Here is a 110,082-nt window from a genome sequence, read left to right on the forward strand (position 1 = left end):
GCACGGCAACCGCACGGTGGTGTTCTAGCTGACGATGATCGCGCCGGCGATCAGCAGGGTGTAGACGACCGCCGCGGCCTGGATCGTCCTGGTGCGGCGGCGTTCCGGCCATGACGTGTACCTGAGCAGCCAGGCCAGCGCCGGCATCACGAGGATCGCGTGCAGGGCGACGGCGTGCACCGGTTTGAGCGAGCCCGCGGTCGTGTAGGCGAGCTGCGGTTGCCCGCCACGGGCCAGCGTGACGCCGTCGGCGACCATGATCGCGCCCACGACCATCGCCGCGAACAGCACGACGAACCCGAACCGCAGGGCCAGCGTCATGCTCGGGCTGAGGGTGGTGGTGCGCCAGGCGGCCACGGCGAAGCCCAGCACGGTCACGATGATGACCCCGCCGCCCGCGGCGAGCGTGTACGAGACGACCGTGTCGAAGCCGGTCTCGAAGTTGAAGTGCGACGGCACCCGGCGCCAGACCTGCAGGGTCACCAGGGCGACCTCGACGACGCTGACGGCGGTGAACGCGCCGAGCAGCGCGGTGCGGCGGCGGATGGTCAGGAAGGACGTGGCCCACGCGAGACCGGCCAGGGTCAGCCCGAAGGACAGGCCGAACGTCATGGCCTTGCGGTAGGACAGCGGGCCCTCCCACGTGGTGCCGCTCGCCACGAGGATCACCAGGTGCACGAGTCCGCTGGTGAACAGGACGGCGGCGACCACGTAGGCGGCCTTGTCGACGGTTCTGCCCCGGGCCCAGATGCGCCGGGTGTCCAGGAGTGCGGTCATACCGCCGATCCTCGGCCGGGCCGGGCGGGATTACGTCCGCCCGGAGTCGTCTCCCGGCGGTACGTCACCGGCCGTACGTCGTCCTCAGAGGCGGACGAGCATCTTGCCGGTGTTCGCGCCCGCCAGCAGGTCGAGGAAGGCCTGCGGCGCGTTCCGCAGCCCCTCGACGATCGTCTCCTCGTGCTTGAGCTCGCCGGAGCGGACCAGCGGCGCGACCTCCTCGAGGAACTTCGCCTGCAGGTCGTAGTGGTCGCCCACCAGGAACCCGCGGATGTCGAGCCGCTTGCCGACGATCTGCATCAGGTTGCGGGGCGCGGCCGGCGGTTCGGTCAGGTTGTAGACCGAGATCATGCCGCAGACGGCGAAGCGGGCGTGCACGTTGGCCGAGTTGATCGCGGCTTCCAGGTGCTCGCCGCCGACGTTGTCGAAGTAGACGTCGATGCCCTCCGGCGCGGCCTCTTCGAGCTGCTTCGCGACCGGTGCGTCCTTGTAGTTGAACGCGGCGTCGAACCCGAGGTCCTCGACCAGGTGCCGGACCTTCCCGGCCGATCCCGCGCTGCCGATGACCCGCTTCGCGCCCTTGAGCTTCGCCAGCTGGCCGACGACCGAGCCCACGGCGCCGGCCGCCCCGGACACGAACACCGTGTCACCGGGCCGGAAGCGCGCGATCTCGGTCAGGCCGGCGTACGCGGTCAGCCCGGTCATGCCCAGCACACCGAGGTAGGCCTCCCGCGGCGCGGCGCCCGCGTCGATCTTCGACGCCTGGTCCGGGCGCACGACGGCGTGCGACCGCCAGCCGAAGCCGTGCAGCACCAGGTCGCCCGGCGCGAACGCGTCCGTGTTGGACTCGACGACCTCGCCGACCGCGCCGCCGAGCATCACCTTGCCGACCTCGTACGGCGCCGCGTACGACTTGGCCGAGCTCATCCGGCCGCGCATGTACGGGTCGACGCTGATCTCCAGGTTGCGGACCAGCGCCTGGCCCTCGCCGGGGCGCGGCACCTCGACGTCGACGATGTCGAAGTTGTCCAGCGTGGGCGTGCCGTGCGGACGGGAGGCGAGCCGGATCTCGGTGGCGGTCGTCACGATGTGCTCCTGGGGTCGTGGATGTGTTCCACCGGCTCCAACGCACTAACCGGGGCGCCGATTCCGCTTTCGGCTGAGGTGACAGCCTCACACCAGCTCGGCGAGCTTGCCCAGGACACCGTCGTAGATCCGGCGGAGCCCGGCCGGCGCGAAGGTCTTCTCGAAGAAGCCGCCGATGCCGCCGGCGCCCTCCCAGCTGGTCTCGACCCGGACGACGCTGCGCTCGCCCGCGGGCCGCACCGTCCAGGTCGTGACCATGCTGGAGTTGGCGTCGGTCTCGACGAGGGTGCCCGCTTCCGGCTCGGACACACTCGCCGCGACGTCCCGCACCCTCTTCGAGGTGGCCTGCAGCTTCCACTTCGCCTTCGTGCCGGCGCCGGTCCCGCCCTCGACCACCTCGTAGTCGCGGTAGTGCTCGGTCAGGATCTTCGGCCTGGTCTCGGCGTAGTCCGCGACCAGCGTCCGGACCGTCTTGGCCGGCGCGTCGATCGTCCGTTCCGCACTGGCGGTGACCTTCGCCATAGCGACCTCCTCGTTGCTCGAAGTCCCGTCGCCCGCGACTCTAGCGATCAGCGGAGTCCCTGCTGGGACAGCCAGTCCTTCGCCACGTCGGCCACCTGGTCGCCGTCCTCGTCCACCTGCTTGTTCAGCTCGCGCAGCTGGTCGGTGGTCAGCTTGGCGCTCACCGCGTTGACGGCCGCGGCGAAGTCCGGGCCGCGCTCGTCGAGCACCTTCTGGTTGACCGCCGGCACGATGTTCTCGGTGGCCACGATGTGCTGGTCGTCCTCCAGCGCGGTGAAGTCGGAGCTGCCGACCAGCGGGTTCACCGAGTCGAGCGGGATGACCGTGACCGCACCGGAGCGCAACTGCTCGACCCGCGGGCCGGACTCCTGGATGCTCGAGAACGTGACGTTCAGCTTGTAGACGTCACGGAAGCCGACGAAGCAGTTGGCGCGGGTGCCGCACTCCGGCGGGCCGCCAAGGACGACCTTGTCCAGCTTCTTCAGGTCGCTGATCGTCTTCAGCCCCTGCTGCTGCGCCAGGTCGGACTTCACGACGTAGGTGTTCTTGTTCTCCGCCGGGGCGTAGTCGAGCAGGCCGACGCCGGACGGCTTGAACAGCTCGGCGAGCTTGGCGTGCTCGGACGCGGCGTCCGTCGGCGCCTGCTCGTTGAAGCCGGAGCTGATCGCCGCGCCCTGGTACTCGGGGATGAACTGCAGCTCACCCGACTTCAGCGACGGGTACACGAGCTCGCGCGAGCCGATGTTGAACTTCCGCTGGACCGGGTAGCCCTTCGCCTCCAGCGCCTGCGAGTACACCTCGGCCAGGATCTGGCTGTCGGTGAAGTTGAAGGACGCCACCACGATCGGCGCACCGCCCTTGCCCGGTGCGGCCGAGCCGCCGCCGTCGTTCCCGCCGCCACAGGCCGTCAAACCGAGGACCGCTACCGCGAGCACCCCCGCCGCCCGCAGGCTCGTCGTCCATCGCATACCTGTTCACCCTCCCAGTGCTGTGCAACGTGGCGACCTTATCCGCGACCACCGACAGAAACCACATCGTGGGATCGGCTCCCGGACAGTGTCGGTCACCGCCCGTATGCTCGCCCGGTGAGCGAGTACGTGCTGGCCGCGAGCGACCGGCCGCTGTTCGAGTGGCGCTGGGTGGAGCGCAACGCGGACGAGATCGTGCAGCGCCTGGGTGAGCACCTGGCGCTGACGACCGCGGCGCTCGCGATCGGGCTGGTGGTGTCCGTCGCGTTGGCCGTGCTGTCGCTGCGGTGGCGGTGGTTCTACGCGGTCGCGCTGGGCACGGCTGGTGCGCTGTACGTCATTCCGAGCCTGGGCGCGTTCGCGCTGCTGGTGCCGTTCTTCGGGCTGTCGTTCACCACGGCGGTCATCCCGCTGGCGACGTACACGCTGCTGATCCTGCTGCGCAACATCGTCACCGGGATCCAGCAGGTGCCCGCGGAGGTGCGGGAGGCCGCGATCGGGATGGGCTTCACCCGGCTGCGGCTGTTGTTGCAGGTCGAGCTCCCGCTCGCGCTGCCGGTGGTGATCGCCGGGCTGCGGGTGGCGGCGGTCACGACGATCGGGCTGGTCACGGTCACCGCGATGCTCGGCATGGGCGGCCTGGGCTTCTTCATCCGGCAGGGCATCCAGACGACCACCCCCAACCCGACGGCGATCATCGTCGGGATCGGGTTGTCCATCGTGCTGGCCGTGCTGGTGGACGCGCTGCTCTGGCTGAGCGAGCGGGCGCTGGCGCCCTGGGCCCGGAAGGCGGGGCGGGCGTGAACGCCATCGACCACGGCCGGCCGGCCCGCCGGAGCCGGACCGGCGCCACCACGAGGCCCCACCCGCCCACACGGAAGGCGGCCCGCGCGTGAACGCCATCGACCAGGCCCTGGACTGGCTGGGCCAACCGAACCGCTGGAGCTGGACCGACCCCGCCGGCATCCCCTACCGCACGCTCGAGCACCTGGGCTTTTCGGCGTTGTCGCTGGTCATCGCGGCCGCGCTGGCGGTCCCGCCCGCGCTGGTGCTCGCCCATCACCGGCGCGGGGCGTTCCTGGCCGGCAGCGCGGTCAACATCGGGCGCGCCATCCCGAGCTTCGGGCTCATCATCCTGTTCTGGTACCTGGCGAGCCGCTGGGAGTTCGACACGTCGTTCTGGCCGTTGCTCTTCGCGCTGGTCGCGCTGGCCCTGCCGCCGCTGTTCACCAACACGTACGCGGGCGTGGTTTCGGTCGAGCCGGAGGCCGTGGACGCGGCCCGCGGCATCGGGCACACCGAGGGCCAGGTCATGCTGCGCATCGAGCTGCCGCTGGCGTTGCCGGTGGTGCTGGCGGGCGCGCGGGTGGCGTTCCTGCAGCTCGTGGCGACGGTCGCGATCGGCGCGATCGTCAACGACGGTGGCGGGCTGGGCCGCTTCATCGTGGACGGGTTCGCGCAGGGCGCGGGCGGCTACGGCGAGATCCTGGCGGGCGGGCTCGCGGTGATCGTCTTGGCGCTGGCGTGCGAGGGCGTGTTCGCCCTGCTGGAGCGGTTCGCCGTGCCGCGGGGCCTGGCCCTGTCGCGCCGGGCCGGGTTGTCTACGCGACCGGTTTAGCCAGGTCCTCGATCACCTCGGCGCCGGGCAGGTTCGCGAGGAGCTCGCCGGTGACCAGGAGTTTGCCGCCGCGGATGCCGCTGCCGATGACCAGTTCCGGCGAGTCGGCGACGGCCTTGTCGACGAGGATGGGCCAGTCCGCGGGCAATCCGACGGGTGTGATGCCGCCGTAGGCCATGCCGGTGAGCTCGACGGCGTCGTCCATCGGGGCGAACGAGGCCTTCCGCACGTCGAGGCGGCGCTTGATGACGCCGTTGACGTCGGCGCGGGTGGTGGCGAGCACGAGCGCGGCCGCGTAGCGGACTTCACCGGCCCGCTTCCCGGCGACGACGACGCAGTTGGCGGACGCCTCGAGGGGCGAGCCGTACGCCTCGCAGAAGGCGGCGGTGTCGGCCAGATCCGGGTCGATCGCGACAACGCCGATCTGGGTGTCGTCCAGGGAGGCGAGCGCCTTCGCGACGGGCTCGGCCAGCAGGTCGGTGCGTTCGGTGGCCGGCTGGACGTCCAGCGTGCCGGCGATGGTCCAGGTCCTCACCCCGGCAAGGATAGGGAATCGCGTGCGCGTACCGCGGCGCCCGGTCCCCGACGAGGCCGGTAGACCCGGCCGGGTCTACCAGTTCTTGCCGCCGCGCTGGACCTCGATGAGCCGCGGCCGGACGTCGACGAGGTAGACGAGCACGGCGACCAGGCCGGCGATCCAGAAGAGGCTGCCGACGCTCCCGAAGCGGAACAGGCCCATGGCCACCGTGCCGGCGCCGGTGATGGCCAGCCAGATGGGTTTGGTCTTGCGGTCGGCGGCTTGGTAGGCGTCCGAGCGCTGCAGCAGGGCGTGGATGAACGCGCCGATACCCGCCAGGGTGCCGACCCAGCCGATGACCTGCATGATCCAGAACGCGATGTTCGGCACCGTCCCAGCCTACGTCCCTTCGCCCCTGCCGTTGGATTCCCTCTGTCCAGAATGCCATGAAGACGCAGCCCCGTCACCGGTGGCGGGTTCTCGCCGGCCGCTCCTCGCCAGCCACACCCGGCACGCTCGGCCCGCTCCCGGCCTGGCCGCGCCTGGCCGCTCCCCGCCGGGCCGCACCCGGCGCGATCCGCCGCGCCGCACCCGGCCCTGGTCGCATGGCCGCCACCGGCCCGGCACGCACCAGCACGCTCGGCCCCCTCACGTCACCGCCACCGGCCCGCGCCCACGGAACCCGCTCGCACGCGCGAGAGGCCCTGCCGCACGAGCACGGCCGCCCCGATCGGCGCCAGCGGGGAACGACGCCCCCTCGGGAAGAGCCGCGAAACACGAAAACGGCCCGGTCATCGAGAGACCGGACCGTTGTTCGCGCGCTTGACTGGCCCTAACCGACGCAGTTGGTATTCACACCAACCGGCCCGGGGCCCTTGGTCGACTTAACCGGGTCAGGCCTTGGTCGCCCCCCAGCCGGTGCAGCCGATACTCGCACGAACCGGCTCGGACCTTCGTCGCCCTGTCCCGGTCGGGTCCGACCCACCGGGGCGGACCGTTGTTCGCGCCAACCCGGCTCGGACCTTCGTCGCCCTATCCCGGGTCCGGTCCGACCCACCGGGGCGGACCGTTGTTCGCGCCAACCCCGCTCGGACCTTCGTCGCCCTGTCCCGGGTCGAACAGTTGTCCGCCCCGCCCCGGGGGCGGACAACTGTTCGCACTGACTGGTTACTTCGTGGTCTTCGGCGTGGTCGCGTTCGCCGGGCGCTTGGCCGGCGTGCTGTTCCGGCGGGCGACCGGCGCCTTCGCCGTGGTGGTCTTGGCGGCGGCCGGCTTGGCCTGCTCCTCCTGGACCTCGTCCTCGATCTTGTCCGCGACCTCGTCCGCGGCCTCGGCGACCTTCTCGCCGCTGGCGCGGGTCCGCTTCGCGACCAGGCCGAGCACCTCTTCGACCTTCTCGCGCGCCTCGGTGCTCACCTCGCCGACCCGGCCCTGCGCCGTGGCCAGCGCCTCCTCGACCTGCTCGACGACGCCCTTCACCCGCGGCTCGGCCAGGAACTTGTCCCACGCCTGCTCACCGGTCTCGGCCAGCTTGTTGTAGAGCTTCAGCGCGGCCTCGGTGTAGTCGTCGATGAGCTTGCGGAGCTCGACCGGGTCGAGCTTCTCGCGCAGGGTGGTCACCTCGGTCGGCAGCTCCTCGATGTTCTTCCGCGCGGCCTCGCTGCCCTCGACGACCCGCTCGCGGGCCTTGCCCACGGCGTCGACGACGGCTTGGCCGGCCAGGTTGCCGGCGCCCAGTGCGGCCAGCAGCGGAGTACGAAGCTGTTCGATGGCGTTCTTGGTGCTGGGCATTCTGCTCACTCCTTGGCGATGTCTGTGGTTGGTCCCCGGTCGCCGCCCGCCGCCGCGTTCTCCCGGCGGAACGACTCGTACACGTCGAGCAGGACCTGCTTCTGCCGCTCGGTGAGCTCGGCGTCCGCGCGAATCGCGTCGGTCACCGGTCCGCCGTTGGGCAGGTCGAGAATTCCGGCCTGCACGTAGAGCGCTTCCGCGGAAATCCGCAGCCCCTTGGCGATCTGCTGCAGGATCTCCGCGCTGGGCTTGCGCACCCCGCGCTCGATCTGGCTCAGGTACGGATTGGACACTCCCGCGAGCTTTGCCAGCTGCCGCAAGGAGATCTTGGCGTTGCTGCGCTGCTGGCGGATGTACTCGCCGATCCCGGAGGCGATGTCGGCGACCTTGTCCACCGGTCCGCCCACCGAGTTCTCGTGGCCGTTGTCCTCCGACATGTTCAGTCCATCTCCTCGCGACAAAACCAACGCTACGCCGTGGTGCTAGCTATTGCAAGCACTCTGCTTGCAACCATCGGGTGTTACTTGAGTCACCCGTTACGGTGTGGGTGTGCACAGCACCGCACGCCTGCGGCACCGGCTGGCCGAGTCGCTGCGCCGGGACGGCGTGCTCACCGATCCGGCGTGGCTCGACGCGTTCCGGCGGGTGCCGCGGCATGCGTTCGTGCCCCGCTACTTCCTATCCCAGGCGGGCGGGTGGGCCGCAGTCGACCGGACCGACTCGCACTGGCTCGACCACGTCTACGCCGACGAGGTGCTGGTCACCCAGCTCGACGGCGACCCGGGGGCCTGGCAGCGGGCACGCCGGCACGGTCCGGTGCGCGGCAGCCCGACCTGTTCGTCGAGCATGCCGGGGATCATGGCCGCGATGCTCGAGGAACTGTCCGTGCGCAACGGGCACCGCGTGCTCGAGATCGGCACCGGCACGGGTTACAACGCCGCCCTGCTGTGCGAGCGGCTCGGCTCGTCGCTTGTGTCTACAGTGGACATCGACGGTGAGCTGGTCCGGCTCGCGCGGGAACGGCTGTCGCTGTGCGGCTACCACCCGACGGCCGGCGTGTGCGACGGCGCGGACGGCTTTCCCGACAAGGCACCCTACGACCGCGTGCTGTGCACGTGTTCGGTCTCGTCGGTCCCGGACGCGTGGCTCGAGCAGACGGTTCCCGGCGGCATCGTGGTGACGACGCTCAACCGCCCGATCGGCGCCGGTCTGGTGCGGTTGATCGTGATGCCCGGCGGGGAGGCCCGTGGACGGGTGCTCACACGGGACGGCCGGTTCATGCCTCTGCGCGCACACCGCGTGGCCGATCCGGCGTTGCTGCCGACAGTGTCCGGGCCGGCGCGGCTGACGAACCTCTCCCCCGACGTCGTGCTGTATCCGTCGAGCCGGTTCGAGTTCTTCGCCGGGCTGGCACTTCCGCGGGTGGTGCCGGTGTTCCGCGGCGCCGACACCTTCCTCGTGCACGAGGACGGCTCATGGGCCCGGGTGTCGACCCTCGCGGGCGGACTGCTGGTCGCCCAGGGCGGCCCGCGCCGGCTGTGGGACCTGGCCGAACGCGCCCACGAGCAGTGGCTCGCCCTGGGGGAACCCGGCCGGGAGCGGTTCGGCGTGAGCGTGACACCCCAACGCCAGGAGATCTGGCTCGACGACCCGGACAGCGATCACCGCTGGCCGCTCGCCTGAGGCAGGCGTGTTTCGATCCACCCCGCGGCGTGGCCGATCGTCGCCGACAGCGGAGCCGTGGTGGTGTCGAAGAGCGCGACCGGCGGGTCGAGGGTTTCCGCGTTCTTCCGCAGCCACACGTTGAACTCGAGCATCTCGGCGATGCGGCATTCGTCCCAGCCGCGCCAGGCGGGACGGCCGCGCAGACGTTCGGCAAGCGCGTCCGGGTCGGCGACCAGTGCCAGGTAGTGGATGTCGCTGAACAGGGAACGCTCGGGCAGGTTCTCGAACTCGGGCGGCACCACCGTCCCGCACAGGACGACCGGACGGCCGTTCTGGTGCACCATCGCGGCCATCCGCAGCCAGGTGCGGCGGAACATGGGGTGCCCGTCCACGTCGTCGCGCAGCCCGGCGACCCACAGGACGTCCTGCTCGAGGACCGTCACGCGCCCGCCGAGCCGATCGACCAGGGCGGGCCCGACGGTCGACTTGCCCGCCCCACTGGGACCGGTCAGCGCGAACAGCGGGAGGCGGCGGAAGGGCCAGCGGTGGCCGCACCGCTGGCACAACCGTTCGTTGCCCGCGACGGACGGAGTTTCGGCCAGGTCCCCGCATCGGGGGCAGATGCGGGGATCGAGCATCGCTTCCGGCACCGCGTCAGTCGAACAGCTGCTCGAGGAAGCTCCGCTTGCGGTGCCCCCGGTGACCGTAGGGACGCGGCGAATCCGAGTAGTACCCGCCGCCTTGGTAGGGCCTCGGCGAGTCGCCGTACCCGTGCCCACCGCGGTACGGGCGCGGTGAGTCGCTGTAGCCGTGCCCGCCGTACGGCCGCGGCGAGTCCCGGTGCGGCGCCGTGTGCCCAGCCCCGTGGTACGGCGGAGGAGCGGCGGCGGGGCCGCCGTAGTAGGCGCTTTCCGCGCCCACGATCTGCTCCAGCTCGCCGCGGTCCAGGAAGATGCCCCGGCAGCCCTCGCACTGCTCGATGTGGACGCCGTTCTTGTTGACGGTCCGCATCATGTTCTGACACTTCGGACAAATCACATACGTCACCATACGCATGATCGGACCCGCCCGGAGCGCCTCGGCTCCATGTGCCCGGACGCCGACACACCGCTACTCCATACGCAACGCCTCCACTCGCGTCACCGAACGTAGTGCCGGCAAGGCCGCCCCGGTGATCGCGAACACCAGCACGACCGCGACCGTGACGACGACACCGATGAACGTTGGATCGACCCGCAATGGGATGTCGGCACCCAGCAGCCGCACGATGAGGCCGCCGGTACCGATCGCGACCCCGACCGCGACGGCGACCCCGAACACGAGCGGAACGGCGTTCTGCCAGAGCAACGACCGCCCCAACACGGCGAGCGGGACACCGGACGCGTGCATCATCGCGAACGAGCGCCGCCGTTCGCTCAGCTGCCCGGCCAGCAGCACCAGGAGGCTCACCGCGGCGATGCCCAGTCCCAGCAGACCTCCGGCGTAGAGCAGCCCGGTCACCGCCGCCAGGAAGTCCTCGCCGTCGCCGCCGAGGTACTCGCCTTCGCCCTGTACCGACGCCCGCCATCCGAGCGGACCGAGCGCCGCGCGCACCCGCTCCAGTACGCCGGTGTCACCGGGTTCGACGAAGGACAGGAGCATCCATCCGGTGTCCGGCAGGTGCTGGGCCTTGGCCACCGCCGGGGTGACCGCCACGACGGTGCGGTAGGTGGCGATGGCCTTACTGGGCGGCACTGGGGCGCTGCCGGCCGGGACCACGAACCGGGCGCCGATGACGGGCATCTCCGCACCCTGCCGCACCCCGGAACCGTTCACCACGAACGCATCGCCGTCCGCACACGTGGTCGCTCCGTAGTAGCGGGCCAGCACTTCGCAGGGCGCCACCAGCAAGTCCGCCGGCCGCCCCGCACCATCGATCGTCTCGAGCCGCTGGATCCGATAGCTGCCCAGCACTCCCGGCGTCGCGTCGATGCGGCGCAGGGCCTCCGCCTCGGCAGACGGTTCGACCTGGAGGTTCACCACGCCACCCGACGTTCGTGGGCGGTTCGCGTTCGCGGTGGCGGAACCGACCACGATCTGCAGGGTGACGACCCCGGCCAGCACGACGACCACTCCGGCCATGACGCGGCTGGGTGTGCCGCTGTCGAGCTGGAGCCGCCGGACGGCGAGCTGCCACGCCGGGCTTCCTCCGCGGACCCGCCGCACCGCCAGCTCGGTGATCCACGGCATCACCGCGGGCACGCCGATCAACAGGAAAGTCGAGCCGAGCAGCAGGAACGGCAGGGTCTCGGCGGGCCGCGGTGACACGCCCAGCAGCTTGTCCGGCACCAGCAGCACGATGCCGACCGCGAGCAGGACCAGCCGCCACCACAGCCGCCGCCGGGCCGGCTTCGCGTTGCGCAACACGGCGAGCGGCTCGACCACGAGCCGCCGGAGCCCGAACCAGGCAGGCCCGACGGCGAGCACCGGGACGAGCAGGGCCACCACCACCCCCAGTGGCCAGCCCGGCACGAAGTCCGGGCGGAAGACGGTGATCCCCTCGAACTCCAGCCCCGCCGCCAGAGGACGCACCGCCAGGTAGATCCCCAGGCCCAGCACTCCCCCGGCCAGCGCTCCGGCCAGGGATTCCCCTGCCGCAACGCGGTGCACCTGGCCACGCCGTGCTCCCGCGAGGCGCAGGGTGGACAGCCGGCGTTCCCGTTCCGCGCCACCGATCCGGCTCGCCGTGCTCAGCAGGACCAGCATCGGCACCAGCAGCACGACGACGGCGACGACCAACAGGAAGATCAGCTGCGGCGACGAGCTGTCCTGGACCCCGCCCGCGTCGAAACCGGTGACCGCGGACCCCCACTGCGATGCCGCCAACCCGGTGGTGCCGACGTAGGCGAACAACTCGTCCGGCCCGGCAAGTCCGGCAGGCGCGATGGTGCCGGCCGGCCTCTGCGGGAATCGGGCCTGCAACAGTGGATCCGTCTTCATCGACTCGGCGAGGGCCGGGGACACGACCACTTCGCCCGGCCGCGGGATCGCGGCCAGCCCTGGCGGAAGTGGCGCCCCGGGACCGGTGACCTCCAGTGACGTGGTGGTCAGCTGGCGCTCGCCCACCTCGTCGATCTGGCTGGTCAGGTACAGTGACGCGGGCCCGGCCGTGGTCACCGGCTCGCGGCCGGCCAACCGCCCGCTCCGGTCGCCCAGCGCGGTGACGGTGCTCGCGAGCAGCAGCAGCATCGCGACCGACAACCCGATGCCGATCGTGCTCAGCACCAGGCGCGGCAGGTTCGCCCGGAAGGCGCGGCCGCTCCCGACCGCCAGCCGGAAGCCCAGGGCGAAGTCGTTGAACCAGCTCACGGGGCGACCACCTGCGCCGGGGTCCGGCCGTCACGGACCACCACCTCGCGGTCCGAGTACGCCGCCACCCGCATGTCGTGCGTGACCAGCACAACCGCGGTGTCCAGGTCCTTGGCCGCGGTGACCAGCAGGCGCATGACGTGCTCGCCGTTGAGCGAGTCCAGCGCGCCCGTCGGTTCGTCGGCGAACACGACCTTCGGTGTGGTGACGAGCGCCTTGGCGACGGCCACCCGTTGCCCCTGGCCGCCGGACACCTCCCCGGGCCGCTTGCCGGCCAGGTCACCGAGGCCGAACTGGTCGAGCGCCTGACGCGCCAGCCCCTCGGCCGGCTTGCGTTTCATCCCGCCCAGCCGCAACGGCAACGCGACGTTCTCCAGACAGGACAGCTCGGGGACGAGCTGCCCGAACTGGAAGACGAATCCGAACTCGGTGCGGCGCAAGGAAGACCGGTCGGCGTCGGACATCGTCGCCAGATCCCGTTCGCGGTAGGCGACGCGGCCCTGGTCGGGCGGCACGATGCCGGCGAGGCAGTGCAGCAGCGTGGATTTGCCGGACCCCGACGGCCCCATCACGGCGACGATCTCGCCCGCCTCGATGGTGAGGTCGGCGCCCCGCAACGCCTCGGTGGGCCCGAAGGACTTGCGCAGACCGGTGGCGCTGAGCAGGCTCATTCCGCCACCTGCCGGGCGAGCTCGTCGAGGCGGGCCGCGGTGAGCTCGAGCCAGCGCAGGTCCGCCTCCAGGTGGAACAGGGCGTGGTCGCAGATCAGCGCGTCCGCCAGGTCGCCACCGGACTTGCGCCGGGTCAGCTCGCGCATGACCTCCAGGTGCGCGGACCGTTGCGTGTCGAGCACGCTCGCCGCGTCCCGGCCGGACAGCAGCGCGAGCACGATCTTGGTGTACAGCGTGTTCTGCAGGTACACCTCGGGCTTTTCGGGCGTCAAGAGCCACTGCTCGACGTCGGTGACCCCGGCGTCGGTGATCGCGTAACTCTTGCGCTCGGGCCCGCCGCCCGGCTCGACGCCGGTCTCGGTGACCAGCCCGTTGCGGAGCAGCCGCGCGAGCGTCGCGTACACCTGCCCGTAGTGAAGCGGCCGGTCGTGCCCGAAGCGCTCGTCGTAGGCGCGTTTGAGCTCGTAGCCGTGCCGCGGGCCTGCTTCCAGCAGGCCGAGAAGTGCGTGTCCGATCCCCATGGCGATCACTATACACACCGTGTATAGTTGCCGTCTATACACCCGATGTATAGCAAGAGCCCCCAGTGCGAGTGGGGGTGTCTGGCACTGGGGGCTCATGCGGGCCGATCCGGCGGTCGCCTCTCGGCGGAAGGCGCGACACGGCTCCAGCCGGACTGGTGTTCCGTGACGGCGATGAGGTGAGGCCCGGGGGACACGGACCGGATCGACCAGTCCGTACAACACCGCCCGCGGGAGGCTTATTCCGAGAGGGGGTCAGCAGGCACAGAGACAGAACGGGTGCCCTGCGGGGTCGGCATAGACCCGGAAGGTCCGGGGAGCGTCGTCGAGCAGTTTCGCGCCCAGCGACAGCGCACGCTCATGGGCCGCTTCGAGATCGGTGACGTCCAGATCGAGATGGAGCTGCTGCGGGACGTCCTGTCCCGGCCATTCCGGCGGCCGGTAGGACTCTGCCCGCTGGAAGGAGACGCGCACACCCCCCGGGCCGTTCAGGTCGGCCCAGTCGCCGTCGTCGTCCACCTTCGGCTCCGGCAGATCCAGCAGGCGCGCGTAGAACCCGGCCAGCTCCGCGGGATCGGGGCAGTCCAGAACGATCGCACCCAGCCTCGGTACCGCACTCATGACAGTTCCTCCCAGTGACGTGGATAACCAGTGAAAGGAGTATGCGAGTTACACAGGACCTGCGCAACCACCGTCCGGCTTACACTGGTGACGTGAGCTCGGCGGACGTGTCCCTGGTGGTGGATTTCCTCAATACCCTCGACGTGGAGGACGACACGGATGTGCTCACACACGCGGCCGGCTGGCGCGATTGGACCCGCCAGCGCGGGCTGGAAGCGGGCCCGGTCTCGCTGGCGCGGTCCGCCCGCGCGGCGTTGCGCGCGGCTGTCGGCGACACGCTGGACGCGGCCCCGCTGACGGTTCCGGTGGAGATCGAACTGGATGCCGGTGGTCCGAAACTGGTGGCGCGGGAGGCCGTGGCGGCGGTGATGTCGGCGGCGGCGCGGCTGGTGGTGCTCGGCCAGTGGCCACGCGTCAAGATCTGCCCGGCGGACGACTGCCGGTGGGCGTTCTACGACGAATCCCGCAACCGGTCACGCACCTGGTGCTCGATGCAGGTGTGCGGGAACCGGGAGAAGGCGCGCAGCTGGCGGCAGCGGCAGAGCTGACCACCCGGTTGAGTTACCCACAGCACACCTGTGGACAACTCGGCCACCTGTGGACAACTGGGAAACGGGCAGGTCAGAAGAGCAGCTGGGCCACGGTGTAGATCACCAGGCCGGCGAGGGCACCGACGACGGTGCCGTTGATCCGGATGAACTGGAGGTCGCGGCCGACCTGCAACTCGACCTTGCGCGAGGTCTCCTCGGCGTCCCAGCGCTCGACCGTGTCGGTGATGATCGTGGTGATCTCGGTCGAGTAGTTGCGCACGACGTACGCCGCGGCGCCCTGGACCCAGCCGTCGACCTTGCCGCCCAGACCCTCGTCCGACACCAGTCGCTCGCCCAGGTTCCGCAGCCCCTCGCGGACCCGGCGGCGCAGCTCGCTGGAGGGGTCCTCGGCCGCGTTGAGCAGCATGCCCTTCGCGGTGCTCCACGCCGAGCCGATCAGCTTCTGCACGTCGGGGTGGTCGAGGATCTGCTGCTTGACCTGCTCGGCCCGGGCCATGGTCTCCGGGTCGTTCTGCAGGTCCTGGGCGAACTCGACGAGGAACTTGTCGAGGGCCAGGCGCATCGGGTGGTTGACATCGGTCTTGACCGCCCACGCGAAGGACAGCACCTCGCCGTAGACCTTGTCGGCCAGCATCGTGTCGACGAACTTCGGCGACCAGCTCGGCGCGCGGTCGGAGACCACCCGCAGGACGGTCGCGTGGTTGTCCCGCACCCACTCGTAGGCCCGATCGCACATCAGATCCACGAGCTTGTAGTGGGCGCCGTCGGCGAAGACCTGCTGCAGCAGCTTGCCCAGCGGCGGCCCCCACTGCTGCCCGACGACGCGGCGCACGACCGCCTGCTCCATGACGGCCTGCACGTCCTCGTCCTTGAGCACCGTGACCACGCCGCGCACGACGGTCGCCATCTCGGACGTGACCCGCTCGGCGTTCTCCGGCTTGGCGAGCCACTCCCCGAACCGCCGGGAGACCTCGACGCGCTGCAGCTTGTCGCGGACCACGTGTTCGGACAGGAAGTTCGTGCCGACGAACTCGCCGAGGCTGGTCCCGATCATGTTCTTCTTGTTCGGGATGATCGCGGTGTGCGGGATCGGCAGGCCCAGCGGCCGCCGGAACAGCGCGGTGACGGCGAACCAGTCGGCCAGCGCGCCGACCATGCCGGCCTCGGCAGCGGCGCGCACGTATCCGACCCAGCCGCTCCAGCCCGCGGACTGCGCCCACGTGGTGAGCAGGAAGATCACGGTGGCGCCGAGCAGGAACGCGAGCGCCACCAGCTTCATCCGGCGCAGCGCCCGCCGCTTGCCCTCCTGGTCCGGGACCGGGGGAAGGCTGCTGTCAGCAGGGGTCGGTTGCTCCACAGGGCCATTGTCCGTGAGGATCGGCGATTATGCGCGAACCAGCTCTCGTCCCCCGGCTGCGGCCGTTCACCTCGACCATCTTCGCGGAGATGACCGCGCTCGCCGTCCGCACCGGAGCGGTCAACCTCGGGCAGGGGTTCCCGGACACCGACGGTCCGTCCGGAATGCTCGAAGCCGCGAAGAACGCCCTGTTCGGCGGCGCGAACCAGTACCCGCCGGGCCCCGGACGGCCGGAGCTGCGGGCCGCGATCGCGCGGCACCGGGCGCGCTACGGGCTGTCCTACGACCCGGACAGCGAGATTCTCGTCACCGCCGGCGCCACCGAAGCCATTTCGGCCGCGCTGCTCGCGCTGACCGAGCCCGGCGACGAGGTCGTCGTGATCGAGCCGTACTACGACTCGTACGCGGCGGCCGTCGCGATGGCCGGCGCGACCCGGCGGGTGGTGTCGCTCGTCGAGGGCGCCGACGGGCGGTTCGCGCTCGACCTGGAGGCGTTGCGGGCCGCGGTCACCCCGGCGACGCGGGCGATCCTGATCAACTCGCCGCACAACCCGACCGGAACCGTGTTCACGCGCGACGAGCTGTCGGCGGTCGCGGAGTTGTGCCGCGAGCGCGACCTCATCGCGGTGACCGACGAGGTGTACGAGCACCTGGTCTTCGACGACGCCGAGCACGTGCCGCTGGCAGCGTTCCCCGGGATGCGCGACCGGACGGTGTCGATCTCCAGCGCGGGCAAGACGTTCAACTGCACCGGCTGGAAGATCGGCTGGGTGTGCAGCAGCCCGGAGCTGGTGGCGGCGGTGCGCGCGGCGAAGCAGTTCATGACGTTCGTGTCGGGCGGGCCGTTGCAGCCGGCGGTGGCGCACGCGCTGGACCACGAGCTGCCGTGGGTCGAGTCGCTGCGGACGTCGCTGACCGCCAAGCGGGACCGGCTCGCCGCGGGGCTCGCCGCGGCCGGCTTCACGGTCCGTCCGAGCCTCGGGACGTACTTCGTGTGCGCCGACGTGCGTCCGCTGGGCTTCACGGACGCGGCCGAGCTCGCGTGGCAACTCCCGGAGCGGGTCGGCGTGGCGGCAGTGCCGGTCAGCGTGTTCACCGACCACCCGGCGGAATGGCAGCACGTGCTGCGGTTCGCGTTCTGCAAGCGGGACGAGGTCCTGGACGAGGCCATCGAACGGCTGCACAAGCTGACCTGAGCGGCCTGAAGTCGGCTGGAATCGCGCTACGGGCAGGCGCGGCGCGGGCGCTGCTGATCGGGACAGCATGGTGCTGCCGCCCGCGGTTCGAGGCTGTGGGCTGCCGGGCGGGGTGGGTGCTCGGCAGCGCCCTCGCGCACGGCCGCGACCGCAGCCGGCCCCGCCCGACGAACGACGGCCGTCGCCGCGCGGCCGGTGCTCGACGCGCTCGGCACGCGCGACAGCGACCGCGATGCAACCGGCCCGAGAACCGCAGCAGCCCTGCGGCACGAGCGAAACAGCCCACCACGCACGGCAGCGACCACAGCCGGCCCCGACCCGACGAAAAACGGCAGCCGCCGCGCCGCCGGGGCTCGACACCACACCGCACGCGCACGACAGCGAGCGCGATCGAACCGGCCCGAAGAACCACAGCAGCCCTGCGGCACGAGCGAAACAGCCCACCACGCACGGCAGCGACCACAGCCGGCCCCGACCCGACGAACGACGGCAGCCGCGCGGCCGGGACTTGACAGCGTCACCACGCGCAGCGGCGAACCAGGTAGGACCCCGGGCCTGAGCGACGGCCGGCGTGGTGGGTTCGCGACAACACCCACCACGCACACCCCGCCGAACCACCGCCGGGGCCGGGCTGGACGACGCGGCCTCTTTCGCCAGGCAGCCGGACCCAGGTGGGCGGATCCGCCGCGCCACGGTCGGGCGTCACCCGATCAGCCGAGCGGGCACCGGTCCAGCCGGAGGATCATGCGTGGTCGTAGCCGTGGGCCTCCAGGTACCGGCGGAGGCGGTCGAGCGCGCGGCGCCTCAGCGGCCCCACACTCCCGACCGCGACACCCAGCTCCGCGGCGATCTCCGCGTGCGTCCTGGGCGGATCCTCCAGCAGGAGTTCCACCAGGCGCCTCTGCGGGGCCGGCAGCCCGGCCACGCCGCAGCGCAACAGGGCACTCCGTTCGGCGCTCAGCACCGCCCCCGCGGTCTCGTCCACGTGCTCGCGATCACCGGGAAACGCCGGAGGTCGCCCCTCCAGCGTCGGCAACTCAGCCGGGAACTCCTGCCGCCGGGCGTCGAGCACGCGCAGCGCCTGACGCCGGGCCGTAGTCGCCAGCCAGCCGGGTAGCCGGGACGGGTCACGGAGCTCCCGCAGCTGCGTCAGCGACACCCACGTGTTCTGGCAGACGTCCGACGCGTCGGCGTCGCCGAGCCGGTGCGCCCGCGCCACGCGCAGGATCACCGTCGACAGCCCGCGCACCAGCGCACACCACGCCCCCTGGTCACCTCGCCATGCGCGGCCCAGCAGATCGATCAGCTCGAAATCGGTCATGGAACTCCTCGCGATCACCAGTCGCGAGTCAGATGCGCCCGACCGCCGCGCAGCTCCCGAAAACCGCTGGTAGGCGAGAATTTGAGTAGATGTACGCACACAGTGCGTGAGCAATTCCCGAACAAGCACACGGAAGGCGGAACCAGGGTTCCGCCGTACGGGGCTGGATCGATCGCTTTCGAGGTGAAACACTCGCCACCGGTACGGGAATCAGGCGCGATTCCACGCGCCTGGTGAGGAGACCAAAACAAACTGTGGCTAGTCGTTCGTGGACGGTGGTGGTGGTGATGCGGCACGCGACCCGCGCGCGCCACGCCCCGCGGCCGCTGCCGATCGAACTCAAGCTCCTGTTCGCGGGCGGTTTCCTGGTCGCCGGATGGCTGCTCGGCGCCGTTCTCGGCGCGCCCTCCGCCGCGGCCGACGAAGCGCCGTCCGAACCGGACACCGCCGCGGTGCACCACCAACCGGGTCTCCTCGGCACGGTGACCGGTCTCGTCGGCGCCGTCACCAAGACGGTCGACACGACACTCACCACCGTGACCGCCACAGCCGGCACCACCGTCGGAACCGTCACCAACGTCGTCACCGAAACGGCTGACAACGCGACGAAGCCGGTTACCACGATCGTGGACACCACCGTCCAGACGATCAGTCCGAAAGCCCCCGCAGCCGCCGGGGACGAGCCCGTCACGAGGACGACCACGGCGATGGTGCCGGCCCGCGTCGAACCCGCAGTCGCTCCGGCCGCCGCAGCACCGCGGCCGGTGTCCGCGGAACCGCCCGCCGCCGCGCCGGTGCACCGCACCGTCCACCCCGCCCCGGCCGTGTCACCCAAGCCGGAGCCGTCCCGATCGCACGACGTCGCGGGCCCGGTGCGCGCGGACAACGCCCCGCCGGCGCCGGTTCCCAGCGCACCGGGCGATTCCGGGTGCGTCATCACCGCCTCGCACGACTCCGGCAACGGCGGCCGCGACCTGCTGGCCGTTCTGGGCACCCGCGCCTCGGCCGGCCCGGTTCAGCCGATCGTGGGAGCGCTGACCAGCGATTTCGTGGGTATGGGCACAGAAGAGGGCCTGCCGCCCTCCTCGCCCGACTGACGCCCGGCACGCTCACACCGGCGACCCGCGTCCAGAACAAGATCAACTAGCGGGGCGATTCCCCATGGCTCGAAGCCACATCCGACTTCCCGACCGGCCAACCGCGCCTGGCCGGATCGGGCACCGGTCCCGGCGTCGCGATGCCCCCGCGACGCCGGGGCCCCACCGGGCACGTGTTGGGAGCTTCTGCTCACCGCGCCGAGCGGAAGCCCGAATGCGCGCCTAGCCGCGGTGATCCGCCGGCACGTCGAGGGGCGGTGCCGGCGGATCACCGCGGAAGCCCGGCCCGGAGCGATCCGGGGCGGGTGCTCACAGCCGGTGCGCCGGACGTCTTCGCCGTTGTTCCTCCCTGGAGCGGCAGGCAGGCGTCCGGTGCATCGGCTGTTTTCACGCCACCGGGAGATCGTCGGCCGGGGCGCTGCGCACCGACGCGGCCGCCAGCGCGAGCCGGCCGACCGCCTCGCGCAGTTGCTCCGCGGGCTGGGCGAACGGCAGCCGCAGCCAGCGCTCCAGCCCGCCCTGTGCGCTGAATCGCGACCCCGGCACCACCTGCACGCCGTGGTTGACCGCCGCGACCGCGAGCCGGGTGCTCATCGGTTCCGGCAGGCGGCACCACAGGGACGACCCGCCGCGGGGGAGGTCGAACCGCCAGTCCGGCAGCTCCCGGCGCACCTCCCCGGCCAGCACGTCCCGCAGGTCGTGCAGGTTCGCGCGGCGGTGCGCGAGCGCGTCACCCGGAGCGTCCAGCAGCTCGGCCAGCACGAGCTGTTCGAACACCGGCGAGCCCAGGTCCGAGCCGAACCGCGCGGACGACAGGCGCGTCAGCAGGTCCTCCGAGGCCCGGATCCAGCCGATCCGCAGCCCGCCCCAGTGCGATTTGGACGCCGTGCCGACGGTGATCACCCAGTTCCCGGCGAATGCGCCCAGTGGATGCGGACCGTCCAGTGGATCGCCCTCGAGGTCCAGCTCGACGAACGTTTCGTCGACGACGGCAAACGTTTGCGTGCGGGCCAGGACCGCGCCCAGCCGCTCCCGGCCGGCGTCGTCGAGCTGTCGCCCGGTGGGGTTGTGGAAGTCCACGACGAAGTACGCCAATCGTGGAGCCGTTTGACGCACCGCCGCCTCGACGCCGGCGAGATCCCACCCGTGCTCGCCGAGCGCGACGGGGACCGGCGCCGTGTGCGCGGCGCGGATCGCCTCGAGGGCGTTGGGGTACGTGGGCTGTTCGACGAGCACGCGGTCGCCGGGGTGGGTCAGCATCCGCAGCGCGAGGACGAACGCGTGGTGCGCACCGTTGGTGATCATGATCTGCTCGGGCGACGTGGGCAGGCCCCGGGCCGTGTACCGGCGGGCCAGGCGCTCGCGCAGCACCAGGAGGCCCCGTCCGGTGTAGCCGTGCCCGCCGAGCTCGTCGACCAGGAGCAGCCGCGCCCGGTCGACCGCCGCCATCAGGCCCGGGATGGCCGGCGACGCCGCGCGGGCCAGGTCGATCGCCTGCGGGCCGGCGGGCGGTGCGGCATCGAGCGGCCGGCCGCCCGGCGAGGTGATCCACGAGCCGGCGCCGCGACGGCTCGCGACCAGTCCACCTTCGCGCAGGCGGTCCAGCGCGGCTGCGACCAGCGTGCGGCTGGCGCCCACCGCGTCGGCGAGCTCGCGTTCCGACGGCAGCCGGGTCCCGATGGGCAGCTGCCCGTCCAGCACGGCGAGTTCGATCGCCGCGGCCAGGTCCGCCGCCCCCTGACGAGAGCCACCACGCCGCCAAGAGCCGAGTACGAGGGCCAACCTGCGCGCCGAGATCCGGCCGATCGCATCCATGAAAGCCAATTATTCACGATTGGCTCTGGTAAGCCAGGCCAATCCCCCGCAAGCTGGTGCCCGTGACCGCAATCGATCTCCAGCCGGTAAGTGTGGCGATCCGCCCCGCGCGCCGGCTCACCCAGTTGCTGGCCGGCCTCGCCCTCTACGGCGCGAGCATGGCGATGATGACGCGCGCCGGGCTCGGCCTCGCCCCGTGGGACGTCCTGCACGAGGGCCTGGCCCGGTGGACCGGGCTCAGTTTCGGCACGGTGGTCGCCATCGCCTCGGTGGGCGTGCTGCTGCTGTGGATCCCGATCCGGCAGCGGCCCGGCGTCGGCACCGTGCTCAACGTGCTGGTCGTCTCGGTGACCGTCGACCTTGTCCGGGCCGTCCTGCCCGAGCAGCACGCGCTCGGCTGGCGGCTCACCCTGATGCTCGGCGGCGTCGCGCTGAACGCGGTGGCGACGGCGTCCTACGTCGGCGCCCGGCTCGGCCCGGGTCCGCGGGACGGCCTGATGACCGGGTTGGCCGCCCGCAACACGTGGTCAGTCCGGGTTGTGCGTACCGCGATCGAACTCACCGTGCTGGTGGCGGGCTGGTTCCTCGGCGGGACCGTCGGCGCGGGCACGGTGATCTACGCGGTGGCGATCGGGCCCCTCACCCAGGCCCTCCTCCCCCACGTCGCCTGGCGTCGATCACGTTAGCGCCTGCCGGACCCGCCGCGCGTCCACGTCGAACCGGGCGAGCACGTCGGCGGCGGGTCCGCGCAGCGCGGTCAGCGCGAGCAGGATGTGTTCGCTGCCCAGTTCCTTGCCGCCCAACGAAATCACCTCCTTCAGGCACACCTGCAGCACCCTCTTCGACTCGTCGGCGAACGGGATGTGCCGGCGCTTGCCACCACCCGTCCCGCCCGCGAGCGCGTTCGGGCCGTGGACCTGCTCGACGCGGTCGAGGATCGCGTCGACGTCGATGCCGAACTCCCCGAGCGCCTCGGCGTCGGCCGCGCTGATCCCGCCCCGGCGGCGCACCCGCGCGGTCTCCGCGGCGACGTCGTCGAGCGCGACCCCGAACCCCGTCAGCAGGCGGGCGGCCTTGCTGTCCGGGAAGTGCAGCAGCGCCACCAGCAGGTGCAGCGGGTCGATCCGCGGCGAGTCGAGGCGGATGGCGTCGTGCTGGGCCTCGACGACCACCTCCCGCGCGTCCTGGGTGAACTTCTCGAACATCACTGCCTCCCGTACTTCTTGTGGACGGCCTGCCTGCTCACGCCCAGCTCAGCCGCGATCTCCTGCCACGACCAGCCGTGGTTGCGCGCGCTGCGCACCTGGACGGCTTCGAGCTGCTCGAGCAGCCGCCGCAGCGCGGCCACCGCGCGCAGGCCGACCCGGGGATCGCGGTCGCCGGCACGGGCGGCCAGATCGGTTGCCTTGGTCATGATGTCAACCTACGTTGACAGCTCCCGCGTGTCAACCTTGGTTGACGGTTAGAGTCGGGGCGTGCTGGAAATCCAGGTGGCGGAACGGCCCGGCGTCGGCCTCGACGGGCAGCCGCGCCCCACCGAGGACCACGTCGTCGTGCTCGACCACGCCGTCGCGGTGCTCGACGGGGCGACTTCGCTCGATCCGGCGCTGCCCTCCGGCGGCTGGTACGCGGAACGGCTGGCGGCCCGGCTCGCGCGCGAGCTGACCGGGGACGACGACCTGCGCACGGTGCTGCGGCGGGCGATCGCCGGAGTCGCGGACGCCGAAGGCCTGCAGCCGGGACGGTCACCGTCGAGCACCGTCGCGATCCTGCGCTGGACCGCGGACCGGGTGGATTCCCTGGTGCTGGCGGACAGTCCGATCGTCGCGTTCGGACAGACGGTCGACCTGCTCGCGGACTCGCGGCTGGTCACCCTGCGCCGCGCGGGAAAGCTGCGCACGCGGGAAGCGGTGCGGGCGCTGCGCAACCACGCCGACGGGTTCTGGGTCGCCGAAGCCGATCCCGCCGCCGCCGACCACGCGATCATCCGCAGCTGGCCACGCGCCGCGCTGGGGGCCGTCATCCTCGCCACCGACGGCGTTTCCTGCGGTGTGGACGACTACGGCCTGTTCACCTGGACCGAAGCGCTGCAGCTGGCCCGCGCGAAGGGCGTGGACGCGGTGCTCGACGCGGTGCGCGCGGCGGAGGACAGCGATCCCGGTGCGCGGCGGTGGCCGAGGGTCAAGCGCCACGACGACCAGGCGATGGTGCTGGTCTCGTTCCGCTGACCGGCGCGGCCGACCCTAGGGGAAAGATCGGGGACTTCTCCGGATCTTCCGCGGCCCCCGTCGCGGAAGGCTCCTGTCATGGGGATTTCCGGAGCCACGCCGGGCGACAGAGCCCGGCCCTGGCTGCTCGCGGCGCACGTCGCGATCGGCTGGGGACTGTTCACCGTCTTCATCCTGCACGTCGTCAGCGGGCGGAACCCGGTGTGGGACACGCTGTCCAGCTACGCGCTCTCCGACGGGGGCGTCGGCCTGCTCGGCGCGGGCATGATCGCGATCGCCGCCGGGTCGGCCGCCCTGCTCGGGGCGCTGCGCGCGGCCGGGCACCGGCTCGGCCCGGCAACGCACATCTTGTTCTGGGCGTGGTCGTCGGGCCTGGTCGCGGCCGCGCTGTTCCCCGCCAGCTACCCCGAACGGTTCAACCCGGTGAGCGGGCAGATCCACGAATACGCCTGCACCGTCGCGTTCCTGAGCCTGGCCGCGCTGGGCTGGACGCTGCCCGAGCGGCTGCGCACGCACCCGGCGATCGTGCGCCTGACACTGCTGTCGCTCGGCGGGGTGCTGCTGTTCGGCGTCAGCTACCTGATGCCCGGTGTGCTGCCGGTCGGGCTGAGCCAGCGTCTCGCGCTCGCCGCGGACATCGGCCTGCTGGTCACGATCGCCCGCGCGGTCACGGTCGTCGTCCCGGCAAACCCGCGGACGCGTGTATCCGGCGGGAAACCGGGCGCTCTGAGTCGGTAAGGGCCGGGTTCTCCGGCCGAAACCGGGGGCTTTCTGGGGGAAAGACTTCATGACCGACGTCATCGCGCGATCAGCGGTAACCGCCACCGGGCCGCACTTCGGCCTCAGCAAGTTCGCCGACCCGCTGCGGGTGCCGCCGCTGATCCGGCCGCACTCGTGGTGGCACCAGGACGAAATCACCATCGCGAAGACCCGCGCCCGCGTGCGGCTGCACAGCCAGTTGCCGGAAACCGAGGTGTGGGCCTACGAAGGCCAGTTCCCCGGTCCGACGATCGAGGTGCGCAGCGGCCGCCGGCTGCGCGTGAACTGGAACAACCGGATCGACGGCACCATCCCGGTGATCGCCGTCCAGCAGCGGGCGGAGCTCGCCGACATCAACGCCCCGGCGCGCACCCCGGGCTACCGCAACCTGGACGGCACGCCGCAGGCGGGTACGGAAATCATCGACGGGGTGTCCGTCCTTCCCGCGTGGACGGTCGTGCACCTGCACGGCGCGCGCACCGGCGGCGGCAACGACGGCTGGGCGCACAACGCCGTGCTGCGCGGCGCTTCCCAGCTCGCCGAGTACCCGAACGGCCAGCAGTCCGCCACGCTCTGGTACCACGACCACGCGATGGCGGTGACGCGGTTCAACGTCTTCGCCGGGCTGGCCGGGATGTACCTGATCCGCGACGCGGAGGAGGACGCGCTCGGCCTGCCCGCGGGCGACCGCGAGATCCCGCTGGTCCTGACCGACCGCAACCTCGACACCGACCCGGTGACCGGCGCGCTGACCGGGCAGCTGCTGTTCAAGATCCCGTTCATCACCCCGGCCGGACCGGCCGGGCCGGCCGTGCCGATCCCGTTCACCGGACCGTTCAACCTGGTCAACGGGGTGATCTGGCCGCACATCGAGGTCGACGCGCGCTGGTACCGGTTCCGCGTGCTCAACGCGTCGAGTTCGCGGTTCTACCGGCTCACGCTGGTCGACGAGACCGGGGTGGCCGACCACGACGGGGTGCGCATCATCGGCACCGACGGCGGCTTGCTGCCCGCGCCGGCCCCGCTGCCCGCGGGCGGGCTGGTGCTCGCACCGGCCGAGCGGGCGGACGTGCTGATCGACTTCAGCCGGTACCGGGGGCAGAACCTGACCCTGCGGAACACGCTCGCCGACCGCACCGAGCCGGACATCATGCAGTTCCGGGTGGAGGAACGATGCAGTTCCGGGTGGAGGAACGCGACCGGCACGACGCGTTCGCGCTGCCGCCGGTGGTGTCCGGGTCGTACGTCCGGCTGCAGCACGGCACGACGGTGCCCGAGGACCACGACCACGTGTTCGTGGCGCTCGTCCCGCCCGGCACCGCGGGCGATGCGCACCCGCAGTTGTGGGAACTGCAGGAGGTCACCGATCCGGCCGAGGTGCCCGCGCGGTTCCCAGCGCACGGGTTCGTGCAACTCACCGACCCGGCCGGCGGGGCGGTGCGGACGTTCCGGATGGTCGCGAACCTCTTCGACGACACGCCGACGTTCTTCATCGGCCACGACCGGTGGGCGATCAGGAACTTCGTCCACCTGGGCGGGCCCACCCACCCGATGCACATCCACCTGGCGGAGCTGCAACTCCTGACGCGGCGGCAGTTCCCGCTCGACCAGGCCGGCACCGTGACCGGCTTCGACTCGGCGGCCGGTGGCACCGCCGCGCCGCTCCCGGTGCCGGGCGAAGGCAAGTCTCTGGAGAAGTACGAGGAGGGCTGGAAGGACACGTTCCAGGTCGCCGCGGGCGAGTGGATCACGGTGGCCGGGCACTTCACCGGCGCGACCGGCGAGTTCATGTACCACTGCCACATCCTCGACCACGAGGACGAAGGCATGATGCGGCCGTTCGTCGTGCACCCACCCGAGGTGGGGCGTTTCCACGTTCACCGGGGTGCTTCCCACGGGGGCGGTCACTGAGAAATCGCGACCGAGCCGAGGAACAACACCTCACGCGGTTTCGGTGATCCGGAAGACCGGGAAACCGGGCGCGACGTCCCGCAGGACCGAGTCCGGCGAGGTGTGGTCCACACCTTCGAAGAAGCGGCCGACCTCCCACTTCCACCGCTTGAGGTAGGTCCGCAGGATCACCGGCTTGTCCTCGTCGGCCAGCTCGACCGGCCGGAACGTCACCGTCCGGCGTCCGACGCGCAGCTGCCCCTCGCCCGCCGCGCGCAGGTTGCGCACCCACTGCGTCTGCCCCCGCGGTGCGACGAGGTAGCGCTGCCCGTCGATGGTGAGGAGGTTGACCGGCGTGGACCGGATCTCCCCCGTCTTGCGGCCCCGTACGAGCAGCACCCGGCTGCCGGCCAGGCTCACGCCCATCCTGGTCAGGAACTGCACCGCGACGTTGAAGAACCCGTCGCCCTTGCCCGGCTTGATGTAGCGGTTCACGGTGTCTCCTCCGGCTTTCGAGAGCGGCGCTCTCGCTTAAGAGCAGTGAACACCTACACGACCAGGCTGCCAAGAGCGCTGCTCTCGAATTTGTGCGCCGATCTCCGAGGTGGCACACTGTCGCACATGCCAGCCAGCAGGACCGCGCGTGAACGGGCCCGCGCCGAACTGACCCGCGAGATCAAGGACGAGGCACGCCGCCAGCTCGGCGAGGTCGGGCCGCACGGGTTGTCGCTGCGCGCCGTCGCGCGGGAGCTCGGCATGGTGTCCTCCGCGCTCTACCGCTACTTCCCCAGCCGCGACCACCTGCTCACCGAGCTGATCATCGACGCCTACAACGAGATCGGCGAGGCGGCGGAGCGCGCCGACGACCCGTCCGCCGAGCCCCGCGAACGGTGGACCCGCATCTGGGCCGGCACCCGCGACTGGGCGAAGCGGAACCCGCACGAGTATTCGCTGATCTACGGCTCCCCGGTGCCCGGCTACCAGGCGCCGCAGGACACGATCACCCCCGCCGGTCGCGTGGCGCAGGCCCTGGTCCGTGTCCTGGAGGCCGCCGACCTCGCACCCGCGCTGCCCGCGCGGCCGCTGCCCGCGGAACTGGCGGAACAGGCGCGCAAGGTCCAGGTCGCGCTGGACACCGGGCTCGCGGAGGAGGACCTCGTCCGGCTCATGACCGCCTGGACTCACCTGTTCGGGGCCATCAGCTTCGAACTGTTCGGCCAGTACGCCAACACCGCGGACCCGGCGGACGCCTATTTCGCCTACACGGCGGGGCAATTGGGCGATTTCGTCGGTCTTCGGTGAACGTTTCCCGCGTTGTGGCAGACTCTGATCATGGCGGCAGATGACGAGGTGCTGCGGGCCGTCGAGGGAAGCCTCGACCGGCCGTCCGCGGCTCGCGTGTACGACTACTTCATCGGCGGGAACCACAACTACGCGATCGACCGCGCCTTCGGCGACAAGGTCCGCGCCCGGCTCCCGCTGATCCCCGACTCCGCGGTCGCCTGCCGCCAGTTCCTCGGCCGCGCCGTGCGGTACGCGTCCAAGGCGGGCATCCGGCAGTACGTGGACATCGGGTCGGGCCTGCCCACCGCGGGCAACGTGCACGAGGTCGCCGACGAGGCCCGTCCGGAGCACGACACCAGGGTCGTCTACATCGACAACGAGCCGATCGCGCTGGCGCACTCGCAGCTGCTGCTCGCCGACACCGCCGACCCCGAACGCCACAAGGCGATCGCCGGTGACCTGCTGGAGCCGATCGACCTGTGGGAGCGGGTCGCGCAGGCCGGGGTGATCGACTTCGACGAGCCGATCGCGCTGGTCATCAACGCGGTGCTGCACTTCATCAAGGACGAGCAGCAGCCGCAGCCGGCGCTCGACTTCTACCGCGACCAGCTCGCGCCCGGGTCGATGCTGATCATGTGCCAGCTGACCGACGAGAACCCGGCCGACGACGAGGAGCGCCGCGCGCTGGACGACCTCAAGGCCTACTACGAGACCACGACGAATCCCGGTCAGTACCGCTCGCGCGAGGAGTTCCTGAAGTTCTACGGCGACTTCGAGCTGGTCGAGCCGGGGCTGGTCTTCGCGCCCGAATGGCACACCGACGAGCACGCCCTGTTCGCCGACGCGCCGTCGAAGTCGCGCATCCTCGCCGCGGTGGCCCGCAAGCCGTAAGGAGTGGGCCGCCGGGCCCTGGAGCAGGAACCTGGCGTCGCCGCCGCGTGGTCGAGCGAGGCGTCCACGGCCTCACGGCACGTGGTCGCTGAACCAGGCGGCGGCCAGCTGGGCGACGGTCTCCAGGGCGCCCGGCTCTTCGAACAGGTGCGTCGCGTGGGGGACGACCTCCAGGCGGTGCGGCCCGGCCAGTTCGCGAGCCGCGGTTTCGTTGAGGCGCACCACCTCTTCGTCCCGGGCGCCGACGATCAGCAGCGTCGGGCTGGTCACCCGGCTCAGCGCGTCGCCCGCCAGGTCGGGCCGGCCGCCGCGGGAGACGACCGCTTTCACGCGCTCCCCTTCCGCGGCCGCGGTTCGCAGGGCCGCCGCCGCACCGGTGCTCGCGCCGAACAGGCCCAGCGGCAACTCGCCCGCGCGACCGTGGTTGCCGAGTTCCGCGATCGCCGCACGCAGGCGCTCGGCGAGCAGGTCGATGTCGAACCGCCGGCCGCCGCCGTCCTCGTCCGGGCTGAGCAGGTCGAACAACAGCGTGCCGAACCGGTTGTCCTGCAGTTCGCGGGCGACCGCGATGTTGCGCGCGCTGTGCCGGGAACTGCCCGAACCGTGGGCGAACACGATCATCCCGATCGCGTCCGCCGGGACCGTCAGGTCGCCCTCGAGGCCGGGGTCGACGGTGAGCGGAACGGTCATGCCCCCTCCAGCAACTCGATGACCTCGTCGTCTTCGACCTGGCGGAAGTCGGCGTACCACTGACCCACCGAGCGGAACCCGTGCGGCGCCAGCAAGCACACCACCTCCTCGGCGTCGCTCTTCAACGCCGCCGCGGCCTCCGGCGCGCACACCGGCGCCGCGAACACCAGGCTGTGCGGGCGGTCCCGGCGCAGCGCCCGCAGCGCGGCCCGCGCGGTGACACCGGTGGCCAGCCCGTCGTCGACGACCAGCACGTCCCGCCCGGCCCGCGGTTGCGGCGCACGCCCCCGCTGGTAGACGACCGCGCGGCGGCGGGCCTCGGCGCGTTCGGCGCGGCAGATCCGGTCCAGCTGCTCGGGCCGCAGGCCGAGCGCGGACAGCGAGTGCTCGTCGTAGTAGGGCGGGCCGTCCGGTGTGACGGCGCCGACGCCGAACTCCGGCTGGCCGGGCGCCCCGATCTTCCGGGCGACCGCGACGTCGAGCGGCGCGTCCAGCGCATCGGCGACCGCACGGGCGACGACAACGCCGCCGCGCGCCAGTCCCAGCACGAGCGGATCGCGCCATTCGTGCCCGCGCAGCAGCTCACCCAGCTGCGCGCCCGCCTCGCGGCGGTCGCGGTACTCGTGTCGCCGCCTCATGCCACCCGTTTACCCGGGGCGGGTGGTCGTCAACCGGGTTCGCCGCGGCGCTTGCGGTGGACGACCCACGCCAGGTCGACCACCAGCCCCACTGCCACCAGGCACATCAGGACCGTCACCCACCACATGCCGGCCGTGGCGTACAGCGCACCGGCGCCGAGGGCGAGGACGATCCCGATCGCGGCGAGCCAGATCCGCAAGGTCAGCGCGCTGTAGGTGGGCGCCGCCCCGCCGAAGCCGGCGGTCGGGTCGTGGTAGTCCGGCAGGCCCCGCTGGTACTCCTCGCGGGTGCGAGGCCGCTCGTGCGGGAATCGCATGCTTCCGGGGTACCCAGCCGTGAACCACCTCACCCGGTCCAGCGATGACCTGGTTTGGCCCCCTCCCCGCTGGGTTACCGTGGCCGCGAACCCATCCCGCCCGGAAGGAACACCGAAAGCCGATGAGGCCGTCCGCGCCCCTGACCCGGCGCATGCTGCTCGTCCTGGCCGCCGGGGCCCTGCTCGCCGCGGTTGTCGTCTACGCGAGCGGCGACAAGACCGGGCAACAGCCACCGGCCGCCGCGCCGACCGCACCGCCGCCACCCAAGATCGCCTCGGCGCAGGGCCCGGACGCGTGCGCCACCGTGATCGGCGAACTCACCCCGCGGCAGCGGCTCGCCCAGCTCGTCGTCGTCGGGGTGGACGCGTCCGACCCGCGGTCCGCGGCCCAGCTCGTGGGCTCCGAACAGCTCGGCGGCGTCTTCCTCGGCGGCAACGCGACCGCCCTGCTGAAGAACAACGCACTGGCCCAGGTCCAGAACGCCGCGCGGCTGCCGGTGTCCGTCGCGGTCGACGACGAGGGCGGCCGGGTCCAGCGCATCGACGACCTCGACGGTTCGATCCCCAGCGCCCGTCAGATGGCCGCGACCATGACCACCGGCCAGGTCCGCGACCTCGCCCGGGAACGCGGCCGGGCGATGGCCGCGCGCGGGGTGACCGTCGACTACGCCCCCGTCCTGGACCTCACCGACGCGGACGCGGACGAGGTCATCGGCGACCGCTCGTTCAGCGCCGACCCGGACAAGGCCCGTCGCTACGCCCAGGCCTTCGCAGCGGGCCTCGAGGACAGCGGTATCAAGCCGGTCCTCAAGCACTTCCCCGGCCACGGCCACGCGACCGGCGACTCGCACAAGGGCGAGGTCACCACGCCGCCGCTGTCCGAACTGCGCAAGAACGACCTGGTGCCGTACCGGGACCTCGCCGGGTTCGGCGACGTTTCGGTGATGGTCGGCCACCTCGACGTGCCGGGCCTGACCGGCGGCGACCCCGCGTCGCTGTCGCCCGCGGCCTACCAGCTGCTGCGCGGCGAGTTCGGCTTCACCGGACCGGTCCTGACCGACGACCTGGGCGCGATGAAGGCCGTCACCCAGCGCTACCCGCTCCCGCAGGCCGTGGTGAAGGCCCTGCAGTCCGGCGCGGACCAGGCGTTGTGGTCCTCCGGTGGCCAGGTTTCGACGGTGCTCGACGCGCTGGAGAAGGCGACGGCGGACGGGACGCTGCCGGCGGACCGGGTGACCGACGCGCTGACCGCGGTGCTGCACGCGAAGAAGGCCTGCTGAGGGGAAACCGGGGCGGCTGCACCGGCGGGTTCCTCGACGCTGAGGAGACCCGGCCGGTGCAGCGGGATCCGGGGCGTTCTCTCGCCGCGGCAAAGTCTACGTAACCGTCGCGGCGGGACAAGACCTCGTATTCGGATCGAAATAGTTCCTGGTCAGGCGGCCCCCTGCAGGATCTCGCGCCGCCGCGGCCAGTGCGACCAGAACGCGCCCGTGTAGCCGAGCTCGATCAGCCGGAGCAGGAACGGGTTGTCGGCGTAGTTGTTGTCGTTTTCCGTGATGCCCGGCAGCGTGGGCAGCATCACGCGGTGGTACTCCGACGCTGGCACCAGGTCCCACAGCATCTGCACGCTGTTCACCCAGCGGCCGTTGGGTGAGGCGATGGTCTTCGGGTCCTCGGGCAGGTCCGGCGACAGGTAGTACACCGGCCGGAACCGCCCGGCCGCGTCGAAGGCGAACTGGCGCTCGTACTCGACGATGCTCTCGCACGCGGCGCGCGGCTTGAGCACGATCGGCTCAGTCGCCGAGTCCGACTGCAGCCCGGGCAGCGTCCGGCGCCCGCCGCACGCCTCGGCCAGGCGGATGCCCAGCGGCGAGTACGGGAACGCGCGGATGCCGAGGCTGTAGCCCGCCACCGCGACCCGCAGGTCCAGGGTGCGCTTGACGGCCTCGGTCATCGTCACCGCCGTCTCGCCCGGCATGCCCAGGAGGACCTCGACCATCACCGGCAGCTCGACCTTCGCGATCTTGGCGCACAGCTCGCGCACGTCGTCGAAGGTGTAGAACCGGCGGCCGCCGCCGGAGACCTTCCAGCCGTCGAGCACGTCGTCGCGCACGTGGTCGGGCGCGAGGTTGATGCCCGCGCAGCCGGCACCCACCAGCAGGTCGAGCAACTCGTCGTCGAACGGCGTGGGCTGGGCGTAGATCCACAGCTTCAGGTTGTGCAACGGCGTGGAGTGGTCGGTGTCCTTGCGCCTGATGATCTCGCGCAGCACGTTCTTGCTGTGCGCGATGACGAGGTTGAACTCGCTGTCGGTCGTGTGCAGGTCGTACACCCCGTGGGCGGTCAGCGCCTCCACCAGCAACCCCGGCACCGCCGGCGACCATCGGCGCACCGGTGCGTCGTGATCTCTGCACAGAATGGCAGAAGCGGGAACCGAAATTCGGGCGTTGTCTTTCACTGGTGCCAGCGGAGTTGTTTCGACGCGCGCGCGGCGGCCCGCAGCTGGTCCGGGGGCAGCTGGAGGACCCGGCTCAGGTGGCTCTGCCAGTACGGGCCGGGCACGCGCTTGCCCCGTTCCCAGCGGGACACCTCGCCACGGCCCAGGCTTTCGTTGCCCGAGACCAGGACGAGCGCGTCCGCCAGCTGGTACTGGGTGAGCCCGCGCTCGTGCCGCGCCGACCGGATCAGCCGGCCGATCGGCGTCGAGTCGCGGGCCACCACCGCAGCCTCCCCGCTCATGACCCGGAAACCACGAGCGCCGTCCCTCCGGCACGCTCCGTTCGGAGCACTGTTTTGTCCGCATCACGCACGAGGGGCCCCTTCACATTTCGGGTGAACGTCCAGATCGTCTGTGCAACGTCGCCTTGGGCGATCCGAGACGCCGTGGGCCGGCGTCCGACACCGCGCCGCCGACCAGCCCGGCCAGGAGCGCCTGCCGACCACTTCCGCGGGTGGTCTGGCCCCGGCTGACGTCCAAGGGGAGAACCGTCCACTGCACCACTGTCCGTTGTTTGCTGTTCAATGGCTACCGACGAACGGGCTAATTTGCCAAGTGCAATTTGCACGGCGCGCGCAGGGCCACCCCTCAGAGGCGTTTCCCCTCGTCACGCGGCCGGTCGCAGGACCGCGGTGAACTGACGCAGCGCACCTGCCTGTTCCACGATGCGGTACCCAGTAAGCCGGCCGGCCTTCGAGCTGACCGTCTCCGCCACGTCGACGACGTACTCAAGGTGACTCAGCGTGTACACGCGCCGGGGCAGGGTGAACCGCACCAGCTCGCGCGGGGCGGGCACGTCCGGGCCGCCGTCGGGGTCCCGGCGGCCGAACACGAGCGTGCCCAGCTCGGTCACCCGCACCCCGCCGGCGAGGTAGAGGGCGTTGCCGAACGCCGTGGCCGGCAGCTCGTGCGGCGGGATGTGCGACAGCATTTCCCCGGCGTCGACGTAGACGGCGTGGCAGCCGGTGGGCTGGAGCACGGGCAACCCGGCCAGGCCGAGCTGTTCGCCGAACCAGCGCGCGCATTCGGCGCGGTAGCGCAGGTAGTCCGGCTCGATGACCTCCAGCAGCCCCTGCGCCAGCGCCTCCAGGTCGCGCCCGGCGAGCCCGCCGTAGGTCGGGAAGCCCTCGAACGCGATCAGCTGCTCGCGGGCCCGGCGCGCGAGGCCGGCGTCGCGCAGCGCGATGAGCCCGCCGATGTTGGCCATGCCGTCCTTCTTGAGGCTGGCCCAGCAGCCGTCCGCCAGGTCGAAGACCACCCGGGCCACCTCGCGGGGCGTGCGGCCCTGGTAGCCCTCCTCGCGTTCGGTGACGAGGTAGGCGTTCTCGGCGAACCGCGAAGCGTCCAGGTACAGCAGAACGCCGTGCTCGTCACACAACTGGCGGGTGGCCTTCACGTTGCGCACCGACACGGGCTGGCCGCCGCCCGCGTTGTTGGTGATGGTCAGCACGACGCAGCGCACCCGGTCGGCCGAGCGCCGCAGCAGGTCGCGCAGGCGGTCGAGGTCGATGTCGCCGCCGAACGGGGCCGGCTCGCCCCGCGCGATCGGCACCGGCAGGTCGACGGCCTGCGCACCGGCGGCCTCGACGCTCGCCCGGGTGCTGTCGAAGTGCGTGTTGCTCACCGAGATGTCGCCGGGTCGCAGCAGCAGGCCGAGTACGATCCGCTCCGCCGCACGTCCCTGGTGGACCGGCAGCACCTCCGGGTAGCCGGTCAGGTCGCGCACCACGGACTCGAACCGGTCGAACGAGCGCGCGCCCGCGTAGGACTCGTCGCCCCGCATGAGCGCCGACCACTGCGCGGCCGACATCGCCGCGGTCCCGGAGTCGGTGAGCAGGTCGATCGTGATCGCGCCGGCCGGCACGCGGAACAGGTTCCACCCCGCCGCGACGAGCGCGTCGCGGCGCTCCCCGGCGGTGGGGAACGGGATGGGCTCGACGGACTTGATGCGAAACGGCTCCATGAACGGCGGCACGGGCGGTCCTCCCGGACGTCGGCGAACATTCGAGACAAGCCTGTGACCACCGCGGGCCGCGACGGTAGGGGCCAGTTCGCGCCACGGTGGGCCGGCCGGGTGAGCTGGGACACAATCAGCGCCCGGTCTGTCCTCGTTGGCCCCGCCCGCGCGAGGATTTCCGGGTGGAAGTAGCGGAGGATCACGTCGGCTTCGCTTTTCAACCCCTCTACAGCCTGCGCACCGGCGGTGTCATCGGTGTCGAAGCGCTGGCCCGGCCTCCCGGCGGGCCCGTCCGGGAACTGCTGCGCGCCGCGCACCGCCGCGGCCGCCTGGTCGACGTCGACGCCGGTCTCGCCGCGCAGGCGGTGCTCGCCGAGTCGGCCCACGAGAGCCTGCTGCCGCTCCACCTGAACCTGTGCGCGCTGACCGCCGCGGCTCCCCACCTGGTGCTAGACCCGCTGCTGGACTCGCTCGGGCGCACCGGGCGGCGGCCCCGCGAGATCGTGCTCGAGGTCGGCGCGCCGTTCCACGGGGTGTCTCCCAAAGCCCTGCTGGCCGGGCTGCACCGGTTCGGCGAGCTGGGGTTCCGACTCGCGTTCGACGGGCTGGGCAGCGGCGACCTGCCGCTCAACCTGCTGGCCGAGGCGCAGGTCGACCTGGTCAAGCTGGACCGCACGACGCTGCGCCGCCTGCCCGGTGAGGCCGCGACGGTGGCGCTCGTGGAGTCACTGGTGCACTTCACCTCGCGCACGGGCGTCCGGCTGGCCGCCACCGGCATCGAGGACGAGCAGCAACTGGCCACTGTGCGGCACCTCGGCGTGCGGATCGTGCAGGGCAACCTCTTCTCCCCGGCCCGCACCGGCGTCATGCCGTCCGGCCTCGTCACCGCGCCGCCGGCGCCGGCCCTGCCGGTCCCCCTGACCCCCACGACCGCCCCGCGCGTGGACGACTTCCTGCACCCCGCGACCGTCCTGTCCGACGACGCGACCTGCGACGACGTGCGCCGGGTGCTGCTCGACCACGACGCGCCCAGCGGCGTCGTCGGTGTGGACGACGCCGGGCGGCCGCGCTGGTCCATCGACCGCGCGCGGTTCCTGCTCGATCTGACCGGGCCGTTCGGCCACGCGCTGCACGCGAACAAGCCGGCCGCCCGGCTGGCCGACCCGCCCCGCACGATCCGCAGCGGCGCCGGCGCGCTGGAACTGCTCGACCTGGTCGCCGACGCCGACCTGACCCGCCGCGGCGACGACATCATCGTGGTCGCCGAGGACGGCCGGTGCCTGGGCGTGGTGTTCGTGACCGAGATCGTGCACGGCGTGGCCGAGGCGAAGATCGAGGAGGCGGCCGCGCTGAACCCGCTGACCCGCCTGCCGGGCAGCGACACGGTCGCGCGCGAGGTGGACCGCCGCATCGCCGCCGGGCGTCCGCTGGTGGTGGCGTGGCTGGACGTCGACTCGTTCAAACGCGTCAACGACACGGCCGGGTTCGCCGCGGGCGACGAGCTGATCCGCTCGCTGGGGCGGGCGCTGACGGACCTGGCGGCGAAGCTGCGCAGCGTCACGGTGAGCCACGTCGGCGGGGACGACTTCCTGATCGCCTGCGACATCGACGAGATCCCGATCGTCGCGGACACGCTGCTGGGCACACCGTGGACCGCCGAACACCTGCCGGTCACGGTTTCGCTCGCGACGGTGGTGTGCGCCGGCACGGCCGCGAAGTCCTACCGGGAGGTGTCGCGGCTGCTCGCGCCGCTCAAGAAACGCGCGAAGGACGTGACGGGGTCGAGCTGGGTCAACAGCTGGCCCGGGACCGACCGGTTCGAGGTCCTGCGCGGGCGCGGCCGTGACGCGTTGAGCGCGCCGGATCAAGCCCGTTGAGAAAAGTGCCTCCATTGCGGCTAATCCGTTGGGCGAGCACCGTGAACAACCGGCGAATTCGTCGTCGAACACGCATTCCCTCACCCGGTAGCGTTACGCCGGGCGCCCCTGTCCGGCACCCGTGGTCAACCCCGTCATACCGCGCACAGGCGCATCTTGGAGCAACCGTGGAATCCGGGCCGTTTAACGCCGTTCTACCTTCCTCTCGTGTCCGTCCCAGAGTTCGACCCCAGCGAAACCCCGGGCTACATCTACGAGATGATGGCCGAGCACCTGGCCGCCCGGATCGAGGCCGGTGAGCTGCGGCCCAACACACCACTCCCGGCCGAGCGCCGTCTCGCCGCGGAATACGGCGTATCCCTTGGCACGGCGCGACACGCGACCCAGATCCTGCGCGAGCGCGGCCTGGTTTTCACGATCCGCTCCAAGGGCACCTTCATCGCGGACGAGGAGCGCCGGCGAGCGCCATCGGGAGATTCATGAACGCGTTTCACGAGGTGTTGAGGAGTGGTCGTGGTTCCTGATCTGCCCGCGAACCCGCTGTCGATCGAACTCACGCTCACCCACCGGCGATTCTGGTGGCGGATCGACGACGAAGACGAACAGCCGGAACAATGGGACGCCTCCGCCGACGTGTCCGATCTCGACGTGTGCCCGGAAGACCTCCGCCACGTCGGCAACATCGCGCTCGTCATCGCCGACCTCACCAAGGAACGCAACCTGCTGGACTCCGTCGTGCTCGGCGAATGGGCGCTGGAGTTCATCGCCGAAACGGTGATCGACCCGGACCAGGGCAAACTCCACCCCGAACTCGACGCCCGCATCAGCCAGGGCCCGCCGCGCATGGTCATCCTGCGTCGCATCGAACTGACCGAACCCTGGCGCGGACACGGCCTCGGCGCCGCCCTGATCGCCGGCGCGCTGCGCATCCTGGCCCCCAACGCGCGCCTGGCCGCCTGCCGGGTGTCCCCACTGGACTTCGCGCACCCCGGCGCCGACCGCATCAGCGCCGAGCTGTCCAGCCTGCGCGCCGGCGCGATGCTGGAAAGCATCGGGTTCCACCGCTGGCGGGGAGTCCACCTGGTCGACCTGAGAAACCCCGCACTGGTCGACGCGCGCATGGACCTGCTCGAGCAGTGGTGGCCCGGCCAGGTCGAGAACTGAACCGCTGGCCCGGTTCCACCGCAGCACGGGGTCGCCCACTTACATCGGTTTCCTCCGTCTACTCCGGAAATTCCGCCGTCGATACGGCTCACCGTCCTGCGCCCGCGGCGAGGGCCTTCTCGAACCTGGTGCCTCCACTGCTGGCCCCTGACCTGCGCTCGTACTCGGTACTAGGATCTGAAACAACCGAGTTGCCGATCGAAACGAGGAGCGGTCATGGCCCGGCGGCGCAAGCAGGAACCCGACGGGACGAACCTGCCCGACGACGAGGTCAGGGACGAACGCGACTACTCGGTGCGAGCCGTCGAGCGGGTTTGCCTCATCCTCAACCTGCTCCAGGAATCGGTCGACGGCATCACGTTGAACGAGGTCGCGCAGACAACCGGTTTGCCGAAGTCCTCGGCGTTCCGTTACCTCTGGACGCTCGAGCACCACCGCTACGTCGAGCGCGACGAAACCAACAACCTGTTCCGGCTTGGTCTCGGCTTCGTCGGCATGCAGTCCCGTCACCTCGAGATCCTGCGCGAGCGCGCGCGTCCGTCGCTCGAAGCCTTGCGGGACGAGTACGGCGAGACCGCGAACCTCGGGCTGCTCGACGGTGACCACATCATCTACATCGAGATCGTCGAGAGCCGGCGCGGCGTTCGGCTGGCGGCCTCCCGTGGGGACCGGGACCCCCTGCACTCGACCGCACTCGGGAAGGCCATCGCCGCGCACCTTCCCGAAGACCGGGTCCGGACGCTGCTCGACCGCGCGGGCATGCCGGGCCGCACGTCCGCGACCATCACCTCGGTCGGCGACTTCATGACCGAGCTGGCGGGCGTCCGGCGCAACGGCTACGCGATCGACAACGGGGAGAACGAGGCGGACGGGCGATGTGTCGCCGCCCCGCTCCTCGGGACGCACCTGCCCGCCGCGATCAGCGTCAGTGGCCCTTCGTCCCGCTTTTCGATGCAGGACGCCAAGAAGGTCGCCAAGACGCTCATCCGGGTCGCCTCCGGAATCGCGACCAATCCCGTTTCCGCACAGCGCAGCGAAGCCATGGCTTGAGTCCGGCCGGGCGCACGAGAAGCGCTGACACCCGAACGACGTCGCGTACGCTTCGCACAGTCGTCGGCGGCGGTTTTCGATGTGGCGTAAGGGTTGTAGGTGCGCAGGCGCGGACGGCGGAGTTCTGGGCGCAGAGTAGCCCTCCCACGAAGAACCCGTGAGCGGTCACCGTTCATGACTCCCCGACGGACGCTGCGCTTCCTCGCCTACGTCAGCGGGCCGAGCCTGGTCCCCTTGCCATCGGCCATGATCACCGCCCCACTTCGGCCGCTCCCGGCAACCGGCCACGCCGTTTTCGGCGCGCAGGCCGACCATCCTCCCGTCGTTGTCGACCACCGGACGGCAGAAGCGGACACACCGCTGGTCTCCCTCCAGCCCGGCGCGCCAATCGACGGGCAGCCCCTGCACACCGCCGCGCGGCGCGCCGAGCAGCGGCTCAAGCGACGGCCCGGGCACCCGGTCGTCGAGATCGCCCCCGTCCGGCCCCGGCAGGCGCCGCTGACCTCCGGGCTCAGCGGCCACGACACGGTCCGCCGGCTCGTGCGCGCGGGGCAACTCGACCACGTCGGCGGGCCCGCGGCGAACTCGCAGCCGTTCCTGGACCTCGAGGCCGAGCACGTCTCCTCCGCCGAGCGGCTCGCCGAGTCCTCGCCCGACTCGGCGTTCCTGCTGCTGACCAAGGCCGCGCAACTGATCGGGTCCAGCCTGCTGGCGCGGCAGGGGCCGCGGCCCGCGCTGTCGGCGCCCGAGCAGGTCGTCGGGACGGCCGTGGCGGCCCAGTTCTCGCAGATCGAGCTGCTCGCCGCCGCGAGGGAGGCCGCCGGGAAGCTCGCCCTGTTCCACTGACCGCCCGAAACGCAACCGAGACCGGGGCGGCGAAACGAAAATGTCGGTCCCCGCGGCTAACCTCGCAACAAGGGGACGAACACCTCGAGGCGGAGGTGCGCGATGACGATGCTGAGAACTGTCGCGGGTGAGATCGCGAGCGCGGTGACGCACGCGGTGCGGTACCCGGCCGGTATCGGACGCCGGTGGGCGATCCACCCCGCGCGCCGGAGCGCCCCGCCGGGCGACGTGCGCCCGCTCGTGGTCCTGCCCGGACTGGCCGACAACACCGCGATCTTCACGAACCTGAAGGTCGCGCTGGACCGCTGCGGCGCGGGGCCGATCGTCTCGTTCAGCTACAGCCTCCTGCTGCGGGACGTCCGCTCCGCCGCGGCTCGCCTGTCCGAGCAGGTCGAGCAGCTGTGCGAGGTCACCGGCGCCGCGAAGCTCGACCTGGTCGGCCACAGCCTGGGCGGCCTGATCGCCCGGTACTACGTGCAGCGGCTCGGCGGTCACCACCGCGTCGGCACGGTCGTGACGGTGGGCACCCCGCACGGCGGCACGGTCGCCGCGTGGCTGCTGTCGCCGATGCCGCTGGCCCGGCAGCTCCGCCCGGGCAGCGACCTGCTGACCGAACTGACCCGGCCGGCTCCCCACTGCACGACGAAGTTCGTCACGTTCTCCAGCGACGGTGACGAGCTGATCCTGCCCAGCCGGCACGGCCGGTTCGAGCATCCCGACCTCGAGGTGCGCAACGTGGTGCTACCCGGGGTCGGACACCTGGCGCTCGCCGCGCACCGCCAGGTCGTGGAGGAGATCTGCGCGTTGTTCGGGCCCGTCGGCGCGACGGACGACGGGGACACGCTGACCCGTTCGGCCTAGACGAGCGATGTGTAAGTCTGGGTGGTAACCGGAGACGCACGAAGGGCGTTCAAGATCCGTTTGTGACAGACCTGAACACCCACCTGGCCGTGGCCCTGGCGTTGCTGGGGATTCACCTGCGAGGCTCGCTGGTTGCGGTGCCTGCCCGGCCAATCCGCCTCCAACCGTCGGGTGCGGGCCCGTTTCCGCTGGTCAAGCCGGTGGAGTGCGGCCGGAGCCGGTCGACAGTCACAGGCTCGGAACTGGCCGGTTGGGCCAAGTACGGCTTCTGCCGCTCGCACTCGCGCTGGATCTCGTGACCGCGTCTGCAGGTGGTCTGCACCCCCGCCAGACTGCCCATCAACTGAGCGCCGGCCGATCCGAAGATCGACCAGCGGCAGGCACTCACGGCGATCTGCGACCATGAGCCCCGTCTACTCGCCGACCGCCCAACGACCGCTTTTCGGCCTAGCCCGCCGCGAGGACAGCCCCGCCCGAGGCCGCCTGAGCCCAGGTGAGCGGCCTGCTGTACCCTTCTCCGCGGAGGATTGGCCGAGCGGCCTAAGGCGCACGATTGGAAATCGTGTTGGGTGTAACAGCCCTCACGGGTTCGAATCCCGTATCCTCCGCTCTTCCGACGGAACGCCGGGCATCCACGAGGTGCCCGGCGTTCCCTCATTCGGCAACCGGCGAGGGCCCCGGACGTGTGAACGCGTCCGGGGCCCTCGCCACATCACCCGGATGCACCAGTGACCGGGCTCATGGTCTGGTCCGTGCTACCGATAGTTTGATGACAGGCCGCACACGCGGCACGACGAACCGCTAGCACGAGGAGAACCCGCGTCATTATGGCCGGAGTGGAAGAGATCCGCGCTGGGATCGCGATGGCGAACGAGAAGTGCAACGCCGGCGTCGCAGCCCTCCAGCAGGCCGCTCAGGCACTCGAGGAGGCCCAGCAGATCCTGGGCCAGGTCACCTCGGGCAGCACGCAGCCGGAGGTGACCCAGGCCAACAGCATGCTGGCCGAGGCGCTGCAGGGCATCAACGGGCAGCAGAACACGATCCAGGCCGCGGTGTCGTCGGCCGAGTCGTACGCCGCCCGCCTCTAGATGTTCTCGCTCCCCGAGCTGCAGGCGCAGCTGGCCGAGTTCCGTGCCAAACTGGCCGAGGCAAGCGCACACACCAACCGTGCGGTGGAACTGTTGGACGAAGCACGCGAAGTGATCGTGAACGCCCATGAACAGGCCGACGCCTGGGTGCCGCCGGAGCTCGCGGCGGCGGTGGACCGGCTCGGCAAGGACGCCGACCGGCTGCGCGCCGCGGATGACCTGGTGAACACCTACCTGGCCCGGCTGTAGGCGCGCCATGCCGAAGGCCAACGAGCAGAAGCGCCGGGTCGTGACGGCCCTGGGCACCATGCGCGAGAAGCTCGGCATGGTGCTGGGCGCCGTGCACGCCGGGCGCCAGATCGCCGAGGCCGACCTGGCCCGGCTCCAGCTGGAACAGCAGGTCGTGCGCGCCGGCATCGACGCCGCGGCCGAGGACGAGGAACTCGCCGCCGCGCTGCGGCACCCGATGATGGCCGGGGTGCGGGACAAGCTCACCGCCCAGCGCGCCGCGTTCTACACCGACGCGGCCACCGTGCCCGCCCGGCTGCGGGACCTCGTCGCGCGCGTCGCGTCCGGGCCGGCGAGCCTGCCGCCGAGCGCGTGGTTGGGCCGTCCGGGCCGGGAACCGCTTTCACCACCGCCGCTGTGGCGCATCGGCTCGTCCACAATGGACGAGTCCGGCCCGTTCCCGGTGATGGTGCCGCTGCTGGACGACTCGCACCTGGCCATCACCTCGGCCGTCCGCACCCGGCAGTCGATCGAATCGCTCATCGAAGGCCTGCTGCTGCGCGTGCTCAGCTCGATGGAGCTGGGCTCGGTGCGCATCCACCTGTGGGACGTCGCGCAGCTGACCGCCGTGCTGCCGAACCTGTACCCGCTGTCCCGCACCTCCGCGGTCACGCTCTACGACCCCGACCAGCTGGGCGTCCTGCTCGACGAGCTGACCGGGCACATCCGGCGCATCCACGCGCAGACCATGCAGGCCGGCCACACGTCGCTGCGTGGTCTGCGCGACCAGCTCGGGCAGCGCGTCGAGCCGTGGCGCGTCGTGGTGCTGTTCGGCAACGGCGAGACCTGGGCGGCGGAACCACTGCGGGAGCTCAAACGCATCGCCGGCGCCGCGCTGGCCGCCGGGATCTCGCTGATCACCGTGGACATCCCCACGATCCTGGGCGGCTCGTTCGAGAACATCCGCATGGTCGACGAGCACCACGCGGCCACCAGCATGACCGGGCCCAACCTCGTCGTCGACCTGGACCCGCCGATCCCGTCGACCGAGGTCAGCGCCGCCGCGAGCCGCCTGGCCGACGCGCTGATCGAGAAGCAGGGCGGCCCGCGCTCGTTCCGCGACCTGCTGCCGGCCGAGCTGGGCCAGGAGAACTCCGCGCGCGAGCTGCGGGCACCGGTCGGGTTCTACGAGGGCGACCCGGTCGAGGTCGTGATCGGCGACGCGAGCCCACACGCGCTGATCGGCGGGCCGAGCGGCTCGGGCAAGACGAACTTCCTCTACGCCCTGCTCGGCAGCCTCGCCGCGCGCTACCCACCCGACGAGCTCGCGCTGTACCTGCTGGACTTCAAGGAGGGCGTGTCCTTCGCCGGGCTGGCGCCGGGCCGCCGCGACGCGAGCTGGCTCCCGCACGCCCGGCTGATCGGGGTCAACGTCAACACCGACCGCGAGTTCGGCCTGGCGCTGCTGCGGTTCCTCGCCGACGAGCTGCGCCGCCGCTCGGCCGCGGCGAAGGAGCACGAGGTCACCGACCTGGCCGGGCTGCGCCAGCAGGACCCGGACGGGCGCTGGCCGCGGATCGTGGCGGTGATCGACGAGTTCCAGTACCTGTTCGCGGGTCGCGACGGCGTCACCAACCAGGCGACCGCACTGCTCGAGGACATCGCCCGGCGTGGCCGGGCCCAGGGCATCCACCTGATCCTGGCCAGCCAGGACATCGCGGGCATCGACGCGTTCTGGGGCAAGCCGGCCGTGTTCGAGCAGTGCACGCTGCGCATCGCGATGCCGAAGGCGCGACGCGTGCTCGCCGAGACCAACAACGCGGCCGTCGCCGCGCCGAAGTGGCACGCGGTGATCAACCACGATTCCGGTGTCGCGCACGGCAACCAGCTCGCGCACGTGCCGGACGCGAGCAGCAAGGACATCTTCTCGTCGCTGCAGCGCGAACTGTGGGACCGCTACGCGCAGGAGCACCAGCGGCCACGGCTGTTCGACGGCGCGCACTCGCCGTTGCTGGAGCACTCGGCGGCGTTCGCCGCGCTCAGCCCGGGCGGGGTGCCGCGCGCGCTGCTGGGCCAGTCGATCGACGTCGCCGACACCGCGTGCGAGGTCGAGCTGACCGGCGCGCCGGGCCGCAACCTCGCGATCATGGGCACCGCGATCGCCGAGGCACTGTCCATCATGGACGCCGCGGCGCGGTCGCTGGCGAAGCAGTACCCGCGGCACGAGGTCGAGTTCCTGGTGGCGTGCATGGTCGACCGGTGCGCGCCCGCGGTCGGTGAGCTGGCCGACGGACTCGAGGCGGACGGGCACCGCGTCGTGCGGCTCAGTGATGTCGAGCTCGGTGAGCACATGGCCAAGCTGGCCGAGGAGCCGCCCGAGCACGCGCGGATCCTGCTGCTCTACGGCGTCGACGGAGCGTTGCCGATCCTGGAGCAGAAATCACCCGGCCAGCTGAAGAGCGGGCTCGACCACTTCCGGGTGGTTCTCAAGCAGGGCCCCGGCAAGGGAATTCACACGATCGGCTGGTGGCGGAGCACGGCCCGGCTGAAGGACACACTCGGGTTCGCCGGCACCGACGACATCGGGGCGTGGGCCGCGCTCGACGTGCAGGGCGCGGAGCTGAGCCAGTTCGCGGCCGGGCAGGTCGTGCACTGGTCGCCGCGGCCGGGGCGGGCGCTGTTCTTCGACCGCAGCACGCACGTCTCGCCCGAGGTGATGATCCCCTTCGACCGACCGGAGCACCAGTCGTGAACGCCGCGATGGAGTACAAGCAGATCGTCGGGCTCGCCGGGAAGGCGGCCGAGGAGCTGCGCGCGTGGGAGCGGCGCCGGGCCGAGGAGCTGGACGCCGAGATCGCGGCCGCCGAGGCCGCGGTGGCGGAGGCCAGGGAACGCGAGGCCCGGACGGTGCAGGGCGCGCAGCACTGGTGGCGGATGGCGCAGGACAACGTCAGCCGCCTGCCGTGGCTCGAGGTGGGCGCCGACCCGGCGCCGGCGCCGCACGCCTACGCTTCCCGGCTCGACCTCTACCTGCGCGAGGTCAAGGAGGCGTACCAGGAGCTGGTGGACGCGGTGCTGTCGCTGAGCTGGCGCGCGCGACGCTAGCTCGCCGGGCGCTCGGCCGGGCCGCACGCTCCGGCGCACGTGACGCCCGCGCAGGCGCCCGCGACGCTAGGCCGCCGCGCTGTCGGCGGCCGGGCCGCACGCTCCGACGCGCAACACCCGCACTGGCGCGCCCGACGCTAGCTCGCGGCGGGGCCGCAGCCAGCCGCACACGGGAGACCCGTGCCGAGCGCGGGGCGCTAGGTCGCCGTACAACACCGGGCCATCGCGTCCTCGGCGGCCGGGCATAGCCATCGGCACACGTGACGCCCGCGCAGGCGCTCGACGCTAGGCCCGCGGCGCGCAACGCCAGGCCGCCGCGCTGTCGGCGGCCGGGCCGCACGCTCCGGCGCGCAACACCCGCACTGGCGCGCCCGACGCTAGCTCGGCGACCGGGCCGCAGCCAGCGGCACACGGGAGACCCCTGCCGAGCGCGGGGCGCTAGGCCGCCGCGCGCAACACCAGGCCACCGCGCCCTCGGCGATCGGGCCACACCCACCGGCGCACGTGACACCCGCGCAGGTGCGGGCCGGCACACGCTGGCGCGGGCCGCCGTGCGCGGCGCTAGTTCGCCGGGCGCATCCAGCTCTCCGGTTCCAGTGTGTCCGGCTTGGGCATCGGGCGGCGGACGTACGCCCGGGCCCACCTGAGGTCGGTCCGCAGGGTCGCCGGCACCACGGGCGAGACCTCGCGGCGGGACAGGTGGTCGACGGTCGCGCGTACCCAGTTCATGATCGTCGGACGTTGCGCGGCTGTGGTTGGTTCCTCACGGAACCGCTGGGGAGTCGGTCGCGTCGTAGCAGCCAGCCGAGAGGAAGAGGACCCGGTGAACCGCGAGCTGACCAAGAAGTCCGAGGGTGTCGGCGAACGTCCGGTCGCCCGGCAGCGCCAGGCCGCGCAGCAGGTGACCACCGCCCAGGACGACTGGGGGCTGGTCGAGGTCGGGGTGTCCGCCAGCGGCGAGGTCCTCGAGGTCGCCATCAACGCCGCCCTGTTCGAGCACGTCAAGCCGTCGGACCTGGCGGAGGCGATGCTGCAGGCGGCCCGCGCCGCCCAGCGCCGCGCGAAGCAACTGCACCGCTGACCGCCGCCGCGGGACGCGACGGCGGCCTGTGGCACGTCAGAGGGCCGGCCGGTAACGGATGATCTGCGGGTCGTGGTCGCTGGCCTGCACGGCGAACTCGGCGTTGATGTGGACCACGTCGTAGTCGACCCGCCGCAGCGCCGGCGAGGTCAGGATGTGGTCGAGCACCTGCGAGTTGCCCTCGTAGACGTAGCTGTACCGCTCGTCCTCCGGCAGCCGGCCGATCTGGTCGGTCAGCGCACCGCCCGCGGTGAGCGTCCGCAGCGCGGGCGAGAACTGGTAGTCGTTCAGGTCGCCGGCCACGATGACGTCCGCGAACCGGTCGGCGGCCAGCAGCTGGTCGACGAACGAGCGCAGCACCTGCGCCTGCTGCCCGCGCTGCACCTCCGAACTCCGGGCCGGCGGCTGGTAGCGGCCGTGCGCGGGCTGGTCGCCGCCCTTGGAGTTGAAGTGGTTGGCGATCACGAACACGGTGTGGCCGTGGAAGACGAACTCGCCGGCCAGCGGCTTCCGGCTGCTCTGCCACGCGGCGTTGCCCGGGTCGATCCGGCCCGGCGACACCGACAGGTGCGGCTTGCCGCGCTCCTGCACCACGGACACGCCGGTCGTCGCGTCACCGCCCGGGCGGTCCACGAAGGACACCCGGCGCGGGTTGAACAGGAACCCGACGCGGATGTTGCCGCCCGGCTCGCCGCCGTCGGTCATGTCCCGCGGGTCGATCTGCCGCCACTCGTACCTGGGCCCGCCCGCGGCGACGATGGCGTCGGTGAACCGCTGGAGCGTCCGGTCCGCGGCCACCACACCGTCGCCCTCGGCCGCGGCGCCGTTGTTGTCCTGGATCTCCTCCAGGGTCACGATGTCCGGCGCGGCGAGGTTGTCCACGATGCCGTTCGCCAGCTGGTCGAACTTGGCCTGGTCGTCCACAGCGGACAGGTTCTCGACGTTGTAGGTCGCGACCGCCAGTTCGCCCGGCGACTGCGTGCGCGTGGTCTCCGGCTCGATGCCGCCGTCCTCGACCTCGCCCAGCACGCCGGCCTGGAGGGTGTAGCCGCCGAAGCTGTCGTACTCGATCGGCCCGGAGGTCAGGCCGGTGAGCGTGTCGCCCGTGTCGGCCTGCGGGAACGGGCGCTGCGCGAACGGGATCAGCGACTCGATCTTGAGGATGCCGGTGTTCGGCTCGTCGTAGCCGGTGTAGACCGCGTCGCCGCGGCCGGTGCGGTTCTCGTCCGGTTTGGTGGTCACGTACACCTCGTTGTAGTCGGTGGACGGGCCCACGACGCGGACGTCCTGGACGCTGACCACCTCGCCCTCGTGCGCCTCCCAGAAGTCCAGCGAGTACTCGGCCGGCTCCAGCGGCAGGCCCTCGATGTTGCCGCCGGCCTGGGGCGCGAGCGCACCGGGCACGGTCGTCGGCGTGATCGCGGTGGCGGCGGGCAGCGGGTTGCCGGTCGACGTGACAGTCCACTGCGGACCGGTGATCTCGGTGGTGGACTGGTAGATCGAGTTCGTGGGGCTGTCCGGGTAGTACTCGGTGACGGTGCCGGACACCGTGACCGCGTCGCCGACGGCCACCGCGGGCGTGGTCGAGCCGGTGAACACCAGCACGCCCTCGCTGGTGCGCGGGTCGGCGTCGGGCCGCGGGTCGGTCATCCAGAACCCGCGGGCGGAGCCGAACGTGCGCAGCGCGGTGACGACGCCAGTCACGCCGGTGACCTTCTTGCCGGCCAGCGGCGAGCGGCGGGTGCTGCCCTGGATGTCGTGGATCGCGGCCGGGGTTCCGCCCGCGTCACCGCCGGAGGTCTCGCCCTTGGTGTTGACCGGGGTAGGGGCGCCGGTGGCGAAATCAGCGGCGTTGTCGTCGGTGTCGGTCAGGGTCTGCCGGGACACGGAGCTGGTGTTGCCCGGCGCGGGGGCGGGGCTGCCTTCGCGGACGGTCGCCGAGCCGAAGCCGACGAGGTCGTGCACGGCGGGGTCGGCGAGGCAGCCGGCCGCGGTGAGGCACGTCAGGGGGTTGGTGCCGTGGACCAGGGCGACGGTGCCGGAGGTCGCGGACATCGCGATCGACCCGGCCGCGTCCGCGGCCGGCAACGCGACGGTGCCACCCGATCCGGTGGCTTCCGCGATCAGATAGCGGCCGCCCGCGGCGACCGAGCCGGTCAGCGGGGTCACCTGCCACTTGCTCGACGCGCTGGGCGAGCCGGGCAGGTACTGCACGCTCCAGCCGTCGAGGGTCGTGGCCGCGGCGCCGGCCAGTTCGATGAAGTCACCGGTCAGCGTCGCGCCGCTGTTGCCACCGCCGCCGTAGACCTCGGCGATCAGGACGTCCGCGGCGGCCGCCGACGCGGGTGCCGCAGCGACGGTCAGCCCGGCCAGCGCGGCGGCGGCGAGCACGCCGATTCTTCGAGTGGTCGTCACCCTGAGTCCCCTCGTCTGATCATCAGTCGAGGCATCTTCCCTCGATGAGGTGAGACGAAGGAAGACTCGGCAGCAACAACCGGTAACGGTTCGTCCACCCGGCCTACAACGGACGGAGGGCGATCAGTGGTCGTTGAAGAAGGACACCTTCCGGTAGTTCGTGCCGTCGCCGGAGAACTCGAGGTAGATCGTTTCGCCCTCGGGCAGGTTCGCGCCGGTGCTCGCCTTCTGCGTGGAACAGGTTCCGTTGCCGCCCTTGGCCGGGACCATCCAGTAGGCGTTGCCGCTGGGGTAGAGCCACTCCACCCGGGCGGTGGCGGCGTGCCCGTTCGCCGAGCTGTCGCAGAGCGAGATGATGTCGTCGTGCTCTTCGACGTAGACCGTTGCGCCGTAAGCACTCCAGGTGTGGTCCCAGCCACCCGCGGGCGGCTCGACGATCGCCGAGGCGCTGCCCGCCGAGGCGAGAACGCCACCCGCCGCCAGCACCATCACACCAAGCATTCGAGGCAGTTTCACGAACCGGGACACTACGAACCCGCCGGGCCGGGAACCGGACGCTGCTGGATGGCGAAACCGCAGGTGAGAGCGCCGCGTACGGATCGGCTACGGTCGCCCGGCCCGGACCCGCGAACGACGAACGCCGGGCCTCCCGAGGGAGACCCGGCGTTCGTACCGGCGGTAGCGGTGGGATTTGAACCCACGGACGGGGTCAACCGTCACACGATTTCGAGTCGTGCTCCTTCGGCCGCTCGGACACGCTACCGCCGACTAGGTTACTAGACGCCTCCGAGCGGCTTGCAGGCACTCCTTCACCTGGCGCGGAAGCGGCGCTGCGCGTCGCGGGCGGCGGTGGCCGCCCAGTCCGCCACCTCGGTCGTCGTCTCGCGCACCGCGCCGCGAATCCGCTCGGCGCGGCCGGCCGTCTGGTGCCGCCGGTTGCCGGTCAGGCGGCCGAACAGCTCACGCGCACCGCCCTTGGCCTGGCGGCTCCGGCTCGTCATCCGGTTCTTCACGACGTTCATCGACCCTCCTTCGCTGCGGTCCCCACCGGGCTACCCCGCCACCCGGCCGGTCACACGTCCCGGTGACCGGCGAAGAACTCGGCCAGCAGCGCCGCGCACTCGGCTTCCAGCACGCCGCCGCGCACCTGGGGCCGGTGGTTGAGCCGCCGGTCCCGCACGACGTCCCACAGCGAACCCACCGCACCCGTGCGCGGCTCCCAGGCCCCGAACACCACCCGCGCGATCCGGGCGAGCACCAGCGCGCCCGCGCACATCGTGCAGGGTTCGACCGTCACGGCGAGCGTGCAGCCGTCCAGCCGCCAGCCGAAGCCGAAGACTCCGGCGGCCTCCCGCAGCGCCAGGACCTCGGCGTGCGCGGTGGGGTCGCCCAGCTCCTCCCGGGCGTTGTGGGCCCGGGCGAGCAGGCGGCCGTCCGGGGCGAACACGGCCGCGCCGATCGGCACGTCCGGGCCGGCCTCCCGTGCGGCGGCCAGCGCCGCGGACACCAGCTCGGCGTCGGACACGTCAGATCTCGTCGAGCAGCGCGGTGAACTCGTCGCCGAACCCGCAGCGCTGCGCGATCATCTGCAGCTGCTCGTCCGGGTAGAGGTCCACCTCGCCCGCGATGACCTCGAGCTCCGGGCCGGGCAGGCCGACGTCGGCGAGGATGTCGAGGTCGCCCTCGGGCCAGATCGAGTCGTCCTCCTCGTCCGGCGGGTCGACGCGCAGCACGTCGAGCACGTCGGCGGCGATGTCGTAGTCCAGCGCCGCCGCCGCGTCCGACAGCAGCAGCGACGGGCCGCGCGGGCTCGGCCGCACGATCACGAAGAACTCGTCGTCCACCGCGAGCAGGCCGAACACGGCCCCGGTGGACCGCAACTTGGCCAGCTCGGTGATAGCGGCATCCAGACCCGAGAGCGCGCCGGCGTCGAGCGCGCTGCAGCGCCACTTGCCGTCCTCCCGGACCACGGCCACCGCGAATCCCGCAACCGGCTCCTTCACCGACATAGCGCACACCGTATACCTGGACGGATCACCGGTGCAGTCGCTCTGCGAGGATCGGATGATGACGGGACCCACCGAGTTGCCCCCTTTGCCGGACACCCGCCTGGCCGCGTTGCTCTCCGAAGCTGACGCTCTGCAACCGGCCACCGTCGCGCTGCGCCGCGAGATCCACACCCATCCCGAGCAGGGCCTCCACCTGCCGCGCACGCAGGCCGCGATCCGGCGGGCGCTGGACGGCCTCCCGCTGGAGATCGTCGAGGGCAGGTCCACCACCGCGCTCACCGCCGTGCTGCGCGGCGCGAAGGACGGCCCCGCGGTCCTGCTGCGCGGCGACATGGACGCGCTGCCGCTGCAGGAGGACACCGGGCTGGAGTTCGCTTCCGAAGTGGACGGAACCATGCACGCCTGCGGGCACGACGGGCACGTCGCGATGCTCGCCTCGGCCGCGCGACTGCTGTCGGCCCACCGGCACGAGCTGGCCGGTTCGGTCGTGTTCATGTTCCAGCCCGGCGAGGAGGGCTACCACGGCGCGCGGCACATGATCCACGAGGGCGTGCTCGACGCCGCCGGATCGCGGGTCGAGCGGGCGTTCGGCATCCACCTGCTCGCGCACGTCGAGTCCGGGCTGATCACCACCCGGCCCGGCCCCCTGATGGCGTCCAACGACACGTTCTCGGTCCAGGTGACCGGCAAGGGCGGCCACGGTTCGAGCCCGCACAACGCGATCGACCCGGTGCCGGCCGCGGCGGCGATGGTGACCGCCCTGCAGACGATGGTGACGCGGCGGATCAGCGTGTTCGACCCGGCGGTGGTGTCGGTGACCCGGATCGCGGCCGGCACCACGACCAACATCATCCCGGAGACCGCCGAGCTCCTCGGCACGATCCGCACCCTGTCCGAGTCCACCCGGTCGCTGGTGAAGGCCGAGCTGGCGAAGGTGTGCGAGGCGGTCGGCGCGGCGCACGGCTGCCGCGTGCTGGTCGACATCGAGCCCGGCTACCCGGTGACCGCGAACGACCCGGACACGGCGCTGCGGGTGCTGGACCTCGCCCAGCGGGTGCTCGGCCGGGCCGAGCTGATGGCCGATCCGATCATGGGCGCCGAGGACTTCTCCTATGTCCTGCAACGGGTTCCGGGCGCCTTCACGTTCCTCGGCGCGTGCCCGCCGGACGTCGACCCGGCCGAGGCGCCGACCAACCACTCCAACCGGGTGCGCCACGACGAAGGCGCTTTCCCGGCGGGAGTCGCGATGTACGCCGCCTTCGCGCTCGACGCCCTGGCAGGATGAGGCCCCGTGCGAGACGTATGCGTGATCGGGCTCGGGTTGATCGGCGGTTCGGTGCTGCGCGCGGCCGCGGCGGCCGGGCGGCGGGTCTGGGGCGCCACGACCGCGGAGGCGGACGCCGAGGCGGCGGTCGTTGAGGGTTTCGACGCCTCGACCGACGTGGCGGCCGCGCTGCGGACGGCCGCCGAGCGGGACGCGCTGGTCGTGCTGGCCGTCCCGCTCACCGCGATCGAGGAGGTGCTGCGCACCGTCGGCGAGTGCGCCCCGTCGTGCCTGCTCACCGACGTGACCAGCGTGAAGACCGGGGTGCTCACCGCGGCGCGGGCGTTCGCCCCGAACGCCCGGTTCGTCGGCGGCCACCCGATGGCGGGCACCGCGGAGTCGGGCTGGCGCGCGGGCGGCGCCACGCTGTTCGACGGCGCGGCGTGGGTGGTGTGCGTCGAGGACGACACCGACCTGGCGGCGTGGGCGGAGGTCGCCCGGCTGGCGCTCGACGTCGGCGCGCACGTCGTCCCGCTGACCGCGAGCACCCACGACGAGGCCGTCGCCCGGATCTCGCACCTGCCGCACCTGCTGGCCGCGGTCCTGGCGGCGGTCGGCGCGGACGGCGGCCCGGTCGCGATGGCACTGGCCGCCGGCTCCTACACCGACGGCACCCGCGTGGCGGCCACCCGCCCGGAGCTGGTGCGGGCGATGACGGAAGGCAACCGCGAAGCGCTGCTCCCGGTGCTCGACGAGGCACTCGGCCGGCTCGGCGCTATGCGCGGATCGCTCGCCTCCACCGGCGGCCTCGCGGTCAGCATCAACTCGGGTCACGAAGGCGCGCGGGCGCTGGCGGAGGCCAGGCAGGCCACACCGTCGGGCGTCCGCGTCACGCTGAGCGCGCCGGACGCCCGGGACGGCCTGCGCGCGCTCGGCGAACGCGGCGGCCGCATCACTTCCCTCACCGCGGACACGGCCATCGGCGAGGTGCGGTAGGAGCTACGGCTGGGTCGGTCCGGTCGGTCCCGTCTGTGGCCCGGCCGGCCCGGGGCCGCCCGTCGGGCCCGCCGTACCGGGGCCGGGCTCACCGCCGCCGGACTGCTTGTGCAGGAAGTCCTTCGCCTTCGTCGTGACGTTGTCGATCTTGCTCGAGTGCTGGCCGAACTTCGACTTCGCGAAGCCGCTGGCCTTGTCGATGCCGCTCTCGATCTTGTCGGCGTTCTGGTCCAGCGCCTGCTGCGCCTTCTTCTTGATGTCGTTGAAGTTGATGCCCATGGACCCATGAAACCCCAAGGTCAGCGCACCCGCATCCGGTAAGCCCCTGGTTTACTGCTCGGTAACCCCTACCCGAGCGGAAAGGTCGCCGATGCCCGCCAAGACGTTCTCCTTCGAGGTCACCCGCACCAGCAGCGCGCCGCCCGCGGCGCTGTTCCGGCTGGAGACCGACGGCGCCCGCTGGTCCGAGTGGGCGAAACCGCTCGTCGTCGTGTCCCGCTGGGACCGCTGGGCCGATCCGGTGGGCGGCGTCGGCGCGATCCGGGCGGTCGGCGCGTGGCCGCTGCTGATGCGCGAGGAAACGCTCGAGTACGAACAGGACCGCCGCCACGTCTACACCTTCGCCGAGCCCGCGATGGTGCGCGGCTACCGCGGCGAGGTGCTGTTCGAGCCCGAGGGCACCGGCACGCGGCTGACCTGGCGCGGCTCGTTCCAGGAGAAGGTCCCGGGCAGCGGGCCGGTCGTGCTGGCCGGGCTGCGGACGGCGATCAGGTTCCTCTCCGCGCGGCTGGTGAAGGCCGCCGAGCGCTAACCGGCGCCGAGGACGAGGAACGGGCGGCGCAGCGGATCGGCGGCGGTCGCGTGGGCCAGCGCCCGTGCCGGGGGCGTCCCGGACGCCAGGCGCCGGTGCAGGTCGGCCATCGCCTCCGCCGCCGCGCGGTCCCCGACCCGCGCGATCGCCCCGACCACCGTGCGGGACCCGCTCGCCAGCAGTGCGCCGGCGAACCCCAGCGCCTCCTCGCCCGGCCGGATGTGGCTCATCGCCAGCTCGCACGCGGCCAGCACGACCCGGTCCGGCGGGCGCCGCAGCCGCGCCGTCTCGTGCGCGAACAGCGGGCCGTCGACCAGTTCGAGCCGGGAGAACAACGCGTTCGCCGGTTCGTGGGCGCCGTGTGCGACCAGGTGCGCCAGCCCGGCCCCGTCGAGCGCCTCCAGCACCGCCGAGCTGGTCGCCGCCGGACCGTCGACCAGCGTCGCCTTCGGGTAGACCGACCGCAGCTGCTTGACCTCGCCGATCGCACCCGGCACACCCGGCCCGCCGACCAGCACGACCGGGTCGATCGACTCGCGGCGCACGGCCGTCACCCAGGCCGTCGCCGACGGCGCGACCGACAGCGGACGGCCACGCAGCGACGGCAGGGCCGACCACGGCAGCGCATACAGCGGACCGGTCGGCACGATCACCAGCTCGCGGTCGCCGATCACCTCCGCCAGCGGCCGCACCAGCCGCTCGTCGAGCATGCTCGCGCGCTTTTCGGCGGACGCGGTGACGGCCGCGACCAGCGGCGGCGGCAGGTGGTCCGGGGCGAGCGCGTTCAGGTCGGCGTGCAGCTGCTTGGTGATCTCGACGACCTCGTCCAGACCACCCAGCCGGACCAGCCGGAACCGGCCGTCCCGCACGGTGACCGCGGAGAGCTCGCCGTCCTGCCCGAACAGGCTCACCAGCACGCGGTCGCCCAGCTCGGCGGCCACCTCCTCGGGCGAGCTGACCGGGCGCGGGCGGCCCCACGGGCTGGTGTACCAGCCGAGACGGCCGGCTTCGCGCTGCAGCCGGGCGTAGCGCTGCTCCAGCGCCGTCACCGGTTTGCCGTCGAGCCGGTTCTGCTGCGCTAGCCGCTGCACCTGCCGCATCTCGGTGATGAGCCGGGCGAGCACCGGATCGTCGATCGCGGGCAGCGGCTCGTAGCGGTACACCTGCGCGCGGGTGCGTTCCTGCCACGCGAACAGCCGTCGCGCTCCGGCGTGCCCGCGGGTGTTCGCCAGTACGAGCCCGACGGCGAGGCGTCCCAGTTCCTGGCCGTGCACGGCCGTGCCGCACACCAGGTCGAGCCCGCCCATGCGGTCGCGCACCAGGCTCAGCTCGGCGAACCCGCCGCGCGCCTGCGCGAGCGCGGCCCGCGGACGACCGGTCGCCACAGCCAGCTCCGCCCGGCACAACCGCAGCAGCATGACGTGGTCGATCGGCGTGGTGCGACGCGGTTTCGGCACCCGGCCGAGCAGGTCCCCGGCCGGGGCGGCCTCGCCCCGGCGCAGGAGCAGCCGCACGGCGAGCAGCCGCGCGACCGCCGCCTCGTCCCGCAGTCCCAGCCCGGCGAGCCGGTCGGCGTGCCGGGTGAGGCCGGCGACCAGTTTCGCCGGCGGGCGGCGGGTACCGCCCAGGATCTCGGTGGCGTCGGCGCGCAGGCGGGTCAGCGCGGCGACCTCGGCCCACGGGATGTTGCCGCGGCGCCGGAACCGGCGGTGCGCGGCCGACGCCAGCTGCCGCGCCAGACCGCAGTCGCCGTCGAGGATCGCGGCCGCGGCGCGGGCGATCTCGGCCTCGGCGATGTCCTGCGAGGCCCGGCTCTCCCGCAGCTCGGGCATGACCTCGTCCAGGTGCCGGGCGGCGTCGTCGGCGAGCCCGGCCGCGAGCAGCGCCCGCGCCTGCTCGACGCGCAGGCGCGGCAGCCAGCCGGGCGCGGCGGACCGGTAGATCCGCGCGGCCTCCTCGTAGTGCCGCAGCGCGCCGGGGATGTCGCCGATCAGCTGCGAATGCTCGCCCAGGTTGTGCCGCACCTTGCCCTCGATGCGGGTCAGGCCGTGGTCGACGGCGAGCTGCAGGCAACGGCGCAGATCCGCCAGCGCGGCCTCGGAGTTGGTCATCGCGACGTGCATCAGCGCGCGGTTCATCAGGTTCCGCGTCAACGGCAGTGCGTTGTCCTCGAGATCGCGTTCCAGCGCCGGCACGATGCTGTCGAACAGCTTCACCGCCTCGGCGAACCGGCCGATCCGGCCGAGCACCAGAGCGCGCTGGGCCTCCACGACGATCGCGAGTTCCCGGCGCCGCGGCCCGTCCGGCAGGCGGGGCGGCAGGCGCGCGGCCTCGTCGAGGTGCGCGAAACCCGCCTCCGCCGACCCCACCTCGGCCTCGGCGAGGGCCAGGCTGATCAGGATGCGGGTGCGCAGCACGATCCAATCCGGATCGGCCGGGTCACCGGCGTCGAGCCGTTTGAGCGCGCGCGTGAGCAGGCGCACCGCCTCCACGTTCTGGAAGTCGCCGGAGGCGTCCGCGGCGCGGCGGTGCAGTTCAGCGGCTACGGAGATGACGCCACTCGCTGCACCGGAACCTGCCACGCGTCCTATCTGAGCACATCCGCGGACCCGGTGGCGCAGCCGGTTGAGTCACAGCACGACGGCGGGTGTGACGACGGTCCGGCGGCTGCTGGCCCCGCCCACCGAGATCACGATCTGGGTCGTCCCGCGCGGCACCTCGTCGAGCACGAACCGGCCGCCCTCGTCCGCGATCGTCGCCGACGAACCGTGCTCGGCCACCCGCACCTCCACGCCGTGGGGAGCCGCCGGCACGAGCCAGCCATCGATGCGGTGGCACTGCCCGATCCGGGTGAGGTTGATCATCACCGTGAGATCGCTGACCGTGAACGTGATCGTGCCCTCGTCGGTGATGCTGCGGACGCCGGCCAGCGACGGCTCGGCCCGCTGCCACTGGGCGATCTCGAAGTCGAGGTTCTCCAGCTCCAGTGCGAACTGCACGCGCTCGACCAGGCCGTCGGGCGGCGGGTCGACGGCCGCCAGCACCCGGCCGAGATCGGCCAGCAGTGCTTCGTCGTCGGGGAACGCCCCACCCCCGGGCACCTCGATGTCGTTCATGCGCTGCCCCCTTCGATGTCCAGCAGTTCGCGCATCGTCTTCAGGCAGCGGCCACGGTTGGGACCGATACTGCCGCGCGGCATCTGCAGCGCTTCGGCGACGAGCCGGTATTCGGCGCGACCGGCGAGCACGGTGAGCCGCAGCAGCTCCTGGCACCGCTGCGGAAGCCGTTGGAAGGCCAGCCACAACCGCTGGTCGCGTTCGGTGCGGAGCACCTCGGCCTCCGGCACCGGTTCCGTGCTCGCCACGGTCTCGGCCAGCTCGTCGGTCAGGGGCACCGGCGGCGGTTTGCGGCCGCGGACGCGCTGCGCCTCGTGGCGGGCCGTGACGACCAGCCACCCGGCGAGGGCCTTCGGTTCGCGGAGCCGGTCCAGGTGGCTGACCAGCGCCAGCCACACGGTCTGGACGACGTCCTCGGCCGAGTGCGTGTCCAGACCCTGACCGCGCGCGACGTTCCACACCAGCGGGGTCAGCTCGGCGACCAGCCGGTTGAGGGCGCGCTTGTTCCCCGCACGGGCGGCCTCCAGGCACGCCTCGAACAGCTCCGGTCCGCGGAGTCCTTCCCAGGACGGGTCCGCCTCGGCGGTCCTCGCTTCGGTCACCGCGTTCGCCCCCACTTCGCGTGGTTCTCCTCGGGTCAGCGCTGGCCAGTATCTCCGGCTCCGTCACCGTGCAGAGGACGGATGCTCGCCGCAGATACACACATCACTCTTCTGGAGTAGTCACGGACAGGACGAACGTGACGGAGCGGCGCGGCTTCGCCTCCCACGGCCGCGCCAGCTCCGCCCGGAGCAGATGCCGGCCGGCCTCGACGACGTCGAGTGCCAGCCGGCGCACGCCCCCCTCGCCCGGTGGCCCCTCCCCGCGGGCCACCTCCCCCGGCCGGACGTGGTCGTCCGCCACCACGCGGACCGCGTCCGGCAGCAACCAGCGCCACCGGTAGCCCGACGAACGGACCTCCGGCAGGCGCAGCTCCACCGTGTCCCCCACACGCAGCTGCGCCGTTCCCCCCGAATCCGCCTGCACGAGCCGGATCTGCGTCACTGGCTGCTCCCCCCGGGGTGGCGGTGGCCGGCGGCCCCCTCGGCTGCCGGCCACCGCCGGTCTCCCGTCGATCAGACCAGCAGCTGGTCGATCTGACCGGCGGAGTTCTCGTGGAACGACACCGCGAGCCCGTGGTCGCGGGCCAGCAGGGCCAGGACGGTCAGCGAGCTGCGTCCGTCCCCCGTGGACGCGAGCCGCTTCCAGCCCAGGCCGGCGACGAACACCCATACGCCGGGGGCCGCGCTGGTCGACCACAGGCTGGTGATCGACCGGTTGCGAACCCACACCCCGCTGGCCTGCGGCTGCGGGGCCGGCGCGGAGCCGTTCCCGTTGACGGGCGGGGTGTTCGGGTCGTAGGCCCCACCCGGCGGCGGCATGTTCGGGTCATACGCCCGACCCGGCGGCGGCATGTTCGGGTCATACGCCCCACCCGGCGGCGGCATGTTCGGGTCATACGCCCCACCCGGCGGCGGGTTCGGGTCATACGCCCCACCCGGCGGCGGCATGTTCGGGTCATACGCCCCACCCGGCGGCGGCATGTTCGGGTCATACGCCCCACCCGGCGGCGGCGTGTTCGGGTCATACGCCCCACCCGGCGGCGGCGTGTTCGGGTCATACGCCCCACCCGGCGGCGGCGTGTTCGGGTCATACGCCCCACCCGGCGGCGGCATGTTCGGGTCATACACCCCACCCGGCGGCGGCGTGTTCGGGTCATACACCCCACCCGGCGGCGGCGTGTTCGGGTCGTAGGCTCCGCCCGGAGCGGCGTCCGCGGTCAGGGCCGCCAGCTCGGCGTTCGGGTCGTCCTGCGGGCCGGTGTCCGGCGTCTCGCTCTTGCTCGTGGTCATCCTTCGCTCCCCTTCAGTACGTGGTGGCGACGCGGGTCAGCACGCCGTGGTCGAGGAACGGGCTGACGGGATGACCGCCGGCCCGCGCCTCGGCGAGCAGCGCGAGCTGACGCCCCACGCTGCCGGCGTCCCCCGAGAGCCGGACCCAGCCCAGCTGCTCCAGACACACCCATTCCCCGGCGCCGGCCGAGAACAGGCGCAACGCACGCTGCGGCGGTAGCCACGCGCGCAAGGTGACCCCGGTGCAGCCGATCGTCGTCGGCCGCGGTTCCGGGTAGTCCTCGATGAAGGCCTCGCCGTAGGCGATCCGGAAGAAACCGGCCTCGCCCCAGTCGGTGCCCCAGGAGTTCTTGGCGATCCAGCAGCTCTGCTCGTCGTCCCACCCGATGAGCGCGACGCAGTGGCCGCCGTTGCTCTCCGTGGTGGTGGCGCGGTAGATCCCGCCGGTGTAGTGGAAGAAGTCGTCGTAGATCACCATGCAGGCGGTGACCGGCCCGAACCCGTAGATGTGGTGCTTGATCGCGGCCGGGTCCCGCGTCAGGTCGACCACCCCTTCGGCGCGCGCGACGCGGTTCACCCAGTTGGGGTTGAGCGCGCCGGTCCCCTCGTCCGAGTAGGGCCAGTAGTCCTCGAAGGTGACGCCCTTGGCGGCGCAGTCACCCATCAGGTCGTCCGGCCACGAGCCCGTGTCACCCGGTTTGCGGTGCGCGGGAGCGAAGCCGTAGAACAGGTGCGCCTCGGACAGGTCCAGCCGCATCCCCGTGTTGCGCCGCTTGTAGGCGGCCGTCCCCTCCAGCGCCGCGACCGTGCCGAAGGCGCTGCACGACCCGGACTCCCCCTGGTCCTTCACCGGTGTCACGTAGCTGCGGCCGCACACGTCGCGCAGGTCGAACGAGGCCGGCAGCGTGCTGCCCGGCGCGTGCCGGGCGGTGCACCTCTGGCCGGCGGCCCCGAGCGCGCCCTCGAGCATCCGCACGGGCAGTTCCGCCCGCGCGTCCACCTCGGCCGCCCTCGGGGCCGGCACCCCCAGTCGCACCCGGCGCGACTCGCTCGCCAGCCGGCTGAGCACCGTCTCCCCCGCCTGCCACGGATTCCCCATCGTGGCAAGGGAATCGCGCACCGCGGCGATTTCCTCGGCGAAGGGCCGGGGCGAACTCATGCGTTCCTCCAGGAGGTGGTCAACCAGCCAACGCCCCTATGACGCCGCAGGCCCCTCGCCAGATACACAGCGGCAGAACTTTTTCCAAAGCACCTGGTCGGCGTCCGCCAGTTTCACCCGTTCAGACCAATGCGCGGCCTCCTGGGGACTGCCCGTAGGCGATTTCGGCGAGCTGCTCGGCCCACAGCCGGTATCCGGACGGCCCGGGGTGGAAGCCGTCGGCGGCGAAGAGCGCGGGGTCGACCACTTCGCGCGGCACCGGCCAGTAGGTCACCCCCGGCAGGGTCGCGAGCGTCGCCGCGGCAGCGTCGAGCGCGGCACCCCGCAACCCCAGCACCAGGCGCAACGGCTGCGGCAACGCCGGGAACGCGCCCAGCGGCGGCACGCCCGCGAGCAGGACCGGCACCGGGCCGAGCACCCGCCGCGCGTCCACGACCAGCGCGAGCAGGTCGCGCCGGTACCGGGCCGCCGAGCGCAGCTCGATCGTGTCGTTCACCCCGAGCGCCACGACCACCAGGTCGGCCGGCTCCCGGCAGGCCCCGGCCAGCAGTTCGGCGCGCACCGTGCGCGCGTTGGCCCCCGTCCGGCCCGCGACGCGCCACGAGATCCCACGCCCCCACCGGTCGGCCAGCGCCGACGCCAGCCAACCGGTCAGCGCCTCCTCGTGGGTGTCCGCACCCACGCCATCCACAGTGGACTCGCCGAGGACCAGCAGGCGCAGCGGGTCCGGGCCGGGCACCAGGCCGGTCAGCGGCCCGGACGCGCCGGGCAGCCGCGGCGTCGTCCGCCGGACGCGCAGGCCCTGCGCCACCAGCCACGGCGCGAGCCCGGCCGTCGCCACCGTGGCCAGCAGGTTCTTCGAAGTTGACACCCGCACACATTAGCTCTTGGCGACCGACGCGGCCACCCCCGAAAGCCGCGGGTCCGCCGCGGCGCGCAGCACGTACTCGGCCAGGCCGGCGCGTGAGATCGTGCAGCTGCCGCGCACGTTCCCGCTGGACGCGCTGGCGATGCGGGCGGCGTCCGGCGCGTCGGTGAGCTTCGGCGGACGCACGATGGCCCAGTCGAGACCGGAGGCGAACACCCGCCGTTCCGCCTCGCCCATGTCCGCACACCCCTCGCGCAGGACGCGCATCAGGATCGGCTTGACGACCAGGCGGGTGAACCAGCCGTCCCCGTCGCGGCAGGTGGCGCTGTGGCCGCGCGGAGCATGCGCGAGCAGGGCTACGCGCGGGCCCGCGCACCCCGGTGTCCCGATGGGCGAACTACCTGAAGGCGGAACAGAAGCCCGGCCGGTTGCCGTCCACATCGGACCCCGAGGCGATCGCGCCGTTGTTGTGGGCGCGGCTTTCCAGCAGGGCTTTCCGCGGCACTGGGAAACCCAGGCCGCCGACCCGGCCGCGCTCGCCCGCCGTCTGGTGAAAGCCGTTGTGCGGGCTTGATTGACTGCCCCCATGGGGATCACCTACGAGACCGTCGCCGCCGTGCTCCGCGAGACCGGCCTGGCGTCACCGGAGCACACGCGCGACATCCTCGACCGGAGCAGCGAGGTGCGCACCCCCCTGGACCCCTTCGAGGTGGCCCGTGCGCTCGAGGACTTCGGTGCGGCGGTCTCGGTGCACGCCGACGACGTCGACGTCCTCGAGGAGTCCTACGAAAGCCTCCTGCGCAAGGCGGCCGCGCTCACCGGCGGCGCGGTCACCGTCTCCGGCGTGCACCTCGACGACGGCGCGGACGGAGACGACGTCCTGCACTTCGAACGCAACGGGGAACCCCGATCGGTCGACGCCGAGCACTTGGCGGAGGACTACCTGGACCACGCCGCGGCCGTCGAAGCCATCGCCGCGCTCTCCCCGGGCGACGGCCGGCAGTTCCGCGAAGTCGACTTCGACGGCGCGTACCGCGAACGCGACACCATCGTCGTCCTCGTCACGGACGAACAGCGCGAAGCGCTCCGGGAGCGGCTCGGCCTGCAGCTGCGTTAGCGCGCCGCGCGCTCCTGTTCCCAGCGCTCCAGCAGCGTCGGCAGCTGCTTGATGATGAACGCGAGGAAGTCGCGCATCTCGGCGAGCCGTTTGCCCGCCGGAGTGTCCGCGCCGACCGCCTCGACGCCCTCCTCGGCCGTGTCCCGCCACATCTCCATCAGGCGGTCCCGCTTGCGCAGGCTCGCGAACCACATGTCGTCCGAGACGCGGTAGTGGTCGCGCCGCGCGCCTGGCTCGCGCTCGCGCTCGATCATCCCGACCTGCTCCAGGTACCGCACGGCACCGGACACGGCCGCGGCGCTGACCTGCAGCTTCTCCGCGATCTCGCCCGCGGTGAGGCGGCTGTCGTCGGTGACCACCAGCGCCGCGAACACCCGCGCGGCCATGCGCTGGATGCCGAGTTGCGTGAGCACGAGGGCCAGCCGCTCGACGTACCGGCGCACCCGCTCCTCGTCCCGCATGCGGACCATCCTTCCCGACTCGACCAGCCCTTCAGTCAATCTATACGTTTTCCTAACTTCACAACTTTGTGAAATAGACGTAGCTTCGCTCCCATGGACAACGCCATCTCCATCGAGGGCCTGCACAAGTCGTTCGGTGCGACCAAGGCCCTCGACGACCTGAACCTGCAGGTCAAGACCGGAGAAGTGCACGGCTTCCTGGGCCCCAACGGCTCCGGGAAGTCCACCACCATCCGCGTCCTGCTCGGTCTGCTGCGCGCGGACCGGGGCACCGCCCGCCTGCTCGGCGGCGACCCCTGGCGCGACGCCGCGAGCCTCCACCGGCGGCTCGCCTACGTCCCCGGAGACGTCAACCTGTGGCCCAACCTGTCCGGCGGCGAGGTCATCGACCTGCTCGGGCGGCTGCGCGGCGGCCTCGACAAGCGCCGCCGCGACGAGCTGATCGAGCGCTTCGACCTCGACCCGAAGAAGAAGGGCCGCACCTACTCCAAGGGCAACCGGCAGAAGGTCGCGATCGTCGCGGCCCTGTCGTCCGACGTGGAGCTGCTGATCCTCGACGAACCGACCTCCGGCCTCGACCCGCTGATGGAGGCCACCTTCCAGTACGCCATCCAGGAGGAGCGCGACAAGGGCCGCACGGTGCTGCTGTCCAGCCACATCCTCGCCGAGGTCGAGGCCCTGTGCGACCGGGTCAGCATCATCCGCAACGGCCGCACCGTCGAGACCGGCACGCTGAGCGAACTGCGGCACCTCACGCGCACCTCGATCGTGGCGGAGCTCGCCGGTCACCCGAACGGCTTGAGCACCCTGGCGGAGGTGCACGACCTGAAGATCGACGGCAACCGGGTGCGGTTCGACGTCGAGACCCACTCGCTGGACCAGGTGCTGCGGCAGCTGACCGAGGTCGGCGTGCGCAGCCTGACCAGCCAGCCGCCGACCCTGGAGGAACTGTTCCTCCGCCACTACACGACCGAAGCGAGCGCACGGTGACCGCGCTGGTGGGCACCCGGCACCTGGTGCGCCTCGCCCTGCGGCGGGACCGGATCGTGCTGCCGGTCTGGGTGCTGGTGATCGGACTCCTCCCCGCGAGCACCGCCGGGGCCTACGGGCAGCTGTACCCGGACCAGGCCAGCCGCGCGTCGCTGACGGCCGGCATGGGCGCGAACCCCTCGATCAGGCTCCTCTACGGTCCGCCGTTCGACCTGTCCACGGCGGGCGGGTTCACGGCCTGGCGGTTCGGCGTGTTCCTGCCCCTGTTCGCCGCGCTGGCCTGCCTCTTCACCGTCACCCGCCACACCCGGCAGGAGGAGGACACCGGGCGGCAGGAACTGCTGTCGTCGACCGTGACCGGCCGCTACGCCGCACTGGCGGCAGCGCTGATCACGGCGGGCATCGGCGCGGTCGCGACCGGACTGCTGGTCGCGCTGGGCCTGGTCGGCGCCGGGCTCCCGGCGGGCGGTTCGGTGGCGTTCGCGCTCGGGACGACCCTGACCGGGCTGGTGTTCGCCGCGGTCGCGGCCATCGCGGTCCAGCTGGCCGAGTACTCGCGCACCGCCAACGGGATCGCCGCGGCCGTGCTCGGGGCCGCGTTCCTGCTCCGCGCGGTCGGGGACTCGGCGACGGACATCTCGTGGCTGTCGTGGCTGTCGCCGCTCGGCTGGTCGACCCGGATCCGGCCGTTCGCGGGTGATCGGTTCGCCGTGGCCTTGCCGCTGGTCGCCGCGGCCGTCGTGCTGGGGGCGGTGGCGTGCCTGCTGCTGCCGCGCCGCGACGTCGGGATGGGGATCCTGCCGGCGCGTCCCGGGCCGGCCGTCGCGGCGCGCGGGTTGCGCTCGCCGTTCGCGCTGGCCTGGCGGATGCACCGGGGGCTGCTGATCGGCTGGGCCGTGGGGTTCGCGGTGATGGGGGCGCTGTTCGGGTCGCTGGCCGCGGGCATCGGCGATGTCGTCGGCGACAGCGCGCAGGCCCAGCAGATGTTCGAGCGGCTGGGCGGGGCGCAGAACCTCGTCGACACGTTCCTCGCGGCGATCGCGAACATCTTCGGCCTGATCGCGGCGCTGTACGCGGTGCAGGCGACGCTGCGGATGCGGTCGGAGGAAACCGCGCTGCGGCTGGAGCCGCTGCTCGCGACCGGCGTGCGCCGGCTGTCGTGGGCAGGCAGCCACCTGGCTTTCTCGCTGCTGGGGGCGACCCTGCTGCTGGTGGTCGCGGGCCTGTTCGCCGGGCTGCTGCACGGGCTGCGCGTCGATGACGTCGCCGGTCAGCTCCCCGCCGTGCTCGGGGCGACGGTGGCGCAGGTGCCCGCGGTGTGGGTGGTCGTCGGGATCGCCGTGGTGGTGTTCGGGTTCGCCCCGAAGCTGTCCACGGTGGCCTGGGCGGTGGCCGCGTTGTTCCTGATGTTGTCGCTGTTCGGGCCGGTCGTGCAGGCGCCGCAGGTGCTGCTGGACCTGTCGCCGTTCACGCATGTGCCGAAGCTGCCGAGTGCGGAGTTCACCGTGACGCCGTTCGCCTGGCTGCTGGGGATCGCGGTCGTCACGCTGGCCGCGGGCCTGACCGGCTTCCGGCGGCGGGACATCGGCTGATCCGTTCGGTGCGGCGCCCGCCCGGTCCCGCTCGGGTCCGGGCGGGCGCCGCAGGCATACCGGGAGGTGGGCTCGGGTAGTCACCGGGCATGACGCTTGATGGGGTACCGCACCAGCTCTTCCTCGCCGGGCAGTGGCGGGACGCCGCCGACGGCAGCCGGTTCGCCGTCCAGGATCCGGGGAACGAGCAGCAGCTGTGCGAGGTCTCCGACGCGCAGGACGCCGACGTCGCCGAGGCGATCGAGGCCGCCGCCGCGCAGCAGGAGGACTGGGCGGCCACGCCGCCCCGTGAACGGGGTGAGATCCTGCGCCGCGCCTGGCAGCTGATGACGGACCGAGCGGACGAACTGGCCCGCCTGATGACCCTGGAGATGGGCAAGAGCATCGAGGAGTCCCGGGCCGAGGTCACCTACGCCGCCGAGTTCTTCAGGTGGTTCTCGGAAGAGGCCGTGCGCATCGACGGGCGCTACGCGCGCAGCCCGGCCGGTGGCGGCGGGCGGGTGCTCGTGTCGAAGCACCCGGTCGGTCCGTGCATCCTGGTGACGCCGTGGAACTTCCCGCTGGCGATGGGCACCCGCAAGATCGGGCCCGCCATCGCCGCCGGGTGCACCATGATCGTCAAGCCGGCGCAGCTGACCCCGCTGTCGATGCTCAACCTCGCCGGTCTGCTCAAGGAGGCCGGCCTGCCCGACGGTGTGCTGAGCGTCCTGCCCAGCACGTCGGCCGGCCGCGTCGTCAACCCGGCGCTCGCCGATCCCCGGGTCCGGAAGCTGTCGTTCACCGGTTCCACCGAGGTGGGCCGCAAGCTCGTCGAGCAGTGCGCGCCGAACCTGCAGCGGATGTCGATGGAACTGGGCGGGAACGCGCCGTTCCTGATGTTCGAGGACGCGGACGTGGACGCGGCGGTGCGGGGCGCCGTCACGGCGAAGATGCGCAACAACGGCGAGTCGTGCGTGGCCGCGAACCGGTTCCACGTGCACTCGTCGGTCGCCGGTGAGTTCGTGCGGCAGCTGACCGAGGCGATGTCGTCGCTGAAGGTCGGCCACGGCACCGAAGACGGGGTGAAGGTCGGGCCGCTGATCAGCGCCGAACAGCGGGACAAGGTGATCGAGCTGGTCGACGACGCGGTGTCCCGCGGCGCCCGCGCCACCACCGGCGGCAAGGCGCTGGACGGCGACGGGTTCTTCTACGCGCCGACCGTGCTCACCGACGTCCCGCCGGACGCCCGCATCCTGCGCGAGGAGGTGTTCGGCCCGGTCGCGCCGGTGACGACGTTCGAGGACGAGGACGAAGCCGTCCGGCTGGCCAACGACACCGAGTTCGGCTTGGTCGCGTACGTGTTCACGCGCGATTTGGACCGCGCGATCCGCGTCGGCGAGCGCATGGCGACCGGGATGGTCGGCCTCAACACCGGGCTGGTGTCGAACGCGTCGGCGCCGTTCGGTGGCGTGAAGGCGTCCGGGTTCGGCCGTGAAGGCGGCGCCGAGGGCATCGAGGAGTACCTCGACGTGAAGTACATGGCCCTCGCGGTCAACGGGACGCCGTGACCCGCGTGGTCCGATGAGGACGGTCGCGGGGGGTGACGGGCCGGTCTCGCTGCCCTTACGGTAGAGCCATGATTTTCATCACCGCGAAGTTCCGCATCCTGCCCGAGTACGCCGACGACTGGCCCGCCATCGCCCGCGACTTCACCCTCGCCACCCGCGCCGAGCCCGGTTGCCTGTGGTTCGACTGGTCCCGCAGTGTCGAGGACCCCAACGAGTACGTGCTGGTCGAGGCCTTCCGCGACGGCGACGCCGGTGCGGCGCACGTGCAGTCGGACCACTTCAAGGCCGCGCAGCAGCACCTGCCGCCGCACCTGGCGGAGACCCCGCGGATCGTGAACTTCGAGGTGCCCCAGGACGATTGGTCCGAACTCGGCGAGATGGCCGTGCAGCGCTAGGCGCGCAGACCGTCGCTGATGATCCGCGCCAGCGGGCGGCCCTGCGGGGCCTGGCGCCGGATCGCGAGGTAGCCCGCGAGCAGGGCGGTCAGGTCGCCGGGTTCGACGTCCAACCGGACGGCGCCGGCGGCCTGCGCCCGGCGCAGCAGGTCGGCGAACGCCGCGCGGAACTCCCGCCGTTCGTCCGACGCCGCCTTGACCGGGATGCCCGTGCTCTCCTCGAGGGCGTCGCACAGGGCCTTGTTCAGCAGCGCCTCTTCGGCGACCACGTCGAGGAATTCGAAGAACGCCGCGCCGGGGTCGGGCGCACCGAGCCGCTCCCGCGCCTGCTCGGCCAGCCACTCGATGCGGTCCAGGACGACGGCCTCGAACAACAGCTCCTTGCTGGGGAAATGCCGGTAGACGGTGCCCGCGCCGACCCCCGCGCGGCGCGCGATCTCGTCGAGCGGCACCGACGGCCCCTCATCCGCGAACGCCTCCTGCGCGGCCGCGAGCACACGCGCGCGGTTGCGGCGCGCGTCGGCACGCAGTCCGGTTCGGCCCGCGGAGGTGGTCATCATGTCCGATTCTAGCCGCCTGCGGTGACGGTCGGTTCCGCGAAAAGCCCCACCAGTCCGGGCCACGCGCCGGGCACGAGCAGCACGGCCAGCACCGTGAACACCGGCACGATCAGGAACTTCTCCACCCCCTTGCCGGTGCGGAACCGCAGCAACCTGGGCAGGCGCAGCTCGTACCAGGTCTCCCCGGCGATCGGCACCGGGAACAGGAACGGGCAGCCGGCCTCGGTGAGCGCGTCCCCGAGGCAATGCGTGAAGCACCCGGTGGCGACGGCGATCCCCAGCCAGCCGGTCAGCTGCGACAGCTCCGCCTCCGCGCTCGCGGTCAGCGCCCACCAGACGACCCCGCCACCGGCGACCAGCAGCAGCCAGTCGCCCAGCGCGTCGGCCGCGAGCAGCAGCGCGAACACCACCACCGCGGCGACCACGTACCAGCCGCCCGCGCGCGTGCCCGCCGTCGTCGCGGCACCGAGCCCGGCCGCGAACAGGATGGTGTGCGACAGGTGGCGGTGGCTGCCCTTGCGCCGCTCGTCGCGCGGACCCTTCGTGATCGAGTACAGGCCCGCCGAGGCGTGGCGCAACAGCCAGCACAGCAGGCCGGTGATCGGCCCCAGCAGTTTCGAGGCGCGAGCGCCGGGGTGGTCGAGGTCCGGCAGCAGCGCGAAACCCGCGGTGGTCGCGGCGAACGCCAGCGCCTGGTGCACGGAGCCGGCGCCGATGGCCGGGGCGAGCGCGAGACCGGCGCACCAGCCGGTGAGCGCGTGGGTGGAGCCCATCATGGAGAAGATCTTGGCAAGATGGACCCCAGCCGACGCGAAGGGACGCGCATGACCACGACCACCGAGGCGCCCAGTGACGATCTGCGGGCGTTCTGGGCGGAACGACGCGTGTGCATGTTGACCACGCTGCGTCCGAACGGGAGGCCGCACGTGGTGCCCGTCGGGGTCACTGTGGACGAGAACTTCACCACAGCGCGGGTGATCTGCCGGCGTGGGAGCGTGAAGGCGCGCAACGTGCTGGCGAGCGGGTCCGCGTGGGTCGCGGTGAGCCAGGTGGAGGGCCGCCGCTGGTCGACTTTGGAGGGAACCGCTGTGGTGCGGGAGGATCCGGAGTCGGTGTCCGACGCGGAAGCCCGGTACGCCGTGCGGTACCAGCGCCACCCGACGCCCCATCCGGAACGGATCGTGATCGAGATCAGCATCGACCGCCGGCTCGGCATGAGGTAAAGCACACGGATGGCGGGTTGCGGACAAACGGGAAGATAGGGCAGTAATCAAGGGTGCGGACCGTGAAGACCCTCAAGATCGACAGCCCGTTCGCGGGCGGCACGACGTGGGACGTCGTCGATCGGACCGTGATCGGCGCACTCGCGCCGTCGATGATCAGCACCCTCCGCCGCGGTTCGGAGGACTTCCTGTGGTTCGCCGAGCGCCGCATCGCGGGGCACCAGCTGGGCCGGCCGGGCCGCTGGGACCACCCCGTCGAGCGCGAGCTGCTGGGCTGGCGCTCGCGACTGGCCTTCAAGCTGGACCCGCCCGTCGTCATCCCCGAGATCGACCTCAAGCTGTCGCACTGGGTCCGCAACACGCACGAAGAATTCCTGCGGCGGCTGCCGGAGACCGGCGGCATGGTGCAGCTGGAGAGCGTGCGGGACGTCGACGCCTGGCTGCACACCCTGATCGACCACTACAAGGCCGTCAAAGCCGCCGGGGAGGAACAACTGGACCCGGACGCGCGGGCGACGTTGATGGCGTGGTTCCGGAACACGTTCTTCAAGATCCGCCGGGCCGCGGACCGGGTGGGACTGTCGAGGGTGCGCCCCTGACCGGTGGCCGCGTCGCCCCGACGATCAAAGATCCGGGGGAAAGCCCAGGTCGACGCGCATGGAGCGCCTGTCTTTTCGCCGTGCGAGGCGCAGCTGTGAAGATCAAAAGAATCCGGGTCGGGCCTGGCGGGCGCCGGCGCGGTCCCGGGCGCTCCGCGGCGATGGTGCGCAGCGAGGCGTGACCCCGGAGCCGGTCGGCGATGTGGCGGCGTTCGGCCTCGGCGGCGCTGGGTGCCTGCCGGCGCGCAGCTACCCGATCGGCTGCCACCAGGGGTTGAGGGGCTGGGGCTGGTCCACGTCGATCCGCTCCCCGGGGCGGGGCACGGCCAGCGCCACCCCGTGCGCCGTCGCTTCCTTCCACACCCGCTCGGCAGGCTCGCTCCAGCCGTGCATCGCCAGGCGGAACGTGCCCCAGTGCACCGGGATCAGCAGCCCACCACGCGCATCGCGGTGCGCGGATACTCCTTCTTCCGGCGTCATGTGGATGTCGGGCCACGCCGGGTGGTACGCGCCGATCTGCACCAGCGCCGCGTCGAACGGGCCGTACTTCTCGCCGATCGTCCGGTAGCCCTCGAAGTAGCCCGAGTCGGCCGTGTAGAACACCTTCCGCCCGGACCGCGACACGATCCACGACGCCCACAGCGTGTTGTTGCGGGTGAACGCGCGACCCGAGAAGTGCTGGGCGGCCGCGGCGGTGATCTCCACCCCCGCCACCGACACCGACTCGTCCCAGTCCAGCTCGATGATCCGGTCCGCCGGGATCCGCCACCGCCGCAGGTGCGCGCCCACCCCGAGCGGCACCACGAACGGCGCGTTCTGGGTACGGGCCAGGCGCACCACCGTCGGCCGGTCCAGGTGGTCGTAGTGGTCGTGCGAAACGATGATCACGTCCAGCTCCGGCAGCGCGGACAACTCGTGCGGCGGCTCGTGCATCCGCTTCGGCCCGACGAACCGCGACGGCGACACCCGACGGCCCCACACCGGGTCCACCAGCACCTTCCGCCCCTCGATCTCGATCAGGGACGACGCGTGCCCGTACCAGGTCACGTGCAACCCGGCGTCGGCCGGAGCACCCGCGGGCACCAGCGGCACGGGGCCCGTCGGCTTGCGCTGCTGCTTGCCGAACACCATCTCGCCGACCAGGTCGCGCGCCCGGGTGGGCTGCACCAGCGGCGGGGCGAGGTTCCGGAAACGCCCGTCGTGGAACTGCGGGGAGCGCCGCATGCGCTCGGGATCGGGCCTGCCGCCGAAGGAAACCGGGATCTCCCACAGCGCACCCACAGCCGCGCCCAGCAGCGCGGGCACCACCCACCGGATCTTTCTCGCCATGCCCTCGAAACTACGCGCGGCCCCCGGAAGTTCCCAGCGGCGCGGTCGGCGAGCGGAACCCCGGCCCCTGGACCAGGCGGTACACCGCCGCGGGAGATCACGTCCCGGTATCCCGCCACGCCGTCGCTCGGCCGGCGGGTGAGCGACGGGGCACCGAAACCGTCCACTTCGTACAGTCGGAGAGCGCGACCAGTTCCCCTTCGACGATCAACCGGCGCGGGTCTCGCTCACCAGCCATTCCAGGTACTCGGAGCTGCCGCCCTCGATGGGGGTCGCGATGATCTCCGGGACCTCGTAGTTGTGCTGCTCCTTGATCAGCTCGACCAGCGGCGCCACCCGGTCGGCCGCGGTCTTGATCTCGACGCGCCACTCGGGGTCGGCCTGCACCTCGCCGTCCCACCGGTAAACGCTCAGGATCGGGCCCACGATCTGGGCGCAGGCACCCAGCCGCGCCTCGACGGCCTGCGCCGCCAGCTCACGGGCCGTCGTTTCGCTGTCGGTCGTGGACGACACGATCACGTGTTCACGCATGCGCCCGATTAGAGCACCACGCGCGGGTCAAACCCAGCCCGCGTGCTTGTCCTCGCGCTGTTCGTCGGCGCCCGCGGCGGCCCGGTGGGTCAGCGCGGCCACCGCCTGCTCCATCTCCGTGCGCACCTGGTCCTCGTCGGTGCGGTCGGTGTGCAGCTTGATCGTGATTTCGCACTGCGCCGGGCCGCGTTCGATGACGTGCAGCTCGCCGCAGTCGTCACCGTCGCTCTCGGTGCCCCACGCCAGTTCCCGGTTCGCCGCGTCCGCGCGCAGCCAGCCCTCCGCGAGCTTCTGCGGGAGGAATCTCGGCAAGTTCGGCGCGTCGGAGATGAACGCGAACGCCTCGTCGGCGGGCAGGTCGGCGGTCGCGCTGTACCTGAACGTTCCCATGAGTTCACGAATATCCGTGTGGCGCAGGGTTAAACGGGGTACATAGGCCCTTATGCGACTCGGCGTGCTCGACATCGGCTCGAACTCGGCACAGCTCCAGATCGTGGATGCCCACCCGGGCGCACCGCCATTGCCCGCGCTCGCGGTGAAAGAGCCCACACGCCTGGCCGAGGAGATCGAGGAGGACGGCGCGATCGCCGAGGCCGGGGTGTGCCGCGCGGTGGACGCGGTGGAGGCGGCGCTGGAAGCGGCCCGGTTGCACCGCGTCGAGCAGCTGTTCCTGTTCGCGACGTCGGCGATCCGCGACGCGAAGAACCGGGACGAGATCATCAACCGGATCGAGGAGCGCACCAGCGTGCGTCCGCAGTTCCTCACCGGTGAGGACGAGGCTCGGCTCACCTACGCCGCCGCGCACCGCTGGTACGGCTGGTCGGCGGGACGCCTGCTGCTGCTCGACATCGGCGGCGGTTCGCTGGAGATCGCGCTGGGCCGGGACGCCGAACCGCAGCTCACGCTCTCCCTGCCGCTCGGCGCGGGCCGGCTGACGCGGATGTTCCTGCCCGACGACCCGCCGTCGGTCAAGCAGGTCAAGGCCTTGCGGCGGCACGTGCGGGACATGCTGCGCGAGGTCGCCGACCGGCTGCGGTGGGAGGGTGTGCCGGCCCGCGCGGTCGCCACGTCCAAGACGTTCAAGCAGCTGGCCCGTCTGGCCGGGGCGCCGCCGCAACGGCGGGGGCCGTTCGTGCGGCGCGCCCTCACCGTCGAAGCGCTCAACGCGTGGATCCCGCGTCTGGCCGAGATGAAGACGTCGGAACGGGCGCGCCTGCGCGGGGTTTCCGCGCCGCGGGCCCGGCAGATCCTGGCCGGCGCGATCGTCGCGAAGGCGACCATGGACACGCTCGACATCCGCAAGGTCGACGTGTGCCCGTGGGCGTTGCGCGAGGGGATCATGCTGCACCACCTGCAGACGCTGCAGGTCTACGACGGCCTTCCGCTGCAGGCGATCAGCACCGCCGTTCCGGAGGTGTCGGCCCGCGGCTCCACGGGTAAGCCCCTGGTGGGACTGAGCCGAGGAGCGTGAGGAGTTTTCCATGTCGGAGACGGTCGGCGACCACTTGCTGCGGCGCCTGCGAGAATGGGACGTGGAGCAGGTTTTCGCCTACCCCGGAGACGGGATCAACGGCATCGTCTCCGCGTTCGGCAAGGCGGACAACCACCCCCGGTTCGTCCAGGCCCGGCACGAGGAGATGGCCGCGTTCGAGGCGGTGGGGTACGCCAAGTTCAGCGGGCACGTCGGGGTGTGCATGGCGACCTCGGGGCCGGGCGCCATCCACCTCCTCAACGGGTTGTACGACGCCAAGCTCGACCACGTGCCGGTGGTGGCGATCGTCGGGCAGACCGCGCGCAGCGCGATGGGCGGGTCCTACCAGCAGGAAGTGGACCTGCAGCCGCTGTTCAAGGACGTCGCCAGCGAGTACCTGGTCGAGGTCAACGTCGCCGAGCAGCTGCCCAACGCGCTCGACCGGGCCATCCGCACGGCGCTGGCCAAGCGGGCGCCGACGGCGCTCATCATCCCGGCCGACCTGCAGGAAGAGCCGTACACCGCGCCGAAGCACGCGTTCAAGCAGGTGCCCTCGAGCCCGCCCGGGTTCCCGCACCCGGTGGTGATCCCGCCGGAGGACGAACTGTCCCGCGCCGCGGAGATCCTCAACGAGGGCGAGAAGGTCGCGATCCTCATCGGGCAGGGCGCGCGCAACGCCGCCGCCGAGGTCCGGGAGATCGCCGAGCTGACCGGCGCTGGTGTCGCGAAGGCGTTGCTGGGCAAGGACGTCCTGCCCGACGACCTGCCGTACGTGACCGGCTCGATCGGCCTGCTCGGCACGCGGCCCAGCTACGAGATGATGCGCGACTGCGACACGTTGCTGATCGTCGGGTCGAACTTCCCGTACAGCCAGTTCCTGCCGGAGTTCGGCAAGGCGCGCGCGATCCAGATCGACATCGACGGCAGCATGATCGGCATGCGCTACCCGACCGAGGTGAACCTGGTCGGCGAGGCGAAGGGCACGCTGCGGTCGCTGCTGCCGATGGTGCGGCGCAAGGAGAACCGCGGCTGGCGGGAGACGATCGAGAAGAACGTCGCGTCCTGGTGGGAGACCGTCGAGCAGCAGGCGATGGTCGACGCGGACCCGGTCAACCCGATGCGGGTCGTGCACGAGCTGTCGCAGCGCATCCCGGAGGACGCGATCGTCACCGCCGACTCGGGTTCCTCGACCAACTGGTACGCCCGGAACCTGAAGATCCGCGGGCGGATGCGCAGCACGCTGTCCGGGACACTCGCCACGATGGGGCCGGGCGTGCCGTACGCGATCGGGGCGAAGTTCGCCTGTCCCGGCCGGCCGGTGATCGCGCTCGAGGGCGACGGCGCGATGCAGATGAACGGGATGGCCGAACTGCTCACCATCCAGCGCTACCACCACCTGTGGTCGGATCCGCGGCTGGTCGTGTGCGTGTTCCACAACAACGACCTCAACCAGGTCACGTGGGAACTGCGCGCGATGGGCGGTTCGCCGAAGTTCGAGGACTCCCAGTCGCTGCCGGAGTTCTCCTACGCGGAGTTCGCCCGGTCGCTCGGGTTCGAGGCGGTCGCCGTCGATTCGCCGGACCAGCTGGGCGCGGCGTGGGACCGGGTGCTGTCGGCGGACCGGCCGTCGCTGCTGGACGTGCGCTGCGACCCGGAGGTGCCGCCGATCCCGCCGCACGCCACGTTCGAGCAGATCAAGTCCACCACGGAGGCGATGCTCAAGGGCGACCGCGACGCGTGGCACGTCCTGGTCGAGGGCTTGAAGACCAAGGCGCAGGAACTGCTGCCGAACCGCTAGCGACTCACGGACTCGGCTACTCGTGATGGCGTGCCGTGATCACCTGGACCAAGGCGTTGTCAGACACGCGCTAGATGTTCTGTCCCGTGAGGTTGGGTATGCGGGTGGTGGGTGGGCCGCCGATGCTGGCGTGGTGGCGGTGATGGTTGTAGTGGTGGAGGAAGTCGGGCAACGCGGCGCGCCGTGCGGTGTCTGATGTGTAGGGCTGGGCGTAGGCCCATTCGTCGAGCAGGGTGCGGTTGAACCGCTCCACTTTCCCGTTGGTTTGCGGGTAGGGGCGGGTGCGTTTGTGCTGGATACCGGCGTGGGTGAGGGTGTTGCGCCAGTCGCGTGAGCGATAGCAGGAGCCGTTGTCGGTCAGTACCCGCTGCACGGTGATGCCGTGGGAGGCGAAGAACGCCTGCGCTCGGTGCCAGAACGCGACCGCGGTGGCCTTCGTCTCATCGGGCAGGATCTCGGTGTAGGCCAGCCGGGAGTGGTCGTCCACGGCGTTGTGCAGGTAGCTATAGCCGATCTGGGGTTTGCCGTGCGGGTAGCGGGCGGTGGTGGTGGCCTTGCGGTGCTGGTTGCCGGTGGCGCGGTCGCAGATCTTGTGGCCGCCGCCGCCGGGGATGTTGCCCAGCTTCTTGATGTCGACATGCACCAGCTCGCCCGGGGCGGCGCGTTCGTAGCGGCGCACCACCCGCCCGGTGGCCCGGTCCAGATCGGCCAGCCGCGCCAAGCCGTAGCGGGTCAGCACCCGATGCACGGTGGAGGCGACCAACCCCAGCAGGGCAGCGATGCGCGCCGGCCCCCACCGGCGCACCACCCGGACCTTGATGATCCGCCGCTCGGTCCGGGTCGGTGTCCGATGCGGGCTGTGATGCGGACGTGAGGACCGGTCGACCATGCCGGCCTCACCCCCGGCACGGTAGCGATCAGTCCACCGCTGCACGGTGGCCACCGACACCTGGAACCGCTCCGCCGCCCGCCGCAACGGCCACCCCTCCTCCACGACACACCGAGCCAGACGCAGCCTGCCGGTCGGAGTCAGCGGAGCGTTACGGTGGGACACGAGGACCTCCTGAGGAGCGGTGCAGATTGTGGTGATCCACACCGAACCCGGAGGTCCTCCCTCACCTCAAGATCATCAACTACGTGTCCCGCCGTTCACAACCTCCCCGGGCACTACAGCTAGTCCTCCTTGAGCCAGGCGCGCACTTCGTCGGTGTGCTCGCCGAGTTTCGGCGGCGCCTGGCGGTAGGTCGGCGGCGTCTTGGTCAGGCCGATCGGGTTGCGCACGACGTCGAGCCCGCCCAGCGGCACGCGCGGCGCGAGCCCGAGCCGGTCGGCGAGCTGGAACGCCTCGGCGAGGTCGTTGACCGGGCCGCACGGCACCCCCAGGGGCGTGAGCAGCTCGAACCACTCGTCGGCCGTTCCGGTGCGGAGCCGGGCGCCGAGCAGGTCGGCCAGTTCGGCGACGTGCGCGACCCGCTGGGCGTTGGTAGCGAAGCGTTCGTCGCCGGCCAGCTCGGGGATGCCGAGCGCCCCGGTGAGCGCCGCGAACTGCCGGTCGTTGCCCACCGCGATCACGATCGGCCGGTCGGCGGCCTGGAACACCTCGTACGGCGCGACCGACGGGTGCCGGTTGCCCAGGATGCCGGGCACGACGTCGGCCATCACGTGGTTCGCGCTCTGGTTGACCATGCTCGACAACAGGGCTCCGAGCAGGCTGATCTCGAGCAGTTGCCCCTCACCGGTCGCGTCGCGGTGGCGCAGCGCGGACAGGATCCCGACCGCGGCGTGCAGGCCGGTGAGGACGTCGACCAGCGCGACACCCACCTTCGTCGGTTCGCCCGGCGCGGGCCCGGTGACGCTCATCAGCCCGCCCACGGCCTGCAGGAGCAGGTCGTAGCCGGGTAGGGCCGCGCCCGCCCCGCTGCCGAACCCGGAGATCGAGCAGTACACCAGGCCGGGGTTGTCCCCGGCGAGGTCGTCGTAGCCGAGGCCGTACCGGGCCATCGTGCCCGGGCGGAAGTTCTCGACCAGCACGTCGGCCCGCCGCGCGAGGGCCTTCGCGGCGGCCAGGTCGTCCGCGTCGCCGAGGTCGAGGGCGATCGAGCGCTTGTTGCGGTTGACCGACCGGAAGTAGACGGCCTCGCCGTCGGCGTGCGGCGGCCCCCAGGCGCGGGTGTCGTCACCGGCGCCGGGCCGTTCCACCTTGATCACCTCGGCACCGAGGTCGGCCAGCAGCATGGTCGCGTACGGCGCGGCGAGCACCCGGCTGAAGTCGGCGACGACAACGCCGGACAACGCCCCGTTTCGATCGGTCACACCGTCCCTTCTACCTCATGGCGGCCAGGCGGCGGACCACGTACCGCGCGTCGCGGCCCACGCCGCGCAGGCTCGCGGACACCAGGGTGCTCTGCCACTCCAGTCCGACGTACCCGAGGCCGGGGACCGAGGTGGAGACGCCGCGCCGGTGCCGGGGCACGCCGCGCTCGTCCAGCGCGCCGAGACCGTCGAGGTAGGGCATGTCCGGCCGGTACCCGGTGGCGAGCAGGAGGGTGTCGACGGGTTCGCGGCGGCCGTCGGACCAGATCACGTGGCGGCCCTCGAGCCGGGTGAACATCGGGCGGCGATCGGGGCGGCCGTCGCGGATGCGGCCGCGGTAGTAGCCGGTGTCGAGCACCGGCACGGTCGGCGGGTCGCCCTTGACGCTCCGGGGAAGGCGGGCGGCACCGGTGACGGTGAGCCAGAACTGCAGGTCCCGCCCCAGGGGCCGCTGCGGCGCGTACCGCACGGGCTTGCGCGTCGCGATCGTCACCGACGCGTGGTCGGCCAGTTCGGCGCCGATCTGCACGCCGGAGTTGCCGGCGCCGACGACGATGATCCGCTGCCCGGCGAACGCACTCGGCTCGCGGTAGTCCGCGGCGTGCATCACCGCGCCGGCGAAGGAGTCCAGCCCCGGCAACGCCGGGACGTGCGGCCGGCCGAACCACCCGCTGGCGGCCACCACGACCGGCGCCTCGAACTCGTGACCGGCGCGGACGACGAAACTCCCGTTGTGGTGCACCGATTCCACCCGGTGCCCGGTGCGGATGTCGGCGTCCAGCGCGGACGCGTAGTCGCGCAGGTACCCGACCACCTCGTAACGGTGCGGGTAGTGCCGCGGATCGCCCGGAAATCGCTTACCGGGCAGGGAACTGTAGCGTGCGGGCGAGAACAACGTGAGGCTGTCGTAGTAACGCGGCCACGAACCGACGGGCTCGCTCCCCGCTTCCAGCACCAGCGGCTCGAGCCCGGCCTCCCGCAGCGCGTACGCCGCGGCGAGGCCGGACTGGCCGCCTCCGATCACGATCGCGTCCGGCATCACGCCTCCCCAGAATCCGACACCGTCACCGTAATCGGACGCCAGGGAAGCGCGGTACTGTGTTTTCCTTACGAGAACGTGCGCAGTCGCAGCGAATTGCTCACCACGAACACCGAGCTCAGCGCCATCGCGGCACCGGCGATCATCGGGTTGAGCAGCCCGAGCGCGGCCAGCGGTAGTGCGGCCACGTTGTAGGCGAACGCCCAGAACAGGTTGCTCTTGATGGTGCCGAGCGTGCGGCGCGCGAGCCGGATCGCGTCGGCCGCGGCTCGCAGGTCGCCGCGCACCAGTGTCAGGTCGCTCGCCTCGATGGCCACGTCGGTGCCGGTGCCCATCGCCAGTCCGAGGTCGGCCTGCGCCAGCGCGGCCGCGTCGTTCACGCCGTCACCGACCACCGCGACCCGGCATCCCCGGTCCTGCAGGCGTTTCACCGCGTCGACCTTGTCGGCGGGCAGCACTTCGGCGATCACTTCGCTGATGCCGACCTCGCGCGCGACCGCCTGCGCGGCCGCCTCGTTGTCGCCGGTCAGCAGCACGGGACGCAGGCCGAGCGCCCGCAGCCGGCGCACCGCCTCGGCGGAGGTCGGCTTGACGGTGTCGGCCACCACCAGGACCGCCCGGACCCGGCCGTCCCAGCCCACACCGACCACGGTCCGGCCGAGCTTCTCCGCCTCGGCCCTCGCTTCGGCGAGCGCGTCGGGCAGGTGCAGACCCCAGTCGTCCAGCAGCGCGGCCCGCCCGGCCACGACGGCCCGGCCCTCGACCACGCCCTGCACGCCGCGGCCCTCGACGTTGCGGAACTCCGACACCGGCGCGTGGTCGTCCACCGCTGCCGCGATGGCCCTGGCCACCGGGTGCTCGGACGCGTGCTCCAGGGCACCGGCCATGCGCAGCACCTCGTCCCGGCGCTCGCCGTCGGCCACGCGGACGTCCACGAGCGACATGCGCCCGGTGGTGACGGTGCCGGTCTTGTCGAGCACGACGGTGTCGATCCGGCGCGTGGACTCCAGCACCTCGGGGCCCTTGATGAGGATCCCGAGCTGCGCCCCCCGACCGGTGCCGACCAGCAGTGCGGTCGGCGTGGCGAGGCCGAGGGCGCACGGGCAGGCGATGATCAGCACCGCGACCGCCGCGGTGAAGGCCGCCGTCGTGGACCCGCCGGAGGCCAGCCAGGCCACCAGCGTGCCCAGTGCGAGCACCAGGACGATCGGCACGAACACGCCGGCCACCCGGTCGGCCAGGCGCTGGACCTGCGCCTTCCCGGTCTGCGCCGCCTCGACGAGCTTGGCCATCTGCGCGAGTTGCGTATCCGAGCCGACCCGGGTGGCGCGCACGACCAGCCGTCCCCCCGAATTGACCGTCGCCCCCACGACGGCATCGCCGGGCCCGGCCTCGACCGGCACGGACTCGCCGGTGAGCATGCTCGTGTCGACCGCCGACGTGCCGTCCTCGATCTCGCCGTCGGTCGCGATCTTCTCGCCCGGCCGGACCACGAACCGGTCGCCCACGGCGAGCTGCGACGCCGGGATGCGGACCTCGGCGCCGTCCCGCAGCACCGCGACGTCCTTGGCCCCCAGCTCCAGCAGCGCCCGCAGGGCGGCGCCGGCGCGGCGCTTGGCGCGGGCCTCGAAGTACCGCCCGGCGAGGATGAACGTGGTGACCGCGGTGGCGACCTCGAGGTAGATGCGGCCCTCACCGCTGCCGCGCTCGATGGCGAACTCGAAGGGGTGCCGGGCCCCGATTTCGCCGGCCATCCCGAACACCAGCGCGTACACCGACCACACGTAGGCGGCGAGGGTGCCGACCGAGATCAGCGTGTCCATCGTCGCCGCGCCGTGCCGGAGGTTCGTCCACGCGGCGCGGTGGAACGGCAGGCCGGCACCGAACACGACCGGCGTGGCCAGGGCCAGCGAGATCCACTGCCAGTAGTCGAACTGCCAGGCCGGGACCATCGCCAGGACAACCACGGGCAGCGACAGGGCAGCCGCCGTGAGCACGCGTTCACGCAGACCCGCGACGGTGTCCTCGTCCTCGTCCGGGCGCGGCAGCGTGGCCGAGTACCCGGCGGCCACGACCGTGTCCACCAGCTGCTGCGGGTCGACGTCGGCGGGGTAGCTGACCTTGGCCTTCTCGGTGGCGTAGTTGACCGTGGCGGTGACGCCGTCGAGCTTGTTCAGCTTCCGCTCGATGCGGTTGGCGCACGACGCGCAGGTCATCCCGCCGATGGCCAGTTCGACCTCGCTGAGCTCGGGCGCGGCGGTCATCGGGTCACCGGGCGGCGAGCTCGTACCCGGCCTCGTCGACGGCGGCGCGCACGGCGTCGTCGCTCAGCTCACCGGTGCTCACGACGGTGACGGCACCGGTCGGCAGGTCGACCTTGACGTCGGCGACGCCCTCGATCTTGCCGACCTCCTCGGTGACGGAGGCGACGCAGTGCTGGCAGGTCATCCCGGTGACGGTGTAGACGGTCTCAGTCATGCCAAGATCATACCCCCTACCCGTACCGGGAGTCAGTCGACGCCGGTCGACCAGCGTTCCTCGATGCGGCCCAGTCGCCACACCAGCCAGGCGACCACCCAGGTCACGAGGAACACGCCGGCGAGGACGAACCCGACGTGGTCCAGGTTCAGCTCGGCGATCGACCGCAGCGGCCCGCCGGTGATGCCGGCCTGGTCGACGAGCACGGCGATCAGCTCGATGACGCCGATGACCAGGGCGACCACGACCGACAGGGCCGTCACGGTGATGTTGTAGAAGATCTTGCGCACGGGCCTGGCGAAGGCCCACCCGTAGGCGTGGTTCATGAGGAACCCGTCGGCCGCGTCGAACAGCGTCATGCCCGCCGCGAACAGGACCGGCAGGACGAGGATGGCGTACCAGGGCAGGGCGAACGCGGCGGCGCCGCCGGCCAGCACCAGCAGGCTGACCTCGGTGGCGGTGTCGAACCCGAGGCCGAACAGTACGCCTACCGGGTAGATGTGCCACGGTTTGCGGACCGCGGCGGTGGCCCGGCCGAGGACGCGGTTGACGAGACCGCGCCGGGCGAGGCGGGTCTCGAGTTCGGCCTCGTCGAAGCGGCCCCGGCGCATCTCGCGGGCGACCTTGAGGATGCCGATCAGGACCACCAGGTTGACCAGGCCGAGCAGGCACAGGAACGCGCCGGACACGGACAGGCCGATCACGCCGGTGACCTCGTGCAGGGTCGACGAGTCGTCCTCGAGCTCGCCGGCCAGCGCGCGCACGCCGAGTGACAGCAGGAGACACAGGGCGAACACGATCGTGGAATGCCCGAGGGAGAACCAGAAGCCGACGCTGAGCGGCCGCTGCCCGTCGGTGATGAGCTTCCGGGTGGTGTTGTCGATGGCGGCGATGTGGTCGGCGTCGAACGCGTGGCGCATACCGAGCGTGAAGGCGGTGACGCCGAGCCCGACGCCGAAGATCCCGGACTCGCCGATCGCGAAGTGCTGGGGCACGACCAGCAGGAGCAGCACTCCCCAGCCGATCGCGTTCAGCGCGAGGATGAACGCCACCATCCCCGCGACCGAGGCCCGTTCACGCCCGCCGAGCGAGATCCGATCACCCACCGCAACCTCCCATACCTGTTCAGATCATCAGATGAACAGATGCCTCCCTCCGACGCAAGGATACGGATACCTGGACCGGGTATGATGGGCGGAGTTTTCGAGAGCGGAGGCGGCATGGCGAGCTACAGCGGCGACAAGGACGCCTACCTCAAGCGGTTGCGCCGGATCGAGGGGCAGATCCGCGGCCTGCAGCGCATGGTCGAAGAGGACAAGTACTGCATCGACATCCTGACCCAGGTCTCCGCGGCGACGAAGGCACTGCAGTCGTTCTCGCTCGAACTGCTCGACGAGCACCTGTCCACGTGCGTGGTGGACGCCGCCAAGGCCGGCGGGCGGGAAGCCGAGGTGAAGGTCCGCGAGGCGAGCGACGCGATCGCGCGCCTGGTGAAGTCCTGACCTCACCTCGACAGGCCCTCACCGACCCGGCGCCTCGGGCCAGTCCCCGGGCGAGCAGACCGTAACGGACCGCCCGCTTCCGGAAGGCCGGGCTCGGCTCGCCACGGCGATCACGCCAGCAACGCGGCCGCGATCGCCTTCGCGCGGTGAGCCGGTTCGGCACTGCGCTCGCGCAGGGCGGTGACCAGCGCGCCGTCGATCAGCAGCATCAGCTGCGCCGCGAGCGGCCCGCTCTCGCCGTACCCCGCCTCCTCCAGCAGCGCCGCCAGGTACTCCGTCACCGCGCCCTTGTGCGCCCGCGCCAGCCGGTACACGGCCGCGTCCGCGTGGCCGACCTCGGCCATCGCGTTGATGAACGCGCACCCGCGGTAGCCCGCCCGCTCGAATCGCTCGGCGAGGAAGTCGAACACCGCCAGCGGGTGGCCGCCGCGTGCCGCGACCCCGTCGGCCAGCGACTGCCGCCACTGCCGGTCGCGTTCGCTCAGGACCGTCTCGACCAGGTCGTCTTTGCCCGCGAAGTGCCGGTAGAACGACGCGCGCCCCACCCCGGACTCCTCCAGCAGCCGTTCGACCCCGACCGCGCGGATTCCGTCCGCGTAGAACAACTCCTCGGCGGTCCGCATGAGGCGTTCCCGGGCCCTGGTCGGCATGTCTCCACGGTAACCGATCTTGACGAGAAACGGAACCGATCAGTACCGTCCAGACGGAACCGATCAGTACCGTTTTGGGGGAAACCCGTGGTCACCACCTCCCGTCTGCCCGCCCGCGTCGGCGTCCTGACGCTCGCAACCTTCGCCGTCGGCACGGACGCGTTCGTCGTCAACGGCGTCCTGCCCGAGCTCGCCCGGTCGCTCGGCGTGAGCATCGGCGAAGCCGGTCAGCTCGTCTCGGTGTTCGCGCTCGCCTACGCCGTGCTGTCCCCGGTGCTCGCCGCCGTCACCGGGAACTGGCCGCGGCGGACCGTCCTGCTGGCCGCGCTCGGCGTCTTCGTGGTGGGCAACGCCGTCACGGCCCTCGCCCCCGGCTACGGCCTCGCCCTGGCTTCACGGGTGATCGCCGCGGCCGGCGCGGCCGCGATCACACCGACCGCCTCCACGTCGGCGGCCGCCTTGGCCCCGGCCCACCGCCGCGGCCGCGCGATGTCGCTGGTCACGCTCGGCCTGGTGTCCTCGACCGCGCTGGGCGTGCCGATCGGGACGCTGCTCGGCACCGTCGCGAGCTGGCGCGAGACGATGTGGCTGGTCGCCGCGCTCGGCGTGGTGGCCGCGGCCGGTGTCGCACTGTGGCTGCCGCCGGTGCCGAACCCGCCGGTCACCGGGTTGCGGGCTCGCCTGGCCCCGCTGCGCGACCGGACCGTCGTGCTGGTCCTCTCCGCGACCGTGTCCCTGTTCACCGGGATCTACCTGGTCACGATCTACCTCAGCGTGATCGTCGAGGACGCCACCGGCGGGGACGGTGTGCGCCTCACCGTCCTGCTGTTCGCCGCCGGAGTCGCCGGCACGATCAGCAACGTCGTCACCGGCGGGTGGACCGACCGTTTCGGCCCGGCCCGGGTCATCACGGTCGCCATGGCGCTGGGCGTACTGGACTTCGCCCTCATGCCCTGGACGTCGGCGACCTTCGCGGGCGCCCTGATCGCCGTCGTCGTCTACGGCCTCGTGTCGTGGTCGGTCATGGTCCCGCAACAGCACCAGCTGATCGAGGCAGCGCCCGCGACACCGGCGCTGGTGGTGTCGCTGAACGCGTCCGCGATCTACCTCGCGGTCTCGGTGGCCGGCGTCCTGGGCGCGGGAGCACTGCGCTTCGCGCCGGGCGCTCGGCTGGCCTGGGTCGCGGCGGTCTTCCTCCTCCTGGGTCTGGCCGCCACTCGCGCGGCGGCGAAGTTTAGGCGTTGAACGGCGGGAAATCCCCAGCGCATGAGCGCGATCACCACTCTCCCGAACGTGGCGCGCGGACATCTCGACATCCTGGACGAGACGCTGAGTGCGCTCCGCCAGCAGACGGGACGGCTCACGCGCTGGGGACGGATCCTCGCCGAACGGCTGGGCGAAGGCCACCGTCTCCTCGCCGCGGGCAACGGGGGGTCCGCGGCCGAAGCCCAGCAGCTCACGGCGGAACTGCTGGGGCGCTACCACGACGACCACCCGCCGTTCTCGGCGATCGCGCTGCACGCAGACGCCTCGAGCCTCATCGCGGTGGGCGACGAATACGAGTACGACCACGCCGAGGTGTTCGCCCGTCAGGTGCGGGCGCACGCCCGGCCCCGGGACGTCGTGCTGTTGCTGTCGGCGAGCGGCCGCAGCAGGAACCTGACGCGGGCCGCCGAGGAGGGTGTGCGCGCGGGGGCGAACGTGTGGGCACTGACCGGACCGGGCCCGAACCCGCTCGCGAACGCCGTGGAGGACGCGTTGTGCCTGCCCGGCACGGCGCCGACCGTGCAGGAGGCACACCTCGTCGCGGTGCACATCCTGTGTGCGACCGTGGAGAGCTACCTGTCCACTTCGGACCCCGAGCGGAGGGTCTCCTGACGTCCGGGTCCGCACGACCCCGAATTGTCAGACCCCACCCCTAAGGTCGAACCCATGTTCGACCACCACCAGCCCGCCCCGAACCGGCGGCACACCTCATCCCGGCGCCGGCAGCGGATCGTTGCCGTAGAGCCGCCGGCTCTCGATCGAGCCGTCCCTCCGCTGGATGCGGAGCACGCTCGGGCGATCGGCGCGCGCCAGCTTCGCGGCCGCGCGCACCGCGTCCCGCTTGCGTTCGTGGTGCGACACCACGACCTGACCGCGCCGCACGTCCCAGCTGCCCATCATCGGCGAGACCCAGTAGACCGTCCGTGCCATGAGAGAACCCCCTCCTCTGATGTTGCAGACCTGCAACACCATCCCAGTATTACACCTCCGTTGCACTCCCGCAACGGTTCGGCAAAACTGCGACGCGAAGAGACGTGGAGGTGCGCATGGGCGGACGGCTGGACACGGGCAGGCTCTATTCGGCCCTGGACGCGGAGCGGGAGTCGCGCGGATTGTCGTGGCGGCAGCTCGCGGCCGAGGCCGGGGTGAGCGCGTCCCTGGTCAGCCGCATGGGCAACGGTCACCGGCCGGACCTGGACGGGTTCATCGCGCTCGTGCAATGGCTCGGCATGCCCGCCGAGTCGTTCATGGTGTGGCCGGAGGGCCTGCCGGACAACCGCCGCCGCCCCTCGCTGGAAGCGCGGCTCGCGCCGCTGCTCCGGGCCGAGGACGAACTCAGCGAAGCCGACCAGCAGCACCTGCTGGACGTGGTCGGGCTGACGATGCGACACATCCGCGCCAAGAACGAGGAGCTGAAATGACCCTCCGCCGGGGTTTCAAGAAGGAGGCCAGGGAGCTCGCCCTGGAGGTCCGGGAGGAGCTGGGCCTCGACGTCTTCGCGCCGCTGGACCCGTGGGCGCTGGCCGAGCTGTACGGCATCGAGGTGTACGACCTGAGCAACCCGGTCCTGCCGGAGGCGTCCGTGCGCTACCTGACCGAGGAGCGCCCGCACGTGTTCTCCGCGGCGCTGGTCCCGCTCGAGCCCAGCGGTGCGGTGATCATCGAGAACCACGTGCACCCGTTGCGGCGCAGGCGGTCCACGATCGCGCACGAGATGGCGCACGTGCTGCTGGAGCACCCGTTCGGCCTCACCCTGACCGACGAGAACGGCTGCCGCTCGGCGGTGGCGGGCATCGAGGAGGAGGCCACCGAGCTCTCCGGCGAACTCCTCGTCCCGACCGACGCCGCCCGGGTCGCGGCGTTCAAGGGCTGGTCGGATCACTCCGTGGCCAACCACTTCCGCGTCAGCGTGGCGATGGCGACGTGGCGCATGAACATGACCGGCGCCCGGCGGATTGCCGCGCGCACGCGCGGTAAGCAGGAAGCCCGGTACGCCACTCCGGCCTGAGTGGTTGTCCACAAACCGATCCACAGGTGGACAATTCTGTGGACAACTCATCGTCCACTGAGGACAGAAAGGGGGCCGCCGGCAGGACCGGGCGCGAAACGGGTTGACCGCGGGCGAAGAACGCACGGCTCCTGTCGGGCCGGAAGCCGTCACCCGGACTCCGGGGCGGTTCCGCCGCCGTACGGCTCCGCCACACCGCGAGCGTGCGGGCACGTCACCCGACCACGACCGCGGGCGATCAGCTCATCGAGCCACACGCACCCAGACGCCAAACGGCTCCACCACACCCCCAAGCACCCGGGCACGTCACGCGACCGCCACCGCTGGCGATCAGCTCGTCGAGGCGCACGGCATCCGCACGCGGATCGGCCCCGCCACACCCCGAGCACCCGGGCACATCAGCAGACCACCACCGCTGGCGATCAGCTCAACGAGGCGCACGGCATCCGCACGCCAAACGGCTCCGCCACACCGCGAGCGCGCGGGCACGTCACCGGACCGCGACCGTTGGCGATCAGCTCATCGAGACGCACGGCACCCCGGCGCGGATCGGCCCCGCCATACCCCGAGCACCCGGGCACATCACCAGACCACCACCGCAGGCGACCAGCTCAACGAAGCGCACGGCACCCCGGGCGCCGAACGGCGGCGGCGTGGGCGCGCCACGCCCGCCAGGCCGGGCTGGTGCGCTCGGCACCGAGCCCGAGCCGTCGAGATCGACCACGCTGCTCGGCGCCGAACGGCCGAGCAGCCGGCCGGTGAACTCACGCCTGCCCGCCTTCACCAGCAGCGGCCGCGGATGCGCGCCATGCCGAGCGGGGCGCGAGGATCCCCGGTCATGGGCTCGGCGAGCCGCTGGAGCCGGCCCACCCCGCCTCGGCGCGGGCGAGCTCCGTACCGGCCGACCACCCCGTGGTCGTGGAGGTCCAGGCGCGACGCGCACCCCGGATCAGAGCGCGCCCCGTTGCGGGTCCCCGTCCGGCAGCGGGGTGAGGACCTGCACGTCCATCGGCTTGGCCAGGAGCCCGTCCAGGGCCGCGGTCAGCTCGGCGAGCGCCGCGCCCTTGCCGTGCGCGCCCAGCGCCGATCCGGACGCCCACTTCTCCAGCATCACGAACGTCGACGGCGACCGCGGATCGCGATGCAGCGCGTACCGTTCGCAGCCCGGCTCGGCGTGCACCGCGCGCACCGCGGCCCGCAACGCCTCCTCGACCTGCGTTTCCTTGCCCTCAGCGGCCTGCATGGTCGCGATCACGACGACACCGTCGGTCTGGTTCATGCCGTCCATACCACCGCACGGCGCGGTCCGGCCGCAAGATCACGGCCGCCACTCGGGCTGCAGGACCAGTTCGGTCAGGTGCGCGTCGGCCGGTGCGGCCAGCACGGCGCGCACGGCCGCCGCGACCGACGCGGGGCCGAGGTACCGCTCGGGTTCGTAGGGCCCGCCCTCCGCGCGGCGCACCGACCGCTGCATCGCCGTGTCGACGCGGCCGGGGTAGATGCTGCTGACACGAACCCCGTGCGGCAGCTCCTCGTGGTGCAGCGCCTCGGCGAACACGCGCAGGGCGGTCTTGCTGGCCGCGTAGGCGGCGCGGTTGGCGGGCGAGCCGTGCACGGCCGTCGAGTTGACCAGGACCACGCGCCCGCGGGCGGCCCGCAACGCGGGCAACAGCACCCGCGTCATCTCGACCACGCCGAAGAGGTTGACGGCGAACAGTTCCCGCCACGTGACCGACGGTGTCGCCGCGACCGTCCCCAAGTCGATGATCCCGGCACAATGCACCAGAACGTCGACCGAAGTCAATTTCGGCGGAATACCGGAAATGTCCGTATCACCGGAGAGGTCGACCGTCCAGAAATGGGCGTCGGGTAACGTTTCGGCGGCTTCTTTGAGCGCGGTTTCGTCGCGCCCGACCAGCCACAGCGTGTAGCGATCAGCCAGCGCAGCGGCAACTTCGGCGCCGATCCCGCCGGTCGCGCCGACTACCACCGCAATTCCTCTGCCGCTCATCGCTGATGACGATAAACGCCGTGAAAAGGGCCCGTCCACGAATGGACGGGCCCACATCGGAAAAATTCAGCTTTGCCGCGTGTTCAGGTGCGGCGAGCGCTTGTTGATGACGAACGCGCGTCCCCGCCGCCGAACCACGATCGAGCCCGGCTGACGCTTGAGCGACCTGAGCGAACTCCTGCTCTTCATGACCCGCTCCCTTCTCGCTGACATGTCAACGACCGGAGGGCTCCCGGCATTCCTTCGGGTGCAGCGGGGTGCCGGCCACCGCGCAGTGGACCTTGACCGGGCTGCGCGGCGCCGGCTTCACGCGCCCGGGCACGAACGCGAACGCGATCAGCGCGCCCGCCAGCAGGAGCCCGGCGCACACGAGCATCGCCATGCGGTAGGCGGGCGCGAGCGCCACGGGATCGGTCAGACTGCCCGTGCCGATGCCCGCGACCAGCGGCAACACCGCGACGGCCAGCAGCCCGGCCGTCCGGGCGATCGCGTTGTTCGCTCCACTGGCGATGCCCGCGTACCGGTCGTCGAGCGAGCCGAGCGCGGTCGCGGTCAGCGGCGCGACCGTCAACGACAGGCCCAGCCCCAGCACGATCACCGCGGGCAGGACGTCGGTGAGGTAGTCCGGGTGCGCGGAGATCCGGGACAACAGCACCAGGGCCACCGCGCACACGATTGGCCCGACGGTCATCGGCAGCCGTGGACCGGTGCGCTGCCCGAGCGCGCCCGCGCGGGCCGAGAGCAGGAGCATCAGCGCGGTCACCGGCAACGTCGCCGATCCGGCCGCGATCGGCGGGTACCCACCCACGACCTGCAGGTTCAGCACCACCAGGAAGAACACGCCGCCCAGCGCCGCGTACACCGCGAACGTCACCAGGTTCGCCGCGGTGAACGGGCGCGACGCGAACAGGCCGAGCGGGAGCATCGGGTGACGGGACCGCCGCTCCGTCACCACGAAGGCGGCCATCCCGGCGACGCCGACCGCGAGCGCGGTCACCACCGCAGGCGAGCCGGGCCCGAGCGCGGGCCAGGCGGTGAAGCCGTAGCTCAGCCCCGCCAGCCCGAGCGCCCCCATCGCCGCGCCCGTGAAGTCCAGCTGCCGCGCCGCCTCCGGGTTGCGGGTCTCCGGCACGTGCCGCAGCGCGACCAGCGCGACGACCAGCGCGAGCGGCACGTTGATCAGGAACACCAGCCGCCAGCTCGCCACCTCGACCAGCCACCCGCCGAGGAACGGGCCGAACGCGCCGGCGATCCCGCCGAGGCCCGACCACGCGCCGATCGCCTTCGCCCGGTCGTCGGGGTGGAACGAGGCCTCCAGGATCGCCAGCGAACCCGGCGTGAGCAGCGCGCCGCCGACCCCCTGCAGCACCCGGGCGAGGATCAGCGTCCAGGTGTTCGGCGCGAGCCCGCACAGCAGGGACGCGGTCGCGAACCAGCTGACGCCCAGCACGAAGATCTTCCGCCGCCCGAACCGGTCGCCGAGCGATCCGCCGAGCAGGATGAGCGCGGCGAGGCTGAGCGTGTAGCCGTTGATCGTCCACTGGAGACCCGCGGTGCTCGCCCCGAGATCCTCGCCGATGCTCGGCAACGCGATGTTGACGACCGTCGCGTCGAGGAACGTCACCCCCGACCCGAGCACGGTGGCCAGCAGGACCCATCGCCCCGCGGCCTGGCCGTAGCGCAGCGAAGGCTCCACAGTCGTCACGACTTCACATCGTCCCGGCGGTAGCCGCCGGACGCAACGTCCGCGGCCGCCACGGCGTGACACGCCCCGAACCCGTCTGCGCGCGCGACGATCCGGCCGTGTTCCACGCGCACCGCCACCTCGGTCGCGTCGCTGACCGCCGCCGCGCCGGCCACCGCACCCAGCTCACCCCGTTCGTCGCACACCACACGCAGACGCGGCCAGGCCGAGGCCGGGAACGCCTGGCGCAGGCACCCCGCCACCTCGGTCAGCACCAGCCGGGCCAGCGGTCCCAGCTCGGCGGGTTCGCCGGTCACCACCACGACCGTCACGTCGGCGCCGGCGCGGACCGCCTCCTCGGCCGCGGCGAGCCGGTGCAGGCCCAGCACCGCGACGACACCGTCGGACGGGATCGGCACCGGCGCTCCGCGCACCAGGTCGAACGCCTCACCGGCGGTCCACGGCTCGTCGGCCCGGCGCGCGGGCGGAGCCAGCTGGGGCGCCGCCCAGAAGTCGTTGAAAGCCAGGTCGGCGAGCTGCTCGCACGTGCTGACCACGTCGAACGGCTCGACGAACCCGGGTGCGGCGACGGTCAGCTGACGCGCGCCGTGCAGCGTGGTCAGCACCGTGCGCGCCCGCCGCACGTACCGCGCCGGCGGGCCATCCGACGGCGGTGGGTCGAGCCGCTCCATGGCCAGCGCGAGCAGCAGCGCGCCCAGTTCGAGCAGCTGGGTGAACGGCAGGCGGACCCGCTCGTCGGCCATCACCTCGGCGGACAGGTCGCGGCCCAGCGCGGCGTCGCGCACGATCCAGTCCCGCGCGAACGCCCCGAGCGCCGATCGCACGTCCGCGCCCGGACGGGAGTGCGGCGCGGCCTCGGCGCGTGCGGCCAGGTCGGCCAGCACCGCGAAGTACAGCGCCCGCTTGCCCGGGAAGTTCGAGTAGACCGCACCGCGGGTGAGCTCGGCGCGTTCGGCGATGACGTCGACCTTGGCGTCCCGGAATCCCCGCCGTGCGAACTCCTCCCGCGCGGCGACCAGCACTTTCGCGCGGTTGCGCTCCTGGGTTTCCGCTCGGGTCAGCCGCGCCACACGGACCTCCTCGTTGCCTCGGGTGGGCGTCCAAGATATCGTCCTCATCCAGATGATCTGAACATCTGGAATTAACATCTGGAGTGTGCGTGGTTCCCGAGATCTCCCTGACCGATCCCGAAGTGCTGACCGACCCGTTCACCGCCTACGGCCGCGCCCGGGGGGAGTCGCCGCTGGCACGGGTGAGCGCGCCGGGGTTCGGCCCGGTGTGGGCGGTGACCCGCCACGAAGACGCGCGGGCGATGCTCGCTGACCGGCGATTCGAGCTCAGCCCGGACAGCTACCAGCGGCCGGACGTTCCGGAGCATTGCCGCCCCTACCTGCGCACGATGTCGGAGATGGAGGGCGACGAGCACGCCCGGTTGCGGCGGCTGGTGTCGCCCGCGTTCTCGGCCCGGCGGGCGCTGGACTTCCGGCCGCGGATCGAGCCGCTGGTCGCCCGGCTGATCGACGAGCTGAGCGCCGAGGCCGACCTGCTGCGGGACTTCGCGCGGCCGTTGCCGATGGACGTGATCTGCGAACTGGTCGGCATCCCGCACCCGGACCGTCCGCGCTGGCGCGAGTACGGGGCCGCGGTGGCCTCCGGCCACGGTCAGGCGTTCGCGGCGTCGATCCCGGGCATCATGGCCGGTGCGCGGGCGGCGATCGCGCGGCGCCGGGAGTCGCCAGGTGACGACATCCTGAGCGATCTGCTGGCGGTCGACGGGGTCACCGAGGCGGAGCTGGTGACGCTCGTGTGGCACCTCGTGCTGGCCGGCCAGACGCCGGCGAACCTGATCGCCAACGCGGTGGCCGCGCTGCTCGACCACCCCGGCCAGCTGGCCGCCCTGCGCGCCGACCCCGGCCTGATGCCGCACGCGGTGGACGAACTGATCCGCTGGTGCGGTCCGACGCTGTTGACGATCCCGCGCTACGCCCGGGAAGACGTCGAGCTCCACGGCGTGCGGATCCCCCGCGGCGACGCGATCGTCGCCGCGGTGGCAGCGGTCAACCGGGACCCCCGCAGCTTCCCGGCGCCCGACGTCCTCGACGTGACCAAACCCGCCAGCGGCCACCTCGGCTTCGGTCACGGGCCGCACTTCTGCCTGGGAGCCTCACTGGCGCGGGTCCAGACGGAGGTCGCGCTCAACGCCCTGCTGCGCCGGCCACTGGCCCCGGTGACCGTGGAACGCGCCCCGGACCCCGGCACCTGGCGGCTGTCCGCCCTGGTCGTCAAGCTTTGAGGGGCGCGCGCCCGGGACAGCCGAGGGTCAGGCTGTCGGCCCGTAGGCGATGACCCGCACCGTGGCGCCGGACTTGCGGGTGGTCAGCACGAGGTCCACCCAGGTCGTGTTGTTGCCGCGGTCGCTCTCCACGAACCTGCCCTGCGCGTCGGCCGTGGCGATCAGCCGGTACCGGCCGTCGGGGAGACCGGTGACGTCGATGTACTGGTCCGGCAGCGTCCACGCGTAGCGGTCGCCCCAGCCGACGGACAGGCCCATCGAGACCGTCAGCGAGTCCTCCTGGCCGCACCCGGCGCGGGAGTACACAGAGGACCGTGGCGCGCCGGGCAGCGCGCGCCGGTAGGGGTCGTTGTCGTAGAAGCAGAAGCCGCCCTTCATGCCGGTGCCCACTTTGCTGCCGTCGTCCAGCCGCACGATCTGGTAACTCTCCAGATCCCTGACGTGCCAGTGGTTGTGGCCGTCGCCGGCGTAGACGAGACCGGCCGGCACGCCGGTGGTCACCTGCGAGCGGTCCGCGTGCACGACCCGCTGGGAGACCACAAAGGACGATCGGGCGGACGACCGGCTCGCGACGAGCTCGAACGGTCCGCGCCCGACGTTGACGATCGTCGTGGAGAACCGGAGCTGCCGCTGGCCCGCCGCGGTCACGAGCTTGACGTCGGTGAGCCGGGCCATGCCGAGGTCGGGGAGGAGAGCCTCGGCGGCGGAGGCGACCCCGGGCACCTGCGCGAGGAGCGCGGCGACCAGGACCGGCACGAGCCGGCGGACCACCCGGGTCCGGCCATCCGGACGACCTGCCACGACTCCTCCTCAAGCGGTGCGACGGCTGCCTGAGCTCGATCAAAGCGGGCACCACCGCGACGCGCCGAGAAAGTTCGCTCGAAGGAGTCACGTTCGGCGGCCGACCTTGCGGGGTCGCCAGGAGCAACACGTCCCCACCGAGCGGCGACGCCTGGACGGCCTCCACCCGGACCGATCGAGCTGCCGTGATCAACCCCGAACAGCAAGAAGTCCCCTGTCGCCAGGGGCTTCTCGGTACTGCTGTCTCAACCAGACGCGCGCCCGAAGATATTCGAACCCCTAACCTTCCGATGCCGTTTCCGCGATCGCCGACACTCGCCGTTGTTCGTCGATTCCTGCCTTCACCTGCGTCGATGCGCTCGTCCTGCGGTCGGTGATGAGATCGCCAGCCGGATCTGCCGAGATCAGCTTCGACCGGCACTCGGCTTGTCACCGTCGGCCGCCGGAGCGGCTTGGTCAACGCTGGGCTGAATCGTGACGGGATTGATCCACTCCGCTCACCAATTCGCGGCTTGCCCCCTTCCAGACCCGTCGGACGCGTGCCGCGTTCGCTGCGCACGGCGTGTTTGGCGGCTGAACCGATCGAGGCCGCGATGGCCGGGTTCCGGGTCCGGTAAACTCTGGCCACCAAACTGGTCAACGAGTTGGTCGAGGCGGCCGATGAGAAGATCCTGACCAAGACCTTCGCCCGCTACGGGCGGGTTGATCTTTTATGCATCGATGAGCTGGGCTACATGGAACCGGATCGGCCTGGCGCGGAACTGTCGTTCCAGGTCTTGACCGAGCGTGCGGAGAAGAATTCGCTGGCCATCGCGTCCAACGACAGCTTCGGTGGCTGGACGAAAACATTCACCGACCCGCGGCTGTGCGCCGGATTGTCAACCAGCTCACCTTCGGCGGCAACATCATCGAAACCGGCACGGGTTCCTATCGCTTGGCGCATACCCGCGCTGCCACACGCTAGCGCACGGAAGGACTCCCATGGCCGAGCACCAGCCCGACCAGCCGTTCCAGCGTTACCCAACCAGCAGCGGATAGGAGGGTGTTGCGCTGAGCGCGGCCCTCACCGAGGCCATCGCGGTGGTCTTGTTGCTCGTGGTGCTGGGTTTCGCGGTGACCCGGCCGCGGGGATGGCCCGAGGTTGTCGTCGCGGTGCCCGCCGCGGTGTTGCTCGTGGCGATCCGGGCGATCTCGCTGCCGTACGCCGAGGCGGAGCTGACACGGCTGGCGCCGGTGGTCGGGTTCCTCGCCGCGGTGCTGGTCCTCGCGCAACTCTGCGACGACGAGGGCCTGTTCCGGGACGCGGGCGCGCTGATGGCCCGCGCCTGCCGAGGCCGGCCACGCCGCCTGTTGGTGCTGGTGTTCGTGACGGCGTCGGCGATCACGGCGGTGCTCAGCCTGGATGCCACCGTCGTGCTGCTCACCCCGGTCGTGTTCGCCACCGCCGTACAGGTGGGTGCCCGTCCCAAACCGCACGCCTACGCCTGCACCCACCTGGCCAACACGGCCTCGCTGCTGCTGCCCGTGTCCAACCTGACCAACCTGCTGGCGTTCGCAGCCAGCGGACTGTCCTTCACCCGCTTCGCCGCACTCATGGCACTGCCCTGGATCGCGGCCATCGCCACCGAATACCTCGTGTTCCGCCGCTTCTTCGCCACCGACCTGGGCGCCGGCGCCAGCGTGCTACCCACCCCGGCCAGACCCCGGGAGCCCACGGAGCCGGAGGTGCCGGTGTTCGTGCTCGTCGTCGTCGCATGCACCCTGGCCGGGTTCGGGCTGACCTCGCTGGCCGGGATCAACCCCGCATGGGCCGCGTTCGCGGGCGCGCTGGTGCTCGCCGTCCGTGCCCTAGCCCAGCATCGCACCACACCGACCGGCATCCTGCGAGCCGCGAACGTGCCGTTCCTGGCGTTCGTGCTGGCCCTGGCCATCGTCGTGCGCGCAGTGGTGGACAACGGCCTGGCCGGCACCGTCAGGCACCTCATTCCCGCCGGTGCCACCCTGCCGGCGCTGCTGGGCACCGCCGCGGTGGCCGCCGTGCTGGCCAACGTCATCAACAACCTGCCCGCCGTGCTGGTGCTGCTGCCCCTGGCCGCCGTGGCGGGGCCGGGCCTGGTGCTGGCGACCCTCATTGGCGTGAACATCGGCCCGAACCTCACCTACGTCGGGTCGCTGGCAACGCTGTTGTGGCGCCGCGTCCTGCACGAACACGACACCGAACCCGACCTTGGCGAGTTCACCCGACTCGGGCTACTCACCGTCCCCACCGCGCTGATCGTGGCGGTTCTGGGCCTGTGGGCAGCACTGCACCTGATCGGAGGCTGACCCATGACCGTGATCGTCTGGATCGTCGAGGGCACCTGGATGGCCTGCGTCGATGCCGCCGCAACGCTGGCACCGGCCGACTCCGACATCGCGTTGCTCCACGTCACCGTCGAGGAGATCCCCGCCGCCGCGCACGGCGCCTACACCGGCCTCCTCGGTCGCGGCCACCCCGACCGCGACCCCGGCCGGCACGTCGAGGAACTGGCAGCGAGCGCGGCCAAGCAGCTGCTCACCGCCGCCGCGCACCGCCTGCACCGTCCCTCGACGCGGCTACACCGCCGGGGACGACCCGAGCAGGAGGTACTCGACGCCGCCAAGGCCGCCGAACTGCTGATCCTGGCTCGCGACGGCGACCGCAGCCGACCAGGCCCGAAAAGCCTCGGCCGGGCCAGCCGGTTCGTCGTCGATCACGCTCCCTGCCCAGTGCTGCTCGTCTGGCCACAATCGGCGCCCGATACCAGCTCGATCCCACCCGCGCCGCCACACCAACGCTAAGCCTCCCCCATCGTGGTGATCAGGGGTCGGCAGATGGCCGCGCCGCCGAGTGCCGTCACTTCCCGCCGATAGTGATCACGGTTGTGTCCGCTGGGTGCTGTCCAAATCCACGGACGAACGATTGACGAAGGCCTTGCGTGCGGTAGCCACCGGGGGCAGCTCCGCTAAGATCACGCTGCCTGAATCACCGTTCCTCCTTCACCGCACCTTGCCGTCGGTTCTGGCCGGGAGCGTGGCTGGGGGTTGCCTGGCTGAGCGGGAGTGGGCCGAGGATGGGCGGCGTAGAGCCGCTTGCAACATGGCTGAATCAGGGGTGGGAGGTTGTATGTCGCTCTCGCTCTTCGAGATGGCGGTGAGAATATGGGGGTCGGAGTAGATATCCGAAGGGCTGCGGAGCATGCCCATGAGCTCCCAGTAAGCGCGAAACGCGGTGGCGTCAACAGCGGCCGCCGCCCGCAGCTGGGCAAAGCCGACCGGGTGGTCACCACTCGCCCGAGGAGCGGGCGGGGTACCGAGGACAACGTGACGCAAGGCGGCGAGCCTGGCCAGGTCGGTTCTGGCCTGGTCCTGGTAGTACGGGGCGACGTGTTCTGCGATCCGGGCGTCGAGGGCGAGGGTCTGCGCGATGGCGTCGTCGGGATGTTCGGCGAGTACGTCGGTGAGGTCGGCGGCTCCCCATGCGGCCAGGCTCAATCCGCGCCCGAAGGTGGGGTTGGTGGTCGACACCGCGTCGCCTACCGTGAGCAGGCCCGTGGCTAGCGGTGCTCCGTCGACGACGAGGCGGCGGAGCGTGTTGTGGGGTGCGACCATCTGGCGGACCGGGCTGATCGGATCCAAGTAAGGCATCCACGGGGCGTGGGTCGGCAAGGCGCGCAGCACCGCGTCGTACGCGTCCTCATGCGCCAGGGGCCGGTAGCGGTGGTCCGCGGTCAAGGGGGCCACGGCGGTCTGCACGGCCCCGTGGTCGGAGCAGAACAGCACGGCCGTGAACTCGTCGAAAGCCGTTACCACCCGGGTGTTGAGAGGGCCGGGCAGGGCGGCCTGGGTTCGTAACCGGTAGTGGCGTCCGTAGTAGGTGACGCCGCATTCGGCCGAGAGTTTCTCGGCTGGGCGGGCGCCGTGGTGTTGGAGCCACTTGTCGATGGGTGAGCGTCGCCCCGAGGCGTCGACGACCAGGTCGGCTGGTATCTCACCCTGCGCGGTGCGCACGCCGCAGATGTGCGGCACCGGGCCGGCCTGGGCCGACAGGCCGCTGACCCGCTCGGCGCGGATCTCAAGACCGTCCTGGCGGGCGGCGGCTCGGCGCAGGACCAAGTCGAAGGTGGATCGCCGAGCCATGATCGTGGCGAGCCGTTCATCGCCCGGTCGGGCGGGCAGCTGGCGGAGTGTCGGCGGCCGCCGATCCGCCAGCGGGGCCTCGATGGCTCCGGCACGGATCAGGTCGGCCAGGACATCGGGTAGCCGCTCGGCCAGAACGAGGCGGCACCGGCTCATGACGATGTGGGGCTGCACGGCTTGGGGGGCGCCTGGCCGGTAAGCCTCTTCGGCGGCCGTTTCGACATCGGGCACGGGAGCCAGGTTGTCCTGATCAAAGACGACGACGTCGTGGCCTTCTCGGGCGAGCATGAGCGCGGAAAGCAGCCCGGCTGGCCCGCCGCCCACTACGGCTGTCCGCATGACCCCACTCCTCTACTCGACGGGCCAAGCGGTGCGGAACAGGCGGCTACCAGTAGGGGCAGCAGGACCCACTCGGCCAGGGTATGCCGGGATATCCCTCCGAACACGTCGGCGGAGATGCCCAGCACGGGCAGCGCCGCCAGGCTCACATGCAACGCGGCCCTGGGCAGCCAGCGGTTCGGCGCGAGCGGATGCTTCTGCCGGCTGTCAGCTGGCACGACCCGAGATGGAGGGGCCGAGAGTGCGGCGGTCACCGGTTCGTCCCCACGGTTGGTGAGCCCAGGCGGCCGCCGGCAGCCAGGGCGTCGTGGATGGAGTCGAGGAGGCCGTCATGCCCCCACGGTGTTTCGTCGCAGCTGCCCGGAATCCAGGTGTCGTCCACCGTCCGGCCGCCCCAGCCGTACTCCAGGCGGAACCGCGACGGTGAGGCGAAGTAGGCGCTGATGGTGCCGTCGGGTGGGTGGTAGCCCAAGGCGACCGACTGGTTGACACCCTTCTGGCGGGCAGAGTCCATGGCCCGGCCAAGGTCATGGATGCTTTCGGCTTGCACGAAGAGGTGGTCGATACCGGTGATGCCCACGTCGAAGAGGACCAGGCTGTGATGGCGGCCGCCGGCCCGCAAGAACGCGGCGCCGATTCCGGGCATCTGCTCTGAGATCCGCAAGCCCATCACGTCGCGATAGAACCGCAGGGACGCATCCAGGTCGGTGACGCAGAGGGCCACATGGCCGACCCCGAGCTCGCCGGTGACGAAGCCCGACACCCCCGCCGCCGGCTCGAACTCGCGGTCCGAGCGGGCGACCGGTGTGGCGAACTCGACCCGGTTACCTGATGGGTCAGCACACCAGAGCAGCCGATCGACACGTCTGAGGTCGAGCTCTGCGGGCGTGCCCTCCCGAAGGCGGACGCCGGCGTCGTCGAGGCGGTTCGCGGTCGCCTCCAGGGCGGCGGGGGTGGGCACTTCCCATCCGAGATAGCCGAGGCCCGATTGCCCGGCTTCGACGATGATCCGCTGGGAGCGCTCATCGGCACGTAGGCGGACCGCCCCCGACACGTCCTGTTCGGGCCTGAGCCCGAACAACTCGGCGTAGCCGGCCCACTCCTGCGGGGCTTCGGCGTTGATGCCGACATATCCCAATGCCGTTGCCGTCATGATCTCCTCCTATTTGCTGCGTACCACCGTGTAGGAGGAGCATGCGGCGGCCGGGCCCGGCTGCCATCGGGGGTTTCCCCTATCGGCCCCCGATCCTGACCAGGGCGGCGGCCACCTCACCCCGCCGGCGCAGCCCCAGCTTGGCCAGGATCCGCCCCACGTGGTGCTCGATCGTCTTGGGACTCAGATACAGCCGGCGGGCGATCTCCTGGTTGGACAGCCCGGCCGCGACGAGGCGGGCCACGTCCAGCTCCCGCTCGGTCAGCTCCGCCAAGGCGGAGGTCCCGCCGTCGGCGACCCGGGCACCGAGGGTCCGAAGATGCGATCGGGCCGCGGCCGCGGCCATTTCGGCGCCGAGCCGGTTGAAGATGGCCAAAGCAGCCCGGGCCTCGACCTCGGACCAGGACGCATCGGTGCTGGCGACGACCCGAGCGAGCTCGAGGTGCACCGCACCCGCCAGTAGCGGCCTCTCGACGTCCCCCAGGCAAGCGAGCGCGGCCTCGCATTCGGCCGCCGCCGCTTCGGACTCCCCGCGGGCGGCTGCCACTCGGGCGACGGCGAGGCGGGCCTCGGCCGCCAGCGACGAAATCTCGGTCTGCGACGCCGCCAAGGCCAGCGACTCGGCCGCCTCCGCTGCCCGATCCAGGTCTCCGCCGGCAACGGCCGCCTCCACGACCAGCGCCCACAGTGGCACGGCCCGCAGCCGGTCCCCAGAGATCTTGCGAAGCGCGGATAGGGCCGTAGCCACCGCCCGGTCGGCCTCCCCGCGGCCCAAAGCCACGCGGCAGGACGCCTCGGCCAGTTCCAGCCGGTCCTCCCAGCCTTCGAGCAGCGCGGCGGCTTCTTCCACGCGCCCTTGAAGAACCCGCAGCGACACCAAGCTCGACAGGCCCTCCCAGAGGGTCACCGGTGAGGATCGCCGCCCCGCTTCGACCGCCTCTTGTAGCAGAACCTCAGCTTGATCCCATCGACCGCACGTGCAGAGGGCCGCGCCGTACTCGCTGCGGCAATGACTGACCTGGTAGGCGGCCATCGTCAGACCACGTTCGCTCCAATGTTCCTCGAACAGGCGGGTCCACTCCCCGGCCCGGGCGGCATCACCGGTCCGGGCCGCGGCCGACAAGATGGCACAGAACACCGCCGACGTCATCCGCGGATTCGCCACCTCGCCGGCCGTGACCGCCGCGCCCGCCTCGTCCAGGCGGGACAGTCCCTCGGTGATCCGGCCAGCGGAGACCAACGCCAGCCCGCTGTCGGCCAGGGCCCGCACTTCCAGATCGACATCGTCGAAGTCGCGAGCGATCCTCAGGGCCCGCTCGGAGGCGGCCGTCAGCGCGTCGATGTCTGACTCCCAGCAGGCCAGCAGGGCCAACTCCAAGTACCCCTCCTCCAAGCACGGGCCGTGCTCCGCGGCCAGCCGCCGGCCTCTGGCCTGCCAGCCCTTCGCCGCCGCCAAATTTCCGAGGAAGCCGTAATGGACCCGAGCCAGGCCGGCCGCCACCCGGATGGCCGACGGCCGTTGGCCTGCGTTGCGGTAACCACGGAACGCCCGTTCAAGCCAACCCCGCGCCCCCGCAGGATCACCTCTGGCCTCTGACAGCTGAGCCCTGGCCTCGTCGACTTCCGGTACTTCGGATTCGGCCGCCGCGCTGGCCAACAACTCGTCAGCTTCAGCCAGGTCACCCGCCTCCAGGGCGGACCGGCCCGCGTCGAGCGCCCTGCGCCACTCCAGGTCCTGATTCTCGCCGCGACTCACCCGCGCCACGCCCAAGATGGTATGGGACCCGAACAGCGGGCGGGCGACGGTCACCTGAGTCACGGAAACTTCGGTGTCCCGTCGACTGCCCGCAAGTCGACCATGCATGGACACAACACAGCCTCCCTGGGCTTTCGCCCGGATCAGGAGGCGTCGAGTGACCGTCGGGGTGACAGGATTTGAACCTGCGACCCCTTGACCTTTTTCGGGTCTTCGGTGACCTGCGGCGGGGTGGCGATGTGGGAGGCATTGGTGGGCGACGCCCAGCCGACGACCATTTGCACGTAAGTCAAAGCAGTGATTCCTGGGGAGATGGAAGCTCAGATTGGCGTCGAGTCGCCCGTCGACGCGATATCCGGCTTGATCGCCGACAGTCTGCTGGACTTCTTCGAGATGCGCCTCAAGCCGGGTGTCACACTGCCCCAGTAGTTTCGTGAACTCGCTGTCCGCTGCCATCTGTACCGGATTTGTACCGCCGGAGAGGTTGCAGCGGAACAAAGAGGCGTTCAGCCGCTTTCGTGTAACTTCGACGACGCGGGCTGACGCGTAGCGGTGAGGCAGGTGCGCGGAGTGGAGTGGGGGCTACTGGGGCAGGCCGCAGGCATGTTCGCGGCGACCAATATTGATGACATGTTGGTGCTGGTGGTGTTTTTCGGCCAGGCGGCGGGCAACCGCTCGGCGGCGCTGAGGGTGACGCTCGGTCAATACCTCGGTTTCGGTGCGATTCTGCTGGTGTCGGTCATCGGCGCACTGGGTGCGAGTCTGCTGCCAGAGTCGATCCCCCCATATCTGGGGCTGCTGCCGCTGCTGCTTGGGCTACGCGCGGCGTGGAAGGCGTGGAGAGACCGGCACGCGACAGCGGTCGGGGGCGGCAAGTTGAACCCGGGAGCGGGGATACTTCAGGTCGCGTCCGTAACCTTTGCCAACGGCGGGGACAACATCGGCGTCTACGTTCCGGTGTTCGCTGTTGCCAGTATCGGCCGGATGGTTGGCTACGTTGCCGTATTCCTTACCGGACTCGCGCTCTGGTGCGCATTGAGCTGGTTTCTGGCCAGCCGCCCTCTGATCGCCCGGGCACTGTCCCGTTGGGGCCATATCGTCTTGCCGGTCGTGCTGATCGCCATCGGTGTGGTCATCCTGCTCGAAGGCGCGGCCTTCGGCCTGTGAGCCGTGGTTGGTGGTCATCCCGTCGCCTGATGGCGTCTCGATCACGCCGTGTCGGGGCCGCAACCTCCGTGCTCAACCGCCGGCCGAACTTGCGGCCCCAGCGCGGCGTGGTACCCATCAGATCAGGCGACGGGATGACCACCAAGCGCCCACCCTGCCAGCGCAACCGGGCCTGCACTCCCCCGGTCATCCCGGCGCCTGCCTGCCCGGCGAGGGCATCGTTGTTCTTCCTCTTGCGGCGGCTGCGGGGCCGCCCGGCCTCCGTCGAACCGCCACGCGGGACCGGCCCCAGCCGCACGCCCGCGTCTGGCGGTTCGACAGGATGAGGGCCGGGTCAGCGGCCCCGCAGGGGCCGCCTTGATGACCTGAACAACTACATGGGCCGCGGACAGGCCTCCTGGGCGAGTGCGAATGCTCTCAACGTCGTGATCGTCGACAAGCCGGCATCGTGAGGCAAAGTTGGCGATAGCTTGGCAACCCGGCCTGACACTCCTTCCGCCTTGATCGACCCCGGACAGCAAGAAGCCCCCTGTCGCCAGGGGGCTTCTTGGTACTGCTGTCTCAACCAGACGCGCGCCCGAAGGGATTCGAACCCCTAACCTTCTGATCCGTAGTCAGATGCTCTATCCGTTGAGCTACGGGCGCTTGTTCAGTTTTCACTCTAGCACTCGGGGTCCGAGTGCCTTGCGGAGGCTCCGGGATTTGAACCCGGGAGGGGGGGTTACCCCCAACCGCATTAGCAGTGCGGCGCCATAGACCAGACTAGGCGAAGCCTCCCGGATCACGACCACTGCTGAGATAGCGTACACAGCCCCCGAACGCCCCGGCAAAGGACCCCCTCATCTCCGCAACAACCGCCGCAACCTGGGGGAACGTCCGGCCAGCCCTTCGGCCTCGAAGACGGCCACGCCGACGCGCAGGAGCTCCCGGACGCCGGGGTACACCAGGTAGCGCGGCACCCACGCGGGCCGGAACTTGGCGTTGAACCGGTACAGCGTCTCGATCTGCACCCAGTGTGACATCCATCCCAGGAACTTCGCCGACGCGCGCGCCACCGGGCCGGCTCCGATGCGCCGCCCCTGCTCCATCAGCTTCCGGAACGCCGCGAAGTTCAGCGAGACGTACCTCACTCCGTGATCGCGCGCCGCGAGCAGGAGTTCGGAGATCATCAGCTCGTTGATGCCGTTGTCGGCCGTGCGGTCGCGGCGCATCACGTCCAGCGACAGCCCGTCCGTCCCCCACGGCACGAACTGCAGCAGCCCGCGCACGACGCCCTCGTGCTCCGCGGTCACCAGCACCGATCCCGGATCACCCATCCGGCCCAGCGCCATCGAGAACCCGCGCTCGGTGTCGCTCCCGCGCCACTTCGCCGCGAGCGACTCCAGCTCGGCCAGCTCGCCGTCGGCCAGGTCCTCGGCCCGTCGCACGCGCACGCTGTAGCCCGCGCGCTTGGTCTTCGCCACCGCCTGGCGCACCCCGCGCATCGCGCGCCCGTCCAGGGTGAAGGTCTCGGCGTCGACGACCGCCTCGTCGCCGATCTCCAGCACGTCCAGGTCGAACCGCGCCCACGCGGTCGCCCCCAGCTCCGAACAGCCCATCGCCGCCGGAACCCACCCGTGCCGGCGGCACACGGCCAGGAACTCCTCGATCGCACCCGGCCAGGCCTCGTTGTCGCCCAGCGGGTCGGCCGAGGCGATCGCCGCCCCGGCGATCACCCGGTACGTCACCGCCGCCTTGCCGGACTTCGAGAACACCACGAACTTGTCGTCCCGCAACGCGAAGTAACCCAGCGAGTCCCGCGCGCCGTGCTTGTCCAGCAGCGCCCGCAGCCGCGCCTTGTCGTCCTCGCTCAGGTGCGGCGCCGGCTCGGCGGAGCGCAGCAGGAAGTACGCGGCGAGCAGCACCGCACCCAGCCCGAACAGCAGCCCGACCGTGGCGACCAGGTCGTCCATCCACTCGACGCCGAACACGGCCGGCCCGCTGATGCCGAACAGCGCCAGCGCCGACTCGGCCATCCGGTCCGGGAACGGCAGCGGCTCCACGATCCGCGCCGGGGACACCGACAGCAGGGCGACGTTGATCACGAACCCGGCCACGAGCAGCTGGACGAACACCCGCAGCGCGACCCACTTGCCGGTCACCGGGTCCGGCTGGGCGACGAAGTGCCGCCGGTTCAGCACCAGGGTCACGGCCAGCGCGACCGACACCACCCCGGCGCCGAACACGTGCTGCAACCCCAGGTGCGACAGGGCCAGCAGGACGCTCGCCGCGAGCGCGAGCTGCCAGGCCCGGCGCTTGCGGCGCTTGAGCCCCGACGCGAGGAGGATCAGCAGGACGCCGACGGCGAGCACGACGGCCGCTCCCGCGGTGCTCGCCTCCTGGGGCAGCTCCAGCCACTCGGCCACGTGGCCGCGCATGCCGCGCCGCCCGGCGGGCACCACGACCGAGACCACCGCCAGCAGCCCGACCAGCCTGGTGACCCAGGTGATCGCGAACACCGACGCCACCCCGGTCACGCGCCAGACCGCGGTGGCGTGCCGCTCCCCTGCCAACGACCTCCCGGTCAACCCCTGCCCCCTAACTCCCCCTGGCCAGCTCGACGAACGGCTCCAGCGCGGCCGGGTTGGCGAGCGCGTCCCGGCTGACCGCCCGTTCCGGCGCGACGCCGGTCAGGATCTTCTTGACCGGCACCTCACACTTCTTACCGTTCAGCGTCCGCGGGACCTCCGCCACCTCGACGAACCGGTCGGGCACGTGCCGTGGCGACAGGGCGCGCCGCAACTGTGCACGCAGTTCCGGCTCGACGGCGGCAAGATCGGCGCCCGGAGCCATCACGACGAAACACAGCAGCTCACCCTCCGTATTCCCCGCGCGCGTGGTGTCGATCACCAGCGAGTCGGCGATCTCGTCGAAGCCCTCGACGACCCGGTAGAACTCGGCGGTGCCCATCCGCACGCCACCGCGGTTGAGCGTGGAGTCGCTGCGGCCGTAGATCACCGCCGAGCCGCGCGGTGTGATCTTGATCCAATCGCCGTGGCGCCACACGCCCGGGTAGGTGTCGAAGTAGGCCTCGCGCAGCCGCGACCCGTCCTCGTCGTTCCAGAAGAACACCGGCATCGACGGCATCGGCTTGGTCACCACCAGCTCGCCGACCTCGTCGACGATCTCCCGCCCGTCCTCGTCGAACGCCGTCACCGCCGCCCCGAGCGCCCGGCAGGACAGCTCGCCCAGCCACACCGGCACGTCCGGCGCGGCCGCGACGAACGCGGCGCACAGGTCGGTGCCGCCGGACACCGAGCAGATCTGCACCGACCGGCCGACCTCGTCGGCGATCCAGCGGAACCCGTCGTCGCTCAGCGGCGCACCGGTCGAGCCGAGCGCCCGCAACGCGGACAGGTCGAAGTCGGCGCCCGGGTGGACGCGGGCCTTGAGACAGCTCTGGATGAACGGCGCGGACGTGCCGAAGTAGGTGATGCGCTGCTCGGCGGCCAGGCGCCACAACCGGTTCAGGTCCGGGTGGCCGGGGCTGCCGTCGTACATCACGATCGTCGAGCGCGCGAGCAGCCCGCCGAGCAGGAAGTTCCACATCATCCAGCCGGTGGTGGTGAACCAGAAGAACCGCTCGCCCGGCCCGAGGTCCATCTGCAGCACCGTCGCTTTGAGGTGCTCGAGCACGATCCCTCCGTGGCCCTGCACGATGCCCTTCGGCAGCCCGGTCGTGCCGGACGAGTAGAGCACCCACAGCGGGTGGTCGAACGGCACCGGCTCGAACGCCATCTCCGCGCCCGCGTGCTCGGCGAGAAGCGCGTCCCAGCCGAGCGCACCGTCGACCGTGCCGCCACCGGCGTAGTCGACGAGGACGGTCGCGGCCAGCGACGGGATCTGCTCGCGCAGCTGCCCGACCGTCGGCCGGACGTCGAAGGACCGTCCGTTGTAGACGTAGCCGTTGATGGCCACGAGCACCTTGGGCTCGATCTGGGTGAACCGGTCGCTGATCGCCCGGACGCCGAAGTCCGGGGAGCAGGACGACCAGATCGCGCCCAGGCTCGCGGTGGCGAGGAACGCGACGAGCGTCTGCGGGCAGTTCGGCGCGAGCGCGACGACGCGGTCGCCCTTGCCGACCCCGAGCGCAACCAGCGCCGCCCGGGCCGCGGCCACCTGCTCGCGCAGTTCGCGGTAGGTGAGCCGGGCGGTCAGGCCGTCCTCGCGCTCGAAGATCACCGCGAGGTCGTCGTCGGCGCCGGTCAGGGCGTGTTCGGCGTAGTTGAGGGTGCCGCCGGGGAACCACCGCGCGCCCGGCATGCGCGCGTCGGCGAGGACCGCGCTCGGCCGGGCGTGCCAGCGGAGGCCGAGGAACTCCGCCGCCGCGCCCCAGAACTCCTCGGGCCTGTCGACGGAGAACCGCCACAACTCGTCGTAGCCGGAGACGGCCACGTCACGCTCCGCGCGCAGCCAGTCGCGGAACGCCTGGATGCGGCTCGCGGCGACCCGCTCGGGGTCGGGGCGCCACAACACTTCCGGGGTGTCAGCAACATCGGTGGTCACCCCGGGAGCGTATTAGCGGAGGTGGGCGTCGAACCAGCTCAACGTGCGCTGCCAGGCCTCGACCGCCGCCTGCGGGTCGGCGTCGAACCGGTGGTTGGCCCCCGGGTAGCGGACGACGTTGGTGGCCACGCGCGCTCCGGCGGCCGCCTCGCGCAGCTTCTCCACCTCGGCGGCGCTCAGGTCGTCGCCGGCGTCGCCGTACAGGCCGAGCCACGGGCTGACCAGCTCGCGCGCGATGTCGATCAGCGCCGGCTTCTCCGCCACGCTCTGCCCGCCGACGCTGACCGCGGCGCCCAGCTTGCGATTCGCGGCGACCAGCAACGCGGCCGTGCCGCCCATGTCGAACCCGACGACGCCCAGCAGGTCGGCCGGGACACCGCGGTCGACCAGCCAGGCCAGCGCGACGTCGGTGGCGGCCAGCACCCCCTCCGGCGTGGGCTCGTCCTCGAGGTGCGGTGCGGCGGCCAGCCAGCCCTCGGCGGCCAGGCTCGCGATCAGCAGGCGCACACCACCGGTGACCCCGCCGACCTCGTGCAGCACGACGAGTCCGCCCCGGACGACGTTGTCGGGTTCGGCGAACGTCAGGTCGATCGCGCGGCCGTCGTCCCGCTCGTGGTGCTCGGTGTGCGTCTGCGTCATCGCACTACTCAACCATCTCCGGGTGAACGGGAGTCAACACCGAATGTGGTCGAGTGTTCGGGATAACGTGGCAGCAGCGCGTTCGACCGAAGGAGCCAGCCATGTCCGTCCAGACCCGTCCCGATCTCGGCTCGCTGCCCGCGTACGTCGCCGGGCGGACGGTGCCGGGGGCGATCAAGCTCGCGAGCAACGAGTGCCCCGGTGGCCCGTTGCCGAGCGTGCGCGCCGCGATCGCGGAGGCGGCTGCGGACGTGCACCGCTACCCGGACATGGGTGTCACCGCGCTGGCGGACCGGCTGGCGCGCAAGTTCGGCTTCCCGGTCGAGCGGATCGCGGTCGGCTGCGGCTCGGTCGCGTTGTGCCAGCAGCTCACGCAGGCCCTGTGCGTGCCCGGTGACGAGGTCGTCTTCGCGTGGCGGTCGTTCGAGGCCTACCCCATCGTCACGCAGATCGCGGGCGCGACCTCGGTGAAGGTGCCGCTGGACTCCTCGCACGCGCACGACCTGGACGCCATGCTCGCCGCGATCACGCCCAGGACGAAGCTGATCTTCGTCTGCAACCCGAACAACCCGACGGGCACGGTCAGCCGGCGCGAAGACCTGGTCCGGTTCCTCGACCAGGTCCCGCCGCACGTGGTCGTCGCGCTCGACGAGGCCTACCGCGAGTTCGTCGCCGACCCCGACGTGCCGGACGGGATGGAGTTCGCGCGCACCCGCGACAACGTGGTGGTGCTGCGGACCTTCTCCAAGGCGTACGGGCTGGCCGGCCTGCGCGTCGGTTACCTGGTCGGGCCGGAGTCGCTGACCGAGATGGTGCGCCGCGTCTACATCCCGTTCAGCGTCAACTCACTGGCGCAGATCGCCGCGATGGCGTCGCTCGACGCCGAGGACGAGATGCGCGAACGCTGCGCGGAGATCATCACCGAGCGGCAGCGCGTCGCCGACGAACTCACCGCCGCCGGCTACGAGGTACCCGAGACGCAGGCCAACTTCGTGTGGCTGCCGCTGGGCGAGAAGGCGCTCGAGTTCGCCGAGCACTCGCTGGCGAACAAGGTGGTCGTGCGGGCATTCGCCGGTGACGGCGTGCGGATCACGATCAGCACCCGTGCGGAGAACGACGCGTTCCTGCAGGCGGCGTGCAGCTTCACCGGTTGATCAGCAGCTGCACGATCGCGGCGATGCCGACCACGACGATCACGCCGCGCAGCACCGCGGGCGGCAGCCGGCGCCCGATCTTGGCGCCGAGCTGCCCGCCGGCGGTCGACCCGACGGCGAGCAGCGCGACCACCGGCCAGCTGACCGGGGCGATGAACGCGTAGATCACGCCGGCGACCACGTTCACGACGGCGGCGAGGACGTTCTTGATCCCGTTGAGCCGCTGCAGCGGGTCGGTGAGCAGCATGCCCATGAACGCCATGAGCATCACGCCCTGCGCCGCGGTGAAGTAGCCGCCGTAGATGCCGACCAGGAAGATCAGGAAGAACAGCAGCGGGGTGTGCGCACGGCCGCCGTTCCCGGCCTCGCGACGGCGGGCGACCCACGCCGACACCCGCGGCTGGATGATCACCAGCACCACGGCGAGACCGACGAGCACCGGAACGACGGTCTCGAACGCGTTGGGCGGCAAGGAAAGCAGCAGCACCGTGCCGCAGATCGCCCCCAGGAACGACGGGACCGCGTAGCGGGCCACGCGGCGCCCCTGCCCGGTCAGCTCGTGCCGGTACCCGATCGCGCCGCTGATCGTGCCCGGCGCCAGCCCGATCGCGTTCGAGGTCGTCGCGGTCACCGGCGAGTACCCCAGTGCGACCAGCACCGGGAACGTCACCAGCGTGCCGGACCCGACGACCGTGTTGATCGTGCCGGCCCACACCCCGGCCAGGAACACGAGCAGAGCCTCCCACCACGTCATCCCCTCATGAAACAGCGGCGTTTCACACCGGGTGCACCCGGGTAAGAAGCGGGCATGGACACGACGACGCTGCGCCCCCTGGTGACCGCGACGGGTCCGTTCACGTCCGTCTACTTCGAGGACTCGCACGACACCGAAGACGCCGAGAAGCAGCTGGAACTGAAGTGGCGTGAGCTCAAGGACGCGCTGACCGCCCAGCACGCGCCCGACGGTGCCGTCAGCGCACTGGAGTCGGCGATCCTGGACGGCCCCCGCGCGACCGGCCGGAGTGGTCGCGCCCTGCTCGCCGCGGGCGGCGAGGTGCTGGTCGACGAGCACCTGGCGAATCCGCCCGCCGCCACCATCGCCCGGGTGTCCGACCTGCCCTACCTGCTGCCGCTCGCGCGCTACGGCGAGCTCGGCCTGCCGCACGTGGTCGCCGACGTCGACCAGGTGGGCGCCACCGTGAAGGCCTACGACGCGCACGGCCGGGAGGTCGCCTCGGAAGTGGTGACCGGCCAGGACCACCCCGTGCACCACACGCGCGGCGGCGGTGAGGCGCACCACCGGATGCAGCACCGCACCGAAGAGGTCAAGCGGCACAACGTGGCCGACGTCGCGGCCGCCGTCGCGCGGCTGGCCGAACGCACCGGCGCGGAGCTGATCGTGGTCGCCGGTGAGGTGCAGGGCCGCACGGCCGTGATCGACGAACTGCCGGCCGCCGCGAAGTCCCGCGCCCGCGAAGCCACCCATTCCGACGTCGCCGACGAGCTGGCCGAGGCCGTGCGCCAGCGCGTCCTGACCGACGTCGTCGAACGCTTCCACGGCGCGCTCGACCAGCCGGACGGCCTTGCGGTGCAGGGACTCGAGGCCGTGACCGCCGCGCTGCGGGAGGCCAATGTGGAGACTCTCCTCGTCGGTGACCCCGGCGAGGACGTGGTGTGCACCGGATCGAGCCCGGCGCAGATCGCGCTCGGCGAGGAGGAGCTCAAGGCCTACGGCGCGACGGAGGTCCACCGGTGCCGTGCCGACGAGGCGGTTCCCGCCGCGGCGATCGCCGTGGACGCGGACCTGGTGCACGTCGACGAGGGGCTCGTCGAGGGGTTCGGCGCGATCCTGCGCCATCGGTGAGGAGAACAGGCAAATCCGCAGCTACGGAAAGCTTCCGAACGGTAACCGGACCGAGCGAACTTACCTCGTTCGAGGCATGATGGTCCCGGAGAATCACTCGAACGACGGTGAGGTGAACGTGACGGACTGGGAGCCACCGTCCTTGCGCGCGCAGAACGAGATCGAACTCTGGCTCGGTGCCGACCTGGCGCACCTGCCGATCGTCCGATCGGTGGTGGCCACGCTGGCCACCCGCGCCGACTTCGACCTGGACTCGATCGCCGACCTGCGGCTGGCCGTGGACGAAGCGTGCTCGACCCTGATCACCAGGGCCCTGCCCGGTTCGACCATGCGCTGCCGCTTCGTCGTCGAGAGCGACGAGTTGCGGTTCCAGGGCACCGTGCTGAGCGACAGCGGCAGCGCGCCGAGCACCAAGTCGTTCGGCTGGCGGGTGCTGAGCACGCTCACCGACTCGGTCGACACGCACGTGAAGTCGAACGGCCAGGGGCACCAGGTGGACATCGAACTCGCCAAGCGGCGCGTCGTCGTCGACGTCCCAGGGGCAGGCGCGTGACCGGTTCCCGGACCGAGCCGACGCAACCCACCTCTTCGAACGAATACGGGCACCTGGCCCCGCTGTTCGAGGAGCTGGCGAGCCTGCCGGCCGATGACCCCCGCCGCGCCGAGCTGCGCGACGAGCTCGTCACCGGGCACCTGCCACTGGCCGAGCACATCGCGCAGCGCTTCTCCGGGCGCGGTGTGGCGAAGGAGGACCTGGTCCAGGTGGCCACGGTCGGGCTGATCAACGCCGTCGACCGGTTCGACGCGAGCCGCGGGTCGGACTTCCTGTCCTTCGCCGTGCCCACGGTGATGGGCGAGGTGCGGCGGCACTTCCGCGACACGGGCTGGCTGGTGCGCGTACCGCGCCGGCTCAAGGAACTGCACCTGTCGATCTCGAGCGCGAGCACGGAGCTGGCGCAGCGGCTGGGCCGGGCGCCCACGCCGAGCGAGATCGCCAACCACCTCGGCGTCAGCCAGGACGAGGTCTACGAGGGCCTGGAGGCGGGCAACGCCTACCACTCGATGTCGCTGGACGAGGTGCTCTCCGGGGACACCGAGAACCTCGCGCTCGGCGACACGCTGGGCGAGGAGGACGCGGGCCTGGAAGGCGTCGAGAACCACGAGGCGCTGCTGCCGCTGATCCAGGACCTGCCGGAGCGCGAACG

The 110,082-nt window shown here is 71.6% G+C and carries 119 protein-coding genes, 4 tRNA genes and 2 pseudogenes (2 of these 125 running past the window's edge); 54 read left to right on the forward strand and 71 right to left on the reverse strand.

What is annotated here, in order from left to right; genetic code table 11:
- On the forward strand, positions 1–28 hold the end of the coding sequence (gene purU / locus FB470_RS08840; RefSeq protein ID WP_306990310.1) for a formyltetrahydrofolate deformylase. It extends 833 nt beyond the left edge of the window; the window shows 28 of its 861 coding nt (coding positions 834–861); its start codon lies off the left edge, out of view; the stop codon is at positions 26–28.
- Here purU and FB470_RS08845 read toward each other — a convergent pair.
- The 4 genes from FB470_RS08845 to FB470_RS08860 form a co-directional block, all read right to left on the reverse strand.
- Complete coding sequence (locus tag FB470_RS08845) at positions 25–777, reverse strand: hypothetical protein (RefSeq protein ID WP_306990311.1); 753 nt, start codon at positions 775–777, stop codon at positions 25–27. The two genes, purU and FB470_RS08845, sit on opposite strands and share 4 nt — an antisense overlap.
- 84 nt (positions 778–861) lie before the next feature.
- The gene (locus FB470_RS08850; protein ID WP_306990313.1) at positions 862–1,863 is read right to left on the reverse strand and encodes an NADP-dependent oxidoreductase; all 1,002 of its coding nucleotides are present in this window, start codon (positions 1,861–1,863) and stop codon (positions 862–864) included.
- 87 nt (positions 1,864–1,950) lie between these two features.
- Positions 1,951–2,385 carry an SRPBCC family protein gene (locus FB470_RS08855; protein WP_306990314.1) on the reverse strand — a complete coding sequence of 145 codons (435 nt, stop codon included), beginning with the start codon at positions 2,383–2,385 and terminating at the stop codon, positions 1,951–1,953.
- Positions 2,386–2,432: 47 nt separating this feature from the next.
- Entirely contained in the window at positions 2,433–3,353 is a 921-nt protein-coding gene (locus tag FB470_RS08860) for an ABC transporter substrate-binding protein (protein ID WP_306990315.1), read from the reverse strand.
- Positions 3,354–3,470: 117 nt separating this feature from the next.
- On the opposite strand from FB470_RS08860, the gene FB470_RS08865 reads away from it, so the two are divergent.
- Both FB470_RS08865 and FB470_RS08870 read left to right on the forward strand, forming a co-directional pair.
- Positions 3,471–4,157: an ABC transporter permease gene (locus tag FB470_RS08865; RefSeq protein WP_306990316.1), complete on the forward strand. Its 687-nt coding sequence runs from the start codon at positions 3,471–3,473 to the stop codon at positions 4,155–4,157.
- 88 nt (positions 4,158–4,245) lie between these two features.
- A complete protein-coding gene (locus FB470_RS08870) occupies positions 4,246–4,971 on the forward strand; it encodes an ABC transporter permease (RefSeq protein ID WP_306990317.1) in 726 nt (241 codons plus the stop codon).
- Here FB470_RS08870 and FB470_RS08875 read toward each other — a convergent pair.
- From FB470_RS08875 to FB470_RS08890, 4 genes are all read right to left on the reverse strand, one after another.
- Positions 4,955–5,506 carry a YbaK/EbsC family protein gene (locus FB470_RS08875; RefSeq protein WP_306990318.1) on the reverse strand — a complete coding sequence of 184 codons (552 nt, stop codon included), beginning with the start codon at positions 5,504–5,506 and terminating at the stop codon, positions 4,955–4,957. The genes FB470_RS08870 and FB470_RS08875 overlap by 17 nt on opposite strands.
- A 75-nt stretch (positions 5,507–5,581) precedes the next feature.
- The gene (locus tag FB470_RS08880) at positions 5,582–5,878 is read right to left on the reverse strand and encodes a DUF2516 family protein (protein ID WP_306990319.1); all 297 of its coding nucleotides are present in this window, start codon (positions 5,876–5,878) and stop codon (positions 5,582–5,584) included.
- Positions 5,879–6,655: 777 nt separating this feature from the next.
- Positions 6,656–7,279 (reverse strand): hypothetical protein, encoded by a 624-nt coding sequence (locus tag FB470_RS08885; protein ID WP_306990320.1) that lies wholly within the window; start codon positions 7,277–7,279, stop codon positions 6,656–6,658.
- A gap of 5 nt (positions 7,280–7,284) precedes the next feature.
- Entirely contained in the window at positions 7,285–7,716 is a 432-nt protein-coding gene (locus tag FB470_RS08890; protein WP_306990321.1) for a helix-turn-helix domain-containing protein, read from the reverse strand.
- Between the two features lie 112 nt (positions 7,717–7,828).
- Here FB470_RS08890 and tgmC point away from each other — a divergent pair, with 112 nt between their 5' ends.
- Positions 7,829–8,962, forward strand: coding sequence for an ATP-grasp peptide maturase system methyltransferase (gene tgmC / locus FB470_RS08895; RefSeq protein ID WP_306990322.1), 1,134 nt, complete (start codon positions 7,829–7,831; stop codon positions 8,960–8,962).
- Here the strand turns inward: tgmC and FB470_RS08900 are convergent.
- The 6 genes from FB470_RS08900 to FB470_RS08925 all read right to left on the reverse strand — a co-directional run bounded on the left by FB470_RS08900 (position 8,941) and on the right by FB470_RS08925 (position 14,105).
- A complete protein-coding gene (locus tag FB470_RS08900; protein ID WP_306999142.1) occupies positions 8,941–9,582 on the reverse strand; it encodes an AAA family ATPase in 642 nt (213 codons plus the stop codon). The two genes, tgmC and FB470_RS08900, sit on opposite strands and share 22 nt — an antisense overlap.
- A 16-nt stretch (positions 9,583–9,598) precedes the next feature.
- Positions 9,599–10,000 carry a TFIIB-type zinc ribbon-containing protein gene (locus tag FB470_RS08905; protein ID WP_306990323.1) on the reverse strand — a complete coding sequence of 134 codons (402 nt, stop codon included), beginning with the start codon at positions 9,998–10,000 and terminating at the stop codon, positions 9,599–9,601.
- 54 nt (positions 10,001–10,054) lie between these two features.
- Positions 10,055–12,292, reverse strand: a complete 2,238-nt coding sequence (locus FB470_RS08910) for an FtsX-like permease family protein (RefSeq protein ID WP_306990324.1) — start codon at positions 12,290–12,292, stop codon at positions 10,055–10,057.
- On the reverse strand, positions 12,289–12,963 hold the full coding sequence (locus FB470_RS08915) for an ABC transporter ATP-binding protein (protein WP_306990326.1): 675 nt from the start codon (positions 12,961–12,963) through the stop codon (positions 12,289–12,291). Before FB470_RS08915 ends, FB470_RS08910 begins: the two co-directional genes overlap by 4 nt.
- On the reverse strand, positions 12,960–13,484 hold the full coding sequence (locus FB470_RS08920; RefSeq protein WP_306990328.1) for a PadR family transcriptional regulator: 525 nt from the start codon (positions 13,482–13,484) through the stop codon (positions 12,960–12,962). Before FB470_RS08920 ends, FB470_RS08915 begins: the two co-directional genes overlap by 4 nt.
- A gap of 255 nt (positions 13,485–13,739) precedes the next feature.
- Positions 13,740–14,105, reverse strand: a complete 366-nt coding sequence (locus tag FB470_RS08925; RefSeq protein ID WP_306990329.1) for a VOC family protein — start codon at positions 14,103–14,105, stop codon at positions 13,740–13,742.
- Between the two features lie 92 nt (positions 14,106–14,197).
- On the opposite strand from FB470_RS08925, the gene FB470_RS08930 reads away from it, so the two are divergent.
- Positions 14,198–14,653 carry a CGNR zinc finger domain-containing protein gene (locus tag FB470_RS08930; RefSeq protein ID WP_306990331.1) on the forward strand — a complete coding sequence of 152 codons (456 nt, stop codon included), beginning with the start codon at positions 14,198–14,200 and terminating at the stop codon, positions 14,651–14,653.
- 73 nt (positions 14,654–14,726) lie between these two features.
- On the opposite strand, the gene FB470_RS08935 is transcribed toward FB470_RS08930, so the two are convergent.
- Positions 14,727–16,013, reverse strand: a complete 1,287-nt coding sequence (locus FB470_RS08935) for a DUF445 domain-containing protein (RefSeq protein ID WP_306990332.1) — start codon at positions 16,011–16,013, stop codon at positions 14,727–14,729.
- Positions 16,014–16,042: 29 nt separating this feature from the next.
- On the opposite strand from FB470_RS08935, the gene FB470_RS08940 reads away from it, so the two are divergent.
- Positions 16,043–17,209 carry a pyridoxal phosphate-dependent aminotransferase gene (locus FB470_RS08940; protein WP_306990333.1) on the forward strand — a complete coding sequence of 389 codons (1,167 nt, stop codon included), beginning with the start codon at positions 16,043–16,045 and terminating at the stop codon, positions 17,207–17,209.
- A 742-nt stretch (positions 17,210–17,951) separates the two neighbouring features.
- Here the strand turns inward: FB470_RS08940 and FB470_RS08945 are convergent.
- Positions 17,952–18,530, reverse strand: coding sequence for an RNA polymerase sigma factor (locus tag FB470_RS08945; RefSeq protein WP_306990334.1), 579 nt, complete (start codon positions 18,528–18,530; stop codon positions 17,952–17,954).
- A 254-nt stretch (positions 18,531–18,784) separates the two neighbouring features.
- Between FB470_RS08945 and FB470_RS08950 the strand changes: the two genes are divergently transcribed.
- A complete protein-coding gene (locus FB470_RS08950) occupies positions 18,785–19,627 on the forward strand; it encodes a hypothetical protein (RefSeq protein ID WP_306990335.1) in 843 nt (280 codons plus the stop codon).
- Positions 19,628–20,014: 387 nt separating this feature from the next.
- Here FB470_RS08950 and yczR read toward each other — a convergent pair whose 3' ends face one another.
- Positions 20,015–21,442, reverse strand: coding sequence for a MocR-like transcription factor YczR (gene yczR, locus FB470_RS08955; protein ID WP_306990337.1), 1,428 nt, complete (start codon positions 21,440–21,442; stop codon positions 20,015–20,017).
- A gap of 62 nt (positions 21,443–21,504) precedes the next feature.
- Here yczR and yczE point away from each other — a divergent pair, with 62 nt between their 5' ends.
- On the forward strand, positions 21,505–22,128 hold the full coding sequence (yczE, locus tag FB470_RS08960; RefSeq protein WP_306990339.1) for a membrane protein YczE: 624 nt from the start codon (positions 21,505–21,507) through the stop codon (positions 22,126–22,128).
- Here yczE and FB470_RS08965 read toward each other — a convergent pair.
- Both FB470_RS08965 and FB470_RS08970 read right to left on the reverse strand, forming a co-directional pair.
- The gene (locus FB470_RS08965) at positions 22,120–22,647 is read right to left on the reverse strand and encodes a Clp protease N-terminal domain-containing protein (RefSeq protein WP_306990341.1); all 528 of its coding nucleotides are present in this window, start codon (positions 22,645–22,647) and stop codon (positions 22,120–22,122) included. The two genes, yczE and FB470_RS08965, sit on opposite strands and share 9 nt — an antisense overlap.
- Positions 22,647–22,856, reverse strand: a complete 210-nt coding sequence (locus FB470_RS08970) for a helix-turn-helix domain-containing protein (RefSeq protein ID WP_306990343.1) — start codon at positions 22,854–22,856, stop codon at positions 22,647–22,649. The genes FB470_RS08965 and FB470_RS08970 overlap by 1 nt, the downstream gene beginning before the upstream one ends.
- A 61-nt stretch (positions 22,857–22,917) precedes the next feature.
- Between FB470_RS08970 and FB470_RS08975 the strand changes: the two genes are divergently transcribed.
- The 4 genes from FB470_RS08975 to FB470_RS08990 all read left to right on the forward strand — a co-directional run bounded on the left by FB470_RS08975 (position 22,918) and on the right by FB470_RS08990 (position 26,340).
- Positions 22,918–23,670 (forward strand): protein phosphatase 2C domain-containing protein, encoded by a 753-nt coding sequence (locus FB470_RS08975; protein ID WP_306990345.1) that lies wholly within the window; start codon positions 22,918–22,920, stop codon positions 23,668–23,670.
- Positions 23,671–23,748: 78 nt separating this feature from the next.
- Positions 23,749–24,408 carry a DUF998 domain-containing protein gene (locus FB470_RS08980; protein WP_306990347.1) on the forward strand — a complete coding sequence of 220 codons (660 nt, stop codon included), beginning with the start codon at positions 23,749–23,751 and terminating at the stop codon, positions 24,406–24,408.
- A 49-nt stretch (positions 24,409–24,457) separates the two neighbouring features.
- Positions 24,458–26,014, forward strand: coding sequence for a multicopper oxidase family protein (locus tag FB470_RS08985; RefSeq protein WP_306990349.1), 1,557 nt, complete (start codon positions 24,458–24,460; stop codon positions 26,012–26,014).
- Positions 25,942–26,340, forward strand: coding sequence for a multicopper oxidase domain-containing protein (locus FB470_RS08990; protein ID WP_306999144.1), 399 nt, complete (start codon positions 25,942–25,944; stop codon positions 26,338–26,340). Before FB470_RS08985 ends, FB470_RS08990 begins: the two co-directional genes overlap by 73 nt.
- A 30-nt stretch (positions 26,341–26,370) precedes the next feature.
- Here FB470_RS08990 and FB470_RS08995 read toward each other — a convergent pair whose 3' ends face one another.
- On the reverse strand, positions 26,371–26,814 hold the full coding sequence (locus tag FB470_RS08995; RefSeq protein ID WP_306990350.1) for a nitroreductase family deazaflavin-dependent oxidoreductase: 444 nt from the start codon (positions 26,812–26,814) through the stop codon (positions 26,371–26,373).
- Between the two features lie 126 nt (positions 26,815–26,940).
- Between FB470_RS08995 and FB470_RS09000 the strand changes: the two genes are divergently transcribed.
- Together FB470_RS09000 and FB470_RS09005 are read left to right on the forward strand one after the other, a co-directional pair.
- Entirely contained in the window at positions 26,941–27,621 is a 681-nt protein-coding gene (locus FB470_RS09000; protein ID WP_306990352.1) for a TetR/AcrR family transcriptional regulator, read from the forward strand.
- Positions 27,622–27,651: 30 nt separating this feature from the next.
- Positions 27,652–28,494 carry an SAM-dependent methyltransferase gene (locus FB470_RS09005; RefSeq protein ID WP_306990353.1) on the forward strand — a complete coding sequence of 281 codons (843 nt, stop codon included), beginning with the start codon at positions 27,652–27,654 and terminating at the stop codon, positions 28,492–28,494.
- Between the two features lie 72 nt (positions 28,495–28,566).
- Here FB470_RS09005 and FB470_RS09010 read toward each other — a convergent pair whose 3' ends face one another.
- The 3 genes from FB470_RS09010 to FB470_RS09020 are packed head-to-tail and all read right to left on the reverse strand — an operon-like array spanning position 28,567 to position 30,139.
- Entirely contained in the window at positions 28,567–29,184 is a 618-nt protein-coding gene (locus FB470_RS09010) for a dienelactone hydrolase family protein (RefSeq protein WP_306990354.1), read from the reverse strand.
- Complete coding sequence (locus FB470_RS09015) at positions 29,181–29,822, reverse strand: phosphoribosyltransferase (RefSeq protein WP_306990356.1); 642 nt, start codon at positions 29,820–29,822, stop codon at positions 29,181–29,183. Before FB470_RS09015 ends, FB470_RS09010 begins: the two co-directional genes overlap by 4 nt.
- 29 nt (positions 29,823–29,851) lie before the next feature.
- Entirely contained in the window at positions 29,852–30,139 is a 288-nt protein-coding gene (locus FB470_RS09020; protein ID WP_306990358.1) for a DUF6343 family protein, read from the reverse strand.
- A 122-nt stretch (positions 30,140–30,261) separates the two neighbouring features.
- On the opposite strand from FB470_RS09020, the gene FB470_RS09025 reads away from it, so the two are divergent.
- A complete protein-coding gene (locus FB470_RS09025; protein ID WP_306990359.1) occupies positions 30,262–31,419 on the forward strand; it encodes a glycoside hydrolase family 3 N-terminal domain-containing protein in 1,158 nt (385 codons plus the stop codon).
- A gap of 152 nt (positions 31,420–31,571) precedes the next feature.
- Here FB470_RS09025 and tsrT read toward each other — a convergent pair whose 3' ends face one another.
- The 3 genes from tsrT to FB470_RS09040 all read right to left on the reverse strand — a co-directional run bounded on the left by tsrT (position 31,572) and on the right by FB470_RS09040 (position 34,611).
- Positions 31,572–32,510: a tryptophan 2-C-methyltransferase gene (gene tsrT / locus FB470_RS09030; RefSeq protein WP_306990361.1), complete on the reverse strand. Its 939-nt coding sequence runs from the start codon at positions 32,508–32,510 to the stop codon at positions 31,572–31,574.
- Positions 32,511–32,593: 83 nt separating this feature from the next.
- Complete coding sequence (locus tag FB470_RS09035) at positions 32,594–32,878, reverse strand: helix-turn-helix domain-containing protein (RefSeq protein WP_306990363.1); 285 nt, start codon at positions 32,876–32,878, stop codon at positions 32,594–32,596.
- 365 nt (positions 32,879–33,243) lie between these two features.
- On the reverse strand, positions 33,244–34,611 hold the full coding sequence (locus FB470_RS09040) for a tryptophanase (protein WP_306990365.1): 1,368 nt from the start codon (positions 34,609–34,611) through the stop codon (positions 33,244–33,246).
- A gap of 164 nt (positions 34,612–34,775) precedes the next feature.
- Here FB470_RS09040 and FB470_RS09045 point away from each other — a divergent pair, with 164 nt between their 5' ends.
- The 12 genes and pseudogenes from FB470_RS09045 to FB470_RS09095 all read left to right on the forward strand — a co-directional run bounded on the left by FB470_RS09045 (position 34,776) and on the right by FB470_RS09095 (position 44,812).
- Positions 34,776–36,470 carry a GGDEF domain-containing protein gene (locus FB470_RS09045; protein WP_306990366.1) on the forward strand — a complete coding sequence of 565 codons (1,695 nt, stop codon included), beginning with the start codon at positions 34,776–34,778 and terminating at the stop codon, positions 36,468–36,470.
- Between the two features lie 207 nt (positions 36,471–36,677).
- On the forward strand, positions 36,678–36,953 hold the full coding sequence (locus FB470_RS09050) for a winged helix-turn-helix domain-containing protein (protein ID WP_306990367.1): 276 nt from the start codon (positions 36,678–36,680) through the stop codon (positions 36,951–36,953).
- A 30-nt stretch (positions 36,954–36,983) separates the two neighbouring features.
- On the forward strand, positions 36,984–37,634 hold the full coding sequence (locus FB470_RS09055; protein WP_306990368.1) for a hypothetical protein: 651 nt from the start codon (positions 36,984–36,986) through the stop codon (positions 37,632–37,634).
- 216 nt (positions 37,635–37,850) lie between these two features.
- A complete protein-coding gene (locus tag FB470_RS09060) occupies positions 37,851–38,684 on the forward strand; it encodes an IclR family transcriptional regulator (RefSeq protein WP_306990370.1) in 834 nt (277 codons plus the stop codon).
- A 174-nt stretch (positions 38,685–38,858) separates the two neighbouring features.
- Positions 38,859–39,530, forward strand: coding sequence for a hypothetical protein (locus FB470_RS09065; RefSeq protein WP_306990372.1), 672 nt, complete (start codon positions 38,859–38,861; stop codon positions 39,528–39,530).
- A 108-nt stretch (positions 39,531–39,638) separates the two neighbouring features.
- Positions 39,639–40,391, forward strand: coding sequence for a lipase family alpha/beta hydrolase (locus FB470_RS09070; RefSeq protein ID WP_306990374.1), 753 nt, complete (start codon positions 39,639–39,641; stop codon positions 40,389–40,391).
- A 17-nt stretch (positions 40,392–40,408) separates the two neighbouring features.
- Positions 40,409–40,822, forward strand: a pseudogene (locus FB470_RS35975) (IS982 family transposase); the annotation flags it as partial.
- A 90-nt stretch (positions 40,823–40,912) separates the two neighbouring features.
- A tRNA-Ser gene (locus FB470_RS09075) sits at positions 40,913–40,999 on the forward strand.
- A gap of 219 nt (positions 41,000–41,218) precedes the next feature.
- Complete coding sequence (locus FB470_RS09080; RefSeq protein ID WP_306990376.1) at positions 41,219–41,479, forward strand: hypothetical protein; 261 nt, start codon at positions 41,219–41,221, stop codon at positions 41,477–41,479.
- Complete coding sequence (locus tag FB470_RS09085; RefSeq protein ID WP_306990377.1) at positions 41,480–41,728, forward strand: hypothetical protein; 249 nt, start codon at positions 41,480–41,482, stop codon at positions 41,726–41,728.
- A gap of 7 nt (positions 41,729–41,735) precedes the next feature.
- Complete coding sequence (locus tag FB470_RS09090) at positions 41,736–44,459, forward strand: FtsK/SpoIIIE domain-containing protein (RefSeq protein ID WP_306990378.1); 2,724 nt, start codon at positions 41,736–41,738, stop codon at positions 44,457–44,459.
- On the forward strand, positions 44,456–44,812 hold the full coding sequence (locus tag FB470_RS09095; RefSeq protein WP_306990379.1) for a hypothetical protein: 357 nt from the start codon (positions 44,456–44,458) through the stop codon (positions 44,810–44,812). Before FB470_RS09090 ends, FB470_RS09095 begins: the two co-directional genes overlap by 4 nt.
- Positions 44,813–45,373: 561 nt before the next feature.
- Here FB470_RS09095 and FB470_RS09100 read toward each other — a convergent pair.
- Positions 45,374–45,541, reverse strand: coding sequence for a hypothetical protein (locus tag FB470_RS09100; protein WP_306990380.1), 168 nt, complete (start codon positions 45,539–45,541; stop codon positions 45,374–45,376).
- Positions 45,542–45,635: 94 nt separating this feature from the next.
- On the opposite strand from FB470_RS09100, the gene FB470_RS09105 reads away from it, so the two are divergent.
- Entirely contained in the window at positions 45,636–45,893 is a 258-nt protein-coding gene (locus FB470_RS09105; RefSeq protein WP_306990382.1) for a YbaB/EbfC family nucleoid-associated protein, read from the forward strand.
- A gap of 36 nt (positions 45,894–45,929) precedes the next feature.
- Here FB470_RS09105 and FB470_RS09110 read toward each other — a convergent pair whose 3' ends face one another.
- The 6 genes from FB470_RS09110 to FB470_RS09135 form a co-directional block, all read right to left on the reverse strand.
- On the reverse strand, positions 45,930–48,308 hold the full coding sequence (locus tag FB470_RS09110) for an endonuclease/exonuclease/phosphatase family protein (RefSeq protein WP_306990383.1): 2,379 nt from the start codon (positions 48,306–48,308) through the stop codon (positions 45,930–45,932).
- 123 nt (positions 48,309–48,431) lie between these two features.
- Positions 48,432–48,809, reverse strand: a complete 378-nt coding sequence (locus FB470_RS09115; protein ID WP_306990384.1) for a hypothetical protein — start codon at positions 48,807–48,809, stop codon at positions 48,432–48,434.
- 175 nt (positions 48,810–48,984) lie between these two features.
- Positions 48,985–49,071: transfer RNA gene (locus FB470_RS09120), tRNA-Ser, on the reverse strand.
- A 46-nt stretch (positions 49,072–49,117) separates the two neighbouring features.
- Entirely contained in the window at positions 49,118–49,330 is a 213-nt protein-coding gene (locus FB470_RS09125) for a CsbD family protein (RefSeq protein WP_306990386.1), read from the reverse strand.
- 50 nt (positions 49,331–49,380) lie between these two features.
- On the reverse strand, positions 49,381–49,833 hold the full coding sequence (locus FB470_RS09130; protein ID WP_306990388.1) for a nucleoside deaminase: 453 nt from the start codon (positions 49,831–49,833) through the stop codon (positions 49,381–49,383).
- A gap of 1 nt (position 49,834) precedes the next feature.
- Positions 49,835–50,317 carry a tRNA adenosine deaminase-associated protein gene (locus FB470_RS09135; RefSeq protein WP_306990389.1) on the reverse strand — a complete coding sequence of 161 codons (483 nt, stop codon included), beginning with the start codon at positions 50,315–50,317 and terminating at the stop codon, positions 49,835–49,837.
- Positions 50,318–50,375: 58 nt separating this feature from the next.
- Here FB470_RS09135 and FB470_RS09140 point away from each other — a divergent pair, with 58 nt between their 5' ends.
- The gene (locus tag FB470_RS09140; protein ID WP_306990390.1) at positions 50,376–51,602 is read left to right on the forward strand and encodes a M20 metallopeptidase family protein; all 1,227 of its coding nucleotides are present in this window, start codon (positions 50,376–50,378) and stop codon (positions 51,600–51,602) included.
- A gap of 21 nt (positions 51,603–51,623) precedes the next feature.
- Positions 51,624–52,577: a prephenate dehydrogenase gene (locus FB470_RS09145; protein WP_306999146.1), complete on the forward strand. Its 954-nt coding sequence runs from the start codon at positions 51,624–51,626 to the stop codon at positions 52,575–52,577.
- 3 nt (positions 52,578–52,580) lie between these two features.
- Here the strand turns inward: FB470_RS09145 and FB470_RS09150 are convergent, their stop codons facing one another.
- Complete coding sequence (locus FB470_RS09150; protein ID WP_306990392.1) at positions 52,581–52,856, reverse strand: antitoxin; 276 nt, start codon at positions 52,854–52,856, stop codon at positions 52,581–52,583.
- A gap of 91 nt (positions 52,857–52,947) precedes the next feature.
- Here FB470_RS09150 and FB470_RS09155 point away from each other — a divergent pair, with 91 nt between their 5' ends.
- The gene (locus tag FB470_RS09155) at positions 52,948–53,388 is read left to right on the forward strand and encodes an SRPBCC family protein (protein ID WP_306990393.1); all 441 of its coding nucleotides are present in this window, start codon (positions 52,948–52,950) and stop codon (positions 53,386–53,388) included.
- Here the strand turns inward: FB470_RS09155 and FB470_RS09160 are convergent.
- The 8 genes from FB470_RS09160 to FB470_RS09195 all read right to left on the reverse strand — a co-directional run bounded on the left by FB470_RS09160 (position 53,385) and on the right by FB470_RS09195 (position 60,690).
- Positions 53,385–55,970, reverse strand: coding sequence for a CHAT domain-containing protein (locus tag FB470_RS09160; RefSeq protein WP_306990395.1), 2,586 nt, complete (start codon positions 55,968–55,970; stop codon positions 53,385–53,387). The two genes, FB470_RS09155 and FB470_RS09160, sit on opposite strands and share 4 nt — an antisense overlap.
- A gap of 48 nt (positions 55,971–56,018) precedes the next feature.
- Positions 56,019–56,504, reverse strand: coding sequence for a carboxypeptidase regulatory-like domain-containing protein (locus FB470_RS09165; RefSeq protein WP_306990396.1), 486 nt, complete (start codon positions 56,502–56,504; stop codon positions 56,019–56,021).
- Positions 56,501–57,106 carry an RNA polymerase sigma factor gene (locus tag FB470_RS09170; protein ID WP_306990398.1) on the reverse strand — a complete coding sequence of 202 codons (606 nt, stop codon included), beginning with the start codon at positions 57,104–57,106 and terminating at the stop codon, positions 56,501–56,503. The genes FB470_RS09165 and FB470_RS09170 overlap by 4 nt, the downstream gene beginning before the upstream one ends.
- A gap of 103 nt (positions 57,107–57,209) precedes the next feature.
- A complete protein-coding gene (locus FB470_RS09175) occupies positions 57,210–57,548 on the reverse strand; it encodes a protease inhibitor I42 family protein (protein WP_306990399.1) in 339 nt (112 codons plus the stop codon).
- A 71-nt stretch (positions 57,549–57,619) separates the two neighbouring features.
- Positions 57,620–58,396 (reverse strand): hypothetical protein, encoded by a 777-nt coding sequence (locus tag FB470_RS09180; protein ID WP_306990400.1) that lies wholly within the window; start codon positions 58,394–58,396, stop codon positions 57,620–57,622.
- Positions 58,397–58,409: 13 nt separating this feature from the next.
- Positions 58,410–59,555 carry a C1 family peptidase gene (locus tag FB470_RS09185; protein WP_370876455.1) on the reverse strand — a complete coding sequence of 382 codons (1,146 nt, stop codon included), beginning with the start codon at positions 59,553–59,555 and terminating at the stop codon, positions 58,410–58,412.
- 121 nt (positions 59,556–59,676) lie between these two features.
- Entirely contained in the window at positions 59,677–60,426 is a 750-nt protein-coding gene (locus tag FB470_RS09190; RefSeq protein WP_306990401.1) for an SGNH/GDSL hydrolase family protein, read from the reverse strand.
- A 9-nt stretch (positions 60,427–60,435) separates the two neighbouring features.
- A complete protein-coding gene (locus FB470_RS09195; RefSeq protein ID WP_306990403.1) occupies positions 60,436–60,690 on the reverse strand; it encodes an NAD(P)H-binding protein in 255 nt (84 codons plus the stop codon).
- Between the two features lie 319 nt (positions 60,691–61,009).
- On the opposite strand from FB470_RS09195, the gene FB470_RS09200 reads away from it, so the two are divergent.
- The gene (locus FB470_RS09200) at positions 61,010–61,540 is read left to right on the forward strand and encodes a hypothetical protein (protein ID WP_306990404.1); all 531 of its coding nucleotides are present in this window, start codon (positions 61,010–61,012) and stop codon (positions 61,538–61,540) included.
- Here FB470_RS09200 and FB470_RS09205 read toward each other — a convergent pair.
- Entirely contained in the window at positions 61,537–62,010 is a 474-nt protein-coding gene (locus tag FB470_RS09205; RefSeq protein ID WP_306999150.1) for a GbsR/MarR family transcriptional regulator, read from the reverse strand. The two genes, FB470_RS09200 and FB470_RS09205, sit on opposite strands and share 4 nt — an antisense overlap.
- Before the next feature lie 84 nt (positions 62,011–62,094).
- Between FB470_RS09205 and FB470_RS09210 the strand changes: the two genes are divergently transcribed.
- The 4 genes from FB470_RS09210 (at position 62,095) to FB470_RS09225 (ending at position 66,525) form a co-directional block, all read left to right on the forward strand.
- Positions 62,095–62,991: an ABC transporter ATP-binding protein gene (locus FB470_RS09210; protein ID WP_306990405.1), complete on the forward strand. Its 897-nt coding sequence runs from the start codon at positions 62,095–62,097 to the stop codon at positions 62,989–62,991.
- Entirely contained in the window at positions 62,988–64,583 is a 1,596-nt protein-coding gene (locus FB470_RS09215) for an ABC transporter permease (RefSeq protein ID WP_306990407.1), read from the forward strand. The genes FB470_RS09210 and FB470_RS09215 overlap by 4 nt, the downstream gene beginning before the upstream one ends.
- Positions 64,584–64,672: 89 nt before the next feature.
- Positions 64,673–66,130 carry an NAD-dependent succinate-semialdehyde dehydrogenase gene (locus FB470_RS09220; protein ID WP_306990409.1) on the forward strand — a complete coding sequence of 486 codons (1,458 nt, stop codon included), beginning with the start codon at positions 64,673–64,675 and terminating at the stop codon, positions 66,128–66,130.
- A 68-nt stretch (positions 66,131–66,198) separates the two neighbouring features.
- Positions 66,199–66,525 (forward strand): putative quinol monooxygenase, encoded by a 327-nt coding sequence (locus FB470_RS09225; protein WP_306990410.1) that lies wholly within the window; start codon positions 66,199–66,201, stop codon positions 66,523–66,525.
- Here FB470_RS09225 and FB470_RS09230 read toward each other — a convergent pair.
- The gene (locus tag FB470_RS09230) at positions 66,522–67,082 is read right to left on the reverse strand and encodes a TetR/AcrR family transcriptional regulator (RefSeq protein WP_306990412.1); all 561 of its coding nucleotides are present in this window, start codon (positions 67,080–67,082) and stop codon (positions 66,522–66,524) included. The genes FB470_RS09225 and FB470_RS09230 overlap by 4 nt on opposite strands.
- 11 nt (positions 67,083–67,093) lie before the next feature.
- The gene (locus FB470_RS09235; RefSeq protein WP_306999151.1) at positions 67,094–67,858 is read right to left on the reverse strand and encodes a metal-dependent hydrolase; all 765 of its coding nucleotides are present in this window, start codon (positions 67,856–67,858) and stop codon (positions 67,094–67,096) included.
- Between the two features lie 21 nt (positions 67,859–67,879).
- Here FB470_RS09235 and FB470_RS09240 point away from each other — a divergent pair, with 21 nt between their 5' ends.
- Positions 67,880–68,308, forward strand: a complete 429-nt coding sequence (locus tag FB470_RS09240; RefSeq protein WP_370876456.1) for a TIGR03618 family F420-dependent PPOX class oxidoreductase — start codon at positions 67,880–67,882, stop codon at positions 68,306–68,308.
- Between the two features lie 62 nt (positions 68,309–68,370).
- Positions 68,371–68,907: a hypothetical protein gene (locus FB470_RS09245; RefSeq protein ID WP_306990415.1), complete on the forward strand. Its 537-nt coding sequence runs from the start codon at positions 68,371–68,373 to the stop codon at positions 68,905–68,907.
- 249 nt (positions 68,908–69,156) lie between these two features.
- Here the strand turns inward: FB470_RS09245 and FB470_RS09250 are convergent, their stop codons facing one another.
- The 3 genes from FB470_RS09250 to FB470_RS09260 form a co-directional block, all read right to left on the reverse strand.
- On the reverse strand, positions 69,157–70,236 hold the full coding sequence (locus tag FB470_RS09250) for an MBL fold metallo-hydrolase (protein ID WP_306990416.1): 1,080 nt from the start codon (positions 70,234–70,236) through the stop codon (positions 69,157–69,159).
- A 207-nt stretch (positions 70,237–70,443) separates the two neighbouring features.
- Positions 70,444–70,767, reverse strand: coding sequence for a divalent-cation tolerance protein CutA (gene cutA, locus FB470_RS09255; RefSeq protein WP_306990417.1), 324 nt, complete (start codon positions 70,765–70,767; stop codon positions 70,444–70,446).
- Between the two features lie 27 nt (positions 70,768–70,794).
- A complete protein-coding gene (locus FB470_RS09260) occupies positions 70,795–71,157 on the reverse strand; it encodes an SRPBCC family protein (protein WP_306990418.1) in 363 nt (120 codons plus the stop codon).
- A gap of 52 nt (positions 71,158–71,209) precedes the next feature.
- Between FB470_RS09260 and FB470_RS09265 the strand changes: the two genes are divergently transcribed.
- The gene (locus tag FB470_RS09265; protein ID WP_306990419.1) at positions 71,210–72,238 is read left to right on the forward strand and encodes a Ppx/GppA phosphatase family protein; all 1,029 of its coding nucleotides are present in this window, start codon (positions 71,210–71,212) and stop codon (positions 72,236–72,238) included.
- 10 nt (positions 72,239–72,248) lie between these two features.
- On the forward strand, positions 72,249–74,036 hold the full coding sequence (locus tag FB470_RS09270; RefSeq protein ID WP_306990421.1) for a thiamine pyrophosphate-requiring protein: 1,788 nt from the start codon (positions 72,249–72,251) through the stop codon (positions 74,034–74,036).
- Between the two features lie 70 nt (positions 74,037–74,106).
- Here the strand turns inward: FB470_RS09270 and FB470_RS09275 are convergent, their stop codons facing one another.
- From FB470_RS09275 to nicT, 6 genes are all read right to left on the reverse strand, one after another.
- On the reverse strand, positions 74,107–75,090 hold the full coding sequence (locus FB470_RS09275) for an IS481 family transposase (protein WP_306990422.1): 984 nt from the start codon (positions 75,088–75,090) through the stop codon (positions 74,107–74,109).
- A 119-nt stretch (positions 75,091–75,209) separates the two neighbouring features.
- On the reverse strand, positions 75,210–76,349 hold the full coding sequence (locus tag FB470_RS09280) for a CaiB/BaiF CoA transferase family protein (RefSeq protein ID WP_306990423.1): 1,140 nt from the start codon (positions 76,347–76,349) through the stop codon (positions 75,210–75,212).
- 10 nt (positions 76,350–76,359) lie between these two features.
- On the reverse strand, positions 76,360–77,388 hold the full coding sequence (locus tag FB470_RS09285; RefSeq protein ID WP_306990425.1) for a flavin-containing monooxygenase: 1,029 nt from the start codon (positions 77,386–77,388) through the stop codon (positions 76,360–76,362).
- A 68-nt stretch (positions 77,389–77,456) separates the two neighbouring features.
- Positions 77,457–79,652 (reverse strand): heavy metal translocating P-type ATPase, encoded by a 2,196-nt coding sequence (locus FB470_RS09290; RefSeq protein WP_306990426.1) that lies wholly within the window; start codon positions 79,650–79,652, stop codon positions 77,457–77,459.
- Positions 79,653–79,656: 4 nt separating this feature from the next.
- Positions 79,657–79,866, reverse strand: coding sequence for a heavy-metal-associated domain-containing protein (locus FB470_RS09295; protein ID WP_306990427.1), 210 nt, complete (start codon positions 79,864–79,866; stop codon positions 79,657–79,659).
- A 32-nt stretch (positions 79,867–79,898) separates the two neighbouring features.
- The gene (gene nicT, locus FB470_RS09300) at positions 79,899–80,921 is read right to left on the reverse strand and encodes a Nickel transporter NicT (RefSeq protein WP_306999154.1); all 1,023 of its coding nucleotides are present in this window, start codon (positions 80,919–80,921) and stop codon (positions 79,899–79,901) included.
- A gap of 165 nt (positions 80,922–81,086) precedes the next feature.
- Here nicT and FB470_RS09305 point away from each other — a divergent pair, with 165 nt between their 5' ends.
- Positions 81,087–81,368, forward strand: coding sequence for a metal-sensitive transcriptional regulator (locus tag FB470_RS09305; RefSeq protein ID WP_306990428.1), 282 nt, complete (start codon positions 81,087–81,089; stop codon positions 81,366–81,368).
- A gap of 110 nt (positions 81,369–81,478) precedes the next feature.
- Here FB470_RS09305 and FB470_RS09310 read toward each other — a convergent pair whose 3' ends face one another.
- Positions 81,479–82,018, reverse strand: a complete 540-nt coding sequence (locus tag FB470_RS09310; protein ID WP_306990430.1) for a TetR/AcrR family transcriptional regulator — start codon at positions 82,016–82,018, stop codon at positions 81,479–81,481.
- 87 nt (positions 82,019–82,105) lie between these two features.
- Between FB470_RS09310 and FB470_RS09315 the strand changes: the two genes are divergently transcribed.
- Together FB470_RS09315 and FB470_RS09320 are read left to right on the forward strand one after the other, a co-directional pair.
- Positions 82,106–83,263 carry an MFS transporter gene (locus FB470_RS09315; RefSeq protein WP_306990432.1) on the forward strand — a complete coding sequence of 386 codons (1,158 nt, stop codon included), beginning with the start codon at positions 82,106–82,108 and terminating at the stop codon, positions 83,261–83,263.
- A gap of 21 nt (positions 83,264–83,284) precedes the next feature.
- A complete protein-coding gene (locus FB470_RS09320) occupies positions 83,285–83,896 on the forward strand; it encodes a D-sedoheptulose-7-phosphate isomerase (protein WP_306990434.1) in 612 nt (203 codons plus the stop codon).
- A 96-nt stretch (positions 83,897–83,992) separates the two neighbouring features.
- Here the strand turns inward: FB470_RS09320 and FB470_RS09325 are convergent, their stop codons facing one another.
- Positions 83,993–84,214 (reverse strand): DUF2188 domain-containing protein, encoded by a 222-nt coding sequence (locus FB470_RS09325; RefSeq protein ID WP_306990435.1) that lies wholly within the window; start codon positions 84,212–84,214, stop codon positions 83,993–83,995.
- A 116-nt stretch (positions 84,215–84,330) separates the two neighbouring features.
- Between FB470_RS09325 and FB470_RS09330 the strand changes: the two genes are divergently transcribed.
- Positions 84,331–84,705, forward strand: a complete 375-nt coding sequence (locus FB470_RS09330) for a helix-turn-helix domain-containing protein (protein ID WP_306990437.1) — start codon at positions 84,331–84,333, stop codon at positions 84,703–84,705.
- Positions 84,702–85,292, forward strand: coding sequence for an ImmA/IrrE family metallo-endopeptidase (locus FB470_RS09335; RefSeq protein WP_306990438.1), 591 nt, complete (start codon positions 84,702–84,704; stop codon positions 85,290–85,292). Before FB470_RS09330 ends, FB470_RS09335 begins: the two co-directional genes overlap by 4 nt.
- Positions 85,293–86,241: 949 nt before the next feature.
- Here the strand turns inward: FB470_RS09335 and FB470_RS09340 are convergent.
- Genes FB470_RS09340 through FB470_RS09360 form a run of 5 tightly spaced genes read right to left on the reverse strand, consistent with a single transcriptional unit; the run spans position 86,242 to position 90,078 of the window.
- Positions 86,242–86,571 carry a putative quinol monooxygenase gene (locus FB470_RS09340; protein ID WP_306990440.1) on the reverse strand — a complete coding sequence of 110 codons (330 nt, stop codon included), beginning with the start codon at positions 86,569–86,571 and terminating at the stop codon, positions 86,242–86,244.
- Between the two features lie 39 nt (positions 86,572–86,610).
- Positions 86,611–87,342 (reverse strand): SDR family oxidoreductase, encoded by a 732-nt coding sequence (locus FB470_RS09345; protein ID WP_306990442.1) that lies wholly within the window; start codon positions 87,340–87,342, stop codon positions 86,611–86,613.
- A gap of 27 nt (positions 87,343–87,369) precedes the next feature.
- On the reverse strand, positions 87,370–87,492 hold the full coding sequence (locus tag FB470_RS09350; protein ID WP_306990444.1) for a ribosomal protein bL36: 123 nt from the start codon (positions 87,490–87,492) through the stop codon (positions 87,370–87,372).
- 25 nt (positions 87,493–87,517) lie between these two features.
- A complete protein-coding gene (locus tag FB470_RS09355; protein WP_306990446.1) occupies positions 87,518–89,008 on the reverse strand; it encodes an MFS transporter in 1,491 nt (496 codons plus the stop codon).
- The gene (locus FB470_RS09360; protein ID WP_306990448.1) at positions 89,005–90,078 is read right to left on the reverse strand and encodes a TetR/AcrR family transcriptional regulator; all 1,074 of its coding nucleotides are present in this window, start codon (positions 90,076–90,078) and stop codon (positions 89,005–89,007) included. The genes FB470_RS09355 and FB470_RS09360 overlap by 4 nt, the downstream gene beginning before the upstream one ends.
- A gap of 89 nt (positions 90,079–90,167) precedes the next feature.
- Between FB470_RS09360 and FB470_RS09365 the strand changes: the two genes are divergently transcribed.
- Positions 90,168–91,301 (forward strand): cytochrome P450, encoded by a 1,134-nt coding sequence (locus FB470_RS09365; RefSeq protein ID WP_306990450.1) that lies wholly within the window; start codon positions 90,168–90,170, stop codon positions 91,299–91,301.
- A gap of 27 nt (positions 91,302–91,328) precedes the next feature.
- On the opposite strand, the gene FB470_RS09370 is transcribed toward FB470_RS09365, so the two are convergent.
- The gene (locus FB470_RS09370; RefSeq protein WP_306990451.1) at positions 91,329–92,102 is read right to left on the reverse strand and encodes a lysyl oxidase family protein; all 774 of its coding nucleotides are present in this window, start codon (positions 92,100–92,102) and stop codon (positions 91,329–91,331) included.
- 644 nt (positions 92,103–92,746) lie between these two features.
- On the opposite strand from FB470_RS09370, the pseudogene FB470_RS09375 reads away from it, so the two are divergent.
- From FB470_RS09375 to FB470_RS09385, 3 genes and pseudogenes are all read left to right on the forward strand, one after another.
- Positions 92,747–92,914, forward strand: a pseudogene (locus FB470_RS09375) (ATP-binding protein); the annotation flags it as partial.
- Between the two features lie 262 nt (positions 92,915–93,176).
- Entirely contained in the window at positions 93,177–94,427 is a 1,251-nt protein-coding gene (locus tag FB470_RS09380; protein WP_306999156.1) for an SLC13 family permease, read from the forward strand.
- A gap of 3 nt (positions 94,428–94,430) precedes the next feature.
- Positions 94,431–94,922: a universal stress protein gene (locus tag FB470_RS09385; RefSeq protein ID WP_306990453.1), complete on the forward strand. Its 492-nt coding sequence runs from the start codon at positions 94,431–94,433 to the stop codon at positions 94,920–94,922.
- 198 nt (positions 94,923–95,120) lie between these two features.
- Here the strand turns inward: FB470_RS09385 and FB470_RS09390 are convergent, their stop codons facing one another.
- From FB470_RS09390 to FB470_RS09400, 3 genes are all read right to left on the reverse strand, one after another.
- On the reverse strand, positions 95,121–96,599 hold the full coding sequence (locus FB470_RS09390) for an NAD(P)/FAD-dependent oxidoreductase (protein WP_306990455.1): 1,479 nt from the start codon (positions 96,597–96,599) through the stop codon (positions 95,121–95,123).
- 250 nt (positions 96,600–96,849) lie between these two features.
- Positions 96,850–97,752 carry a VOC family protein gene (locus FB470_RS09395; RefSeq protein WP_306990456.1) on the reverse strand — a complete coding sequence of 301 codons (903 nt, stop codon included), beginning with the start codon at positions 97,750–97,752 and terminating at the stop codon, positions 96,850–96,852.
- 79 nt (positions 97,753–97,831) lie between these two features.
- Complete coding sequence (locus FB470_RS09400) at positions 97,832–99,562, reverse strand: helix-turn-helix transcriptional regulator (protein WP_306990457.1); 1,731 nt, start codon at positions 99,560–99,562, stop codon at positions 97,832–97,834.
- Between the two features lie 549 nt (positions 99,563–100,111).
- Between FB470_RS09400 and FB470_RS09405 the strand changes: the two genes are divergently transcribed.
- Positions 100,112–100,675, forward strand: coding sequence for a cadmium resistance transporter (locus tag FB470_RS09405; RefSeq protein WP_370876457.1), 564 nt, complete (start codon positions 100,112–100,114; stop codon positions 100,673–100,675).
- Between the two features lie 572 nt (positions 100,676–101,247).
- Here FB470_RS09405 and FB470_RS09410 read toward each other — a convergent pair.
- The 5 genes from FB470_RS09410 to FB470_RS09430 all read right to left on the reverse strand — a co-directional run bounded on the left by FB470_RS09410 (position 101,248) and on the right by FB470_RS09430 (position 105,859).
- Positions 101,248–101,320, reverse strand: a tRNA-Arg gene (locus tag FB470_RS09410).
- A gap of 42 nt (positions 101,321–101,362) precedes the next feature.
- Positions 101,363–101,452, reverse strand: a tRNA-Ser gene (locus FB470_RS09415).
- 62 nt (positions 101,453–101,514) lie between these two features.
- The gene (locus tag FB470_RS09420; protein WP_306990458.1) at positions 101,515–103,191 is read right to left on the reverse strand and encodes a phosphatidylglycerol lysyltransferase domain-containing protein; all 1,677 of its coding nucleotides are present in this window, start codon (positions 103,189–103,191) and stop codon (positions 101,515–101,517) included.
- Between the two features lie 61 nt (positions 103,192–103,252).
- Complete coding sequence (locus tag FB470_RS09425; protein WP_306990460.1) at positions 103,253–105,220, reverse strand: acetoacetate--CoA ligase; 1,968 nt, start codon at positions 105,218–105,220, stop codon at positions 103,253–103,255.
- 12 nt (positions 105,221–105,232) lie between these two features.
- Complete coding sequence (locus FB470_RS09430) at positions 105,233–105,859, reverse strand: dienelactone hydrolase family protein (RefSeq protein WP_306990461.1); 627 nt, start codon at positions 105,857–105,859, stop codon at positions 105,233–105,235.
- A 101-nt stretch (positions 105,860–105,960) separates the two neighbouring features.
- On the opposite strand from FB470_RS09430, the gene hisC reads away from it, so the two are divergent.
- On the forward strand, positions 105,961–107,013 hold the full coding sequence (gene hisC / locus FB470_RS09435; protein ID WP_306990463.1) for a histidinol-phosphate transaminase: 1,053 nt from the start codon (positions 105,961–105,963) through the stop codon (positions 107,011–107,013).
- Here the strand turns inward: hisC and FB470_RS09440 are convergent.
- Positions 107,003–107,767 (reverse strand): sulfite exporter TauE/SafE family protein, encoded by a 765-nt coding sequence (locus FB470_RS09440; protein ID WP_306990465.1) that lies wholly within the window; start codon positions 107,765–107,767, stop codon positions 107,003–107,005. The genes hisC and FB470_RS09440 overlap by 11 nt on opposite strands.
- Positions 107,768–107,821: 54 nt before the next feature.
- Here FB470_RS09440 and FB470_RS09445 point away from each other — a divergent pair, with 54 nt between their 5' ends.
- From FB470_RS09445 to FB470_RS09455, 3 genes are all read left to right on the forward strand, one after another.
- Positions 107,822–108,877, forward strand: a complete 1,056-nt coding sequence (locus FB470_RS09445) for an Rv2629 family ribosome hibernation factor (protein WP_306990466.1) — start codon at positions 107,822–107,824, stop codon at positions 108,875–108,877.
- A gap of 118 nt (positions 108,878–108,995) precedes the next feature.
- On the forward strand, positions 108,996–109,430 hold the full coding sequence (locus FB470_RS09450; protein ID WP_306990467.1) for an ATP-binding protein: 435 nt from the start codon (positions 108,996–108,998) through the stop codon (positions 109,428–109,430).
- Positions 109,427–110,082, forward strand: the 5' portion of a protein-coding gene (locus tag FB470_RS09455) for a SigB/SigF/SigG family RNA polymerase sigma factor (protein WP_306990469.1). The gene runs 151 nt beyond the window's last position; 656 of the gene's 807 nt are visible here — the first part of the coding sequence; the start codon lies at positions 109,427–109,429; its stop codon lies beyond the right edge, outside the window. Before FB470_RS09450 ends, FB470_RS09455 begins: the two co-directional genes overlap by 4 nt.

It is taken from the genome of Amycolatopsis thermophila, from assembly GCF_030814215.1.
Lineage (GTDB): Bacteria > Actinomycetota > Actinomycetes > Mycobacteriales > Pseudonocardiaceae > Amycolatopsis_E > Amycolatopsis_E thermophila.

Excerpts from the sequence above, each read along its gene's own strand:
- FB470_RS09015 (WP_306990356.1), bottom strand. The coding sequence starts at position 29,822 with ATGAGGCGGCGACACGAGTACCGCGACCGCCGCGAGGCGGGCGCGCAG.
- FB470_RS09090 (WP_306990378.1), top strand. The coding sequence starts at position 41,736 with ATGCCGAAGGCCAACGAGCAGAAGCGCCGGGTCGTGACGGCCCTGGGC.
- FB470_RS09035 (WP_306990363.1), bottom strand. The coding sequence starts at position 32,878 with ATGAGCGGGGAGGCTGCGGTGGTGGCCCGCGACTCGACGCCGATCGGC.
- FB470_RS09125 (WP_306990386.1), bottom strand. The coding sequence starts at position 49,330 with ATGAACGTCGTGAAGAACCGGATGACGAGCCGGAGCCGCCAGGCCAAG.
- FB470_RS09285 (WP_306990425.1), bottom strand. The coding sequence starts at position 77,388 with ATGCCGGACGCGATCGTGATCGGAGGCGGCCAGTCCGGCCTCGCCGCG.
- FB470_RS09385 (WP_306990453.1), top strand. The coding sequence starts at position 94,431 with ATGACCGTGATCGTCTGGATCGTCGAGGGCACCTGGATGGCCTGCGTC.
- FB470_RS09195 (WP_306990403.1), bottom strand. The coding sequence starts at position 60,690 with ATGCGCGTCCTGCGCGAGGGGTGTGCGGACATGGGCGAGGCGGAACGG.
- FB470_RS09165 (WP_306990396.1), bottom strand. The coding sequence starts at position 56,504 with ATGAACGACATCGAGGTGCCCGGGGGTGGGGCGTTCCCCGACGACGAA.
- FB470_RS09185 (WP_370876455.1), bottom strand. The coding sequence starts at position 59,555 with ATGAGTTCGCCCCGGCCCTTCGCCGAGGAAATCGCCGCGGTGCGCGAT.
- FB470_RS09025 (WP_306990359.1), top strand. The coding sequence starts at position 30,262 with ATGAGGCCGTCCGCGCCCCTGACCCGGCGCATGCTGCTCGTCCTGGCC.
- FB470_RS09325 (WP_306990435.1), bottom strand. The coding sequence starts at position 84,214 with ATGGCACGGACGGTCTACTGGGTCTCGCCGATGATGGGCAGCTGGGAC.
- FB470_RS09445 (WP_306990466.1), top strand. The coding sequence starts at position 107,822 with ATGGACACGACGACGCTGCGCCCCCTGGTGACCGCGACGGGTCCGTTC.
- FB470_RS08845 (WP_306990311.1), bottom strand. The coding sequence starts at position 777 with ATGACCGCACTCCTGGACACCCGGCGCATCTGGGCCCGGGGCAGAACC.
- FB470_RS08900 (WP_306999142.1), bottom strand. The coding sequence starts at position 9,582 with ATGCTCGATCCCCGCATCTGCCCCCGATGCGGGGACCTGGCCGAAACT.
- FB470_RS08945 (WP_306990334.1), bottom strand. The coding sequence starts at position 18,530 with ATGACCGATTTCGAGCTGATCGATCTGCTGGGCCGCGCATGGCGAGGT.
- FB470_RS09230 (WP_306990412.1), bottom strand. The coding sequence starts at position 67,082 with ATGACCACCTCCGCGGGCCGAACCGGACTGCGTGCCGACGCGCGCCGC.
- FB470_RS09200 (WP_306990404.1), top strand. The coding sequence starts at position 61,010 with ATGGGGATCACCTACGAGACCGTCGCCGCCGTGCTCCGCGAGACCGGC.
- nicT (WP_306999154.1), bottom strand. The coding sequence starts at position 80,921 with ATGGTGGCGTTCATCCTCGCGCTGAACGCGATCGGCTGGGGAGTGCTG.
- FB470_RS09440 (WP_306990465.1), bottom strand. The coding sequence starts at position 107,767 with ATGACGTGGTGGGAGGCTCTGCTCGTGTTCCTGGCCGGGGTGTGGGCC.
- FB470_RS09340 (WP_306990440.1), bottom strand. The coding sequence starts at position 86,571 with ATGAACCAGACCGACGGTGTCGTCGTGATCGCGACCATGCAGGCCGCT.
- FB470_RS08985 (WP_306990349.1), top strand. The coding sequence starts at position 24,458 with ATGACCGACGTCATCGCGCGATCAGCGGTAACCGCCACCGGGCCGCAC.
- FB470_RS08860 (WP_306990315.1), bottom strand. The coding sequence starts at position 3,353 with ATGCGATGGACGACGAGCCTGCGGGCGGCGGGGGTGCTCGCGGTAGCG.
- FB470_RS09000 (WP_306990352.1), top strand. The coding sequence starts at position 26,941 with ATGCCAGCCAGCAGGACCGCGCGTGAACGGGCCCGCGCCGAACTGACC.
- FB470_RS09320 (WP_306990434.1), top strand. The coding sequence starts at position 83,285 with ATGAGCGCGATCACCACTCTCCCGAACGTGGCGCGCGGACATCTCGAC.
- FB470_RS09260 (WP_306990418.1), bottom strand. The coding sequence starts at position 71,157 with ATGGGAACGTTCAGGTACAGCGCGACCGCCGACCTGCCCGCCGACGAG.
- cutA (WP_306990417.1), bottom strand. The coding sequence starts at position 70,767 with ATGCGTGAACACGTGATCGTGTCGTCCACGACCGACAGCGAAACGACG.
- FB470_RS09295 (WP_306990427.1), bottom strand. The coding sequence starts at position 79,866 with ATGACTGAGACCGTCTACACCGTCACCGGGATGACCTGCCAGCACTGC.
- FB470_RS09350 (WP_306990444.1), bottom strand. The coding sequence starts at position 87,492 with ATGAAGAGCAGGAGTTCGCTCAGGTCGCTCAAGCGTCAGCCGGGCTCG.
- FB470_RS09155 (WP_306990393.1), top strand. The coding sequence starts at position 52,948 with ATGCCCGCCAAGACGTTCTCCTTCGAGGTCACCCGCACCAGCAGCGCG.
- FB470_RS09305 (WP_306990428.1), top strand. The coding sequence starts at position 81,087 with ATGGCGAGCTACAGCGGCGACAAGGACGCCTACCTCAAGCGGTTGCGC.
- FB470_RS08920 (WP_306990328.1), bottom strand. The coding sequence starts at position 13,484 with ATGGGGATCGGACACGCACTTCTCGGCCTGCTGGAAGCAGGCCCGCGG.
- FB470_RS09140 (WP_306990390.1), top strand. The coding sequence starts at position 50,376 with ATGACGGGACCCACCGAGTTGCCCCCTTTGCCGGACACCCGCCTGGCC.
- FB470_RS09405 (WP_370876457.1), top strand. The coding sequence starts at position 100,112 with ATGTTCGCGGCGACCAATATTGATGACATGTTGGTGCTGGTGGTGTTT.
- FB470_RS09080 (WP_306990376.1), top strand. The coding sequence starts at position 41,219 with ATGGCCGGAGTGGAAGAGATCCGCGCTGGGATCGCGATGGCGAACGAG.
- FB470_RS09085 (WP_306990377.1), top strand. The coding sequence starts at position 41,480 with ATGTTCTCGCTCCCCGAGCTGCAGGCGCAGCTGGCCGAGTTCCGTGCC.
- FB470_RS09225 (WP_306990410.1), top strand. The coding sequence starts at position 66,199 with ATGATTTTCATCACCGCGAAGTTCCGCATCCTGCCCGAGTACGCCGAC.
- FB470_RS09430 (WP_306990461.1), bottom strand. The coding sequence starts at position 105,859 with ATGACGCAGACGCACACCGAGCACCACGAGCGGGACGACGGCCGCGCG.
- FB470_RS09020 (WP_306990358.1), bottom strand. The coding sequence starts at position 30,139 with ATGCGATTCCCGCACGAGCGGCCTCGCACCCGCGAGGAGTACCAGCGG.
- FB470_RS09330 (WP_306990437.1), top strand. The coding sequence starts at position 84,331 with ATGGGCGGACGGCTGGACACGGGCAGGCTCTATTCGGCCCTGGACGCG.
- FB470_RS08925 (WP_306990329.1), bottom strand. The coding sequence starts at position 14,105 with ATGAGTGCGGTACCGAGGCTGGGTGCGATCGTTCTGGACTGCCCCGAT.
- FB470_RS08905 (WP_306990323.1), bottom strand. The coding sequence starts at position 10,000 with ATGCGTATGGTGACGTATGTGATTTGTCCGAAGTGTCAGAACATGATG.
- FB470_RS09150 (WP_306990392.1), bottom strand. The coding sequence starts at position 52,856 with ATGGGCATCAACTTCAACGACATCAAGAAGAAGGCGCAGCAGGCGCTG.
- FB470_RS09100 (WP_306990380.1), bottom strand. The coding sequence starts at position 45,541 with ATGAACTGGGTACGCGCGACCGTCGACCACCTGTCCCGCCGCGAGGTC.
- FB470_RS09205 (WP_306999150.1), bottom strand. The coding sequence starts at position 62,010 with ATGGTCCGCATGCGGGACGAGGAGCGGGTGCGCCGGTACGTCGAGCGG.
- FB470_RS08855 (WP_306990314.1), bottom strand. The coding sequence starts at position 2,385 with ATGGCGAAGGTCACCGCCAGTGCGGAACGGACGATCGACGCGCCGGCC.
- FB470_RS09310 (WP_306990430.1), bottom strand. The coding sequence starts at position 82,018 with ATGCCGACCAGGGCCCGGGAACGCCTCATGCGGACCGCCGAGGAGTTG.
- FB470_RS09005 (WP_306990353.1), top strand. The coding sequence starts at position 27,652 with ATGGCGGCAGATGACGAGGTGCTGCGGGCCGTCGAGGGAAGCCTCGAC.
- FB470_RS09115 (WP_306990384.1), bottom strand. The coding sequence starts at position 48,809 with ATGCTTGGTGTGATGGTGCTGGCGGCGGGTGGCGTTCTCGCCTCGGCG.
- FB470_RS09065 (WP_306990372.1), top strand. The coding sequence starts at position 38,859 with ATGACTCCCCGACGGACGCTGCGCTTCCTCGCCTACGTCAGCGGGCCG.
- FB470_RS09060 (WP_306990370.1), top strand. The coding sequence starts at position 37,851 with ATGGCCCGGCGGCGCAAGCAGGAACCCGACGGGACGAACCTGCCCGAC.
- FB470_RS08980 (WP_306990347.1), top strand. The coding sequence starts at position 23,749 with ATGGGGATTTCCGGAGCCACGCCGGGCGACAGAGCCCGGCCCTGGCTG.
- FB470_RS08970 (WP_306990343.1), bottom strand. The coding sequence starts at position 22,856 with ATGACCAAGGCAACCGATCTGGCCGCCCGTGCCGGCGACCGCGATCCC.
- FB470_RS08965 (WP_306990341.1), bottom strand. The coding sequence starts at position 22,647 with ATGTTCGAGAAGTTCACCCAGGACGCGCGGGAGGTGGTCGTCGAGGCC.
- FB470_RS09335 (WP_306990438.1), top strand. The coding sequence starts at position 84,702 with ATGACCCTCCGCCGGGGTTTCAAGAAGGAGGCCAGGGAGCTCGCCCTG.
- FB470_RS09010 (WP_306990354.1), bottom strand. The coding sequence starts at position 29,184 with ATGACCGTTCCGCTCACCGTCGACCCCGGCCTCGAGGGCGACCTGACG.
- hisC (WP_306990463.1), top strand. The coding sequence starts at position 105,961 with ATGTCCGTCCAGACCCGTCCCGATCTCGGCTCGCTGCCCGCGTACGTC.
- FB470_RS09290 (WP_306990426.1), bottom strand. The coding sequence starts at position 79,652 with ATGACCGCCGCGCCCGAGCTCAGCGAGGTCGAACTGGCCATCGGCGGG.
- FB470_RS09220 (WP_306990409.1), top strand. The coding sequence starts at position 64,673 with ATGACGCTTGATGGGGTACCGCACCAGCTCTTCCTCGCCGGGCAGTGG.
- FB470_RS09235 (WP_306999151.1), bottom strand. The coding sequence starts at position 67,858 with ATGGGCTCCACCCACGCGCTCACCGGCTGGTGCGCCGGTCTCGCGCTC.
- FB470_RS08940 (WP_306990333.1), top strand. The coding sequence starts at position 16,043 with ATGCGCGAACCAGCTCTCGTCCCCCGGCTGCGGCCGTTCACCTCGACC.
- FB470_RS09135 (WP_306990389.1), bottom strand. The coding sequence starts at position 50,317 with ATGTCGGTGAAGGAGCCGGTTGCGGGATTCGCGGTGGCCGTGGTCCGG.
- FB470_RS09070 (WP_306990374.1), top strand. The coding sequence starts at position 39,639 with ATGCTGAGAACTGTCGCGGGTGAGATCGCGAGCGCGGTGACGCACGCG.
- FB470_RS09210 (WP_306990405.1), top strand. The coding sequence starts at position 62,095 with ATGGACAACGCCATCTCCATCGAGGGCCTGCACAAGTCGTTCGGTGCG.
- FB470_RS09250 (WP_306990416.1), bottom strand. The coding sequence starts at position 70,236 with ATGGCGAGAAAGATCCGGTGGGTGGTGCCCGCGCTGCTGGGCGCGGCT.
- yczR (WP_306990337.1), bottom strand. The coding sequence starts at position 21,442 with ATGGATGCGATCGGCCGGATCTCGGCGCGCAGGTTGGCCCTCGTACTC.
- FB470_RS09265 (WP_306990419.1), top strand. The coding sequence starts at position 71,210 with ATGCGACTCGGCGTGCTCGACATCGGCTCGAACTCGGCACAGCTCCAG.
- FB470_RS08885 (WP_306990320.1), bottom strand. The coding sequence starts at position 7,279 with ATGCCCAGCACCAAGAACGCCATCGAACAGCTTCGTACTCCGCTGCTG.
- FB470_RS09395 (WP_306990456.1), bottom strand. The coding sequence starts at position 97,752 with ATGACGGCAACGGCATTGGGATATGTCGGCATCAACGCCGAAGCCCCG.
- FB470_RS09270 (WP_306990421.1), top strand. The coding sequence starts at position 72,249 with ATGTCGGAGACGGTCGGCGACCACTTGCTGCGGCGCCTGCGAGAATGG.
- FB470_RS08915 (WP_306990326.1), bottom strand. The coding sequence starts at position 12,963 with ATGAGCCTGCTCAGCGCCACCGGTCTGCGCAAGTCCTTCGGGCCCACC.
- FB470_RS09390 (WP_306990455.1), bottom strand. The coding sequence starts at position 96,599 with ATGCGGACAGCCGTAGTGGGCGGCGGGCCAGCCGGGCTGCTTTCCGCG.
- FB470_RS09180 (WP_306990400.1), bottom strand. The coding sequence starts at position 58,396 with ATGACCACGAGCAAGAGCGAGACGCCGGACACCGGCCCGCAGGACGAC.
- FB470_RS08890 (WP_306990321.1), bottom strand. The coding sequence starts at position 7,716 with ATGTCGGAGGACAACGGCCACGAGAACTCGGTGGGCGGACCGGTGGAC.
- FB470_RS09240 (WP_370876456.1), top strand. The coding sequence starts at position 67,880 with ATGGACCCCAGCCGACGCGAAGGGACGCGCATGACCACGACCACCGAG.